The sequence below is a fragment of the Roseibacillus ishigakijimensis genome (assembly GCF_016595415.1).
In the GTDB taxonomy this organism is placed as follows: domain Bacteria; phylum Verrucomicrobiota; class Verrucomicrobiia; order Verrucomicrobiales; family Akkermansiaceae; genus Roseibacillus; species Roseibacillus ishigakijimensis.
In genome coordinates, this window is the sequence record NZ_JAENIO010000002.1 from 115,344 (window position 1) to 197,029 (window position 81,686).

Below are 81,686 nucleotides of genomic sequence, written 5' to 3' on the forward strand. Positions count from 1 at the left end.
CGACAAGCGCCGCGAAGCTGTCCCTCCACCCGACCAGGAGCGGGAGAGAAAGCCATACCAATCCGAGGCATTGTTGCCACAGGACGCATTGCCCCCAAAGAGTTGCCCGACAATCAAGCCGGACTCATTGAAAAGCGGGGAGCCCGAGGATCCTCCCTCGGTCGTGCCTTCGTCCCAATCCGCCACCCGCAAAAAGTAGCCAAAGGACGAAGGGGCAGCGCTGCCATAGTCCGTGAGGGTAAGGGGATCGAACTCGAAGGAAATCCTCTTCTCGGCCACCGCCGGATGGTGGATGGCCACTCCCTCGGTAGGAGGGGAGGACTCGCGCGACCAGCCGGCCAGGTAGGCTCCAGAGGCAGGGTTCACCGGATCATCGAGCTCAATGAGGCAAAAATCCGAGCCCGCGAACTCGGCCCGCAAGATGGAACCGGAATTGAAAACACTGAGATCGCCATCGCCCACCCCGCCACTGGCGGCGGAGCCCGGGGTCCGGCAGCTCGAGTTTTCGAAATTCCAGTAAACCACCACCGAGGCATCGTTACTGGCCGTAATGTCGCAGTGCTCGGCAGTGAGGAAGTAGGGCTTGCCATCCTGCGCCGTATTATTGATGAGCGCGCCCGAGCAGGTATCGATGCCGCTGACCGTATAGGCCCCCACCGCCCGGATCTGTCGGCGATAGGCCTCGATGAGCGAACCAAAAGGAAGGTCCTCGACCCCGCAAGCCACATCGATATTGCAAGCTCCCGAGAGATCACCCCCCATCTTGCCCGGGGCCATTTTCCGGAATCCATAGTTCACCGCCGCGAGGTGCAATTGCAACTGGGGCAAGAGAGCGGCTGGCAGACTCGCCGTGAGCCGCACCTCTTCTCCCGGAAAGAGCGGCGTCCACAGCTCGCCATGGTCATCATTGTCCCGGGAGGTGAAGGTCACCGCGCCCGCTTGGCCGGGAGATTGCAAAACGAGGGTGGCCCCGGGAGGAAGGTGGAAACGGTCAAAGGCGAGATTGAGGGACTGGGCCCCCGCCGCCACGATGGCAAGCTCCCAACGGGCGAGACCATCGGCAATCGTCCAAGGGGCCAATTCGCGCGCCGGTTTTGCCACCGGCAGGGGGGTGGCGAAGCGGAAGGGCAGCTTGCGCGCATCCCGTTCCCGGGCTTCAGCCAAAAGGGGGGCAAGGTCGGGAGCAGGCAAAACCAGGCGCCCGGCCCCCGCCAGAGACGGAGAAGCGTGCCGGGCGGGAGCCATCCGGACCCTTTCTTCCTCCCCAAGCGCGGCGGGGAGGGAAGGGGAGGACTTCGCGGGAGCCGCCACCTTCCCCGGGCGCAGGACTGAGGGAGAAAAAAGAAACCAACCCAGCCCACCAAAAAGGAGCAAAGCAAGGGGATGAACAAAAAAACGCCGGGGCATCGGGAAGAACCTGCGCAAGGGGAGAAGAAAGAGCAACTTTTTCAGTTGGCGAAAGGTGTTTTCCATCAGCCTCCCCCGGCACCCCAAAGCAGTGGAGCACCCTTCCAGCGTCCACCCCAAAGCAGTGGAGCGCGCTTCCAGCGGGCATCAGGAGGCCTCCGCGCCTCCGCCCCTCAACCAAAACAACCCCTCAAAAGCCTCCACCCTGCCACAGGAGGCCCGCCCCCCTCATCCGAGGCCGGAGAGGGGAGGAGCCGGCACAGATCTTTACCCCGCAATCGTCCCCTCCGTCAGCTCTGACCAGGGACCGGGCTCATTGCGCGAGTTCACCCAGCGCGCATAGTAGTAGGCCGTCTTCCCCGCATCCGCCGGGTCGAAGTGCGTGATGTGCGGTGTGCGGGTATCCGTGCCCACGTAGCGGCAATCCCCCGGTCCCTGGGGATGGGCCCCCACCGCCACCCAGATCTCGCAGCCCCGCACCCCCTTGGGCTTGGCCTTGCTCTTCGCACCCTTGTCGCGGAAGTGGATCGTCTGCTGAAAGGAAGTCCCCGTATCCAGCTCCAGAGTGGGCGCCGTCGTCGGGACGGGCACACTGCTACGGGAAGACTTCCGCACCGGCAGCCCCGCCCGATCGCGCGCCTCATCACTGACCTCGCCATTGGCCTAGATCAGCTGGGACAAGGTCCGGATCTGCTTCTCATAGTTTTCCCGCTTTTCGTATTTCACCGTAGTCGCGGCCCGGGCGGCATCTTGGGCCGGGCCCCACGCCGTGTAAGCCTCTTCCCATGGTGCTTGCAGATCGCTCAAGGTCGCCAACTGCTCCGCCGTCAACCCATAGCTCGCCGGATCTGCCGTGAAGGCAGCGAGAAGGGTCTTTTGCCAAGCTTGAAACTCAGGGTCGGATTGGGGGATATAATCAGCCATAATCATTTTCGTTGGGTTCGCCTACCAATTAGCAGACCAATGACCTCTAGCAGGAAAAATTGTTCAAAGGAATAAAAATATTCCTAAAAGGCTCATTTTCTGAGCTTATCGCCCCTCTCCAGACGTTTTTTTTGCTCCTCTGCAGATTCCCGGAGCCATTTATTAAGCTCCGGGAACCATTTATTAAGCTCCCGGAGTCATTTATTGAGCTCCCGGAGTCATTTATTGAGCTCCCGGAGTCATTTATTGAGCTCCCGGAACCATTTATTAAGCTCCCGGAACCATTTATTAAGCTCCCGGAACCATTTATTGAACTCCCGGAGCCATTTATTGAACTCCCGGAGCCATTTATTGAGCTCCCGGAGCCATTTCAGGAGCCTACTCGGCGCTTCCGGGAGGGTCGGCCTGCTCGCTTGTCGCTTCGCGCGCACTTTCGATCTCCGGCACCAGTGTCACGATATCGACCGCGAAGGTGCGCGCCAGGCGGTAGAGAGTCTCCAAGGTGGGCCTATTGCGACACAGACCGAGATCGGAGATTCGGGTTTGCGAGAGACCGAAGCGCTCGGCGAGCTTATCTTGGCTCAATTGCAAATGCTGGCGATGCCGCCCGACCACGGTCGCGACGGCTTGTTGCCGATTTTGCCGATCCTCCTTTTCCAAGTCCTCCCTTTACCATCCAGCCCCGGCGACGACCTCCACCTTCAACTCGTTGAGCAAAAGGTTGACAGTGAGCGATCACTATCGATGCTCACTCTTGTATTTTGTGAAAATGGTCACCTTCATTTCTGCTTTTTTCCTTTTCTTCACGACCTTCCTCGCGGGGCAGGGGCTGAGGGTGACGCACGTCATCGAGGAGGAGGGGGACCAGATGGTGCATGCTCTCGATTTCCACTCTCTCGAAGGGGGGCTGACCATCCTGCAGCAAAGCCCCACTCTGCAGCCCGACCAGTGGAGGGATGCAGGCTTCTGGTGGGGGCTGGAGCCCGATGAAGATCTGGTGCGCTGGCCCCTCTTCTCGGTGGCCAAGCCCAGCTATGTGCCCCCGGCAGCCCCCGAGCCCGCGCCCACCCACGTGACCTTCATGCTAGAGCTTTCCCCGCAGGGCCTCGTGGCCAGCTGGGTCTCGCTGCAGGAGCCCCCGGCCACCGATCCTCCCCAGGCTCCGGAGGATCGCTATGCCGCGCGGGCCGAGATTCGCCACCACTTCGCCGACTTGCCCGTGGAGGAGGCCGATTGGCTGCAGGTGCCCATTTTTGCCAAACGTTTCGGCGATTATTACTACACCTTCCTCCTGCACCGCACCGGGCCGGGGGTGGAGGTGCCCTTCAATGGCCCGCTGCCGACGGCGGATGCCGCCATGGTGCAGCACTTTCGCTCCGTCTTCCCCCAGATTGCGCAGGAGGTGGCCACCCTTTCCGACAGCTCGCGGGAGGCTCCCCCCCGGCCTGCTCCCAGCCCACACGCGCGCGGCTTCTGGCGCCTGCGCCAGCTCCAGCCAGGCGATCTGGATAGCGATAATGACGGCTGGAGCAATGCCCGCGAAATCGCGGAAGGCACCAACTGGCTGAATGCTGATAGCGATGGCGATGGCTTGTCGGATGGCGACCCGCAGGAGGACAATCCCTTGCTCAATGAAGCCCGCGCGGACCCCGATGGGGCCAACCATGGCTCTCTCAATAGTGGCCTGGTGGGGCGTTGGGACTTTGAGAGCCATACCGGTGCCCAGACCCCCGCCGCGGAGGTGACGACAGGCGCTCCCGTGGCCGTGGCCACTGGACCCCACGCCTTCGATGGTGCCCAAGTCTTTGAGGGCATGCCTTCGCGGGCCCTCCATCTGGAGGGGGGACCTTGGCAGACGGGCTCGGCCCTCTCTATCCCGTCGGATTTCCTGGGCGCTCACCAGGCTTATACTTTCTCCTTCTGGCTCCGCTTCCCAAGCAATCCCTTCCGCCATTCTTCCCAGACTGCCTCACAGGGGCAGTGGGTTACCGGGGCAGGCTCGGCTCCTCCCCGCGTCTATAGTCTCATGACGGTGACGGACCGCAGCAGTGGGACCGTGGGCACGCCACGCTTTGCCTGGGTATTCAAGCTCCAGTTGGCAGTCATCGCCAATGGCTCCTACTTGCAGAGGTCGGGCGCGGCCCAGTCCTACTACCTGGCACTGGAGAATTGGGAGCCGGGCCCTGTCGCCACAAACCTGGCGGGCTGGGAAATCGATCAGGAGACCTTGACCGATGGGAACTGGCATTTGCTGACCCTGCAGCTGGAGGACGAGGGCGCGGCAGCCTTTCTGGATGGGGTGGCATTGCCACCCCACTACGCGGTCGCACCAGCCAATATTCCGCCCTTCACCTTCTCCGACGACCCAGGGCAATCCGCCTTCCATCTCGGGAGCTTTGGCCCCTACAATTCCACCCTCCGCTCTCATATTGATAATCCCGCCTTCGCTGGCGGGGAGCACGGACCGAGGCAGAATCTGGCCGCCTCCGTGGATCGACTCCGCGTCTATCGCCGTCTGCTGAGCACTAGCGAGATCGCCGCCCTCTACCACACCGATATCGACCGCGATGGCCTCCTCGATCGCACCGAACACCATTCCCTCCGCCACCGCGACGAGGATGGCGATGCCATTTTGGAAAGCGGGGAATACCACTGGCTCCTCAACCCCTTCGTGCACGATGCCCCCCACCTGGACCACGATGGCGATGGGCTGGACTCGCTGAGCGAGCAAGACGGCAACCAGCCCGCCCACGGCCCCACCGACCCGGCCCAGGCCGATAGCGATGGCGACGGCCTCCCCGATGGCTGGGAGAGCGGCTACGGCTTCAACCCCCTCTCCCCAGGGGATGTGGGTGGGAATCCCGATGGCGACCGCCTCTGCAATAGCGAAGAATACCTGGCGGGAACGGATCCGCATGATTCCGATAGCGATGAGGACGGCATTGAGGACGGGCTTAATCTAGCCCCCCTGTGGCTGAGCATCTCGCGTCATCTCCAGTATGATTACGATGACTACGGGCCCGAGCAGCCCAATGCCCCCAAGCGGGTGGAGACCCGCAGCGGCTGGCGGGCAGAGACGGCGGAAACTCTCACGGCCCCCATTCCCTATCCCGCTTTGGCAGGGCGGCTGGGCCAGCGACAACCGTTCCCTTCCCAGGTCACCGATCAGGGCTTGGCCAAGACCTTGACCGCCGGGGGGCTGGCCCGCACCATCCCCGGACCACTCTGCTACCATGCCCAGCTGACTCACCGCCGCATCGTGGTGCGGGTGGAGGAAGCGGCAACCGAAGAGACGCCCTTCCCCGCCTTGCTGGTGCGGGAGCGGGCCAGCGGGGGACAGGCCCCGGTGGTGACCACCGAGGAGGTCACCCTGACCATCCCCCAGGGACAAACGCAATCCGCCCCCTACGACCTCGCGCCCTCCTTCGCCAATGCGGGCCCTAATGATGACTCCTATCTGGAGCGGGTGCGCGAGACCCTCGTGCCCTATGAGCTCATCTCCGCCGACCGCATGGTAGGCGGCAGTGTGACGCTGCCGCGCTCCGCCGAGGCCGGGGCCCCTTCCTGGCAGACGGTGGGCCTGCGCTTCAAGGCCCCCGGCGGGGAGGTGCTCGGCGAGTATGGCCAATTCTTCACCCCGGAGGGTCCCACCATGTTTTCCAGCGATGGGGCCCTCTTTGAGGAGTTCTTGCAGGCCCACGCGGCGGCCGCGGCCGGGGGGGGCACGGCCCAGCTGCCGGAGCTGCCGCTGGTCTTTTGCGCCCGGCCCGGCCAGCCCGATACGGTGGAGTTCTACTTCCTCGCCAATAGTTACGGCGCCGTGGAAGTGGAGCTCATCCACGAGGACCTCGGCCTGCTGGGAACGCTGACCCGCACCCTCACGGCTGAGGCCGGGCTGGGGGAGTATCTGGAGGCGGTGGACGCCTTGTTGGCGGACTATGCGGCCCTCCCCGGGGGCGGCCCCAAGGCCTTGGGCGACTTCGAGTTCCAGCCCGCCACGGTGCTCGCCGGCATCCCGGCCCTCAATTATCTGCGCGTCATTGGGGCTCCTTTCCAGGGCCTCTATTCCCAGTTGCACGGGCTCTACGCGGGCTTCGTCGATGGCCTGCAGGATGATTGGGAGCTAGTCCTCCTGGTGAAGGATGGGGCCCTGGCCCTGGGCGATGCCCTCCTGCAGGTGGATGAGCTCTACCGCAACCTCACCTCGCTGCGCTCTCAGGCCATGCTGGCCGTCTTGCTGGGGAAAATCTCGGAAAACTTTAGCGATGCGGTCATCGCGGGCATGCCGGACATCAAGAACGGGCTCCGGCGGCTGAAGCACCTCAACTGGAAAAAGCTCTTCCTGCGCCCCGCGCAAGCAATCGGCGAGCTGACGGCCCAGATGGCCAGCCAAGCCGCCGCAGCGGTGCGGACTTGGTATAATAATCTCTTGGAGCGCCTCTATGAGGAGAGTCAGGCCACGGTCTATACCGAGGTGCCCTGGGGTCCGGCTAATACCTTTATTCAAGCCAATAGTGCGCTGAACTACTCCCTGGGCTATGGCTGCGGCTACATCATCGAGCAAGCCATTCTGGGCAAGGGCCTGGCGGCAGCCGGAAAGTTCTTCTCGAAAGGGGCCGCCCGGGTGGGGGCCGCCACCCTGACGGCGGCCAAGCGCTATCTGGCGCGGGTCGGGCCACTGCTGACGAAGTATCTCTCCAATGGCCGGGCCACGGCTGACGAGGCGGTGGAGATGCTGGGGAGCCTGCGCGACAATCTGCGCCATCCCCTGGGCAGTCCCGTGCCTGCCGGAGTGCCCCTCCCGCCGGGGGCCAACCCCGTGCTCTCGCCCCCCGTGGCCCGCAAGCCGGTGCTGGAAGCACTGGAGGAAGGAGCGGAACAAGCGGGCCAAGGGGCGGGGTCAAACGCGAGTCGGATTGCGAAGAAATGGCTCGACGAGTCCCTGGATAGCCCCAATATCAGCCGCAATGCCGCCACCCGCGCCCTCTTCCACCAACGCCTCGGACAGATGATTCAGATTCTCGGAACGCGATTCGACGATGAGGTGGGGGAGAATTTCATGAAATGGTATGACCAGTTCGTTCTCGATGCCGATACGGCAACGGATTACTTTGATTTAGTCATGAAGGCCTTTCATTCGAACATTGGGACAATGCGCTATGATAACATGAGCGCAGGACGGGCCGATTTGCTGGAACACTTTCTCCGAGGAAGCGACCGCTCGAGTTGGAGGCTGGGCTTCAATGGTTCACCAGACGTAAATCTTGGGAAGAAGATTCGGGGCAGTTTGATGCAAATTTACGAGGCCAAGCATGGGCGCTACAAAGGGAAACCGATGCTCGATGAAGTCGACGAGAAATTAGTGGAAGGCGTCGACTTCAATTTAGGAAATGGTTCCTACGCTCAAATGAAGACGACGCAATTGGGATCCAATAGCACGTTGAACTTGACGGAAGAATTAAACAAAGCGGTTGCTGCTGTAGTAGAAAGGCAAGGAGAGCGTTTGGAGTTTTCCATCTATTGGTTTGAAGACAACGGGATGCCCGACTTGTCATCATTATTAACAAGAGCAGACACTCTTACCGACGAGACAGGAATCATCATTGATATCGCAACCATTAAATCAACCTACATAGACTGGAAGTGACTGCAATAAAATTAACAATCAATGGCGTAATCCCCAAAGGGGTTGAAATACAGTCTGTCTGGCTTGGGATTTATAACGGCCTAGCTAAAATCGAATCACTCAGGAGAGAGTATGTTATGACATTAGGTTACGGACATGAATTAAGACATCCTCTAATTTCCTCTTCTGAGATAGAGAGGACTTTGACAATAGACCGCAAGATTGACCAGTTAACACTTAGCGATTCAGAAAAAGAGAAAAACACATTGATTCAGTGCACTTCGGAACGTGAATTCGGACGCAGACTTATCTTAACGAGTAGAAATTTTTCCTCTGATACAGAGGTTTCACACTTAGAAAAGCTAATGACTACAGCCTTGGAGCACCTTTGTTTGTCTAACCTTCTACTCTTCAACTCCTCCTACAGGGGAGCATGTCGTAGTGAATATGCCGGTTCAGGTACTGACTTAACCCGCGTTCCCGCCTGGGGTATTTGGCGCGAAGGATACATCGAAGGCATCGCCGCCGACATGTGGCTGGGGGAGGCCTTTTGGCAACATGCCAAGTGCAGCAAGGAAGAGGTTCTGGCCGCAGACTGGCTGCAGGTGGAGGAACGACCCAATCATCTCTACGTGAAAGCCTGGCCCCATCCCTTTGACAAAAACGAAGGAGAACAGCGCGAAAGGCAACTGCGTCTGCTGGACTTTTTCTTCGGCATCAAGTGAGAAAGGCCAGCTCCCGGCTTTGACGCGGTAGGTTCGAGCCGGGCTGGGGGAGTATCTGGAGGCGGTGGACGCCTTCTTGGCGGACTATGCGGCCCTCCCCGGGGGCGGCCCCAAGGCCTTGGGCGGCTTCGAGTTCCAGCCCGCCACGGTGCTCGCCGGCATCCCGGCCCTCAATTATCTGCGCGTCATCGGGGCTCCTTTCCAGGGCCTCTATTCCCAGTTGCACGGGCTTCGTCGAGGGCCCGACGGGTGGGCAGCCACTCAAGCCCGTTGTCTTCACCCCTCGTAAGCTGTCGGATCAGCGAGCCCGGCCAAGGCAAAAGCCTCCTTGCGCTCCACACAGGTGCCGCATTTGCCGCAGTGAATCTGGCCCCCCTTGTAGCAAGACCAAGTCTGGGAGAAATCCACTCCCAGTTCGTGACCCCGGGCGGCAATCTCCTCCTTGCGCATGGCGACGAAGGGGCGCAGGACCGTGACATCCTCGTAAGTGCCTGCAGCAATGGCCCGCGCCATGGGGGCGAGAAAGTCTTCCCGGCAGTCCGGGTAGATGGCGTGGTCGCCCGAGTGGGCGGCGATGACCAAGCCTTGCGCTCCCACGCTCTCCGCGTAACCAGCGGCCACTGCCAGGAGGATGCCGTTGCGGAAGGGGACTACCGTGCTTTTCATATTTTCCTCTTCGTAATGTCCCTCGGGTATCTCTTCTCCCGATTTCAGCAAACTACTCGTGAAGAGCTTGTTCATGAAGGTCAGGTCTGCACTTTGAAAAGGCACCCCGGCTTGCCCGGCTTGCCAACGGGCCAGCGGAAGCTCGCGTCCATTGTGCTTGGAGCCGTAATCCACTCCCAAGCAGGCCGCCACCTCGTGCCCCGCTGCCAAGGTGTGCCAGAGCGCGACGGTGGAATCCATCCCGCCCGAGAGGAGAACAATTGTTTTCACGGCGGAGACTCTTGGCTGTGGCTCGTCTTTTGACAAGATTTGGAACCGCAAAAAAATGACCACCGGCGTCTTGAGGAGCTGGGTGGCAAGACGGGGAATTCCATTGGCTGCGTCTGCAAATGGAGAAAAAGCATGGAAGCAAAAATGACAAAACACGTCATTATGTGTCTTTTTTATTGATATTTAACAATAGTACTCTTTGGTAGTTGCGGCTGCGAGAATTGGCGCAAGAGAGAAAATGAAAGCGAGAAACGGATTTAAGAAAAAAGTGGTTTTGTCCCTGGCGACCGGGCTATCGATCTTTTCAGTACCAGCATGGGCGCAAACCGTGATCATTGGGGCAGGGGTGCGCAATGGAGACTTCGAGGAGGATACGTCAACCACGGATAGCCGCACCTACGCGGAAACGCCAATCTGGGAAAACTTTGGCACCAGCGGCTTGGGCCAGGAAGACACCGCCACCCGCTTGAATCTGGCTTTCAACGGCACACGAAATTTGCTCGTCAGCACGGGGGACCATCGAATCGGAGGTCAAAATACCAAGCACATCGTCTCGGCCGGGGAAACGTTGGCCTTCAGTCTGCAATGGCGTGATGCCTACATTTGGGGAGCGGATGATCAAATTGAGGTGCAGCTTTTCACCACCAGCGACAATACGGTCACCGGAGAACGGGCGGTCATCGGGACCTTTCGGGCCAGCGAGACGGTCGACCTTACCTATGAGCTGTTTGAGGGGAGCGCGCTCGCTAGCGCGGTTCATGCCGGGCGCGAGCTGTTTTTCCAAATCGGCGGCATTGGGGAATCGGGGTTCAGCCGGGTGGACAATGTCGAGTTGACTGGCACGCTGGCCCCGGACCCCAGCCTTTTTGTCATGGAGGGGGATTATGTTTTTGGCGAGCTGGTCCATCTGGAGGCCACCGATAGCACGTCCAAAACGATGCGTTTCATCAATTATGGTGCCGAGAATGGTCTCCTGTTGGATGGAATATCCCTGAGTGATGATGCCGACGGGCATTACTCCATCGTCTCCGCCCCGGCGGCAGGGACGGAAATTGCTCCCGGGGCTTCCTTCGAGGTCGAAGTCGCCCTCACCGGGGGAGGTGGCTACGAGAACTACGAGGGGGAACTGGTCATCGACACGGCTGATGACAGCTTGAACTTGACCTTGCCTCTGAGCGCCTCGGTCGTGACCACTGGCGACCCCTTCTATATTGTGGAGAACTGCTTCTTCGAGGAAGGGACCTCATCCTGGGGCGGGGGAGAGGCGACCAGCGGCTTGGCGAGCGCGAGCGGCATTCGCGTCCGCGGCGTGGGTGATGCCAGTGATGTCGAGGCCGAGAGTGTGGGGCAGGTATTCTCCATTGGAAATTCGCCTGATTTCAATCTCTCCGTAACTTTCGCGGTGGGTGATATCGAAGAAGTCAGTGGCCTGGCTCCCGACGCAGCCTACAATGACCGGAGTTTCCACCTCTTGGTTTATGGCAATGAGGTCGGCGTCAATGGCGCGGTCAACGACAGCAAGAATGCCTCGGCCATCATCGATCTTTTCTACTTTCCTGCAGGGAACGAGGACTCCAGCGAGGAGGGGTTCTATCTCTATGATGGGGTCAGCGAGAGCTTTGTCCATCTCCCCGGCTTGGGCACCATCGAGCCCTCGACCGGGCTGAATGAAGATGGCTCGCCGCCGCTCAATGTTCATTATTACCAATTGACGATCGCGGGAGAAGGATTTGGCACAGCCTCTGCCAGCTACGACCTCAGTATCTCGCAGGCCAATGACACCACGGTGGCTGCCACGGTGGAAGACTTGAATCTTTACCATGGACTGAACCCGATAGCGGCGACGGCCCGGGCGGTGGTGCTGACCACCAATGACGATGTCGCGGCCTCGGTGACCAATGCGGGCGCTTCTCCCGGGGCGAACCAGACTTCATTTTGGGTCGACGAACTTTGTGTGAGCACGGGAGCCACCATCCCCTTTGCCTTGACCCAGGTGAGCGAGCCCCTTCCTGCCTCCCATCACTTGCTGACGGGGACTCGTGAGGAGCTTGCCTTCACCCTTGGGAATGTCGGCTTCGCCAAGGACCTGACGATTGAAAGCCTCGATCCTGGAGACCCCAGTCTCTCGCTACTCAGCCCTAGCCTGCCAGTGACCATGGCTCCGGGCGAGGCGCTCGAGTTCACCCTGGCAGTGGATGCTTCTTTGGAAACGGCGACCCGGACAAATGAGGTCTCGCTCACTTGGGCGAGCAACGACGATTCCGCGCCTGTCGGTTCTCTTTCCTTCAATCTGCAAATTCTCGCTCCCGAGGGCATCATGTTGGTCGATTACGACGACGGCCTCAACAATGGCATTCACGAGGCGTCTCTGCGCAATGGCGGCTTCGAGGACGATCCCGCTGGCACGACCTTTGGCGAAGCCAGTTTCTGGACCCCTCGATTTGCGGAGGCCGTAGACGAAGTGCTCGTTTCGGATGCCGACCCGGCCACCGGCAGTGTGCACGGTGTGATTTCGGGCTTCCAGGGAGAAGGAAACCGGGCCCATCCGGCTAACATTTTCACCCTGTCGGACTGGATTATCCGCCCTGGCGATCAATTCGAGGTCACTGTGGACTGGAAGCCCGGCGTGAACTTCGTAGAAGGGGATCAGCTGCAAGTGGCGGTTGAGGTGTTCAGCCCTGACGGCACCGGATTACTTTACGATGCCACGGATCCCACCGGGGTTGCTTCCCGGGTGATGAGCAGCCGTTTCCTGCCTACAGGGGAGACTGGCTATCAGAGCGTCACTGCCCTCTCTGCCCGGGTCAGCGAGACCTCCGGTTGGATTGGGGGGCGTCCAGTCCTGCGCTTTTTAACGGGTGGCACCCGGGATAGCTCGGCCCTCATTGACAACGTATCCCTGCGGGCCTTTATCCAGCCAATCAGGGAGGAATTAGTCATCACCCAGCTTTCACTTGATAAGGAGAATGAGCAAGTGGGCTTGCGCTGGACCGATGCCGGCTACACCACTTACGTCATCCAGGCCTCGGCCGATCTGGACTTTTCGGAACCGATTGAGGTTCCTCTCGATGGTTCCGAGGACAGCACAACTTACCCTGGAGAGATCGAGTTCTTTTTCGATGCCGCCCTCACTTCCGACAAGCTTTTCTGGCGGGTCGCTGGCGAGTAAGCACCAGTAGCTTCTTGGTAAAGTCCTTCCATCTCACCCGATTTTTGGTCTTGGGCGAGGTGGAGGGCTTTTCTGTTTCCGGGAAAGAGGTGTTGATAGATTGGGCGAGTCGCCCCGTAGCTCCATCACCATTTTTCCCATGCAGCATTGGCTCAAATTTTTCTTCATTTACTGCCCGGGTGTGTTCTTGTTGAACGCGGAGGAAATCCGCTTCAATCAAGACATTCGTCCCATTTTGTCCAAAAAGTGCATCCAATGCCACGGCCCGGATGGCGACAAGGGGCGCAAGGCCGACCTGCGGCTGGATACGGCGGAGGCGCCGGACGGCGCTTATCGGGTGAGTGATGGAGTGGCGGCCATTAAGCCGGGGGACCTCGCCGCTAGTGCGGTCTGGCAGCGCATCATCGCCGAGGCTCCCGACGACATCATGCCTCCCCCGGAGGAAAAATCCCATGTCAAGCCGCTTACAGAAGAGGAGAAGAATCTTCTGAAAGAATGGATCGAGCAAGGGGCAGAGTATGAAGCCTTCTGGTCCTTCGAGCCGCCCCGCGAGAGCGAGCCGCCCGCCGTGCAGCTGAGCGACTGGGCCACCACTCCTATCGATCGCTTTGTGCTCGCTCGCCTGGAGGAAAAGGGCCTGCAACCCAGTGAAAGAGCGGATCGTCGCACCTTGATACGGCGACTGACCTTTGATTTGACCGGGCTTCCGCCCACTCTGGATGAGATCGACGCCTTTCTTGCTGACGAAAGTCCCCAGGCCTACGAGAACCTCGTCGATCGCCTCTTGGCCAGCCCTCGCTACGGCGAGCACATGGCCAAGTATTGGCTCGATTTGGTCCGTTTTGCTGATACCAATGGAGCCCATCACGATCACTACCGTGACTTCAGCCCCTACCGGGACTGGGTCATCCGGGCCTTCAATGACAATCTGCCCTACGACCAGTTTGCCAGTTACCAATTGGCTGGCGATCTCTACGAAGAGCCGACAACGGACCAGCTGGTGGCCTCGGGATTCAATCGTCTACACATCATCATCGATGTCGGCACGGCCTTACCGGAAGAGAGTTTCACAAAAAACGTCATCGACCGGGTCGCGGCGGTGGGGACCGCGTTCATGGGGCTCACTCTGGAGTGCGCCGTTTGTCATGACCACAAATACGATCCCATCACCCAGCGGGACTTCTTTTCGATGTCCGCCTTTTTCAACAACTTCGATGGGGAACCTGAGACTGGTCGACGGGGCACCCCGGACTTCAAGAAAGGATTGCAGCCGCCCTACCTCATGGTGGGAACGCCGGATCAGGAAGCCCGGGTGGCGGAAATCGAAGCCCGGCTTGCCACACTGCCCCCCGATGCTCCCCAGCGGCCTGCCTTGGAAAAAGAGCGGGAAGAAATCCGCCAGACGTATCGTGGCGCGATGGTGATGCGAGAGCGGGCGGAGGCTAGGCCTGCCCACATTTTGATCCGGGGAGCCTATGACAATCCCGGGGAAGTGGTGCCCCGCGAAACCCCGCATTTCCTCCCTCCGATAGAGAAAGATGGCCCCAAGAGCCGCCTCGACCTGGCCGAGTGGCTGACCGCGCCCGAGAACCCGCTCACCGCCCGGGTGGCCGTCAACCGCTTCTGGCAGCAGCTCTTTGGTGTGGGGCTAGTGAAAACTTCGGAGGACTTTGGCGCACAAGGGGAGTGGCCCAGTCATCCCCAGCTTCTCGACCACCTGGCTCTGCGCTTCATGGAATCGGGCTGGGACATCAAAGCCCTGATGAAGTCACTGGTCCTCACCGAGACCTATCGCCAACAATCGGCAGCACCCGAGGAGGATTTCGTCAGCGATCCGAGTAATCGTCTGCTGGCCCGGGGCTCCCGTTATCGCTTCGATTCCGAGGTCATTCGCGACCAGATTCTGGCGGTGAGCGGGCAGCTCAACCCGGAGATGGGAGGATATAGTGTCAAGTTTCCCCAGCCGGAGGGTTTGTGGAAAATCGTCACCATGCCCTCGTCCTTTCCCCGCACCTTCCAGCCCGCCGAGGGAGATGAGATTTATCGTCGCAGTGTGTATTCCTTTTGGAAACGGGGATTGCCGCCTCCGCAAATGACCATTTTCGACGCTCCCAACCGGGATGCCTGTGTGGCTCGCCGGGAGCGCACCAATACCCCTTTGCAAGCTCTCGTGATGATGAACGAGCGGGAGTATTTTGCGGCAGCCAAAAAGCTAGCCGAAGGATTGCTCACCCAGCGGGAAACCTCCCAAGAGGAGCGCCTCAGCCGACTTTATGAGACCCTCACCGCCCGGGAGCCCGATGAAGAGACCCAGAGCCGCATGGAGAAGGCTCTGGCGGCCTTCCGGGAGCTCTACCGGGAGGATGAGGGCGCGGCTGTCGAGCTCTTCCCGGCCTTGCCGGATGCTGCCCAGCGGGGGGAATACGCGGCCTGGACTCTTCTCGTGCACAGCCTTTTCAATCTTGATGCCATTCGCAATCGCGACTGATTCCCACCTATGAAAGCTCTTTTTCCCGAACAGGATTTCCTCAATCGCCGCCAATTTCTCAACACCACTGGCATGGGGCTGGGGGCGGCGGCCATGGGCTCCTTGCTCTCCCAGGTCCAGGCGGCCGGGGGAAAGGCCGGCGATGGCCCCCACCGGACCCCCAAGGCCAAGCGCGTCATCTTCCTTTTCATGGCGGGTGCACCCAGCCAAATGGATCTTTTTGACTACAAACCCGAGCTGGCCGCACGCTTCAAGGAGCCCTTGCCTCCAAGTGTGACCAATGGCCAGCGGGTGACGGCAATGACCAAGGGCAAAGCCCAGCTCATCGCGCCGTCCATGTTCAAGTTCCACCGCCACGGGAAAAACGGAACTTACTTGAGCGAACTCTTGCCCCATCATGGTTCTATCATCGATGACATCTGCCTGATCAAATCGACCCAGACCGATGCCATCAATCACGACCCCGGAAAGACTCTCTTTTGCACCGGCAACGAGATTCCGGGCAAAGCCAGTCTGGGTGCCTGGTTGAGCTACGGGCTGGGTCGCATGAACGAAAATTTGCCTGATTTTGTGGTGCTGAATTCCGCTTTCTGGACGGGAGGCACCAGCAATGTGCAAGCTCTCTACAGCCGCTTGTGGGGTTCGGGTTTCCTGCCCTCCAAGCATCAGGGAGTGGCCTTTCAGCCTTCCGGGGATCCCGTGCTCTTCTTGTCCAATCCCGCCGGGGTGACCCGCAAGGTGCGCCATCAGATGCTCGATTTTGTCACCGAGATGAATGAGAGCCACCTCGCCCAAGTCGGTGATCCGGAGATTCAAACCACCATCGCGCAGCAGGAAATGGCCTTCCGCATGCAGATGTCGGTGCCCGAATTGGCAGACTTGTCCGATGAGCCCAACCACGTTCTCGACCTCTACGGTCCCGAGGTTCACAAAAGCGGCTCCTTCGCGCGCAATTGCCTTTTGGCCCGGCGGATGGCTGAGCGGGATGTGCGCTGCATCCAGCTCTTTCACCGCGGCTGGGACCACCACGTGCGTTTGCCCAAGCAGATTCGAGGTCAAGCCTACGACGTCGACCAAGCCTGCGCGGGTCTCATTCAGGATCTCAAGCAGCGTGGGTTGTTAGAGGACACCCTCGTCGTCTTTGGGGGCGAGTTCGGTCGCACCACCTACTGCCAGGGCGAGTTGGCCCACGACAATTATGGCCGCGATCACCACCCGCGTTGTTTCTCCACCTGGATGGCGGGCGCAGGGGTCAAAGGTGGCCTCGTCCACGGCGAAACCGACGAATTCTGCTACAACGTGGTCAAGGACGGAGTCCATGTGCGCGATTTCAATGCCACCATCCTCGACCGCCTTGGGCTCGACCACAACAAGTTGACGTTCCCTTTCCAAGGACTGGACCAGAAACTCACCGGGGTCAATCCCGCCCGGGTGGTGCGCGAGATTCTGTCCTGAAGACGGCTTTTTACTCCTGCGGCCGCGCTTCCAGGCGCAGAAAGCCACGAGTCCTTTCGAGGGGGAGACGAGCTCGGAAGAGTCCGTCGCTACCCTCGGCCGGCAAGGTGACAAAATCGCTGAAGCCTGTGGCCAGGTCGGCGGTGGATTGAGGCATCAGAGTGACATGGCTGGAAGCGGGGTAGCGCAGCGGGTAGGCGATTTCGAGAAAGGAGTTCCCCTCCACTTCGACCTGAGTAGAAGTGATTTTTTCTGAGTCAGAGAGTTGAGGGTTGAGGCCCAAGGCAAATTCGAGCCCCGCCGTCAAACCGTCGCCATCGCTGTCATCGTCCTGTGAGAGTTCGGGTAGAGAGTAACTGATGGCCCATGTCGGGAAGTCCATATCGACAGCCGACGGATCGCGTCGCAGTAGGGTGGTGAGCGCTTCTTCTGCTCCCAAGGGTCGCAGGGCGGTGCCGTATTTCTCGTTGAAGGCGCCGACGATTTCGTTAGCAATGAGAATTTGCGCCGAGGTGTTGGGATGAAAATTCATCGAAAAAGGACCATCCAACCAGACAAAATTCAAATCGCCCTCCGCCGAGCCCGCATTGGCAAATGGCACCCCGTAGACGGAAAGGGCCTGCTCCCCGAGTAGGGGGAGGGTGGCAGAAAAAATATCGGCATAGCCAATCCCTCGCGACTGGGCGAGCTCCGCCAGTTGCCGGTTGAGTTCGCCGAAAAACGCCGTCGCCCGACCGGTCTTCACTTCATCAGTGGGGTGGGCTTCTTTGATGAGCGGCGTGATGCCCACATGGGGCAGATTCACCAGCACAATGGGCAAATCCGGATTGAGTTCTTGCACCCGGTCAAGAATCGCAGCGGAATCAGCCAGATAATCGCTGATAAAATCGGCAGGAGGATTTCCCTCGTAGACGAGATGGTAGATGGAGTCCGCATCATTGCCACCAATGAAAAAGACCAGGCGACCCTCTGAGTTCGCAATTTGCTGCTCCATTTCGGTGAGCTCGAATTCGAAGTCAGTCGTTGCGAGGATGTCGGCAAAAGCCGCGAAATCCTCATCCTCCGCAATGAGTTCCAGCAAGGTCGCTTCATTATCCAAGAATCGTCTCAATTGGTTGATTTTCAGACCAGGGACGGCCCAGTTGTGATCCTGGCGAAAGTAGAGATCGTAGGAGAAAAAGCTGAAGTCAGCAGTCAAAGTTTGCCGGGCTCCCAGGTCAAAATCAGGCGACCGTTCCTGATGAAGAATCTCGGCCCAATTTTTCACTTCTTCGGGGTCAAAGCCATCGCCATAGGTCTCACCGAAAGGAATGGAAATCTGGAACCCGAATTCCGCCTCATAAGCAAAAGTTAGTGAGTCTCCCAGCGTGATCAGCTCGGTCTGCGCGCTGTTTGGGAGCGATGTGGCCAGTAGAAAGGCGGCAGCGAAGGCTTTCATCACTCCACCCTAGCTTCTCCGCCTCGAAGCGCAATCTCCCTCTCTCTTGAGATTGGAGCAAGGAAAACCTATCGCGACAAAATCTTCTCCCTAGTTGAATGGCTCTGGTTGGGATGAGTTAGTCGAGCCATTGGATATCGGCGATGAGAGGGCTGTGGTCGGAACCGCATTTGGGGCCAATGCGGTAATTGCGGATGAGCCAGTGGTCGCTGGCGAGAATATGGTCGATGGGGATGCCCAGCAGGGGGTGCCAGCGTCGCCAGGTGGCAGAGTAGCCCCGGCCGGCGGCCCCTTGGCGAAGGTCCCGGGTCAGGGGGGCGAAGGCGGGAGAGAAGGGGGTGCAATTGAAGTCTCCTGCGAGAATGAGAGGATTACTGGCGTCGGTGAGGTGGAGCAGGCTGCGAAGGGTGGCGTTGCGTCTGCGGGCATTGGCTGCACTGGATGGAGGGGCAGGGTGGGCTCCGGCGAAGGTGAAGGTGCGGGCGGGATCGTCGGGCCAGGCCAAGGTGGCTATGACAAAGGGGCTGCCGACCTCGGGGCTGATGTGGACTTTTGACTTGGTGATGGGGATCTTTGAAAGAAGGAGAAAGCCGAAGTTGCCGTGGCGAGTCTGGGGCACGGAATGCGGGTAGCCTCGGGCGAGGTCGGCGAGGGCGTTGCTCCATTGGAAGTCGATTTCCTGTAGGAAGATGAGGTCGGGGTCTTCGCGGATGATGAGGGCGTGCACTTCGTCATAGCGCTCGTTGGAGGAAAGGACGTTGAAGGCGAGGAGGCGAAATCCCGGGCCGTGGGCGGGGCGGCGGTCGCGGGCCCCAGGCCAGTAATGGGGGGCGAGGGCGAAGAGATGGGGCAGCAGGGCGAGAACGAGGAGGGCGGCCCTTTTTTGGAAGCGAAGATGGAGCAGGATGATGAGGAGAAGGAGGTAGCCCAGCGCGTAGGGCAGGCGGAAGTGAGTGAGGATTTCCAGTTGCCAGTGGAAGGCGCCCAACAGGGTGGCGAGGGTGAGAAGCAGGGCACCCAGAAGGGCGAGATTGGGCAAAGCCGGGACGAGTGGGGCGGGATGTTTCACATTGGCCGGGGGCTACAAGCGGCTTGCCTTGCGTAAAAGGACAAAGCCGATGCTGAGGCAAAGGAAGTTGGGGAGCCACATCATGAGGGAGCAGAGGACGGGGTAGTCCTCGAAGTTCTCCGCAGTGATGAGGAGGACGAAGTAGATGAGAGCGACGATGAGGGCGGTGACGAGGCCTGAAACGGTTTCACGACGCCGGGAGGTGATGCCGAGGGGGATGCCGATGAAGGCGAAGGCCACGCAGGCAAAAGAGAGAGCGTGGCGTTTTTGCAGTTCGGTGGAAATGCGGTTGAAGTCTCGTTGGGAGGGGGAGTCGGCCAGTTGGCGAAAGAGCTTGAAATTGGTGCGGTAGCTGGGCTTGTCGGGGATGCGTTGGGCCGGGAAGGCAAGGGGCCAAGGCTCGGCGGTGGAGGCGGTGATGAATTTGCTGCCACCTCCTTCTTCTACCGGAACGATCTCCTCGATGAAGGCGTCTTGGAACGAGAGGATAAAACTGTCGATCTTCTTGTCGATCTCAAGGTCTACCGAGGTGGCGTAAACGTAGGTTTCGGGCTTGGCATTGCGTTCCTGACCCGAAAGCTGGTAGAGGTGGAAGCCCTTGAGAGTGTCCCCTTCCTTTTCGGTCACAAAAGCTTGAAAACCGGGCAACTTGGTCTCAGAGCGTGCCGCCAGAAGGGAAAGGGGGTCGTTTTTCAGCGTCTCGTCAATCAGTTCCCGGGAGTGGAATTTGGCCAAGGGAGAGGCCAGCCCGGAGAGAAACCAGCAAAGAAGGCTGAAGAAGAAGGCGAGAACAAAGATGGGGCGGGTGAGACGAACGAGGCTGACCCCGGAGGTGCGGAAGCCGACGAGCTCATTCTGGCTGGAGAGTCGGCCAATGACGAGGAGCACGGTGGTAAGAAAGCCGACCGGGAGAGCGAACATCAGCGGGTAGGGCAGGCTGTAGAGAAGGAATTTCGCCACCAGAGCAGGGGGGGCCTGGAACTTGACGAGGAGTTCGCGAATCTCCTGGAAAAGAATCCCCATGATCAAGATTACGCAGAGCAGGATGACGCCCATGAGAGTGCCGGTGAAGACCTGGCGGCCGAGGTAGCGGTCGGAGATGCGCACGGGGAAGGGTCCTACTTTGGTTCTTGAAAATCAAATCCGAAAAGTGCGGCCTCTGTCTGCTGCGAGAGCTCGTTGCGCTGGCAGGGGGTCAGCCAGCCTTCCTTGCGGAACCAGGTGCGCTGCCGTTTGGCGTATTGCCGGGTGGCAATGGTGATCCGCTCTCCCGTTTCGGCGAGTGAGTTTTTCCCGTGTAAATAGTCCTTGATTTCCTTAACGCCAATTGCTTTGGAGGATGTCGTTGCGTTGGAAGGGAGGGCGGCCACTTCTTCAATGGCTCCCCCAGCCAACATCAGTTCGCTTCGTTGGGCGATGCGTTGGGCGAGTTCTTCGCGAGGCCAGTCGAGATAGATTCCGCGCAAGCCGGGGGGCGGGGGCTGTTTCCAGTCGCGGCGCAATTGGGAGACGGGTTTGCCGGTGAGGAGGCAGAGTTCCAAGGAGCGGGTAACGTAGCGCCGGTTTTGTCGGTTGATAGAGGCGGCTTCGGCGGGGTCGAGCTCCGTCAATTCGCGGAGAAGGTCCTCCAGCGGACGCTGGTCAAGGGTTTGGCGAAGCGCGGGGTCGCCGGGGGGCACGGGTGAGGGGCCGTGGGTGAGAAACTTGAGGTAGAGTCCGGAGCCACCGACAACGAGGGGAATGCTGCCCCGCTCTTGAATAGCGGCAATCACAGGTCGGGCCATCTCCCGGTAGCGGTGGGCATCGAGGCTGGCGGAAAGGTCGAGTTGGGAAAAGAGGTGGTGGGGGACCTCCCTTTGCTCGGCTGCGGTGGGGCTGGCCGCAAGGGTCTCCAAGCCACGGTAGAGTTGGTAGGCATCGGCATTGACGATCTCGCCATTCCATTTCTTGGCCAGGGCGATGGCGAGGCCGGTTTTCCCGGAAGCCGTTGGTCCGCAGAGGTAAATCGGGTCAAGAGATGGCATTTGGAAGGAAAGGATGGTCGGGTGAGGGCGGTGGCAGGGGAAGGGCGCACTCCGTCAGTCAGGCCCGAGGGTGGTGAGTGCGATGAGTCTGCTGGAGATGTTTCTGGTCGAGGTGGGTGTATATCTGGGTGGTGGAGATATCGGCGTGGCCCAGGAGCTCTTGGATGACCCGCAAGTCGGCCCCGCCCTCCAGCAAGTGAGTGGCAAAGGAGTGGCGCAGCAGGTGCGGGTAGATATTTTGAGGGAGATTGGCCTCGCGGGCCCGCTGCTTGACGATTTGCCGCACCCGGTCGGGGGAAAGGGGGCCGCCGCGCACGGAGAGAAAGAGGTGGGAGGAGGTCTTCCCGCTCTTCACCAGGTTTGGGCGCTCGTCGCGCAGGTAGTGCGCAATGGCCTGGAGCGCCCGCCCCCCGATGGGCACCAGACGGGTCTTGCTGCCCTTCCCGGTCACGCGTAACAAGCCCTCCTCGTCGTCAAAATGCTCCATGCGCACCCCGCAGAGTTCGGAGAGACGCAGGCCCGAAGAGTAGAAGAGCTCGAGCATGGCCAAGTCGCGTTTGCCTAGAGGGCGGTCGGGATTGATCCCGGTCAAGAGCGTCTCCAAATGGGTGCTGGAAAGAGTCTCGGGCAAGCGCGCCGGTTCCTTGGGGGTGAAAATCGGTTCAGCCGGATCTTGATCCAGACCCTGGCGGGTGACGAGGAAGCGAAAAAAAATTTTCAAGTGCACCACCAGGATTCGTTGTGAAGAGGCCGAGAGGCCTTCTTGGCGCCTATGAGTGAGAAAATTGGTTAAATCTGTGGTGTCTAGCTCTCCGGGATATTTTTTTCCCGTTGTTTCCCCCCATCGGGCAAGGCTTTCCAAAGATTGGCGGACTGAGAGTTGGTAGGCCGGAGAGAGGCCCCGCTCAGTGGCGAGGAAAAGAAGAAACTGGTCGATGGCAGGTAACATGACGGGAATAGCGAAGGATCGAATTCGTGAGAATTAGTCAAGAAAAGTTTGATTTTAGTTTATCGATAATTTATAAAAATTTCCGTGGCCAATTGCCCCATTTTGTGACTCTGTCTCCGCGACGGCCCCTTAGGCAGTTCTTTGTGGAGACTCTGCCCAAGGGGCGTTGAACTCATCCCAAGAAAAAATAAAATGAAAAAATACGCAACACTCCTCGTCGCGGGAACAATCGCGACCACTGCGGCTGCCTATGCCGGTAGCGTGGTGAACGACGGCGTCGGTCTCCAGCAGACTGGCGGAAATTCCGGCTTCATGAACGTGGCCAACGATTCCCTTCCCATGCTTTCCGCAGGCACGCAGGAACTTGGAGTAGGTGGCAGCCTCGACCTGGAAGACGGCGTGGCTTGGGACCTTAACCTCACCTACGGTTGGTTCCTGCGCGACAACTGGGAGGTTGGTTTCTCCATCGATTGGGCCGGTGAAGATGGTGACATCCTTCGCGACAGCCGTTTCGGTCTTTTCACCGAATACAACTTTGCCACTGGCACCAAGTGGGTTCCCTACATCGGCGCGGGTGTTTCCTACGCGGCTTCCGGCGATAAGTTCGACTCCGTGAATAACCAGGAAATCGGTGGCGAGGACGGCTTCGCCTTCTCCGGTGAGCTGGGCGTGAAGTATTTCTTCCGTTCCCACATGGCCGTTTACGGCGGTGTGAACTTCTCCTGGTCTCCCGACGATGTCTTCGGCGTGGCTGACGAAATCAGCGACAACCTGACTCAGATCGAGATCGGGATGCGCTTCTACTTCTAAGCCGGAGCGAAGCTTCTGATTTTCTAGAGAAGAGCGGGGGAGAAATCCTCCGCTCTTTTTGCGCTTGGGGAAAAGGAACCGCGAAAACGCGGAGACGCGAAGGTTTTTTTGGACCAGAAGGGATGGGACTTGAGGTGGTTTTGTCCTTTTTGACGCAGAAAGGGCACAGAGGACTGTCTTTTTGAGAAAGGGCTTCTTTGACCGGACTTTGTGGCTTTGCGGTTCATTTCAAATCTCAAAGCCCCGGTCTCCGCGATTCCTCCCCGCCCTTTGCGACTCGGCGGTTCAGTGAAGACCCTGACCCCTCCTTCGCAATCGGCTTGCTTCCGGTATTGAATTTTCTCCAAAAGCCGCTAAACCCTCGCCTCCCGCCCCATGCCGAAAGTATTTATCAAGACCTACGGATGCCAGATGAACGAACGCGACTCCGAGCAAGTGGCTCGCGAGTTCGTGGACGGTGGCTACACCTTGACCAAGGACGAGGCTGATGCTGACGCCATCCTCGTCAACACCTGCTCGGTGCGTGATCAAGCTGAGCAAAAGGCTCTGGGCAAGATGGGCATGATGGGCAAGCACCGCGAGGAGCGCTCGCATGTGGTCTATGGCTTCATGGGCTGCATGGCGCAGAGCCGGGGCGCGGAGCTCTTCGACCGCATTCCCCACCTCGACGTGGTGGTGGGCACCCAGAAGTATCACCGCGTCTTCCACCATGTGGACGGGATTTTGCGCAGCCGCCTGGTCGACCGCATGGACGAGGTGGGAGGCGAGATGGTCACCACCCGCGTGGAGGACGAGGTCTCCATCCGTCCCCTCGGGGGCAATGGCAAGCCCAAGCCGCTCTCGGCAGGACTGGTGGATATCGAGGAAGAAGAGGGGAGCCAGAATACCATCCGGGACCACATTCCTTCCCAGAAAAAGGGGGCCAGCTCTTTTGTCAGCATTATGCAGGGCTGCAACATGCGCTGCTCCTTCTGCATCGTGCCCGATACCCGGGGCCGCGAACGCGGGCGGCCCATCCGGCAGATTGTCGATGAGGTCAAGCAGCTCCGTGACCAGGGAGTGAAGGAGGTGACCCTGCTCGGCCAGATCGTGAATCTCTATGGGCGCACCGAGTTTGAGAAAGTGGACGGCAAATCGCCCTTCGTGCAGCTCCTGGAAGCCGTGCACGAGGTGGATGGCATCGAGCGCATCCGCTTCACCAGTCCGCATCCCATCGGCTATCGCGATGATCTGGTGGCGGCCTTTACCTATTTGCCCAAGCTTTGCTCCCACATTCACTTCCCCATGCAGAGTGGCAGCGACCGCATTCTCAAGGCCATGCGCCGCCCTTACAAGAACGAGAAATTCATTGCCATTTGCGAAAAAATGAAGGCCGCACGGCCTGACATGGCCATCACCACCGACATCATCGTGGGCTTCCCGGGCGAAACGGAAGAGGATTTCTTGGCCACGGTCGATTGTGTGAAGCACATTGGCTTCGATAACAGCTTCATTTTCCGTTACTCCAAGCGCAAGGATACTCCTGCCGCCGAGATGGAGGGGCAACTCTCCGAGAAGGTCAAGGAAGAGCGCAACCAGGAGCTGCTGCGCATCCAAGGTGAGATCACCAAGGCCAAGAACGCGGCCCTCATCGGCACCCGGCAGCAAGTGCTTTGTGAAGGAGCGAGCAAGACCAACAAGCAACGCCTCAGCGGGCGCACCGTGCATAATAAGATCGTCATCTTTGACGGCGATGTTGACCGCATGGAAGGGGAAATCTTCGATGTTCTCGTCGAGGATTCCACTGGCTACACCCTCTACGGGCGGCCGGACTTGGGCTGAGGCGGTGATCCCGGACGAAGCCATCGGGACCTTTTCGCCAGAGGGGCAGCTAGTCACGGGAGATTTCTTTCGCCGGGGGCGGAGAATATTGTCACCCTGTTAAAATTTTGACAAAAGTGACAAGCAGGAGGCGTTTCCTGTCCTTCATGAAACTGATTTCTCTTTCCCTTGGTTTGGCCGGGGTTCTGTGTGCTGAGAAGCCCAACATCGTGCTGATTTATTGTGATGACCTCGGCTACGGGGACTTGAGCTGTCAGGGCGCGGAGGGCTGGGAGACCCCGCGTATCGATCAATTGGCAAAGGAGGGGATTCGCTTCACCGATTTTCATGTCTCGCAAGCGGTGTGTTCGGCTTCGCGGGCGTCTTTGCTCACGGGCTGCTATGCCAATCGCATTGGCTTTGCGGGGGCGCTGGGGCCCAATGCCAATCAGGGCCTTCACCCAGAGGAGGTGACCTTGGGGGAAATCTGCCAGCAGGCAGGCTATGCCACCGCTGCTTATGGCAAGTGGCATCTGGGACATCACCGCGAATTTCTCCCTGTTCACCATGGCTTTGATGATTACCTGGGCTACCCCTACTCCAACGACATGTGGCCTAGTGGTCCGGTGGAGAAAGGAAAAAACTACCCCAAGCTGCCCTTGATCGAAGATGACGAGGTGCTCTTCCGGGTGGAGGACCAGACCTACATGACGAAGTGGATCACGGAGCGTTCGGTGCGCTTTATCGAGGAGAATCGGGAGCAGCCCTTTTTCCTCTATCTGGCTCATCCCCAGCCGCACGTGCCGCTCTATGTTTCACCCGAGCGGGCGGGGAGTTCGGCTCAAGGGCTCTACGGGGATGTCATTCAGGAGATTGACTGGTCCACGGGGCAGATTTTGGACAAGTTGGCGGAGCTGGATTTGGCGGAGAATACCTGGGTCATTTTTACCAGCGACAATGGTCCTTGGATGACCTACGGGAATCATGGTGGCGGGGTGGGACCTTTGCGCGGCAGCAAAGGGACCAGTTGGGAGGGCGGGGTGCGCGTGCCCTGTGTGATGCGTTGGCCGGCCCGGTTGGCCCCCGGTCAGGTGCGGGACGAGACCTGGATGACCATTGATCTGCTTCCCACGGTGGCGGGCTTGTTGGGAGTGCCTCTCCCGGAGCGAAAAATCGATGGCGTCGATGCCTGGCCCATGCTCTCGGGCGAAAAAGAAGGTCCAGTGCAGGACGCTTACTTTTTTTACTACGGAAAGAACAATCTGGAGGCGATGCGAATGGGGCCGTGGAAGCTGATTTTTCCCCACAAGTGGCGGGAAGAGCGCAAGAATCCGGGGCAGGATGGCCGTCGTGGGAAATACCATTGGCCGCAGGTGGGATTGGAGCTTTACCATCTGGGCGAGGACGTGGGGGAATCACGCAATGTGATTGCGGAGCACCCGGAGGTCCTGGCCAAGATGCAGGCTCTCGCGGAAGAGATGCGGGCTGACTTGGGTGATGATTTGCAAAAGCGGCCGGGCCCGGGGAGACGGTCGGCGGGGACACTGGGACGTTGAAAATTGAAAATCTCCGAGTCTTGAAACCCGGGATTCAGCGGGTTTCCTCGCGCCCTTTGGGGGGCTGGGGGCGGAAGTAGTGGCATTCCCGAGAGCCGCCGGGCAGAGTGACCGCGTAGTCGGAAAAGGCGGGATTGGCGGTGGGGAAGTCGGTGCTGATGTATTGGGCTCCACTGGCAAAGGCCCGCTCGCGGCGGGTGGTGTCGTTGGCCCGGGCTTCGCGGGTGCCGGCATCGGCGCGGGTGCGAATGAGGAAGCCCTTTTGAGAACGCGCTTTGATGAGAGCGAATTCGTTGATGGGGTCGTTCATCTTGAACCAGGCGGCAGCCGGATGCCGTTCGTCCGGACAGGAGGGAAAGAGCAACCGTCCCTTTACGGTCTCATCCGGGGCGAGGTAATGGGTGAGGACCTGGTTGGTATTGTCGAGGGCGAGCATGATCTTGCCCTGCGCCTGGGCCAGGGAGGGCCAACCGTCACTGAGCACGGCGGCGCGTAGGGTTTCGTGCTGGCCCCGGACATCGTCGGGAGTCAGCAGGTGCTCCCGGGGAATGATGGCGAGGATTTCTTCTTCCAAGGCGGCCAAAGCCTCCGGTTGCCAATCCTCGCTGGAGCCCTTGAGCTCGAGAAGCACGAAGAGGGGAAAGTGGTCAGGCTGGGTGCGGGACCAGTCGCGCACTTCGCTGAGTGCCTGTTGCAAGGTCAGCACGGTGGTGCGGAAGTCAACGTGGGGAAAGTGAAGAATCTTGGTGCCGGGCTTTTCCAGAAGTCCCTCGGGGTCGGACTGGGGCTGGAAAGGGATTTTGAGAAACTCCGCGAGTTCCTGGGCGGCCGGACGGGCATAGCGGCCTCCTTCCGGATCCGCGAAGCAGTCGAGTTCAATTTGGCGAATGCCAGCCGCGAATTGGTCCCGCAGGGGGGGGTGACTGTATTCCAGGCTTTCCACCTGCGCTTCGCTCTTGAGGGCTATGAGTTTGCGCTCGGCTTCGTGAGGAGCCAGGTGGTAGGAGTTGTGGGTGCCGATGACCTGAAAGTGGTTGATGGGAGTTTGGCGGAGAGAGGTTTCTGCCAACAGGGACTGGGCGAGAACAAGAAGGGTAAGAAGGAATTTCACGAGCAACTGGGATGAATTGAAGGCTGAGGTGGAGAAAGGAGCTAACCGTTCCCGGCAAACCTTGGCAAGAGCGGGCCAGAGGCGGCCAGGTGACAAAATCGTGACGCGAAGAGTCAGGAAGGCCAATTTGCGAGACAGGCTCGCCTGAGTTTGTCGCTTTCCTCCCTGAATAACCAGTTGCCAGCCGCGTCTTATGGCCGAACACTTCTCTCCACGATATGAAAACAACCCTCCTCACCACCGTTTTGTTCCTGCTCAGTATGCTGGGATTGCAGGCTCAATTGCCTGCGGCCGATGATATTCTGCGCACGGCCCGCTACGTGGCCACCCTGCAAGACACCAGTCTGCGCGGCACCTTGCAGAAGAATGGCCGGCCCGGCGAAGTGCCCATCGCACTTTTTCTTCACGAGAACGAAGGGGTTGAGTTCCAAGTCTATGACAACAAGGTTTGGAACAAATTCCAGCTGAAGCTGGCGGACAACGAGTATGATCTCTTCGAGGGGGTCGGGAACAAGATCAGGCGCTTTGACAAAAAGAAAATCACCGCTCCTGTGATGGGGACAGATTTGACTTATGAAGACCTCGCGATGTCGTTTCTTTACTGGCCCAACGGAGAGACCTTGGGAGAGGAAAACCTGGGAGTCGGGCGTGATGCCTGGAAGGTCCGCCTCGTCAATCCCAAGGCGGTGGGGCGCTACAAGACCGTCGATGTCTGGGTTCACAAAAAGTCGGGAGCTCTCATGCAAATCAATGGCTATCGCGCTGATGGCAAGTGCATCAAGGTCTTCAAAGTGACGGAGATCATGCGGGTCGGGGGCGGCGAATACTCCATCAAGACCATGAAAGTGCAGTCCTACGGCGAGGACGGGCGCACCACTGGGATCACCTCTCTGGAGTTCGAGAAGCCCAAGGCTACCGCTCCCACTGGATTGCGCTAGTTTTTACAAGCCCAACTGCTTGGCTATCGTGGCCACAAAGGCCTCCGTTGATTTACTGAGCCCATGCATCACGGAGGCTCCGTCGATGACGAGCTTGGGCATGCGGGCAGTGCGGGCGGTCATACGCCGGTAATCTTCGGTGTGGGCCTGGATGCGTTGGTCGGCCCAATCGTCTTGCAGTCCTTCGGCCAGGGCTTCCCGGGGGAGATACTCCTTGAGCTTGGCCCGCGCCTGGGTCGGGGTGGGTGATTGGAAGAGAAATTCGTGAAAAGCCGGGAAATCGTCCGGGGCGTATTTCCAGGCGATGAGGGCCAGCTTGGCGAGCTCGCAGGCTCCCTCGTGATCCATCATTTGCGGGCTCAGATACTTGTTGCAAGCACGGTTGAGCGGGGTGGGGAGAACGACGACGGTCACTTGACCGGGGTAGGTGGCTTGCAGCTGGGCCAGATCCTTGTGCATGTCGCGACAGGAGCCGCAGGTGTAGTCAAAGTATTTCACCAGCAGGTGGGGGGCGTCCTGAGGGCCAAAGTGGGGAAGTTCTTTCAGCGGCAACCGGTCCTGCCGGTCGGGGAAGCCAATCAAGCGCTCACCAGCTTTCCGTTCGCTGGCGGGTGTCACGCCCGGGGCCTTTTGGTCGGTGGGGCTGGAGGTGAGGAGGTGGGTATCCGGAGTGGGCCCCACGAGTTGGCCAAGGACCAGGCAGAGAATCCCTCCGGTGGCGAGAGCGAGGGAAGGTGAGGCCGGTGAGCGTTCCGTGCGGCTGCGCAAGAGGGCGATTCCGGTCGCCACTCCGGTGATGTGGGTCGCCAGACACCAGGGGCAAAAGGTTTTTAGCAAGAGGAGTTGCAAGCCCATGAACCACGCGGCTGCGGCGAAGAGAAGGTAAGCGGCAGCCTGGATAAGAACGGGATGGGGGCGGAAGGTGAGGGCGAAAATGCCACCGTAGCACGCGAGGGCGAGGGCGCTGACGGGGAGGTGAAACACTTGGGACCAGCGTGAGCCGAGGACGTTGGCGCAACCACTCCCGTCTCCGCAGCCCGCGATGGAGCTGATCTGTCCGGTCGCTTTCAAGATGACGAGATAAGCGCTGATCGCCATGCCCAACCCGGCCAAGAGTCGCACCCACAAAATTCCCTTTTCCTTCATTGCGGATAGCAAAGGGCTTTCCCCGCAGAGGGGCAATCTCATTTTGCTCGCTGCGACGAACCCTTTCCGGAGGCGGACCGGCAGCGCCTTCAGCTCCAATCCGCCGTTGGCTCGATCCCGGTGGTGATGAGACTTGAGTTTTTCCGTCGCTTACGTGAATAGTTGCGCCATGAAACGAGAACTGATTCGGAACGTCCTGGCGAGTGATGCTGAGCGCAGCGGGGTCGAGGTGGCTGGTTGGGTGCGCACCCGCCGCGATGCCAAGGGATTTTCATTTCTGGAAATCAATGATGGCTCTTGCCTGGGCAGCTTGCAGGTGGTGGCCGATGAGGGTATTCCCGGCTGGGAGGATTTGAAGCGGCTGACCACGGGGGCATCCCTGACCCTGGTGGGTGATTTGGTGACTTCGCCAGCCAAGGGGCAACAGTGGGAAATGCGGGCTACCGCGCTCAAGCTGCTGGGAGAAGCTCCCGAGGACTACCCCTTGCAGAAGAAGCGGCACTCTGCCGAGTTCATGCGCGAAATCGCGCACCTGCGTCCCCGGGCGAATCTCTACGGCGCGATTTTTCGAGTGCGCAGTCGGCTCACCCAGGCGGTGCATCGCTTCTTTGCCGAGCGGGATTTTGTCAATGTGCACACTCCCATCATCACCGCCAGCGATTGTGAGGGCGCGGGGGAGATGTTTCGGGTCACGACCCACGATCCCTTGGCCGGAGGCGGTAAGCCGGAGGAGGACTTCTTTGAAAAGGCGGCCTATCTGACCGTGAGCGGGCAACTGGAAGGAGAGACCTTCGCCTGTGCGCTGTCGAATATTTACACATTTGGACCCACCTTTCGGGCGGAGAACTCGCACACCTCGCGCCATGCCGCGGAGTTCTGGATGATTGAGCCCGAGGTCGCCTTTTGCGATTTGGCGGGAGACATGGATTTGGCAGAAGAGTTTGTTCGTGAGATGGTCCGGGAGGTGGTGGAAGGGATGCCGGAAGACTTCGCCCTCTTTGCCAAATTTGTCGACAAGGGCCTGGCCGGACGTCTGCAGCAGGTTCTTAATAAACCCTTTGTGCGTGTCAGCTACACTGAGGCGGTCGAGATTCTCCAGAAAAGCGGCGAGAAATTTTCCTATCCCGTAGCCTGGGGGGAAAATCTTCAGAGTGAGCACGAGCGTTATCTCACTGAAAAGCATTTCCAGGCGCCGGTGACCGTTTACAACTACCCTTCGCGGATCAAGCCCTTCTACATGAGGCAAAATGATGATGGTGAGACCGTGGCGGCGATGGATTTGCTGGTGCCGGGGATTGGGGAATTGATCGGGGGCAGCCAGCGGGAAGAGCGCTATGAGCGCTTGAAGGCGGCCATGGACGAAGAGGGTTTGAGTGAGGGGTATAATTGGTATCTGGATTTGCGCAAATACGGTAGCGTGCCCCATGCGGGCTTCGGCCTGGGCTTCGAGCGACTGGTCATGTTCGTCACCGGGGTGGGCAATATTCGCGACGTCATTCCCTTCCCACGCACTCCGGGAAATTGTGAGTTCTAGCGGGCGCTAGGCGAGGAAACCGAGAGGGCCGCCATCGGCGAAATTGGGGAGATTGGGGAGGACGGCGGGCATATCCGCGCTGGAGACGCCGAACCAAGTGGCCATTTCGCCGAAAAATTGGTCGATGGAAGTGGAGGGGAGCATGCGCCCGCCCAGACCGATATCGTCCGCGCCCCCAAGGGTGAGGTCGGGGAAGTGGCCGTGGACTTTGCCCGCTTGCACGGGGGCCCCCCAGACCAGCTGATTTCCTCCCCAGGCGTGGTCGGTGCCGCGGCCATTGGAGCGCAAGGTGCGCCCGAAGTCCGAGGCCGTGTAGCTGATGACGTTCTCGGCCACCCCGAGGTGTTCCAGAGCCAGCTGATAGGCTGCCAGGGCGGGGGAGAGTTCGGCCAACATCCCGGCCTGAGTGTTGAGCAGTTCGCCGTGGTGATCCCAGCCCCCCCGCTGCACAAAAATCGTGTTTCGCCGCAGGCCGAGGGCTTCCCGGGCTTTGATGGTCTTGGCTGCGGCGAGAAGGTTGCGTCCTATTCCGCTGGCAGTGAGAGGGTTGATGACTTCTTCGGGAATGCCGGAGATGTCGATGGCATCGTAAACGCCCTTGAAGGCTTGCTGGGCCTCGAAGGAGGTTTCCATGTGGGAGGCGAAAGAATCTTGCAGGAGGTTGTTGTAGGTAGCGCTGAGCAGGCTCTCCAAGGCTCGGTTCTTTCGTCCGGAGGTGCTCTGCAGGCTCGGCTGGTTTCCACTGGGTAAGAGTGCGCCCTCCGGGGTGATGGCGAACTGTTGGGTCGCTTTGCCGATTTGAAAAACGTTGTTACCGGCGAGGGAGATGGACATCGAAGTCGCTCCGCTGTTGTATTGCGAGTGCAGTAGATCGGCCATGCGTCCAGCCCAGCCGGTGAGTTCGGCCGCTCCCTGGGGAAGAGAGGTTTGCCATTGGTTGATCTGGTCGATGTGGGAGAAAAGGGACTTGGGAAGAGGCACCGAACCCTCGCGGTAATCACGTAGGGTGGTGGGTTGAATCAAGGTCCCCAGATTGGCTACGAAGGCGAGGCGGCGGCCGTGGCTGGAGAAAGCTCCCGTGCCATTGAACATTTCCGCCAGTTCCGGGCAGGAGGGATGGAGCCCGTAGAGGTGGCCGTCATTTCCGGAGATTTGATTGAGGGGGAGGAGGGCGTCCGCCCCGCCCGCGTTGTGGCCGAGGGCCATGTTGCTACGGGATTGGGCGTAGGCTTGGTAGCCGTCATCCCGGCGCACGAGGAGATTGTAGGAATCGCAGCCGCCCGCGAGGAGGAGGCAGACCAGGGTTTTGCAATCGTTCCCGGCTCCCAGGCTGGCGGCGGCGGCCTGATTGGCGAGCTTGAGATTGAGAATGCTGCTCAGGGTGGAGACACAGCCGATGGTGGCACAGGAGGCTTCTCCAAGAAATTGGCGGCGGGTTTTGACGGGTTTCATGGCGAGAAAGGGCGGGGGCAAGGAGAGTTATTTGAGGCAGGAGCCCTCCGGAGAATTGAGGGTGAGGAAGAGAGCGAGGCGGGCCCGGTTTTCCAAATTGGGCTCCGAAGCCAGCACCTCGCTGATGGTGGCCCGGGATTCCGCGCTCAGTGTGCCACCACAAACCAGGAGGGACAGTCGATCGAGCAGAGCGGGGATATCCGGCGCCAAGGCGGTGAAGGGGGCGAGGTCGGGAGGAAAGGTCTTGTCGGCGTAGAAGCGGTCGCCATTGGGGTGCTCCACCCCTTCCTGACAAATTTTCCAAAGATAGTTGGGGAACGAGACCGAGGAGTAGGAATTGACGATGCCCAGCGCGGGGGAATCGAGCTGCCTTTCCGCCAGGGGACCAAAAAGGCGGAAATCCGGACGATAGAAATTGAAAACGGAGGGGGCTCGCATGGGTTCCTGCAAGCTTTGGTCGGCGTAGTAGCCCCAGTCCCACCAAAGAATGTCGCGGTGGCGGTCAAGTTGCAGTAAGCGCATAAGGTGGACCGTGCGCACGGTGGGTTCGCGGAACTGCCCGAAATGCGCGGTGGCCAGGTGTTGCAGGGGATCGCGCGCCTCGGGGTCCAGCAGGAGGGCCCGCACCACGGCTGCGAGATTGCCGGTCGTGCCCGTGCCGTCGTCGGAGAAGACCGCCGCCACCCGGGCTACATAGGCCGGGGAGGGATTGGAGGTGACGAGGAATTGAATCAACTGGCGCGAGACGAAGGGAGCGCAGTTGGGGTGATGCACCAGGTGGTGGACGAGGTCCTGGACATCTTGCCGGGCGTTCTCGTCCGTAGCGGCCCGGGCGGGGATGGTCTGGTAGTGGCGTTCTCCCGCCGGGGAAAGACCAAAAGGCACTTGTTTGGGGGTGAAGTCATGATGGGAGGCAAAGATTTTCATGGGAGTGGTCATCCACTGATCGTTGCTGTCGCCATCGTCGCGCCAGCCGCCTCCGAAGTTGTTGGCGGCGTAGTTCACTCCGGTGAAGACCTTGGCCACTTCGGTGATTTCGTAGTTGCCGTAGGTGGCAATGGGTTCGCCATTGGCGTCCAGGCGCCGGGTGCCATCGGGATGGAGTTCCCAAAGGCCGATGGAAAAGAGCTGCATGATCTCGCGGGCGTAATTCTCATCGGGATAGCGCCCGATGGCGGGATCGGCTTTCTGATTGCCGAGGTGGCTGAGGTAATGGCCCATGTAGGGGCTGAGCGAAATGGTGAGGAGAAGGTCTTCGTAGTTGCCGAAGGCTCCCTTCACCAAATGATCGTAGTAGTGGGCGGTGGCGCGCCCCTGGTTGGCGAGTCCGGTGCCATCGCGGGAGGCGACGAGAATCTGGGAAAGGGCAAAGGCGACGCGCTGGCGAAGTTGGTCGGGCCCCTGCAATGTGGCGCGCAACCAGGCCGTCATGAAGTTGGTGCCACTGATGAAGGGGGAACCGCCGCCCCCTCCGTTCACATAGTAGCCGGCCAGCTTGTCATCGCTTTGTCCGGACGCGAGGTCGGCCTTGATGGCGTCGAGATAAGGTTGGGTCAAGCTGGGAGGCTGGGCGAGTTGCTCGGACAGCCAGACGTCCGCCCCCATTGCCGCGACCCGTTGCACTTCGCTGAGGGAGGCGGGGCCAAAGGTGCCTTGGAGCAACAAGCGCGCGGCCTGCGCTTCGGTGAGAGCTTTGCCTTCTTCGGGGCGGCGGTAGATTTCGTTCAAGGCCGCCAAGTCTCCACTCAAGGTGACATCCGGGCTGCCGTCACCATCGGTGTCATAGGATTTCGGGCCGCCAGCGGATTGGTTTCCCTGGTTTTGGAAAGAAAAGCCCAGGGCCGGTTCCATCCAGTCGGGAAGGCCATCGCCATCGTCGTCCTTGGCCAGAGTGGAGACTCGGAAAAATTGCCTCGGTTCGTTATCGGTGATTGCCAGCTGCCAGAGGCCTTCCTCCCGGATGGCTTGGCCAGGATAGTCCTGCCAGTCTCCATTTGCGCCAAGATCGAGGGAACTTTCCACCGCGCTCGTCCTTTGAAAGAGATCGGGCCAGGAAAGGAGGAGGCTGGAAGGGGCGGAGGAGAGGGAGGCTGAGAAAAGGCTGGCGTCATCCAGCGGATCGGTGCCGGCCAGTGCTTCTTGTGCATTTGTGTAGCCGTCGCCGTCGCTGTCGGCCTCGGGGGAAAGAGTGAAGGAGCCCGCGAGGGCTTCCCAGAGATCGGGCAGGCCATTGCCATCCTGATCGTCGGTGGCGGGATGGAGGGTGAGGCCGTGGGGAGGAAGCGCGTTGCTGACGACTTCTCCGGGGGTGGAAAAGCGGAAGTTATCCAGCGAGAGATTGCTCACGCCCCCCGCGGCGAGCACGTGAAAGTCATTGGATTCCACCCAGGGCACTGCGATGCCAGCGTGGAGGGTTTGTTCACCATCCCAAGCGAAGGTGGTGCGGCGCGCGGTGGTGATGGCATAGATGACTTCGCCCGCGCTGTTGCGCACGCGGCCGGTGCTGTCCCATTGATTGCCCGAGTGGTGTTTGAGGATGAGCTCGAGGGTGGCCCAATCACTGCTCGCGGTTTCCCCCGGATTGGGGAGGCTGCCGGGCAGGCCCAGCACATGCTGGGGTTCCCACCCCGTCGCTTTCCAACTGGCTTCTTCCGCCCCGTCGCCGATGCCATTGCTACCAAAGCGAGTGCCCTCACCGCGCCGGAGGAGGTTGAAGGCTACAGTGTTGTTATTGCTATTGACCTCCCACCACTCCGAGCCGGTGGAGAGGAAAACACCGAAAAGGGCGTGGTTGGCTTCGCTCGGTGGCACATGGGTGATGCTCAGTTGAAAGTCCACCGAGACAGTGAACTCCCTGGCCGTCAGCGCAGTGGCATGGACCACACGGTAGCTGCTACGGAGGGTTCCGGTTTCTCCTGCGATCCCCCGGGAGCCCTGGCGGCCCGCGCCGTTTGCTACCGTGAAGAGTTGGTGCTGGTCACCATTGCCGCCCTGATTGAAAGATTCGCTCCAGGGAGGGTTGGGGAGAGCTCCTGGGGCCGTGGAATCGAAAGAGTCGCTCACTTCTCCGCTGAAGGCGGGAAGGAAAAGAGCCGGAGAGAGGAGGAAGGGGAGCAATGAGCGCATAACCATGCCAGCCGATTTGGCCAGCAAGGTCATGTGCCCGGGGATGGGGGCTGTGCAAGATTTTGCCGAAGGTCAGCTCTGTTCCTTGTGGAAGTAGACCTTGATGTAGCTCATCTTCCGCTCTTCATCATAGCCTTTCTCCAACACCTTGCCGGGCTCGGCGACCACTTTGGGCTTGAGGCGGATTTCGACCCCAGTGTCGAGCTTCATCACCGATTTCATGAGCTTTTTCGCCTTGGAAGCATCTTTCACCGAGATATCGAAACCGTCATCGAAGGTGACGCCGCTTTCCTCCTCCAGTTGTTTGCGTTTTTCTTTGAAAGCGGCTTTGGCCTCCGGAGTGCGCAGGGCCTGTTCCTCGAACTCGGCCATGCTGAAGTGGTTTTTGTTATCGAAATAGGCAAGTGCTTCTTTGGCCGCCGCATTCACCTCCCAAGGGGGGGTATCGTCCTCGCTTTGTTCATCGCGTGGGGTGGCGGCGGAGCTCTCTGCCACTGCTGAGACCGCCATTTCCGCCACTTTCTTGGACAAAAGGGCATTGTCCGGGATGGCGATGACGCCGAGGAAGTCCTTGACCCAGAAACGGCTCTCCGAGCTGCCGCGGTCGAAGGTCAGAACGTAGAAGCCCTTGCGCGAAAAGTGGTTCACGATGAGGCAGCCCTTATCGATTTTCTCGGGATTGATGCCGTGTTCAGTGCTGAGCTGGAGGTCGCCATCGCGGGCGGAGATGCTGAGGAAGGGAGTGACGCTCTCGGACTTGAGGATGCAGAGCGCGTCCACGGTTTCCTCCCCCACCTGCACGCCCGTGATGTGGGAGATGCAGAGGTCGCCAGATTTGATATTGGGGTGGGTGGATTTGCTGTGCAGGCGGGTGGCAATTTGGCAGCCCTTGTCGAGCAGGGTTTGGGGGTCTTCGAAGATGGCGGCCGCGCAGTTGTTGATCTCGTGATCCTCGAGGGAATTGTGGTGGTGGAATTTTTGCCCGATGAGGGAGAAGCTGCGGAAGGGGCGCAGGAAAATGTTGGTCAGGGTGGGCTGATCGTCTTCCTCGACTTCGAAAAGTTGCTTGGAGGTTTGGAGGGGTTCATCGCGGGAGGGATTACCCACTTTGGCGAGAACGAGTCCGGCGATGGCCGCATTGGCGAAGTCGAGTTTGATAGTCACGGCCCGTCCATAGAGTGAAGGGAGGGAGGGGGGCAATCGATTTTGTCAGCCTCTTGGCAAAAGGGGGCAAGGGACGGATTTCTTTGGCATTGACGCAAGCTTGCTTTCCCAGTGACGTAGGGGGGCACGCAAACCATGAAGAAAACGATTTTTGCCGCAATGATGGCCAGCACGATGATTGGCCAAGCTCATGAAGGTCACGAGCATCCTCCCGCTGGAAAAGTAGTCACCAGTGTGCAGGAGACCGGGAACGGTCAGTTCCGCTTCGCCACGGTGCCGGGCTTTGCCGCCATGCCCGACGGAGCCAATGTGGGCCCGACCCATGGCGGTATCGCGGTTGATGGCGAGGGTTTTGTCTACGTCAGCACCGAGGCCGATCACGGGGTGGTCAAGTTCGACCAAGACGGAAAATTTGTCACCAGCTTCGGTCCTGAGACCAAGGCCCTGCACTCCCTCGCCACCGTGGGAGAAGGGGAGCAGGAGGCCCTCATCGGAGCGGCCGTCTCTGCCGAAAAAGTGCTCAAGCTGGACCGCGAAGGCCAGATTCTCCTGACCATTCCTAATGAGAACACCGGCGAGATCCCGGGCGGATTCAAGGGGGTGACTGCGGTGACGGTTGGCCCCGAAGGACACTTCTACGTCGCCTGTGGCTATGGCTCGAACCTCATTCACAAGTTCGATGCCAGCGGCAAAATCCTCAAAACCGCAGGGGGGCGCGGAGCCGAGGACGGCAAGTTCACCACATGCCACGGCATCTCCCTCGATACCCGGGGTGAGGCTCCACTCCTGCTGGTCTGCGACCGCGAAAACCGTCGTCTCGTGCACCTTGATCTCGAATTGAACTTCAAGGGAGTGCACGCCACCCATCTGCGCCGCCCTTGTGCGGTTTCCATCTGGGGGGAACATGTTGCGGTGGCTGAATTGGAGGGTCGCGTGACCATTCTGGGCAAACATGGCCAGCCGCTTGCCTTCCTGGGTGATCAGCCCGACAAGAATCTCTGGGCCAAGAAACCCATCCCGGCAGAGCAACTCTACGATGGTCTCTTCACCTCTCCCCACGGTCTCAGCTGGGACAACGAGGGTAATATCATCGTGCAGGATTGGAACGCCATCGGTCGCGTGACCAAGCTGGAGCGACTCTAACCCCCGCGTTCTCCGTGTATCTCAAGCACCTCCTCACCCAGTCCACCTTCGAGAGCATCCTCAATGAGCAGGAGCTGGTGGAGGGCCGGGCGGCTGAGGCGAGCGGGGTGCTGACTTGCTACAATCGGCAGGAAATTTCGCGCTTACCCATCACGGGGGTGCGGGATTTGCCGGAGGAGAACAGCGCAGCGGGCATCACCTGGTTCCACTGGAATGGCCTGGGTGATGCCACTCAAATGGCTCGCCTCTTTTCCCACTTCGGCATCCATCCGCTGACCGGGGAGGATATTCTCAATGTGGAGAGCCGCACCAAAATCGATGAAGTTTCCGACAGTTTTTTCATCGTGCTCAAGGTGCCCGTGGCCATGGATGAGGATGGCGAGATCGAGGCCGTGCACTTTTGCCTCCTCTATGAGGAAAATCTTGTCCTCACTTTCTCTGAGATTCCTCTCAAGTTTCTCACCGATTTGGAACGACGCCTCGATCAGCCAAAACGGAAAATTCGCAGTCTCGGGGCGGACTATCTGGTGTGGGCCATCCTGGATTTGATTTCGGATCACAATCTGCGCTTCGTCGATCACTTGGGCGACAAGGTCGAGAATCTCGAGGACCGCATCATTGCCGATGAGGGGGATTCGGTGGCCATGGCGGATATCCATGGGGTCAAAAGTGAAGTTTCCCAGGCCTATCGGCTCATTCGTCCCTCCCGGGAAGTGGCCCTCCAAATCTGCAATTCCGACTCCGCCTTGTTGCGGGAGAGTTCCCATCGCTACTTCCGCGACCTGCACGATCATGCCGTGCAGGCCGTGGAGCAGGCCGATCATTTGCGGGACACCGCAGCCAGTTTGCGGGATCTCTATTACACTCTGATGAGCCATCGCATGAATGGGGTGATGAAGGTTCTCACCTCTCTCTCGGCGGTTTTCCTGCCGCTGACTTTTCTGGCGGGGATTTACGGGATGAACTTTGCCCATATGCCGGAGCTGAGCTGGCCCTGGGCTTATCCGGTTTTCCTCCTCTTCCTCCTCACTCTCGCGATGGTCCTCTGTCTCTACTTCAAGCGCAAAGGCTGGCTATAGACTCTACTCCGGCCGGGGGCAGGAATCGGTGCAGGTGGAGGGGGCTCTTTGCAGTTTATGGCGCAACTCCTCATTTTCCAATTGAAGCAGGTGGGCCAGGCGGAAGCGCTTTTCTGACAAAAGTTGGCAGGCCCGGCTGGCCATGGGAAGCAGAAGAGGAGAAGCGAGGCGCCGGGCCAACGAGCGATAGCGGGGGAGCACCCAGAGACAAGTGAGCCAAGCCGGGGGACCCTGCCACCAACGGCCATCCTCGCTGAGCACCACCAGATCCTTGCCGGCGTCGAGGTCTTTGAGAAAAGGAAATCGCTTCTCCGTCGCGGGACTCTGATAGGGCAGGAAGTGGAGGGAGACGATGCTATCCTGCCTCTCGAGCCAGCGGCGAAAGCTTCGGCAGAGCCCGCACTCGGAATCGGTGAAGATGAAGAGTGTGTTCATTGTTAGTTTCCTGGAGTTAGGCCTTAGAGGTGTCCCTGAGGAGGCAGAGGGGGTGCGAACTCATCGCTGATCCGCTTCTTCCGGGTGCGCGTGAAGAGAAAGATGTTGAAGAAATGCATCGCCCCAAGAACGAGGAGCACGATGCCCAATTTGCCCGCGAGGGCTTCAAAGACGTCGCGGGCATTGAGGACCGCCTGGTTGAGCTTGAGGTAGAGGGCCACGAAGCCGATGTTGACAAGATAAAACCCGACCACGAGGAGATGATTGACACTGTCTGCCATCTCTTCGTCCTCGTGAAAACATTTCACAAGAAAGACGCGTCCGTTTTTATGCAAAGTGCGCGCCACCCAGATGGTGAGGGGAATCGCGATACAAAGATAGAGGCTGTAGGTCAAAATGAGTGGATTCATCAGATGATTTTGGTTTCCGGTTTGTGGTCGATTCCTCCTGTTCATTTTTGTCAGTCAGTTTCGATGTTTCAGTATTTACTGAAAAACCAAGACCTGGGCAAGATCATTTTTTTCCTTCTCTCCTTTTGTCAACGGGGGAGGGAAATAATCCAGCGGCCCCTACCGCCAGGCGCGGTCGGGCTGGTGGATGAGGGCGTTGGCTTTCTCGTTGTTGGTGATAGCCAGAGCTTCCGGATCAAAGACGAGATTGCTATTGGTGCGGTGGGCGATTTTGCCAAGGTTCACCAAGGTGCAGGAGTGGAAGCCGTTGATTTCGTTGAGAGCGAATTTTTTCTTTTCGCGGATGGCTTGATGGAAATCCGTGAGTTGCGCTGGTGGCTCGGGGAGTTGTTCGACCTTCTCTTGGAAGCCAGTGATATCAGATTGGAACCCTTTGAATATTTTACCTTCCGGTCCTTCGATGAAGGCCGCTTTCTGATCCTTGTTTTCGCCATCTAGGACGATCTCGCAGCCATCGGCATATTTGTAGGTGATGCGGCGCCAGGTTCCCACTGCGTCGTCGTCCTGGGGGTCGGCATCAATCTCGACCGAGACGGGCAGTTCTTCGTCTTTGCCCAAAATGTATTGCACGGGGTCGAGATAGTGTTGGCCCATGTCGCCCAGGCCGCCGCCATCGTAATCCCAATATCCACGGAAAGTGCCGTGGGTGCGGTGGGGGTGGTAGGGCTTGTAGGGAGCGGGTCCGAGCCAGAAATCGTAGTCAAAATGGGCGGGCACTTTTTCTTCCGTGAGGTCGGTGCGGCCCACCCAGTTGAATTTCCAGTTGAATCCGGTGACGCCACTGAGGGTGACCTTGTAGGGGCCGGCACCGAGGAGTCCGCCCGCTACCGCGCGCCGGATTTGGCGGGCCGGGATTCCCATTCCATAAAAATCGTCGCGAAAGCGGAACCAGGTATTGAGGCGGAAGGCGGTGCCTGCCTTCGCGATGGCTTCTTTCATGGCGAGCCCTTCGCCGATGGTGCGCGACATGGGTTTTTCCCCCCAGACGGCTTTCCCTGCTTTCGCTGCGGCGATGGCCATCTCGGCATGCCAATGGGGAGGGGTGGCCACGTGGATGATGTCGATGTCTTTCCGGGCGATGATTTCACGAAAGTCCTGGTAGGCCTTCACCTCTTTGTTGCCGCTTTCCTTCACCTGATTGAGCCGGGAAGCGAGGCGGTGACGGTCGACATCGCAGAGGGCGAGCAATTTGCCGGGCATCTGGAGATGAGAAGCGCTGATGCCGCCGCAGCCGATGATGGCGCGGGTGAGCTGGTTGCTGGGCGCGGTGGCCGAGGCGAGCAGGCGGCTGGGAGTGAAGGTCACTGTCGCCATCGCGGCGAGACCTTTGAGAGCTTGGCGGCGAGAGAGGGTGGTGGATGAGTTGGTCATGGAGTGAGTCTTACTTGGTGGTGGATTGAGTCTTGGTGAGAAAGGTGTTGATGGCGGCACGGGCAGGGTCGCCGGCGTTGGCGATCTCGAAGGCGATGGAGCCGTGGTCGCGATTCGCGATCTGCAGGCCGGTAATCTCGGTTTGTCCCGCTCCCTTCAGCAGGGCGACCAGATAGGCATTTTCTTCCGCGCGAGCTGGCATGTCGTTGTCAGCCCAGAGGACGAGGAGGGGAGGGATTCCGCTCCGGGAGGCGTAGTGGACCGGGGCGGCCGCGTCGGCAGTGATGGAGAAAGGATCATCGGAGCCAAAGCGCTCTTCACGCACGGTGTAGTGGGTCATGGTCTGCCCGCTGACCGGGATGAGCCCGGCCAGATCGCTTCTGACGAGCTGGTGGGCTTGCAGCCAGCGTGCATCCATCCCGACCATGAGGGCGAGGTAGCCCCCTGCCGAGTGCCCGCCGAGGTAGATACGGTTCGGGTCTCCGCCGTGTCGGGCGATTTCTTTTTTCGTCCAGGCCACGGCTGCGGCGGTGTCCTCGAGGTAGGCGGGGTATTTGGCCCGGGGGCTCAGCCGGTAGTTCACCATGGCGACTGCGATGCCATCCTCGGCCAGCGCCCGGGCAATGGCTTGGTCGGCCTCGCCATCTTTGCGGCCTCCTTTTAAGCCCCCGCCATGCAGCCAGATGAGGGTGGGAAAGCTTTTGCTCCCGGGGAGATAGAGGTCCAGTTGGCAGCGCTCCTGACGATAGGGGTCGTCGTCGTCCTCGAGATAGGAGATGTTTTTCAGCGGTTGAGGGAGGACGGGCTCTGCAAGAAGCGGGAGGAGACTGGCGAAAAGGAGAAGAAAGGTTTTCATGGTCGAGAAGCCTGGCGGGCGCTAGGACCACGCCAAGATCGTCATAAAAACGCATCGCCTTCGTGAAATCTACCGTCAAAAACGCAAAAAAGCGTTTTTGATGAATTTGGCGGTCGGCTCCGGAGGGTTCCGCGGGGCTCACCCTTCCCGCGTGGAAGAATCCAGCCACGGTTGATATTGCGCGGGGAAGGGTGCTTCGCAGCGCAGTTCTTGTCCCGTGGCCGGGTGGGTGAAGGCAAGGACGCGGGCGTGGAGCATGAGGCGACCGGGGTCGGGAAGGCCTTTACTGCTGCGGCCGTAGATGGGATCGCTGAGGATGGGGGCCCCGACGTGCTTAAGATGGACGCGGATCTGGTGGGTGCGTCCGGTGTGGAGGGTGCACTTCACCAGACAGGTCCCGTCCTCATGGCGGGCCTGCACTTCGTAATCGGTGATGGCCGCTTTTCCCGAGCCGGGATCGACCACGGCCATTTGCTGGCGATTGACGGGATGGCGGCCGATGTTGGTGAAAATAGTGTCGGCCTCCTTGAGCGGGGGGCGGGAGGTGACCGCGTAGTAGATCTTGGTGGTGGTCTCGCGCTCGGCGAACTGGGTGAGGAGGGACTTCATGGCCCGGTCAGTCTTGGCGGCAACAATGCAGCCCGAAGTGTCCTTGTCGAGGCGATGCACGATCCCGGGGCGCTCGACGCCGTTGATGCCGGCCAACTGCCCGTTGCAGTGGTGGAGGAGGGCATTGACGAGGGTGCCGTCCTGATTGCCATTGGCGGGGTGGACGACCATGCCATGGGCTTTGTTGAGAACAATGAGGTCTTCGTCTTCGTGGAGGATGGCGAGGGGGATATCCTGGGGGACGAGCTCCAAGGCCACGGGTTCGGGAATAGTGACGCTGATCAGATCGCCAGGATTAAGGGCCTGCTTAGGCTTGGCCCGGCGGTCGTTGACGAGGATGTGGCCTTCCTTGACGAGGGTCTGCAAGCGGGAGCGGGAATGCTCCTTGAGCCGGCTGGCGAGGAAGGCATCGAGGCGGGGCTGGGGGCTGTCGACTTCGAGGGTCATGCGCGGACCGTCAAGGAAGGGCTAGCGGCGACGGCGCTTGGGGGCGGCGGGGCGCTTCTTGCGCACGGGCTTGGGAGGGGAGTCGTCGAGGAGAGCGGTGTAGATGTAGTTGAAGTCCTCCAGCTTCTTGCGCTCGATCTTGCGGCTGATGAAATTTTCGATGGAGGTCGCGCTATCCAGCTCATCGGCGGTAAGGATGGTGAAGGCGTCGCCTTCCTTCTCGGCCCGGCCCGTGCGGCCGATGCGGTGCACGTAGTCCTCGGCATTCTCGGGCACGCGGTAGTTGATGACGTGGGTCACGCCGGAGACGTCGATGCCGCGGGCGGCCACGTCGGTGGCGACGAGGATGTCGTAAGTGCCGTCCTTGAAGCCGGCGAGGGCTTTCATTCGGTCGCGCTGATTGATATCGGAGTGCATGGCAGCGACTTTGTCATGGCCGGAGCCCTTGAGCATGGCGGTGACCGAGTCCGCTTCCTTGCGGGTGCGGGTGAAGACCATCACGGAGGCAAAGTCAGTTTGCTTGAGGAGAGCCAGCAGGAGTTCATCGCGCTGGTCCATGGAGACGGGGTAGAAGGCGTGGGAGACGGTGGAGGCGACCTCGCGGCGGGCGATCTGAACTTCGGCGGGGTCGGTGAGGCACCATTTGGCGAATTGCTCGATGGCGGGGGGCATGGTGGCCGAGAAGAAAAGGGTCTGGCGATCGGTGGCGGGGGCGGCCGCCCGTTTCGCTTCTTCGTCGGCTTCCTCGGCAGGCATCTTCCATGGGCAGAGGTTGACGATTTTGCGCACGATGGGGAGAAAGCCCATGTCGAGCATGCGGTCGACCTCATCCAGAATGAGGATTTTCACTTCTCCAAAGCGCATGGTGGCCCGGTAGAAGTGGTCGACGAGGCGACCGGGGGTAGCGACCACGATATCGGCCTCTTTCATGTCCTGGTCCTGTTTGCCATAGCCGACGCCGCCGTAGAGAAGGGCGACTTTCAGGCCGGTGTGCTTGCCGTATTCTTCGAATTGCTCCGCGACCTGGTGGGCGAGTTCGCGGGTGGGCTCGAGAACGAGAATCTGGGGCTTGCCCATTTTTTCGATGCGGGAAAGAGAGGGCAGGGCGAAGGCGGCGGTCTTGCCGGTGCCGGTCTGGGAGGCTCCGGTCAAATCCCGTCCTTCCAAGATGATGGGAATTGCTTGCGCCTGAATAGGAGTGGGTTCGGTGTAACCTTTTTCGGTGACAGCGCGCAGGATGGGTTCGGAGAGACCGAGATCAGCAAAAGACATTGCGACGGGGTTTAGTGCCCCGGTGGACAACTAGCAAGACTTGAAAGAGGCTTCGTGACAGCAAAGAGCCTTTGCGGGGCGAGCTATTTTTTCCTATCAGGAGTCACGAAAGAGGGTTTCGTTGCGGGCGGGACCCGCTATCGTGCCCCTGACCTGCCCCTTTGCGGGTCGACTTGATGCTATGAAGATTGCCTTGGTCCAAATCAACGCGGTGGTGGGAGATTTTCCTGGAAATGCCAAACGCATTCTGGCGGGTTACCGCGAAGCTCTGGAGAAAGGAGCCGAGCTGGTGGTGACTCCCGAGATGTCTCTGGTGGGTTATCCTCCCCGGGATCTGGTTTTTAAAAGTCAATTCGTGCCCAAGTGTCTGCAAGCGCTCGATTACTTGAAGAGTGAAGTGGGGGCGGTGCCGCTGCTGGTGGGTTACGTTGATCGCTCGGGCAAAAGCCCTGGACGCGCCTTTCGCAATGCGGTGGCCTGGCTGGAGAAGGGACAAGTCCGCGAGCGCATCTGGAAGACCTTGCTGCCAACCTATGATGTGTTCGACGAATGGCGCTATTTCGAGCCGGGTGAGGAATGCCGGACCGTGATGTTTCAGGGAAAAAGAATCGGAGTCACCATTTGCGAAGATATCTGGACGGAGGATTTCCTCTACCGTCCGCTCTATGAGCGCGATCCGGTGCATGAGCTGGAGGAAGCGGGGGCGGATGTCATCGTCAATCTCAGTGCCTCGCCCTTCGCCCTCAACAAGCCTGTGGCGCGGCGCGACCTCTTTGCTTCGGTGGCCAAGCGCAAGGGGCTGCCGCTGGTGTATTGCAATGCGGTCGGTGGGCAGGACCAGCTCATCTTCGACGGGCACTCGGCGGTGGTGGACGGCCGGGGCGGAGTGATAGCGAGCTTGGCAGGATTTCGAGAAGAGGTGGCCGTGGTCGATGTCGGAGTGACGGGAGAAGGGGTGATCTGGCCCGAATTGGATGAAAACGAACAGCTCTATGAAGCCCTCGTTCTCGGGCTGCGCGATTACGTGACCAAATGCGGTTTTGAAAAAGTGTGTCTGGGCCTCAGCGGGGGAATTGACTCCGCCTTGACCGCAGCATTAGCGGTGGCGGCCCTGGGGGCGGAGAATGTGCGGGGGCTGACCATGCCCAGCGCCTTCAGCTCGGCGGGTAGTGTGAGTGATTCCGAAGCGCTGGCCCGCAATCTGGGCATGCGTTGCGAGGAAGTGCCTATTGGCGAGGTTTTTGCGCAGGTGAAGGAAGCCTTGCAGCCCGTCTTTGGTGGGGCTCCCGAGGATGTCACCGAGGAAAACATGCAAGCCCGCATCCGGGGGCTCTTTTTGATGTCGCTTTCCAACAAGACGGGGGCCTTGCTGCTGACCACTGGCAACAAGAGCGAGCTCGCGGTGGGCTACTGCACCATGTATGGCGACATGTGCGGCGGCTTGGCGGCCATCTCCGACTTGCCCAAGACCCGGGTTTACGAGCTGGCCCGGTGGATCAATCGCGACCGCGAAATCATTCCCTGGAACACGATCGACAAGCCGCCCAGTGCGGAGTTGGCCCCGGATCAGAAGGATCAGGACTCCCTGCCGCCGTATGAGGAGCTTGACGCTATCCTTGAACTTTACGTTGAACAGCAAATGAGTGCTTCCGACATCATCGAGTGTCATGGTCACGACGAGACCATTGTGCGCTGGGTGCAGAGGAGAGTTGACCTCAATGAATGGAAACGCCATCAAGCGGCTCCGGGATTGCGGGTCACTTCGAAAGCTTTCGGAGTGGGTCGTCGCATGCCCATTGTGCAGAATTTCCAAGGCTGAAGCTCTGGAGCCCTTTTTCCCCCATGACAGCAACCAGCGAACTCTCGCGTGAGGAAGCCCTCACCATTCTCGGACTCACCGCCAAGGACGATTTGACTCGTTCGCGGGCTGCCTTGGAGGAAGTCCGGGCTCATTTGCGCCGCCTGCGGGATGAAGCGACCACTCCCGACAAGCGCATTCAATATGAGGTCGAGCTGGTTCGCTTTGAGGAAGCCTTGCACGTCCTCTATGCCCCCCGGAAAAAGCGGATTTGGCCTGTGGTGGTGGGTCTGCTTCTGCTTCTCCTGCTCGGGGGAGGAGGTTACTCGGCCTATCGCATGGTGGTGGAACAAGAGCGGTTGCAAGCGCAGGTCGAGGCCTTGCTGGGGCAGGCGGCCAGCGCGGTCGCGGACCGCAATTGGGAGGAAGCGGAAGGTCTTTTCGCCCGGGTTGAGGGCTTGGATTCCGAGAACCCGGCCGTGCCTCAGGGTCGGCGACAAATTGAAGAGGGCCGCGAGGAAGAGCGGCGTATGGAAATCAACTTCGCCTTTGGCAAGGTGAAGGAGAAGATCGAGATTCAGGCTTGGGGAGAGGCGGAAGAAGCCCTCGCCGCTGCTCGTGACCTCGCTCCGGAAGACGAGCGGGGCCCGCAGTTGGAAAGCGACTTGCGAGCCGAGCGCCGACGGGAAGAGATTCGGCAGCTGGTGGAGGGCATTGAGCAAGCTCACCGGGAAGAAAATTGGCAGAAGGTCATTCATGACAGCGAGGAACTCGCCGTGCTTGCTCCGGAGCACGAGAGACTCGCCGACTTGCAGGAGAAAGCCCGGGAGGCGGAATTGATTCTTCGTAATCTGAAGAACGTGGCGCAGGCCCTCTATGGGCGGGCTCGTTCGCTGGACGATGGCGAGTATTCGGCCGAAGCCCTGGAGCTCTTGCGCGAAGCCCAGCGGCTGGCTCCCTCTGAGGCAGCGGGCGAACTCTACGAGAAAATGTCGGGCTATGTGCAGACCATCGAAGTCCCGGAGGAGGCGGAAACTCTTGCGGATGCGCTGGCTCAGGTCCGGCCGGGGGACAAGGTCCTACTCGGAGAAGGGGTCTTTCAGGAGTCGGTATTGGTGCCGGCTGGAATCATCTTGGAGGGACAGGGCGAGGGCAAGACCGTGCTTGAGGTCCCGGCCGACGCTGGCAGTGTGCTCGTTATTGCGGGCGAGGGACCGGCGGTGCGACTGAGCCACCTCACCCTGCGCCATTCTGGCTTTACGGATGCCAGCGAACGTTATCCAGTCGTTTTGCTGCAGGAGGCCCAGGCCGAGCTGGAGAATTGTGTGATTGAGTATGGGGCCGGACACGGCCTCGCGGTCACCGGGGGCGGTCGGGCCACTCTTCTTGCTTGCGAGGTCAAGGCCTGTGGCTGGGATGGGATCGCGGTCACTGGGAAAGGCAGCCAGGTCACCTTGGAGGAGGTGCGCGCGCTGGCCAATCTCCAGCACGGGCTCGATGTCTGGGACGGTGCTCACGCCCGGGTGGCTCGATCCCGCTTTCAGGACAATGGTCTCACCGGCATCTTTCTCACCGCCACAGGTGAAAGCTCGCAGGTGGAGAGCTCGACAGTGGAGCGCAATCGCGAAGTCGGAGTGATGCTCAGCAAAGGGGCGGTAGCCGTCATTAGCGGGAACCTCATTGCCGATAACACGCTGGGCGGGGTGGTGGCCCGCGACGGGGGCAGCCGCTTGCAGGTGACCGGCAACACCATCGAGAAGAATGGGGAGGCCGGTCTTGTGGTGGGCAAAGAGGTCCTTTTGGAAAAGGAGGAAGGAAACGTCGCGACCAATAATCAGGGGCGGCAAAAGTGGCTCAATGCCGACTTCTCCCAGATGAAAACCGGAAGACCGGTTCTCAAGGCCTTGCCCGTGGAATGAGGGTCGGCTCGGCACCGACTACCGCTGCCTAGCGCAATTGGCAGACCTCGAGGAGGTCAGCGGGGCGCTTCAGCATGTAGTTGGGGTTCTGCCGATGAAGGGCATCGGGGGAGTTGAAACCCCAGGTGGCGGCGGCGACATCCACTCCCGCACGGTGGGAGGCCCGCACATCACGGGTTTCGTCTCCGATGTAGAGCATTTGTGAGCGCTCCAGGGAAAAGGTTTTTTCGATGGCCCGCAGATGCTTGTGTTTGCCCGAGAGCTTGGAGGTGCTGGAAATGAAGGTGAAAAGTTCGCGCAAGCCTTTTGCTTCCAGAAACGCTTCCACATTTTCGGTGGAGTTTGAAGTGAGGATGCCGAAACAGGTGCAATGCTCGCGGAGTTGGGGGAGCAGTTCGGCCATTCCTTCGTTGAGGGAAAGAGTGGTGATGTCTGCCCGCAAGGCTTTGCGCCCCCGGGCCAAGAGCGAAGGGACGCGCATCTTGGAGACACCGAGATGTTTGAGCAGTTCCTTGAGCTCAAAATCCTGCAGGCTGGGAATCTCTTCCATGGAGACCGGCCGCAAGGAATAGGTTTGGGCCAGGTCGTTGTAGACCCGCACGGCAGCGGCGAGAGTGTCGGCCAGGGTGCCGTCGAAATCGAAGATGAGAGCGGGATAACGCACGAGTCGGGATGGTTGGTGGTTGTGAGGGCTGCTAGGCCAGTTTGAGATTGGGGTCGATGTCAGTGGTGAGCGATGAGGTCTGCCCGGCCCGCAGGCGGTGATGGGCGGCAAAGGCAATCATGCCCGCATTGTCGGTGGAGAGGCTGGGCGAACAGGCGCGAAATGTCAGCCCGGCAGCGTGACAGGTGGCCGCCAGTTGCTCGCGCAAGGTGGCATTGCAGGAAACGCCGCCGGAGAGGGTGACCAGCGTCTGCCCCCTCAGGCGGGCGGCCCGTAGGGTCTTGGCGATGAGAACCTCGAAAACGGCGGCCTGGAAGGAGGCGCAGAGGTCGGCGAGGTGGTCGCGCGGGGAGGGCAGCTTTTGCAGGGTGTAGAGCACAGCGGTCTTCAGTCCCGAGAAGGAGAAATCGAGGTGGTCCTCCTGCAAGAGGGAGCGGGGAAAGTCGAAGGCATCGGCATTGCCTTCCCGGGCCCGCTTCTCAATTTCCGGTCCGCCGGGATAGGGGAGATCGAGCATTTTGGCGACCTTGTCAAAAGCCTCGCCAGCGGCGTCGTCGAGGGTCTGGCCGAGAAGGTGGTAGCTTCCCACGGTCGTGACTTCGATGAGCAGGGTGTGCCCGCCGGAAACCACGAGCGCGAGGTGGGGCGGGATGTCTTCTTCGCCCACGAAGGGGCTGAGGAGATGGCCCTCCATGTGGTTGACCGAAAGAAACGGCTTCCGCGTGGCCAGCGCCAGTCCTTTGGCAAAAGAATGCCCCACCGCTAGCGAAGAAGCGAGACCGGGACCGCCAGTCGCCGCGAAGGCGGAGAGCTGGTCGAGGGTGAGCCCGGCCTGGGCCAGGCAATCCCGCACCAAAGGCTGGATGCGCAGGGTGTGATTGCGAGAGGCCAGCTCGGGCACGACCCCACCGAGGTCTTTGTGGAGTTCGATTTGCGAGGAAATGACCGAAGCGAGTAATCCGGGAGGAGAGCCAGCGGCGCGGCCATAGATGGCGACCGCCGTTTCGTCGCAAGAGGATTCGATGGCAAGAAGTGGCATGGGCTCGGTCAAGGGCGATACTCGCGACGGGCAATGGGAAGGAACTCGCGCAGCGCGGAGATGCGGGTCTCGTTCAAGGGATGAGTGCGCAGAAATTCCGCGCCCTGACTCCCCCGGGCGTTGTTGTAGTAGGCAAAACGCTGCCACATCGCGATGGCTTCCGCCGGGTCGTATCCCGCCCGGGCCATGAAGATGGTGCCGATGCGATCGGCCTCCAGTTCCTGCGAACGCGAAAAGGTGAGGCCGAAGGCGATGTTGCCCGCGCTGCTCAGGAGCTCGGTGGCGGAATTGGCATTCTCTCCCCCCAGCACGCTGCCCAGCACGGCGGCTCCCAGGCCGATGGTGCTTTGGTTGCGGATGCGGGCATCGGCATGATTGGAGGTCACGTGAGCAATCTCATGCGCGAGGACGGTAGCCAGACCCGCGTCGTTGCGGGTGATTTGAAAGAGTCCGCTATTGATGCCCACTTTTCCGCCCGGCAAGGCGAAGGCGTTGGGAGTCGCGTCTTCAAAAACGACAAATTCCCACTGCGCGCCGGGCAGGTCGATGACCCGGGTGAGCCGGGCCGCTACTCGATTGACTTGGTCCCGATAAGCATCATTGGTGGAGAGTCGGTTCTGGTTCTTTAGGGTGCGGAAGGCGGTGGCGCCTTCTGTGACCAGACTGGGGGAAGATTGGCGAATCTGCACCGAGCCATCGGGGCCGAGGGCACTGGGCGCGGCACAAGAGAGAATGGCCAGTGGCAAGGCCAGCGGGAGAATGCGGCGGAAATTCATGAGGACACCTTGGAAAGTGGGTTCCGGTCTGTCAATTTTCGACCCTGCCGATCTCAGCGTTCGGCGAGGTCCTGGCGGAGCGCGGGCAGGATTTCCTCCGGCGAGGCAAATTCCGCCACCACTTCTCCCCCGGCGAGGAGGATGGCCGCCTTTCCCTCCGGCTGGGGCAGGCCAGGCCAAGACTTGGGGGCGGGCAGGGCCCGCACGGCATCGAACTCGGCCGTAGCCAGCTGACCGCGCAATTCGGCCATCGCCGACGGCTCCAGAGTGGGAGAAAGGATGAGCACGCGGTTTTCCAAATGGCTGACCGCAGCATGGAGGAAGTCGGTGTGAATGACCGGAAAGCGTTGCAGGGAGGCCTGCAAGATCGGGGTGATGGCCGCCAGCATCTCGGAGGTTCCCTCGGGGGCGAGGGCGAGATTTTGCAGGTGGGTCAAGGCTCCATAGCTCGTTCCCCAGGTGGAGGGGCCGAAGATCATCTGATTGCCATAGACCGGGAATACGTGCAGGGGAGATTCTTTTGTCTGCTCGGTGAGGAAATGGTTCCGGTCGCTGAACTGACTCACGAGAGTGTGGGCCAACTTTTGGCAAGTGAGGAGGAGCTCCTCTTCCCAAGTCAGGCGGTGCCAGGCCAGGAGGGCCTCCAAGGTGACCGCGTAGTCAAAGGCGGAGCCCGGGATGGCCCGCAGGTTGTCTTTGTGAGGAAAGCGCCAGAGCTGGTCCCCACTATGGAGATACTGGCTGGTGATCGTCTGGCCGACCTTCTCAATGAGAGCGAGAGGGGCGGCCTCCGGAGCGACCTGATGGGCCCGGGTGAGGGCGGTCAATTGACGGGCCAAGCTGGCCAATCCCACCCGATCCTCGACAAACAAGGCTTCGTGCTCCGCCAGCCGTTCCTGCCGTTTCGCGAGGAGTTTCTCTTGCAAGCGGGCGAGAATTTCTTCCGCTTCGGTGATAGAATAGCCGGTGGCTTCCGCGAGTTCGGAGTCGGTTCTTTTCAGTCCCAGAGAATTGAGACGGAAGAAACGGCCCTCGGGATCGTCTCCTTTGGGCACATTGCCTAGAGAGCGCAGCTCAAAGGCGCTCTCAGCCACTTTCATTTCACTTTCAGACAAGAATTCCTGCAGATCGCTGACATTCCAAAAGTAACCCAACTGGCCGTCCTTCTTCAGCTTGACATGGCGGGTGGTGAGGGGACTTGCTTCTTCGCTGGCCAAGAGCTGCCGCAGGGCGCGTTCGCCTTCCAGGTGGGGCGGCACGCTGGCGAGGGCGGAGAGCATTTCAGCCTGCGTCTCGGGTTCTTTGCTCAGCACCGGAACCGCGAAGGAGTGGCTGCCCCGGCGGGCAAAAAAAGTGCCATCGAGGGGATCGCGCACCGCCGAGGTGACAAGGTGGATGCTGGCATCGACCAAGGCTTCTTTCGTCTTTTCCCGCAGCCGCTGCGGGCAGGCGGGGTGGTCGGTGAGGCGACCGAGGGTGGTGAGCAGGTTGCCGGGGGGAATCCCTCCGGTATTGTCGAAGGTGTGGCTGAGCGGGTCATGCAGATCGGTGAGCGCCTGCATGGTGAGAAAGAGCATTCCCCGGCTCATTTCGTTTTCTTCTTCCGCGAAACTGTCCTGATAGACCTTCTGGATGCGCTCGAGGCGCTGGGCGTTGTCCCGGCGGCTATTCTCGATGACGTAGCGCTTTGATTTTTCCTGCACGGCTTGCACGACCTCGGCGGCCCGGCGAAATCCGGTCAACTGGCTCTCCAGGCTCTGGTTGTCCAGCGGAGCCCAACCCACGGGATTGCCCTCGTGGCTCAGCCACAGCAGGAAGGGAAAGGAGATGGGTTTGCCGATTTCGCTGCTCAGCTGGTGACTCATGAGAGCCAGGGCTGGATCGACGGCCGTGTCGGCCAAGACGGGGACAAATTCCTCGTTGAGGGTCCCGGCATGATCGGTGGCCAAGTGCTCTACGAATTGCGCGGATTCGCGATGATTGCCACTGCCCAGGCAGAGGAAAATGAGGCGCTGGGACTTCTCCGCGATGGAGAGGACTTCGGGGGTCCAGGCTTGCCAGTGGATGGCTGATTCGGCCTGGCTCCGCAGAAAAACGGTGGGCTCTTCGGCGAGGCGGTTTTGCTTGAGCTGGTCCACCGTCTCGACGGGGGTGGAGAAGAAGCTTTCCTCCTTCTTGCTCTCTGACGAGGGAGCGGGGGTTTTGTCGCGACAGGAGGTCAGCAGCAGGGGGAGCAAACAAATGAGGGAAAGAAGTCGAGACATGGCAGGGGGAGGTGATGCCAATTTCGCCTGCAGGTGTCAACGGCTAGTGCCCCGAATGAGAAAAGGCTTTCTCCCGTGGGCGACTTGGTTGAGAGTTCGCCGACCAAGTGATCACGATAGCGGTTTCGAGTCAAAAAGGAGGAGTGGGCAAGACCACCCTCAGTGTCAATCTGGCCCATGCCTTTGCCCGGGCCGGGCGGCGCACCTTGCTGGTGGATGCCGATCCCCAGGGCTCGGTGGGCTTGTCGTTGGCCAAGAAGGCGGGGGATTTGCCCGGATTCTACGATTTCATGGCGGATCCTTCCTTGCCTCTGGGGCAGCTGGTGGTGCCGACCCGGCTCCCGACCTTTTCCCTTATGGCCGCCGGGCAGTCCAGTGATTATGAGCAGGGCGCGGGGGCGGAGGGCGAGGTGCCCTTGCGGATGAAGGAGTTTCTCCGCACCGTGAAGGCGGGGGGCTACGAACTCTGCCTCATCGATACCGCAGCCGGGCTTTTCGGAGTCACGGCGGAGATTTTGACTGCCTCCACCGCAGTCATCGTCCCCCAGCAAGCCGAGCCCCTGGGCATTCGCTCCGTGCCCAAGTTGCTCTCCTTGTTGGCCCGCATGCGGGAAAAAAATCCCCGGCTCACGGTTTTGGGCATCCTTTTGACCATGATGCAACCCCGGCTGGCCGAGAGTCGTGAGGCCGCTCGGGGCGTGAAGGAGATTCTTCCGCCCGAGCTTCTCTTCCGCACCACCATTCCGCGCGACGATTTATTCCTGCGGGCCAGCGCCCGGGGCGTGCCGGTGGGTGCGCTGGAGAATGGCAAAGGCGCGATGGCAGTCTTCGATCGGGTGCGGCGGGAAGTGGAGGACAAGCTCGCGGCCCGCGCCCGCAAACGCTGATCACTTGGCCTTCTCGCTTTCCCGGGCGAAAAACTCCTCCAGATCCAACTTGAGAAGTTTTTCCCGCAGGTCGGGACGATCGAGAAGGTTTTGCACCCGCTCATCGGCAAAGAATTTTTGGAAATCTCCCTCTTCGCAGAGGCGACGCAAGTCATCGGCGGCCACCGTCAGGGCCGTCACTTCCGGGATTTCCAGAATGTCCCGGTTGTCTTCCTCCCGCAAGGTCTTGGCCAAATCCTGACGATCACCGGAGACCATGAAGAGTTTGGCTAGATTCGAGCGGGCACGCTGCTCGGCGGTGTTGAAGAAATCGAAGCGCTCCTGCCAGCTGGCGATGGGGGAATCGTCCACCCATTGCTTGAGCTTGATCACGAAGGGAAGGTTTTCCGCTTTTTCCGCTCCTTTGGAGACATAGGTCTGCAGATGTTGGAGTTCGGCTTCCCCGCCATAGTAGCGCAGGGCGGAAAGGCCTCCGTAGAGAGCGAGAGCCCCAATGACCAGCCCGAAGAGCGCGGAGAGAAGGCCGCCACTCTTGCGCTCCTCGCCATCGCCACCTTTGCCGGAAAAAATGCCCAGAACAAACTGGAAAACCATCATTGCGAGCACTGCGCAGACCCCACCGGCGACCAACGGCATCCAGCCCACGGCCTCCGGGACGAGTTTCTCGATGTGGGGAGGCGATTGCTGGTAGCCGAAAAAGAAGGCGACCACTGCCACGGCGAGCCCGAGGAGGGAGAAAAGGGTGCGAAGGATGCCTTTAATGATGGAAATCACCATAAAAAGCACCACCACGGCCACCATCCCAATCGTCAGGGCCGTTTGGTCGAAAGGAAGCTGATCAAGAAAATCCATGGCGTGAAGCTAGCTCGTTTTCTGGCAAGCGAAATGGAAAAAACGTAAGGTCGGTTGGCCTTAGCCGCATTGGGCCCGTTGGCGCAGGAGATGGTCGAGGACCACGAGATTGGCCATGGCTTCCACCATTGGCACCGCGCGGGGGAGGACGCAGGGGTCGTGGCGCCCCTTGCCTTTCAGTTCGGTCTCTTCTTTGGCCGAGGAAACGGTCTCCTGAGAGGTCATGATGGTGGCAACGGGCTTGAAGGCCGTGCGGAAGACGATGTTTTCGCCGTTGGTGATGCCGCCTTGCACTCCACCGGAATTGTTGCTGCGGGTGCGCACGCGCTCGCCCTCCATGTAAAAGGGGTCGTTGTGCTCGCGCCCGGTGAGGTAAGTGCCGGCAAATCCAGAGCCGACTTCGAAGCCCTTGGTCGCGGGCAGAGAGAGCATGGCCTTGGCCAAATCGGCCTCCATGCGGTCAAAGACGGGAGCGCCCAAGCCCACCGGACAGTTGCGAATAACGGCTTCCACCACTCCGCCAATGGAATTGCCTTCCGCGCGGGTGGCCTTGATGAGGGCGATCATCTCGTCCACTTTGGAAAGATCGCCGGTGCGCACGATGTTGGACTCGATGGCTTCCGCCGTCACTGTGTTGGCGTCCACTTTCGCCTCCAAATCCTTGATGCGGGCCACCCAAGCGAGGGTTTCAAGCCCCGGGGCCAGTTCCTTGAGCACCTCCTTCGCCACCGCTGCTGCCGCCACCCGGCCAATGGTCTCGCGAGCGGAGGAGCGCCCGCCGCCATTGGGATTGCGACGGCCAAACTTGGCGTCGTAGGTGAAGTCGGCGTGGGAAGGGCGATACTTGACCGCCATTTCATCATAGGACGAGGGGCGGGCGTCCTTGTTGCGGACGTGGATGGAGATGGGGGTGCCCAGCGAGTAGCCCTCGTGGATGCCGGAGAGGATCTCGCAGGCGTCCGCCTCGTTGCGGGGAGTGACGATCTCGGATTGACCCGGGCGGCGTCGATCGAGTTCATGCTGAATCATTTCCTGCGAGAGTGCGATGCCGGGAGGGCATCCGTCGATGATGACGCCCACTCCGCCACCATGGGATTCGCCAAATGTCGTAATTCTAAAAAGGGTGCCGAAAGTATTGCCCACGGGCAGAGCCTAACGAAATCCGGAGAAGGGGCAAAAGCCCATTTCTGTCCTATCACCCCCTTTTTTCCGCCCGGGAGTTCTCCGAGCGGGGCCTTTTCCACAGAAAAAGTGAAATTGACCGTTAAATGCGGCCCGGGAGGGCTATTGATAAGTGTAGAAAGACCCCTAGCGACCTATGACCGATCCATTTCTCGAATCCAAGTTGATGCTGAATCGCCGCCACTTTTTTGGAAAGTCGGCCAAGGGCATCGGGGTGGCCGCTCTGGCCAATTTGCTCGGACCAGATTTGCTGGGGGCCGGGAACCCGGCGGTCGCGCACCGCTTTCCCACCGTCGCCCCTAAGGCCAAGCGCATGATTTATCTCTTCCAGAGTGGCGCTCCCTCCCAGCAAGAGCTTTTCGACTACAAGCCCAAGCTGGACCAGTATTTTGGTCAGGAACTCGCGGATCACGTCGAGATGAATCAGCGGGTCACCGGGATGACTGCCGGGCAGAAGAGCTTTCCACTCGCCGCTTCCAAATACAAATTTTCCCGGCATGGGCAATCGGGGGCGGAGATCTCCGAATTGCTGCCGCACATCTCCGGGGTGGCCGACGATATTTGCATCATCCGTTCCATGTATACGGAGGCCATTAACCACGATCCCGCGATCACCTTTTTCCAGACCGGGTCGCAGATTCCTGGTCGCCCCAGCATGGGTTCGTGGATGTCTTATGGTCTCGGTTCGGCCAACAAGGATCTGCCCGATTTCGTGGCCATGGTCTCGCGGGGCACGGGTCGGCCCAATTGCCAGCCGCTCTACGATCGCCTGTGGGGCTCGGGCTTCCTGCCCACCCAGCATGCCGGGGTGAAGTTCATGAGCACGGGCGACCCGGTCTTGTATCTCTCCAATCCGAAAGGATTCTCGCCCCAATCCCGCCGCCGCATGTTGGATGACTTGGCTGCGCTCAATGAGAAGAAGCTGCAGGAATTCGCCGATCCCGAGATCGCCACCCGCATTAAGCAATATGAATTGGCCTATCGCATGCAAACCTCCGTGCCGGAGCTGACTGATTTCAGCAACGAGCCGGAGAGCGTGCTGCAAATGTATGGGCCCAACGTGCGCAAGAGAGGCACCTATGCTTACAATTGCCTCATGGCCCGGCGTCTGGCCGAGCGCGACGTGCGTTTTGTGCAACTTTTCCACATGGGCTGGGACCAGCATTTCACTTTGCCCAAGCAACTGCCGGGTCAATGTGAAGACACTGATCAACCCACCGCGGCTCTCATCAAAGACCTCAAGATGAGGGGGCTTCTTGATGATACCCTCGTGGTGTGGGGAGGCGAATTCGGGCGCACCGCCTACTGCCAGGGCACCCTGAAGCGCGACAATTATGGTCGCGATCACCACCCCCGTTGCTTCTCCATCTTTGCCGCTGGGGGAGGGATCAAGCCGGGCATGACCTACGGGGCCACCGATGATTATTCCTACAACATCACTGAGAATCCGGTTCATGTGCACGACTTGCACGCCACCCTTTTGCACCTCATGGGGGTCGATCATGAGCAACTGACATACCGCTTTCAAGGGCGGCAATTCCGCTTGACCGATGTCCATGGGCATTTGGTGAAGGATATCCTCTCCTAAAACCCTTCTTTCCCGCTGCTCCCAACCTGAATACCAATGTCTGTGGCTGAAAATGACACCTCTCTCCACTGGTTTGATGACGAAATCAAAACCGTGCAAACGCGTTTGAAAAGTTATCTCCAGAGCTCTCTGGGCAATCGCTCCGATGCCGAGGACGTTCTGCAGGAAACCAACCTTGTTCTCTGGCGCAAGCGGGAGGATTTCGAACGGGGCACTTCCTTCTGGGCCTGGGCCCAGCGGGTGGCCTTTTTCCAGCTCATGGCTTTTCGCAAAAAGCGCAGTCGCAGCCGCTTGGTGCTCGATGACGAGGTCGTGCACCTGTTGGCGGTTGAGGCTCCCGAAGTTTTTGCCGGGCAAAGAGATCCGCGCGAAAAAAGTCTACAAGCCTGTCTAGCTAGTTTGCCCGAGCGGCAGCGTGAACTCATCACCCGTCATTATTTTCAACGGGAAAGCCTCAAGACGCTGGCTTCCGCCCATTCCTCCAGCGTGGCCGCTATTGGGCAAACCCTCTATCGCGCCCGCCACAATCTCCAACTTTGTCTCCAGAAAAAGAACCCCAACTCCTCTGAATCATGACCGACCAAGATCGCCTGCTTATTTCCAGCTATCTCGCGGGGGCACTCGATTCGTCCCAAGAGAAAGCCCTCAATGATCTTTTGCGCCGCAGTCCCGAAGCGCGGGCTGAGCTCTTGCAGCAAGCTCGGGTGGACTCCCTCTTGCACGAATTGGGAGGGGAGAGGCCCGCACAGGTCGTTCCTTTCAAAGCGATTTCGCCGGAAGAGCCTTCCCGCCGGGCCCGTTGGCCAGTCTGGACGGCCACGGCGGCTGCCGCGTTAACCATCGCCGGGGTCGTTCTCTTCGCCGAGCGCCCTCAGTTGCTGGCCCCTGAAGTGGCTGTCGGACAAGAGAATCCACGTCCTCTGGAGCGGAAATCCTTGTCCCGGGAAGAAACCTATTCTCAGGCCATTGCCAAGCTGCAGGAAGCCGGCAGTCAGAAGCGGGCGGTGGCACAGAGTCCGGCCCTGGCTGCTGCTCCGGGAGAAAGAATCAGCTACAACCAGCACATCCGGCCCATTCTTTCCGAGAATTGCTTTCACTGTCACGGGCCGGACCCCGCTACCCGGGAGGCTGATATCGCGCTCCACGAGCCCGAGTTTGCTTTCGCCGAGATGGACGGAATCGCGCCCATCGTGCCGGGGGATGCCAAGGCCAGTGAAGTGGTGGCCCGCATCCTGGATCAGCACGATCCCATGCCACCCAAGGATTCCAATCGCTCGCTCACCTTTGAAGAGAAAGAGCTTTTGCAGCGTTGGATCGACGAGGGGGCGGAGTATGAGAAGCACTGGGCCTTCGTGCCTCCCGTCAAGCCCGAGCCCCCGCAGGTCGGCGATTCCGGAGCTTCTGTGCACAATCCCGTGGACCAATTTGTGCAAGCCAAGCTCGCAGAAAAAGGGCTGGAGCCCGCTCCTCCTGCCGAGCCCGAGGTATTGGCCCGGCGGGCCAGCCTCGCCCTCACCGGTCTGCAGCCGGACCTCGCTCTGCTGGACGCCTACCTCGCCGATCCCTCTGAGGCGGCCTACGAGAGGTTCGTGGACCACTTGTTGGCCTCCGATGCCTACGCCGAGCGCATGGCTCTCTTCTGGATGGATGCCGCGCGTTACGCCGATACCGACGGCTATCAGAATGACCATGGCCGCACGAACTGGCCTTGGCGGGACTGGGTCATCCAGGCTTATCGCGAGAACATGCCCTTCGACCAGTTCACCATCGAGCAGCTGGCAGGGGACATGTTGCCTCAGGCAACCGCTTCTCAGCGCCTCGCCAGTGCCTTTAACCGCAATCACCGCCAGAATAACGAAGGCGGGGCCTTGGCGGAAGAATTCCTGGTGGAGAATGTCATCGATCGGGTGGAGACCACTTCCACCGTGTGGCTAGGCCTGACCACCGGGTGCGCCCGTTGCCATGACCACAAATACGACCCCATTTCGCAGCGGGAGTTTTTCCAACTCTACGCCTACTTCAACAACATCAACGAGCGCGGGATCGGGCGTGGCACGGAGGCCAAGCCCGTGGAAGAGTTCACTTCGCCCTTGTTTGAAATCCCCGCCGGACTCGCCGAGCGCTTGGAGCACGCACAGGCTCAGCTGGCGAAAGCCCGCCAGGAAACCGGAACCCGTTTCCGGAACTGGGTGGCGTCCCATCGCCCGACGAGCGAAGCGCCCGATTCTTGGGAACCGGTTTCCCTGCTTTCGGCCCGGGTGCCGGACAATCAGGGCGAATTGACGGCCTTGCCCGATGGCAGCTATCTCTTTGAAGGAAACAACATCACGCGCACTAGCTATCAGCTGGCCTTCGAGTGGCCGGCAGGCAAAACCCTCTCCGCCCTTCGCGTGGAAGCCCTGCCGCACGAGTCTCTCGTCCGCCTCTCCCTGGCCAACAACGGCAACTTCGTCCTCACCGAGGCGAAGGTGAGCTTCCGTCCGTCGGAAGAGGGGCAGGCCAAGTCCTTGCCCCTCGCCCGTGCGGCTGCCAGCTACGAGCAATCAAACTACCCCGCCAGCCAAGCCATTGATGGCAAGGCAAAAACGGGGTGGGCGGTGAATGGCAACCCCGGGGAGAGCGCCTCTCTCTTTCTGGCTTTGGCTGAGCCGCTGAAGGATGCGGCCGGAGGCACGGTGGAAGTGACCCTGGAATTCTTCTCCTCCTTCACCGACCATAATATCGGGCGCTTGCGGCTGGCCACTTCCCAGCAAGCTGGAGCCCTGGGCCGAGAATTGATTTTGGCCAACCAGGAGGTGCGGGCAGCATTGGAAAAAGAAGAAGCCGCTTGGACCGGGGCCGAGCGCAAGCTGCTTCGCGAGCACTTCGCGACCATCGATTCCGTGCTGGGCAACGCTCAGGCCCGGGTGGCGGCCGTGGAAAAAGAGCTGGCTCGAGCAGGCTTTGCCAAGGTGCCGGTGATGGTGATGAGTGAGAAGAGCGGAGAGCCCGCTCCCGCCTACCTGCTGAACCGCGGCCAATACAACGAACCCGATACCTCCGAGGCCCTGCCCCGGCGCATGCTGGAGGCCCTGCTGCCGGGAGAAGAACATCCCCAGGACCGCCTCGAACTCGCCCGCTGGCTGGTCAGCCGCGAGAATCCCATCACGGCCCGGGTGGTGGTCAATCGCATGTGGCAGCGCATGATGGGCATCGGCTTGGTGAAAACCTCCGAGGATTTCGGTTCCCAAGGAGAGCTGCCGGTCAATCAGGACCTTCTCGACTGGTTGGCCATGGAGTTCATCGACTCCGGTTGGGATGTGAAGGGGCTTTACCGCACCATCGTCACCAGCCATGCCTTCCGGCAATCCTCCCGCACCAATCCAGGGCTGCAGGAGGTCGATCCGGAGAACCGGTATCTGGCCCGCGGACCCCGCTACCGCATGGACGGGTTTGCCATTCGCGACCTTGCGCTCAATGCCTCCGGCTTGCTCTATCCCAAGGTAGGGGGAGCACCAGTGAAGCCCTACCAGCCGGCCGGTTTGTGGGAGAGCGTGGCTGCCAATGCCGGCACCCGCTACGTCGAATCCAAGGGGAAGGATCTTTTCCGCAAAAGCATGTATTCCTACTGGAAGCGCGCAGTCAATCCGCCCCGGCAGAACATTTTCGACGCCTCGGGGCGCGAGGTGTGCAATGTGCGGCACAAAATCACCAATACGCCGCTGCAGGCCCTGGCGCTGATGAATGACGAGACCTTCGTGGAAGCGGCCCGTCATCTTGCCGCCCGGGGTTTGCGGGAGGGAGGAGCGACAGCCAAGGAGCGGCTGGCCCACATCTACCGACTCGCGACCGGGTATTCCGCCGATGAGGAGGAGTTGGCCATCTTCTTGCAAAACCGCCGTCACTTCGCGGAGCACTTTGCCAGTCATCCTGCGGAAGCCCGCGACTTTCTCTCCATTGGGGCCACTCCCCGGGACGAGGACCTAGATTTGATCGACCATGCCGCCGATACCGCGACCGCCCACCTCATCCTCAACTTGGATGAGACCATCACGCTGGAGTGATTAGCGGGAGCGCTCGAACTCCCGCGCAGCCTCTTCCGCAGCCTCCTCGGCCGCGCGCTCTTCGCGCTGGATGCGGGCGACCCGCGCCAGGGTGGTGAGGAGGGCGGTGGCGTTCTCAGCCAGTTTGGCGGCCTCCGGCACATCGGCGGGCTCGTCGTAGCCCAGCCAGAGCGCGACCGCGAGGTCGGGGCTGCTGTGCAGCGCCCACAGGTCGTTGCCCGGATGGTTGAGTGCGCTCCAGGTGGGTTTGCCCAGGATTTCGAAAGGGCTCTGCGCGGCAAAGGAATCGAGGGCCGGTTTGCCTTGCGGCTGCTGTTGGAACAAGAGCTCGCCCTCGGAGTCGGTGAGGGATTCCACCAGATAGGTGCGTGGCTCGCGACCCTCATTGGCCAGAGTCGCCAACGCGGTGGCCACCTCTAGAGTGGTGGTTTGGAGATTGCCCCGGGCGAGCTCGTCACCCGTGGTGAAGGGCCCCCCGAAGCCGATGCGGCGGGCGAGCCGCTCCAAATCCCCGGGAGCCAGCTGCCGCGCGGTCTGGATGGGCTGATTGGGGATGGGCAAGTGCCCCCTTTCGGCCGAAAAGGCATAGATGAAGGGCTGGAAGGCAGGCCCGAGCTGGCGGCGGGTATCGAAGGCGCGGTTGAATTGGGAGCGCTCGGCGTCCCGAGCGGTGATGACCGCCCGCATGGCCCCGGTGGCAGGGTCCAGAGCGACGAGGGCGGCTTCCAGCTGGGCAAAGGGGGCCAGGATTTCGTCGATGCCCTGGCGGGCCAGGCGCTGCATTTCGCGGTCGATGGAAGAGGTCGCGGTGAGCCCTCCACTGGCAAAATCATTTTGATCCAGAAGCTCATTGAGATGGCGGCGCACGCAGCGAATGGCATCCACCTGCTCCTCACGAGCGGGGAGGAGGTGAAGCGGAGCCTGCAAGAATTCGTCGCGTTGCTCCGGGGTGAGGTGGCCGTCAATGGCCATATTGCGGAGCACGTCATTGCGCTCGCGGAGGGCGGCCTCTTCGTCGTTGCGGGGAGAAAAAGCGTGCGGGGCCCGGATGATGCCGACCAAGAGAGCGGCTTCCGGCACCGAGAGATCCGCCGTCGGGCGTCCGAAATAGCTCTGGGCCGCTTGCTCGATACCGAAGGCACCCGCGCCGAAATAAATGCGATTGAGATAGGCGGTGAGAATTTCCTTTTTGTCGAAATTGGCCTCCAAGCGATAAGCGAGGGCCATTTCCAGCAGCTTGCGATGGAAAGACATCTCCCTCATTTCGAAAGTATTGCGAGCCAGCTGCATGGTGAGGGTGGAGGCTCCCTGAGTCATGCTGCGATCGCGCAAATTGCGGAGGGTGGCCCGGGCCACGCCCCGAAAGTGGACGCCCCCGTGTTCGAAAAAGTCCTTGTCTTCCCGGGTGGTGAGGGCGTTGATCAGGTGACTTGGCAGGTCCTCGTAGGTGATGAGGCGGCGGCGCGAGCCGTGGATGGCCGCCAGCTCCTGGCCTTCCCGGTCGAGCAGAAGAGTGCGCTCAGGCATTTTTTCCACCTTGGTGAGGTCGAATTGCGCCGCTTGCAACCAGTAGAGCAGGGCCACCACTACCGCGAGGAGACAGCCGATCCCCACCACCCGCAAGAAGATGCGTCCCATTGCAAAAACCCAGGAAGGGAGCTGCTCCCAGAGCCCGGGTTCGTCGTTTTCCAGCCAAGTCATGATCGTGTTTCTGTCGCAGAATCTCTTCCGTCGGGGTTTTTAGCGGTTCATTTCCGAAAAAAAGTTTCTCTTTTCCATCAAGAAGAGGGGTTGGCGATAGCCTTGATCTGCATTAAGGATGTTTGAAGTGAAACGATTTCTTTTTTCCGTTTTTTCCGGGATCACGGCAAGTTGGTCTCTCGGTCAGGGGGCCATGGAGTCTCCCCCGGCCCAAGGGTTGGGGGCCGAGGACTTTGCCCGGCGGGAAGAAGCGGTGGAAAATCTGTGGGCCCGGGGGGAGGAGGCGCTGCCGGAATTGGAGGCCATGCGCGATTCTCCCGATCCCGAAGTTGCTTGGCGAGCCCGCCGCATACTGCGTTGGATTGACTTGGAACTGACTCCGGAAACGCCTCCGGCAGTGGTGGCGGCGGTGGAGGCCTATCGCCGGGCTGACAATGGGGTGGAGCGCAATCGCCTCTACGAATTCCTCCTGGCCCAGGAGGCTTATCTCACCCTTTTCCGTCTCCCGCGCCATATTCCGGATCCGGAAGTGGCCAGCCATTTGAGCGAGCAAGTGGACGAATTGGCTGAAACAGTTGCCAAAGAGAAGATTCGGCAAGGAGAGGATGAAGAAGCCTTTGCCATCCTCACCGACACCCGCAAGTCCGAGCTGGGCACTCTGCGCTGGCTGACCCTGGCGGAGGCGTTGGGGAAAAGCGAAGCTCTCTGGGATGAGCTGAGTGAGGGCGACCGCTTGAAGCTGGCGCGCTGGAGGGGTGATAAGGAGCTGATTGAGAAGCTGGCCCCCGACGACCATGAAGTCCGCCTCTCTTTGAACTTGGTCAATGGGGAGCTCGGAGACTTTTTGGACAAGCAGATGCGGCGCGGCGATCGGCGGGGAGCATTGGCCAAACTCATCTCTGCCCGCTGGGGAGGCAAGGTCTCGGCGGAAGAAGCTCAGCGGCTGCGGGAAGAGCTGGCTGCTGATGTCGAAGAACAAGAATTGAATTGGAAAGAAGCGGTCGGGATTCTGAGTCTCACCGGAGCTTACGAGGAACTCCGTCCCCATTTGGAAACACTCTTTCCCAGGGAGCTGGCATTGGAACTGGAGTCCTATGAGCGAGTGGAGGAAGCCTTTGCCCTGCTGGGATTGGAGGTTGGCGAGCCCCTCCCCGAGGACTGGATCACCGGGCAGCTCGGACGGGTCGAGGGAGAATTCGATATTCTCAATGACGGATGCGCCAATCTCCTCGATCTCGCCTTTATCCTGAGCGAGAGGGGACGAGAGGAGGATGCGGAGCGCATTTTCGATGCCTTGGGGAGCCAGATGAAAGAGTTCTCCGAAGAGGATTTTGGCGAGTATCTCTTTTACCTCACCGGGCGCAGTCGGTTGCGGGCCAGTCAGGGGGCGATTGAGTATGCCCTGCGGCAAGCCCGGGCCGAGGAAGAGGAGCTCTTCACTCCCACCGAGTTTCTCAATGAAGCTTTTTACGAAGATGAGAGCGTGCTGCGGCTGAATCGTTTTCTGCAAGGGGTGGAGCCTGACAAGTCGGATTGGGAGATTGTTGAACTCGTCTTTGCCCTCCGGGGGCGGCCCGTTTCCCTTCCTTGGGAAGAGGTGGCGGAGGCGCTGCGCCAGTTGGAAGAGAGTGCAGCCGAGCGCGAATCGGTTGAACAATGGAATCTCTTATCCGAATGCGCTTTTGCTTGCGGGGAACTCGCCGTTGCCGAGCGAGCCGCCCGGGCACTGGCTTCGCTTGACAAAAAGGACGAGGGCTATGCCTTGGAGCTGGCTTATTTCCAGTTTTTGAATGGCGACTACGACGAGTCCGCCGACCTCTTTCTCCCCACTCTCCGGGAGGACATGCTCGCCACCCGCCTGCATGCGGTGGTGGCTCTGGAGTTGTGCGGGCGCTCGGCGGAAGCGGCCGAGCAGTGGAGTTTCCTTGAGAAAATTGCCTTGGGAGATGGTTCTTGGTTGGTGGAAGTGGCCACCATTTTCGGTCGCTGCGGCGAGTATGAGCGCCAGCGGGAGCTTCTCGAGCGAGCCCTTCTGATGTTGCCTGCTGGTGAGGGGCGCTGGTTTTCGACCTTGATTCAGCTCGGCGAAGCGGCCCGTCTGGCGGGGCACTGGCAGCAGGCCGCAGTCTGCGGGGAAGCCTTTGTGCTGCTCATGAGTTATGATGACGAAAGCCGCTACAGTGCCAATCTCCATTTGCGCGCGGAGATCGACTTTGCCCATGCCATGGCCGCCCTGACGACGGGTGATCGCGAGCGGGGACGGGCCTTGCTAAGCGAGCTGCGCGGTTACGGGGGCTTCTACGGGCTGGTGGCCAACGAGATTTTTCTGAAGCTTCGGCAAGGTGGATTTCACGAGGAAGCGGAAGAATTCTGGCGGGGGCTGGCTCCGACCTATGAAGAATCGCTGCGCTTTTTTCCCGAAGCGGCCAATGCCCACAACACCGCTGCCTGGGTGGCCTCGCGCGCGGCCTGCGACTTGGTAAAAGCCAATGAGTGGATCGAAATTGCTCTCTCCATCAGTCCCCGATCGTCGGCTTATCTGGACACGCGGGCGGAGGTCTATTTCGCCATGGGGGAGCGGGAGAAAGCGATCCAGTGGTCGGAGAAGGCCTGCCTCCGCAGTGATGATTTGATGGAACTGGAGCAACTGCGGGTGCAGCATCGCCACTTTCTTGCCGACCCCTTTCCTCTCCCTGAACCAGCCTCCGAGTAGCCTACTTGGCCCGGGGGTGAGCGGCGCGGTAGGCTTCTTGCAGGCGGGTTTTGCTCACGGCGGTGTAGATTTGCGTGGTTGAGAGGGAAGCGTGCCCGAGGAGGGATTGCACCGCCCGCAAGTCGGCTCCGCTATCCAGCAGATGGGTGGCAAAGGAGTGTCGGAGCTTGTGGGGAGTGACGTCGAAGGGAATCTCGCTTTGGCGCAGATACTTCTTCAAAAGCTGATCAACGGCCCGGGGAGACAGGCGTTTGCGAAGTTTGGAGAGGAAGAGCGGACCCTCGTGCACACCAGCCTGGTGGCGATACTGTTGCACCGCCCGGCAGGCATAAGAGCCCACAGGGACCAGGCGTTCCTTGGCGCCTTTTCCCAGGACCCGCAGGCTGGTGGTGGTGCTCTCCATCTGCTCTGCCTGCAAGCTCACCAGCTCGGCGAGGCGGAGACCGGTGGAGTAGAAAAGCTCCAGGATGGCGGTATCGCGATAGGGGAGCCAAGCGGGGGCTTGGCGGGGCAGGGGCAGCTGGAGGGGCAGGGTGAGGAGGTGCTCCACTTGTTGGAGGCTGAGGGTGACGGGGAGCTTTTTCTCGGCTTTGGGGAGCTGGACCTCGGCCAGGGGATTTTTTGGCAATCCCTGCCGGTAGGTGAGGTATTTGTAGAATGAGCGCAGGGCGGCGAAGCGGAGACGGATGGTGGCCCGGGCTGTTTCCGCCTTCATCAGTTCGAACAAGTAGGCGCGGAAGTGATCGGCAGTGAGCTCGCGCCAGCCGGGAAAGTCCTCGCCCAGGCTTTCTCGAAAAAGCCGCAACGAGCGCTCGTAGTTCTCTTGCGTATGGGGTGAGGCGTTTTTCTCGATGGCGAGAAATTCCAGGAAAGTCTCCTCAAGTTGTTCTGCGGCGGGCATTACTTGACATAAGTTAAACAAATGAAGTGGTCCTGACAACTCTTCTCTCTTGCCATTCCCGCTCCCTCAGCGAGTCTCTCGAGTCATGAAATTCGCCTCTTGTCTTCCCTGTGCTCTGAGCATTCTCGCTTTTTCTTCCTCCGCTTGGTCCGCCGAAGAGGTCTTCTTTCAGCTCAAGTTTGAACCGGGAAAAACGTATCTCATCGAATCAAAGATCGAGCAGAAAGCCACGATGCCCATGGCTGGGCAACAGATCGAGACGGAATCAACGATGACCCTGGTGACTAGCCAGCAGGTCAGCAAACACGAAGAAGGACTGGCGGTAGTGCAAAAGTCGGAGTCGCTGCTAGTGGACATGACGGTGGGCGGAATGGCCCTGAGCTACAACTCCGCGAAGCCGCAAGGCCCGGCCGCTGCCATGTTTGCTCCCATGCTGGAGGCCAGCTCCACCCTGGTGCTGGGCGAGAAGGGAGAGGTGATTTCGGTGACCGCCCAGGTGCCGGTGGGTTTGGAAGCCATGGGGATGGGGGAAGCCGAGGTGAAGCAAAGCGCTCGGGAAATGGTCGATCTGATGGCCAATAAGAAAGTGAAGGAAGGGGGGAACTGGCTGGTGATCTCCTCTTTTCCGCTGGGCGGAATCGTCGAGAAGCCCGTGCCAGTGGTTTACACGCTGGTTTTCGAGAAGATGGTGGATCAGGACGAGCGGCGGCTGGCCAAGGTGCGGGTCTCTGGGGAAGTGAAGCCCGAGCCCGGCCCACTGACTGTGACCGCCAAGGAGATGGGCGGCTACTTTTTGTTCGACCCCGAAATCGCGCAGGTGCGGGAGGCGGTCCTGACTTATGATTTCGAGATCGGCCTCCCGGAGGGAACGCCTCTAGCTCCTGGCGCGGCTGGCAAGATGCCCCTGAAAATGAAGTCACACTCCGTCTTGAGCGAAATCAAGCCGTGACCTTGGCGACCGTCACCTGCAGGTCGGGGGAGAGGGCTTCCAAACCCTGCCCGAGATTTTCTGGGGAGCCCTCGTCTTCCAAGGCCACAGTGGCGATGGTGTGGAAAATGGGTTGCCCGGACTGCGGAGCGGGCTCGAGCCGGGTCTCCATGGCCACGATATTGGCGTGGTGCGCGCGCAGGGCGCGGGAGACTTCGGAAAGAATGCCGGGGCGATCGTTGCCGAGGACGTCCAGAAGGTAGAGCGTCCGCTCTGTGTTGGGGGCCACTTCCTCTTCACGGGCGACAGAGATCTGCAGGTTCTCACTCGCCTGCGCCTGTAATGCTTGCGCCAAGTTGTCGGCTTGCTCGCGGGGACAGGTCACCTTCACGATACCGGCGAATTGTCCGGCCAGGCGGGCCATCTGGGACTCCTGCCAGCTCCCTCCCCGTTCGTTGACGGTGGTAGCGAGGCTGTCGACGATTCCCCGGCGGTCAGGACCCAGAATAGTGAGGACGAGTGTTTCTTGCATGGGTGAAACTTGGCCACAATTTTGCGAATCCGTCTACCTTCAATGCGTGGAGAAGGGGGATGCTGAATTCCCGGCTTGTTCTCCGGGGTAGGCAGGGCAAAGTGGGCAAATGGCTCAACAGGTGCAACCTTTGCAAACTCCCGTCGAGCGGGATTTTACGGCGGGCATGACCCGCTCTTTTTCTTGTTCGCATGTGGGCTCCACTGGCGAGGCTGACCTCGATGAACGCATCATGACTTTGGCCAAGGAGATTTCGCCAAGGGAAAATTCTTGTCTCTTGGCGGAGATGTTCACGACCGCCGTGCGCATCGCCCGCGGACGGGTGGGGGATTCCGCTTTCAAGCTCATGAATCGGGCTCTCAAGGAGATGCGTGTCTCGGAGGAGGTCTTCCATCCTTATCGCAATTGCCGCAAAGTGGCGATCTTTGGCTCCGCCCGCACCCGACCGGAGGAGCCCGAATACCAGACTGCGGTGAGCTTTGCCCGCCGCATGCGCGAGGAAGGTTTCATGGCGGTGACGGGCGCGGGGCCGGGAATCATGGCCGCCGGTAACGAGGGAGCGGGTCGGGACGATTCCTTCGGACTCAATATCTCCCTACCCTTTGAGGCCACCGCCAACGAGTTCATTGCCGGTGATCCCAAGCTCATCGATTACAACTACTTTTTTACCCGCAAGCTGGCCTTCGTGAAGGAAGTCGATGCCGCAGTGGCTTGTCCGGGAGGGTTCGGCACCATGGACGAGATATTCGAGGCTCTCACTTTAATTCAGACCGGGAAAGCCACCGTTTACCCCATCGTTCTGCTCGATGCCCCGGGGGGCACCTACTGGAAGTTTTGGAAGCAGTTTGTGCAGGAGCATCTGCAGCGCTTGCGGTTAATCTCGGACCACGATTTCGCTTTGTTCAAGGTCACTGACGATGTGGAGGAGGCGGTGTCCGAAATCACCAGTTTCTATCGCCGTTACCATTCCTATCGTTATGTGGGGGACAAGATCGTGATTCGATTGCGGGACAATCTGGCCGAAAATCGTCTCCCGCTCTTGCAAATGGAGTTCGCAGACCTCATTGCCGCTGGCGAAATGGAATTGCGGGGAGCCTTGTCCGAGGAGGATGACGAACCGGCCTTGGCGGAATTGCCCCGTCTTGTCTTTCGTCACCGTCGGGGCAGCTTTGGCCGTCTGCGACTTCTCATCGATGCGATCAATCAAGAGTGAAGGAACGAGTTGACAGTCTATTAGTGGCGCGGGGTCTTTGTGAGTCCCGCGAGGTGGCCAAGCGCCTGGTGATGGCCGGGGAGGTCTTTCTCGGCACCGAGCGGGTTTCCAAGGCGGCCACCAAGGTGCCCGTCGACGCGGACCTACGGGTGCGCGAGAAACCCAAGTTCGTGGGCCGGGGCGGATTCAAGCTTGAGGGGGCTCTCGAGCATTTCGGCATCACGGTCACCGATTTCACTTGTCTCGATACCGGTTCTTCCACTGGAGGTTTCACCGATTGCCTTCTGCAGCGGGGAGCGGCGAGGGTCCATGCGGTGGACGTGGGGACCAACCAACTGGTCTACAAATTGCGCACCGATCCGCGGGTGATCGTGAAGGAAAAGTTCAATTCACGAAACCTCACGGTCGCGGATTTGGGGGAACGGGTCGATCTGGCCGTGCTCGATCTCTCCTTCATCTCGCTGACCAAGGTCTTGCCCGCCATTTTTTCCGTCCTGAAGGAGGATGGTCAGGTGGTGGCTCTCATCAAACCTCAGTTTGAGCTCTCTCGCGATGAGGTGGGCAAGGGGGGAATCGTGCGGGGAAGTGACTTGCATGAAAAAGCGGTGGAGAAGATCCGCGCCTTCGTGACGGAGGAGGCGGGTCGGCCGTGGCGGGGGGTGATGGAGAGTCCCATCCAGGGCACGGACGGAAATGTCGAATTCTTAGGGTGGTTTTAGGGGCGAAAGTGTTCACACTCGTCGCGAAATGAGACTGGGGGTATTTGTCAATCCACGGAAGGCGGACGTCGTCGCGGCTTTTGGACGCGTGAGGGAGGCCTTTGAGAAACGCGGTTGGGAGGTCGTGCTGGACCAAGAAGGGGGAGAAGCGGTCGGATACCCCGGGGTGGAAAAGTTTTGGCAAGGCGCTGATCTCGTCATTTCCATCGGGGGCGATGGCACTTTTTTAGAGACTCTTCACCGTATGGGAGGCTGCCCGTGCCCGGTGGCGGGCGTCAATATCGGTCATCTCGGCTTCCTCACTGCCTGCCAGGATGAAGAAGTGGACCAACTGGCCCAGGTGGTCACTGCAGGCGAGCACCTGGAGATTGAGCGGGCCATGCTGCGGGTGCGCATGAGGGAAGAAGGGGGGAGCGAACATGAATTCCTCGCCCTCAATGAAGTGGTGCTGATGCGGGGTGAGACCGGTCGCCTGGTCTCCCTCGAGGCTTGGGTGGATGGGGAATTGCTCAACGAGTATCGGGCGGATGGTCTCATCGTGGCCACCCCCACGGGGTCGACCGCCTACTCCCTTGCTGCGGGTGGTCCCCTCGTCGGCCCCCGGGCCGAGGTCATGGTCATCACCCCCATCTGTCCGCATACTCTCAGTGGACGGCCCCTTGTGCTGGGGGACGATTCCCGCATCGAGCTCGCCCCCAGCGGGGATAATCCCGAGCCCATTCTCTTCACCGTCGATGGGCGGCAGATTCTCCGCGTCGCACCCGAGAGCACGGTTGAGGTGGACAAAGCGCCCGCTCCGCTGCGGGTGGTTCGGTTGCCCGGTCATTCCTTCTACGAAACCTTACGCAAAAAGCTCTCCTGGAGTGGGGGAGGGCTGTGAGGAAAGACCCCGGCAGAAGCGCCTGCGTATTCTGGCACATCTGGGGTTGTGAGTCATTTTTTGCTGGAAGTGCTTTTTGCGCTTTGGTTTCGGCATAATTGCTGCTTCTCTTCGGTTGTTATGAAAACCGACTTTTTCTCAATCCTGCTGGCGGGGAGCTTGTTCACTGGAGCTGCTTCCGGGGCTTCAATCTTCTCTTCGAGCTTCGATGCCCACGGCTCTGCCGATGGAGCCACGAGCTTTTCGGGTCTCACTTGGGTGACCAATGGGGTGACCATTGCCTCCGATACGCTGGCGCTCAGTGCGGGGGAAGTGCAGACCAGTGGCGCTCCGGAGAATGCGGATCGTCTGGCGGTGGCCCGCAATATCGACACTGCGGGTCCTTGGAGTATCGAGATCGCGTTCTCGACGGTGACCAGCACGGTGGTGGCCGATTTCACTTTTGATTATCAGTTTATCAGTGGCGGCGGGGCCAACCAGGGTGCGCCCCATCCCGGCAGTGGCGTGGTCAATGTCGCCTTATTGGATGGCGCGGGCGCGGTGACCTTGAGCGAGGTCACTTTACCAGCTTTGGGTGATGAAACGGCGGCTTCCAACAGCGGCACGGGCATTGTGGCGGACCTGCCCGATTTCGCACTCGTGGCCGGGACGGATTATGTGCTCCGTTTCACCGTTTCCAGCGAGGCGACTTCGGGTAATAATTTTGCCCTCGATACTGTGAGCTTGAATAGTCTGGTCATTCCCGAGCCTTCGACGGCCGCTTTGGCTCTCGTGGCCGGCCTGGGACTGCTGCGTCGTCGCCGTCTGCTCGTTGCTCAGTAAAACTGATTCCTATCCCGTCGAATTTTCAAATCGCCATGCCTTCCTCTCTGAAGAGTTTTTTGCTGTTCGTGTTCATGTTGTCTTCAGAGGGGAGGGCGGCACCCAATATCATCTTCGTCCTCTGTGATGATTTGGGATTTGGAGATTTGTATGGTTTGCATCAGCACACCCGCGACAATGGCGCGGGCGGCGGGGTGGCCGGGGATGGCAGAATCAATGGGACGGAGGAGCCATTCATCTACACTCCTTTTCTCGACCGGATGGCGGCGGAAGGAGCGCAATTGACCCGCCACTACACCAGTGCTCCGGTGTGTGCGCCCGCGCGGGGTTCGCTCTTGCAAGGGCGGGACCAGGGGCATGCCAATATTCGCGACAATTCCTTTGATAAAGTGCTGGAGGACAATCACACCTTGGGCACGGTGTTGCAGGAGGCCGGCTACTTCACGGCCTGTGTGGGCAAGTGGGGGGTGGGGGGCAGTGGCGAGCCCTTTGCCGGTCATCCCAATCGGCGGGGATTCGATTATTTTTATGGCTATCTCAAGCATATTGATGGTCACCAGCATTACCCTGGCAATGGGGGCACGATTTACGAACAGGAAGCGCCGGTCACCAGTGGCCTGGAGCATGCCTACACCACTGATTTGTTCACCGCAAAGGCTAAGCAATTGGTGACCGAACGGACCCAAGTGGCCGAGGATCAACCCTTTTTCCTCTATCTTGCTTACGATGCTCCGCATGCCCAGCTGCAAGTGCCCACCCAGGCCTATCCCGCGGGCTCGGGTCTCAGTGGCGGCCTGAGCTGGCCTCTCAATACCAATACGGGGAGCAATGATTCCTGGATTCACCCCGACTATGCTTCGTTGGGAAATGCCGCCGCCCGCCACGCCACCATGGTGCGGCGGCTCGATACGGCGATGGGGGACCTTCTGCAGACCCTGCGCGACCTCGGCATTGCGGACAATACCCTGGTCGTCTTTTCGTCCGACAATGGCACTCACAATGAAGCCGGGGCGGGGGGTTCGGTTGCGCACAATCCCCGCAATTTCGATAGCTACGGAATGCTGGAGGGAATCAAGCGGGATACCTGGGAAGGAGGAATCCGAGTGCCGACCTTCGCTTGGTGGCCGGGGACGATTGGGGACAACGAGGAAACCACCCCAGCCGCGGATTCGCAACGGCCATCCGCCTTTTGGGACTGGATGCCGACTTTTGCGGAAGCTGCCGGTCTTCGCCCTCCCGCCTGGAGCAATGGCGTTTCCCTTTTGCCGGAGTTGACCCGGCAGGGGGAGCAAGAGGACAAGGGTTACCTTTACTTTGAATACAATGTCGGCAGCAACACCCCGAGTTATGAGGACTTTCCCGTTCACGGAGGCAGCCGCCGGGGGCAGATGCAGGTTCTCTTTCTAGATGATACCGATGGCATCCGCTACAAGGGGGTGCGCTATGATGTCACCGATCATGAGGAAGATGACTTTCTGATCTATGAGGTCGACGGAGATCCGGGCGAGGCACTCAACCTGGCCCCAGACAAAGCTTCCCTGCAACGCCGGATGAAGGACAAAGTGCTGGGGGTGAGGGTGGACGGGGATTACAATCGGCCCTACCTCAATGGGGAATTCGCTCCCGGGGTGGAGGTGACGACCGCGCAGGGCCTTTCCTGGCGTGCTTTCGAGGGAAACTGGCCCTGGGTGCCCAATGTTCATGGCCTGACCCCGTCCGCGCAGGGCGAGGCAGAGGGGCTTGATTTGGAAGTGACCGCCCGACCCACCGATTTGGTCCTCGAGTTCACGGGCTATTTACAGGTCTCCCGGGAAGGCACTTACCAGTTCGAGCTCATTGCCGACGGAGGAGCTGGGAGGGGCGATGCCGGGGTTCTGCTCTGGCTTCACGATGCCAACGTGGTGGCGGCTGATTTCGAGAATGAGGGCGCCCCCCAGCGGGGAAGCGTGCGTTTGCAAGCGGGTCTCCATCCCCTGAAAGTGATGTATCGTCAGGGAGCGGGCGAAAAGAAGCTCACCCTCCGCTACGCCGGACCGGACCTGGATTGGCAGGAAATTCCGGCGGCAGCTCTTCTCCGGGAAGTGACGCCCGGTCCCCAGCCCGTGGCCGGGCCGGATGTGGGCACGGTCCCGGCCGGGGGAGAAATTTTTCTCAATGTCCTGGCCAATGATTCGGATGACGGTTTGCCCGGGGCCCTGCACTTGCAATCGGTGGGCCCCAGCCTGCTGGGCGAAGTCGCGATTGTTGACTCCAGGATTCGCTATCAAGCTGCCGCCGGGGTGATTGGCGTCGATGAGTTTCCCTACACCATCAGTGATGGGGAAAGGACGGCAGTCGGATGGGTGACGGTGAACTTGACCACGGAGGGAGATGGCACTCTTCTTTTCTCAGACTTCGATGACCATGGCTCGGTGGATGGAGCGGGCGCTTTCACGGGGCTTTCCTGGAGTTCTTTTGGAGTTTCCACTCCGGCTCCGACCATCGCGCTCAGCGCGGGCGCCACGGTGCAGACCGGAGGAGCGGGCAGCAATGCCCACCGGTTGTCGGTGGACCGGAATATCGATAGCGAGGGTCCCTGGAGCTTCGAGGTGGCCTTTCGCGCGGAACGCGATCTCATCGCCACCGCACTGCAATTTGATTACCAGTTCACCAGCAATTCCGGCGGCGATCAAGCGGGGCCTCATCCCGGCAGTGGGGTAGTGACGGTGGCTCTGCTCTCGGGCGGAGAGACGCTGAGTGCGGTCACCCTGCCTCCCCTCGGCACCACCCAAGCCGACAGCAACTCCGGGGCGGGCATTGCGGCGGACTTTGAAGATGTGCGGTTGCAGGCGGGCACCGACTACACCTTGCATTTCGGGGTAGGTAGTGAGGCCACCTCGGGGAATAATTTCGCTTTGGACAATTTGCGGCTGCAGGGCTCGCTCAGCCAGCCGGCGGTCCTTTCCTTGACCGCAGACGCTGCCGTGGTCACTCCCGGGGAAGACGTGATTGTGAGTTGGGAAACAAGCGGAGCTGGTCGCCTCACTCTCTCCGATCTCAGCGCCCAGCGCCTGCTCCTCACCACCGGGGGGCAAGGACAGGCGGCTCTCGATGCCGGATCAACCACGCTGACCGCCACGGAGGAAAGTGCCTTGCTCCTGCTTAAGCTGACCGAAGAGGAAGACGGCTCTGGCCTCGCGGTGGCGCGGGTGCTGCGGCTCAGCCTTGCCGGGGAAGCATCGCCAGGCGGGACTTTGCTGCTGGAGCTTCCCAATGGCTCATTGCCGACCGACTCTCCCCAGCTGGCAGTCTCGGGATTGCTCGCTGGCGCGGAGTATCGTTTGTTTGTTTCTCCCGATTTGATCGTCTTCGAACCCGTGGGGGAGCCCCTCATTGCCGATGAGGAAGGGAGCATCACTTTTGCCGATGTCCTGGACTTCGACCCAGTCGCCCGCCCCCGTCGATTTTATCAGGTCCGGCAGGTGCTTTGAGCTTGGGGGGAAGAAATCGCTCAAGGGCGCACCAGGACCTCGAGGGTGTCCCCGGCGACCGTGATGGCGACCTTTCCCTCCGGATCCCGCAGGGAGAAATAACCGCGTAAAATCTCCGCCACCCGGGGAGTGCTGGCCGCCTGGTCAAATTGCAGGGACCAGGTCAGCTGCTCCTCTGCCACCAGGATGGAGTCGTGCCGCAAGCCCGTGGCCAGGGTGCGGGCGGTAGCGGGATCGGAGGATTCGAGGAGAAACAAGTAGAGCGTTAGAGCTCCCAGCTCGGCCTCGGCCGGAAGATCCGAAGCCGGTAGGAGAGGATAGGCGAGGAGCCGGCGGGTGCTGGAGGTGGCCTCCCGGAGGAGGTCCTGGGCCGCGGCGGGAGGAGCCTCCTTGAGGCGGGCAAGGAGGTGGAACTCGGCAAAGGTGGACAGCTCGTGGAAAAAGGCGGGTAAGCCGAGCAAGATACTTTCACGGATGTTCTCGTTGAGGGAGGGAGGGTAGGAAGGCAGGGTTTCGCGAAATTTTTTCTCGACCTTCAGGGCGAGGACCTGCACCGCGAAGTGTCGGGCCAGAAGCTCGTCGAGGGAGCCGGCCACACGGCGCGGGGGCAGATGGGCCCGCGCCAGTCGCTGCGCCAGAAGATTGACGAGGGCGGCTTGCTCGGGGGGAGAGCTGGCCTGGAAGTCATGCATGATGAGGTTCTCGTCGGCAGTCACCAACCCCCGCACCTCTCCCGCCAAGATTGTGATGAGGGTGTGATCGAGCGGTTGGAAGGGAGGCAGGGCTCCGAGTCGCTGGGCGACGAGATTGAGTTGGCGGCGATCCTTGTCAGGCACTACCGCAGGGAGGCCGGAGGTGACTTTGCTGATGATGGTTTCCGCCGGCACGGGGGTGAAAACGGGCTCCTCGGCAAAGTTCAGGGCCAGCTCTTTTTCCACAAAGGCAAGGAGCTCGCGGTCCGGGGTGAAGGGCTCGGCGATGAGGGGAGGCTGGGGAGAGGGAGGTGGTTCGGGCATTTCGTTGCCGGAGATCGGCAGGGGGGCGGGATCAGGGAGGGCGTCCTCCGGCTTGCCGGAATCCGGGCGCAAGGCAACGAGGACGATGGCGGCCAGGACGGCGGCCCCGGCGAGGGTCAGGAGCAAGGGAAGAGGTTTCATAGCCAGGCGGGGAGGGAAATCAGGCGGACGGCTGCTCGCCCCCGGCCCGGGCCTCCTTTTTCCGGAACGGCTCGCGATACCAGCGGAAGAAGCGGGCGAGAGCCGTCTTGAGATCTTCCGTGATCAAATAGGCGGTGGGGATGAGAAGCAAGGTGATGAAGGTGGCGAAAAGAATCCCGAAGGCCAGGGAGATGGCCATTGGTTTGAGAAATTGCGCTTGCAGGGAGCGCTCGGAGATGAGGGGAAGCAGCCCGGCGAAGGTGGTCAAAGAGGTGAGCAGGATGGGGCGGAAGCGCCGGGCTCCCGCTTGCAAGACGGCCTCGTGGAGGGAGAGATTGCTCTCCCGGTGCCGGTTAATAAAGTCCACCAGAACGAGGGAGTCATTCACCACCACTCCGGTGAGGGCGAGGATTCCGAAGACGGAAAGCCAGGAGGGCGTTTGCCCCAGGATGATATGGCCCAGCATCGCACCAATGACGCCAAAAGGAATGGCGAGGAGCACGAAGATGGGTTGCAGGAGGGACTTGAAGGGAATGGCCAACAGGGCGTAGAGAGTGAAGAGAAGCAGCACCGCTCCGATGAGGGTGCGGCGTTGGGTCTCGCCATCATCCGCCACGAAACCGGTGTAGGCCCAGGTGTATCCAGTGCCCGCCAGAATCTCGTCAATGCGCGGGGCGGCGTCCTTGGCAATGCCGATGACGTCGACTTTGTCGTCCTTCGTGTCGGCCCGCACTTCGTTCACTTGTAGTCCGTTGATGCGGTTGAGACGACCCGGTGAGCGGGTGAACTCGTAGTCCACGGCAGCAGAGAAGGGGATTTCCGCCCCCCCGGGGGCCTTCAGGACCAGATTGTCGAGGGTGTCGAGGGTGGAGCGATTCTCTTCCGGCAGCCGCACCATCACCCGGATGTCGTCGCGCCCCCGCTGGATGCGCTGCGCTTGCTCGCCAAAGAAGGCCGCCCGCACCTGCGAGGCCAGCTCGCGCTGGGTCAGGCCCAGCTCAGTGGCCCGTGGCTTGAGCGTCATCTGGATTTCCTCCCGACCCCGCTCGGCATCGTGCCAGGTGGAGACCACTCCTTGGCTCTCGTAAGTATCGAAGAGCTCTTCGATGGCGTCCATCACTTCGATTTTTTGCGGGGAATGCGGGCCCCGCACCTGCACCTCAATGGTCCGCCCGGAATCTTCCCCAAAGCGGCCTCCCCCCATTTCTCCGAAAATGTTGAAGCGGCGCACCTCCTCATCAATCGGCCCCATGATTTCCCGATAACGGTCGGAAATGTCGGAATTACGCAGCTTCGCAAACTGCTTCGGCCGCTTCTCGGGAGGCAGCATCTCGAAGGCAATGGAGCCCTGCTCCGGATCGTTGTTCGGCCGCGAGTGCCACCCGCCCGTGGAAGTGATGATGTTGGTGATGATGGATTCCCCGGTTTTCGGATCGGTCATTTCCTCCTGCAATTGCAAGGCGGCCTGATACATGCGCTGCACCATCTTGTCGGTCTCTTCAATCGGGGTGTCGTTGGGCATGTCCACCCAGGCATTGATCATATCGCGGTCAATGGAGGGAAGATTGACAAAGCCGAGATGGCCACCCCGCATGTAGCCGACGAAGGCGATGGCGATGGCCGCAAAGAGCGCTACCGAGACGTAGCGGTAGTGCAGGCAGAGGTTGAGAATGGGCTGGAAGACCTTTTCCACAAAATACTCCAAACCGTGGGAGATTTTCTGCTGAAAACGTGCGAAGAAGTTGAGCTTGGCCTTCTCCCGATTGGTCTTGAGGTGCTTGAGGTGACTGGGAAGAATGAGCTTGGACTCAATGAGCGAAAAAAGAAGCACCGGGGCAACCACTGGTAGAATGGGCTTGGTGAATGAGGACCAAGAGTCCGGCATGAACATGAGAGGAATGAAAGCCACCACGGTGGTGATGATGCCGAAAGTCACGGGCGTGGAGACCTCCTTGGTGCCCACGATGGCCGCCTCGGTGGGTTCCAGGCCTTCTCGCAGTTTAGTGTAGATATTCTCCCCGGTCACGATGGCGTCATCGACCACGATGCCCAGCACGATGATGAATCCGAACAAGGACATCATGTTGATGGTGGTGTTTAAAACGGGCATAAAGATGAGTCCGCCCGCAAAGGCGACCGGAATCCCAATCAGAATCCACAACGCAAGGGTGGGGCGGAGAAAGAGTCCCAGCACGATGAGGACGAGCAGGGCCCCCTGCACAAGGGAATTGATAAGGGTGGAGAGACGGCCCCGGAGAGCTTCCGAATCGTCATCCCACAGCGCCAGACTAACCCCCGAAGGCAAGCGGGCCGCCGAGGACTCCACATAGGCCCGCACCTCATCGGCGATTTCCAAGGCGTTCTGATCGCCAATGCGATAGACCTCAACGAGTAAGGCCGGCACTCCGTTGAAGCGGACAATCTTCTGATCGTCTTCAAAGCCATCGGATACAGTGGCCACATCACCCAGACGAATCTCGGCTCCATCGCGCGAGCGAAGGACGATATTTTCGAATTGTTCCCGGCTGTAGGCCTGCCCCGTGGTGCGCAGCAAGACACTGCCCCCCGGGGTCTGCACCTGCCCGGCAGGGAGATCGATGGACGAACGACGGATGGCCTCGGTGATGTCGCTCAACGAAAGACCGAAGTGCAGCAAACGATCCGGTCGGGCTTCAATCGCGATTTCCGGCGGCGAGTTTCCCGCGATCTGAGCATTGGAAACACCCCGCAAGGAGGCCACCTCGTCGCGCACAAACCTCGTGGTCTCCAACAAGTCCCGCTCGTTCAAGTCGCCAATCACCGCCACACTCACCACCTCCCGCCACGTTTCGGTAGCCGGCACCCGGTAGCGCGGCCGCTCCGTCTCGCCGGGGAAAGTGCTGACTTGATCGATGCGGGCCTTGACCTCTTCCAAGAGTTCCTTCGGATCCACCCCGTCCTTGGCCTCCACCGTAATCTCACAACCTCCACGATTGCTCTGCGTCCGCAGCCGCTTCACTCCCGTGAGGCCCTCCAGCGCCTGTTCCACCGGAATGGCCACATCCCGCTCCACATCGGCCGGGCTGCCTCCCCGGTAGCTGATGTCCACCCGCACCTCCTTGAACTCCTCGTTGGGATGAATCTCGTAGGGAATCTTTTCCAACGCAAAGAAGGTGGCCACGATCAAAATGGCAACCATCAGAATATTGGTCGCGATGTCGTTGCGGGCAAAGAATGAAATCATGAGCAGAAGAAAGAGGAACAACGTCAGGAAAGGAGCGGCGCTATCAGGCAATGGCCGGATAATCACTCGGCACCAGCCTTAATCCAGCTCCAGACGGTAACGGGGGAGGGAGGGGTCGGCCTCCCGGGCATAAGCATCGATGCCGCCCGCCAGCGCGAAGGTCTCCTTGAGCCCGTGGCCCCGGAACCACGAAACCTGGTCGAGCACGGTCTTGCCAGTGTGATCGTAAAGGATAATGCGTGCAGTGGGGTCACTCGCCGTCAGGGCACCTAGGGTGCTCTCCGTCAGTAACTGCGAGCCCGGAAGAGCCACCGCCTCGTGCTCCTCCCGCGTGCGCACATCCACCAGCAGGGGAGGATTTTCTTTCCTCATTTCCTCCTTCAGCGACAAAGGCGGGACCAGCAAAGCCTGCTCTTGCTCATGGCTGCGCAAAATCGTCTCCTGCACCGCCGTCACCGCCAACTCATGCTGACGACAAACCTCCGCCAGGGTATCCTCTTCCGAAAACGCACAAGACTGGCATCCTCCGATGTGGAAGTCGGCAAAGAGAGCCCGCCGGGCGGAGGGAAACTCCCGCAGCAGCTCTTTCATGGACCGGTCGGGGTCGGGCAGAGACGAAATCATGCGCCCACTATCCGATGGGGAGCACACGAAAGCCAACGCCGATTTTGTCCTTTTCCCGGAAAATGAACTCTGCAAAAGCCCTCCCTGCTGCCAACAAGAGAGACAACGATGACCTACCGACGATTCGACTGGATCCTGTTTTGCCTGAGCCTCCTCCTGGCCGGACTCCTGCACATCCAACGCCAACGGGCCAAATGGTTGCGCGAACTCGACGCCGGAGAGCCGCTCTCCCTCCTTTGGTTTCTCGTTCCTGCCAGCCTTTTCCTGCTGGTCGTGACCCGTGTAATCAAGCGGTGGCGCTGAACCTTGTCCTCCGCCTGAACACCTGCCAGCACCCGGCCCAGTCACCAGCTGCCATAACCTGCCACTGACGAGGTCTTGATTCGGCCGAGTAGGAAGGCACTCTTCCGCCACAAGGTTGGGCGCCGCGTCTGCAAGCGTAGGTTGAGTATATTTCGAGGTCCCTGTGACCGGGAAGGTGCCCACGAAAATCCTACGATTGTCATATTCTCCTAAAAAGAAGCTGTTCTGCGAGGCCATCAACCATATAGACTCGCTTAATGATGGAAAAAGTGAAGTCTCTGCCGAGGTGGAGGCACATCATCTCGATTAGTCTTACTTTGGTTCTTCTAATAACCCTGCCTCATAGTAGCCCGGGACGGGCCTTCGAAGGCGCAGATGGCCATCTTGCGATTTTATCGTTTACGCTATTGATATTTGGAGCATTCTGTCTAGGGCGACTGCAAAGCTTGGGGCTCGCATTTCTGCTGCTAGGTGTGTTGACTAGAATTACGGTCGAGTTGAAGGGGTCTTGGCTTCGAATGTGGTGGGAGAGCGGACATGAATTCAACTGGTGGTCCTTAATTGGTCTTTTGATATACTATGCTGTGTCCTTCATTTTGCCGGTTTTGCTTCTATTGGATGTGATTAGGTTGGGGCTTCCTGATAGTTCACATCCCGAACCCAAATAATTCACGAGCAATACGCAGCGCCATAATTTCGACCGCATCGGTGGGTAGCTTGTTGACCCGGAAGTAGAAAGTTGTAGGAGTAGTAAAAATGCGCCAAATCAGTCGGATTAGGTGTGCTGGAACGTTGTGCAAAGAACGAAGACACGATGCCTATTGATTTCATCAATGCAGATTTGGAGCTTACATCTCAAGAAAAGGAAGTGTCCCCGTCATCGTTAAAATAGAGGTGGTAGTTGGTCGGCCCACGCGTGAGCGTGAGGTCGCAAAAACCAAACCAAACCAACTACCGTG

At 60.0% G+C, this 81,686-nt stretch carries 60 protein-coding genes (1 of these 60 only partly in view); 27 read left to right on the plus strand and 33 right to left on the minus strand.

What is annotated here, in order from left to right; translation table 11 throughout:
- From JIN78_RS01230 to JIN78_RS01245, 4 genes are all read right to left on the minus strand, one after another.
- A protein-coding gene (locus JIN78_RS01230) for a Calx-beta domain-containing protein (protein ID WP_200390100.1) crosses the window boundary here: on the minus strand, positions 1-1,245 show its 5' portion. The gene continues 2,040 nt to the left of window position 1, outside the view; the window shows 1,245 of its 3,285 coding nt (coding positions 1-1,245); the start codon lies at positions 1,243-1,245; its stop codon lies off the left edge, out of view.
- A 429-nt stretch (positions 1,246-1,674) separates the two neighbouring features.
- The gene (locus JIN78_RS01235) at positions 1,675-2,022 is read right to left on the minus strand and encodes a hypothetical protein (RefSeq protein ID WP_200390101.1); all 348 of its coding nucleotides are present in this window, start codon (positions 2,020-2,022) and stop codon (positions 1,675-1,677) included.
- 48 nt (positions 2,023-2,070) lie between these two features.
- Entirely contained in the window at positions 2,071-2,331 is a 261-nt protein-coding gene (locus JIN78_RS01240) for a hypothetical protein (RefSeq protein WP_200390102.1), read from the minus strand.
- 378 nt (positions 2,332-2,709) lie between these two features.
- The gene (locus JIN78_RS01245; protein ID WP_200390103.1) at positions 2,710-2,991 is read right to left on the minus strand and encodes a helix-turn-helix domain-containing protein; all 282 of its coding nucleotides are present in this window, start codon (positions 2,989-2,991) and stop codon (positions 2,710-2,712) included.
- 109 nt (positions 2,992-3,100) lie between these two features.
- On the opposite strand from JIN78_RS01245, the gene JIN78_RS01250 reads away from it, so the two are divergent.
- From JIN78_RS01250 to JIN78_RS01260, 3 genes are all read left to right on the plus strand, one after another.
- Positions 3,101-7,978 carry a thrombospondin type 3 repeat-containing protein gene (locus JIN78_RS01250; RefSeq protein ID WP_200390104.1) on the plus strand — a complete coding sequence of 1,626 codons (4,878 nt, stop codon included), beginning with the start codon at positions 3,101-3,103 and terminating at the stop codon, positions 7,976-7,978.
- On the plus strand, positions 7,975-8,682 hold the full coding sequence (locus JIN78_RS01255; RefSeq protein ID WP_200390105.1) for a hypothetical protein: 708 nt from the start codon (positions 7,975-7,977) through the stop codon (positions 8,680-8,682). Before JIN78_RS01250 ends, JIN78_RS01255 begins: the two co-directional genes overlap by 4 nt.
- Positions 8,683-8,746: 64 nt before the next feature.
- Positions 8,747-8,971 carry a hypothetical protein gene (locus JIN78_RS01260; RefSeq protein ID WP_200390106.1) on the plus strand — a complete coding sequence of 75 codons (225 nt, stop codon included), beginning with the start codon at positions 8,747-8,749 and terminating at the stop codon, positions 8,969-8,971.
- Here JIN78_RS01260 and queC read toward each other — a convergent pair.
- Entirely contained in the window at positions 8,959-9,618 is a 660-nt protein-coding gene (queC, locus tag JIN78_RS01265; protein ID WP_200390107.1) for a 7-cyano-7-deazaguanine synthase QueC, read from the minus strand. The genes JIN78_RS01260 and queC overlap by 13 nt on opposite strands.
- 328 nt (positions 9,619-9,946) lie before the next feature.
- Between queC and JIN78_RS01270 the strand changes: the two genes are divergently transcribed.
- From JIN78_RS01270 to JIN78_RS01280, 3 genes are all read left to right on the plus strand, one after another.
- Complete coding sequence (locus JIN78_RS01270) at positions 9,947-12,787, plus strand: hypothetical protein (protein WP_200390108.1); 2,841 nt, start codon at positions 9,947-9,949, stop codon at positions 12,785-12,787.
- Positions 12,788-12,968: 181 nt separating this feature from the next.
- Positions 12,969-15,275 (plus strand): PSD1 and planctomycete cytochrome C domain-containing protein, encoded by a 2,307-nt coding sequence (locus JIN78_RS01275; RefSeq protein ID WP_200390109.1) that lies wholly within the window; start codon positions 12,969-12,971, stop codon positions 15,273-15,275.
- A gap of 9 nt (positions 15,276-15,284) precedes the next feature.
- The gene (locus tag JIN78_RS01280) at positions 15,285-16,730 is read left to right on the plus strand and encodes a DUF1501 domain-containing protein (protein ID WP_234037704.1); all 1,446 of its coding nucleotides are present in this window, start codon (positions 15,285-15,287) and stop codon (positions 16,728-16,730) included.
- 10 nt (positions 16,731-16,740) lie between these two features.
- On the opposite strand, the gene JIN78_RS01285 is transcribed toward JIN78_RS01280, so the two are convergent.
- The 5 genes from JIN78_RS01285 to JIN78_RS01305 all read right to left on the minus strand — a co-directional run bounded on the left by JIN78_RS01285 (position 16,741) and on the right by JIN78_RS01305 (position 22,210).
- Positions 16,741-18,168, minus strand: a complete 1,428-nt coding sequence (locus tag JIN78_RS01285; protein WP_200390110.1) for an SGNH/GDSL hydrolase family protein — start codon at positions 18,166-18,168, stop codon at positions 16,741-16,743.
- Positions 18,169-18,286: 118 nt separating this feature from the next.
- Positions 18,287-19,237, minus strand: coding sequence for an endonuclease/exonuclease/phosphatase family protein (locus tag JIN78_RS01290; RefSeq protein ID WP_200390111.1), 951 nt, complete (start codon positions 19,235-19,237; stop codon positions 18,287-18,289).
- A gap of 12 nt (positions 19,238-19,249) precedes the next feature.
- Positions 19,250-20,344: an LptF/LptG family permease gene (locus tag JIN78_RS01295; RefSeq protein WP_200390112.1), complete on the minus strand. Its 1,095-nt coding sequence runs from the start codon at positions 20,342-20,344 to the stop codon at positions 19,250-19,252.
- 11 nt (positions 20,345-20,355) lie between these two features.
- Positions 20,356-21,261, minus strand: coding sequence for a tRNA (adenosine(37)-N6)-dimethylallyltransferase MiaA (gene miaA, locus JIN78_RS01300; RefSeq protein ID WP_200390113.1), 906 nt, complete (start codon positions 21,259-21,261; stop codon positions 20,356-20,358).
- 58 nt (positions 21,262-21,319) lie between these two features.
- The gene (locus JIN78_RS01305) at positions 21,320-22,210 is read right to left on the minus strand and encodes a tyrosine recombinase XerC (RefSeq protein WP_200390114.1); all 891 of its coding nucleotides are present in this window, start codon (positions 22,208-22,210) and stop codon (positions 21,320-21,322) included.
- Between the two features lie 192 nt (positions 22,211-22,402).
- Here JIN78_RS01305 and JIN78_RS01310 point away from each other — a divergent pair, with 192 nt between their 5' ends.
- The 3 genes from JIN78_RS01310 (at position 22,403) to JIN78_RS01320 (ending at position 26,376) form a co-directional block, all read left to right on the plus strand.
- Positions 22,403-23,020 (plus strand): outer membrane beta-barrel protein, encoded by a 618-nt coding sequence (locus JIN78_RS01310; protein ID WP_200390115.1) that lies wholly within the window; start codon positions 22,403-22,405, stop codon positions 23,018-23,020.
- Positions 23,021-23,395: 375 nt separating this feature from the next.
- Entirely contained in the window at positions 23,396-24,841 is a 1,446-nt protein-coding gene (locus JIN78_RS01315; protein WP_200390116.1) for a MiaB/RimO family radical SAM methylthiotransferase, read from the plus strand.
- Between the two features lie 146 nt (positions 24,842-24,987).
- A complete protein-coding gene (locus JIN78_RS01320) occupies positions 24,988-26,376 on the plus strand; it encodes a sulfatase family protein (protein ID WP_200390117.1) in 1,389 nt (462 codons plus the stop codon).
- A 34-nt stretch (positions 26,377-26,410) separates the two neighbouring features.
- Here JIN78_RS01320 and JIN78_RS01325 read toward each other — a convergent pair whose 3' ends face one another.
- Entirely contained in the window at positions 26,411-27,487 is a 1,077-nt protein-coding gene (locus tag JIN78_RS01325; protein WP_200390118.1) for a Ca2+-dependent phosphoinositide-specific phospholipase C, read from the minus strand.
- A gap of 218 nt (positions 27,488-27,705) precedes the next feature.
- Between JIN78_RS01325 and JIN78_RS01330 the strand changes: the two genes are divergently transcribed.
- Entirely contained in the window at positions 27,706-28,425 is a 720-nt protein-coding gene (locus JIN78_RS01330; RefSeq protein ID WP_200390119.1) for an outer membrane lipoprotein-sorting protein, read from the plus strand.
- 3 nt (positions 28,426-28,428) lie between these two features.
- On the opposite strand, the gene JIN78_RS01335 is transcribed toward JIN78_RS01330, so the two are convergent.
- Positions 28,429-29,571, minus strand: coding sequence for a vitamin K epoxide reductase family protein (locus JIN78_RS01335; protein ID WP_200390120.1), 1,143 nt, complete (start codon positions 29,569-29,571; stop codon positions 28,429-28,431).
- Positions 29,572-29,740: 169 nt separating this feature from the next.
- Between JIN78_RS01335 and asnS the strand changes: the two genes are divergently transcribed.
- Positions 29,741-31,105: an asparagine--tRNA ligase gene (gene asnS, locus JIN78_RS01340; protein ID WP_200390121.1), complete on the plus strand. Its 1,365-nt coding sequence runs from the start codon at positions 29,741-29,743 to the stop codon at positions 31,103-31,105.
- Between the two features lie 6 nt (positions 31,106-31,111).
- On the opposite strand, the gene JIN78_RS01345 is transcribed toward asnS, so the two are convergent.
- From JIN78_RS01345 to JIN78_RS01355, 3 genes are all read right to left on the minus strand, one after another.
- Entirely contained in the window at positions 31,112-32,557 is a 1,446-nt protein-coding gene (locus JIN78_RS01345) for a DUF1501 domain-containing protein (protein WP_200390122.1), read from the minus strand.
- A gap of 27 nt (positions 32,558-32,584) precedes the next feature.
- Positions 32,585-35,683 (minus strand): DUF1800 family protein, encoded by a 3,099-nt coding sequence (locus tag JIN78_RS01350; protein ID WP_200390123.1) that lies wholly within the window; start codon positions 35,681-35,683, stop codon positions 32,585-32,587.
- A gap of 72 nt (positions 35,684-35,755) precedes the next feature.
- Complete coding sequence (locus JIN78_RS01355) at positions 35,756-36,847, minus strand: nucleoid-associated protein (RefSeq protein ID WP_200390124.1); 1,092 nt, start codon at positions 36,845-36,847, stop codon at positions 35,756-35,758.
- A gap of 135 nt (positions 36,848-36,982) precedes the next feature.
- Here JIN78_RS01355 and JIN78_RS01360 point away from each other — a divergent pair, with 135 nt between their 5' ends.
- Entirely contained in the window at positions 36,983-37,990 is a 1,008-nt protein-coding gene (locus JIN78_RS01360) for an NHL repeat-containing protein (RefSeq protein WP_200390125.1), read from the plus strand.
- 14 nt (positions 37,991-38,004) lie between these two features.
- A complete protein-coding gene (corA, locus tag JIN78_RS01365) occupies positions 38,005-39,069 on the plus strand; it encodes a magnesium/cobalt transporter CorA (protein ID WP_200390126.1) in 1,065 nt (354 codons plus the stop codon).
- Positions 39,070-39,072: 3 nt separating this feature from the next.
- On the opposite strand, the gene JIN78_RS01370 is transcribed toward corA, so the two are convergent.
- The 6 genes from JIN78_RS01370 to JIN78_RS01395 form a co-directional block, all read right to left on the minus strand.
- Positions 39,073-39,504: a thiol-disulfide oxidoreductase DCC family protein gene (locus tag JIN78_RS01370; protein WP_200390127.1), complete on the minus strand. Its 432-nt coding sequence runs from the start codon at positions 39,502-39,504 to the stop codon at positions 39,073-39,075.
- Positions 39,505-39,527: 23 nt separating this feature from the next.
- Positions 39,528-39,914, minus strand: a complete 387-nt coding sequence (locus JIN78_RS01375) for a hypothetical protein (RefSeq protein ID WP_200390128.1) — start codon at positions 39,912-39,914, stop codon at positions 39,528-39,530.
- Positions 39,915-40,073: 159 nt separating this feature from the next.
- Positions 40,074-41,345 (minus strand): Gfo/Idh/MocA family oxidoreductase, encoded by a 1,272-nt coding sequence (locus JIN78_RS01380; protein WP_200390129.1) that lies wholly within the window; start codon positions 41,343-41,345, stop codon positions 40,074-40,076.
- 10 nt (positions 41,346-41,355) lie between these two features.
- Positions 41,356-42,201, minus strand: coding sequence for an alpha/beta hydrolase (locus JIN78_RS01385; protein ID WP_200390130.1), 846 nt, complete (start codon positions 42,199-42,201; stop codon positions 41,356-41,358).
- A 138-nt stretch (positions 42,202-42,339) separates the two neighbouring features.
- A complete protein-coding gene (locus JIN78_RS01390) occupies positions 42,340-43,257 on the minus strand; it encodes an RluA family pseudouridine synthase (RefSeq protein WP_200390131.1) in 918 nt (305 codons plus the stop codon).
- A gap of 21 nt (positions 43,258-43,278) precedes the next feature.
- Positions 43,279-44,529, minus strand: coding sequence for a DEAD/DEAH box helicase (locus JIN78_RS01395; RefSeq protein WP_200390132.1), 1,251 nt, complete (start codon positions 44,527-44,529; stop codon positions 43,279-43,281).
- 181 nt (positions 44,530-44,710) lie between these two features.
- Here JIN78_RS01395 and JIN78_RS01400 point away from each other — a divergent pair, with 181 nt between their 5' ends.
- Together JIN78_RS01400 and JIN78_RS01405 are read left to right on the plus strand one after the other, a co-directional pair.
- Complete coding sequence (locus JIN78_RS01400) at positions 44,711-46,348, plus strand: NAD+ synthase (protein ID WP_200390133.1); 1,638 nt, start codon at positions 44,711-44,713, stop codon at positions 46,346-46,348.
- 23 nt (positions 46,349-46,371) lie between these two features.
- Entirely contained in the window at positions 46,372-48,246 is a 1,875-nt protein-coding gene (locus tag JIN78_RS01405; RefSeq protein WP_200390134.1) for a right-handed parallel beta-helix repeat-containing protein, read from the plus strand.
- Between the two features lie 28 nt (positions 48,247-48,274).
- On the opposite strand, the gene JIN78_RS01410 is transcribed toward JIN78_RS01405, so the two are convergent.
- Genes JIN78_RS01410 through JIN78_RS01425 form a run of 4 tightly spaced genes read right to left on the minus strand, consistent with a single transcriptional unit; the run spans position 48,275 to position 52,989 of the window.
- Positions 48,275-48,910 carry an HAD hydrolase-like protein gene (locus JIN78_RS01410; protein WP_200390135.1) on the minus strand — a complete coding sequence of 212 codons (636 nt, stop codon included), beginning with the start codon at positions 48,908-48,910 and terminating at the stop codon, positions 48,275-48,277.
- Positions 48,911-48,941: 31 nt separating this feature from the next.
- The gene (gene tsaD / locus JIN78_RS01415; RefSeq protein WP_200390136.1) at positions 48,942-49,949 is read right to left on the minus strand and encodes a tRNA (adenosine(37)-N6)-threonylcarbamoyltransferase complex transferase subunit TsaD; all 1,008 of its coding nucleotides are present in this window, start codon (positions 49,947-49,949) and stop codon (positions 48,942-48,944) included.
- Positions 49,950-49,957: 8 nt separating this feature from the next.
- Positions 49,958-50,725, minus strand: a complete 768-nt coding sequence (locus tag JIN78_RS01420; protein ID WP_200390137.1) for a M48 family metallopeptidase — start codon at positions 50,723-50,725, stop codon at positions 49,958-49,960.
- A 53-nt stretch (positions 50,726-50,778) separates the two neighbouring features.
- Positions 50,779-52,989 (minus strand): DUF255 domain-containing protein, encoded by a 2,211-nt coding sequence (locus tag JIN78_RS01425; protein ID WP_200390138.1) that lies wholly within the window; start codon positions 52,987-52,989, stop codon positions 50,779-50,781.
- A 107-nt stretch (positions 52,990-53,096) separates the two neighbouring features.
- Between JIN78_RS01425 and JIN78_RS01430 the strand changes: the two genes are divergently transcribed.
- Positions 53,097-53,876: a ParA family protein gene (locus tag JIN78_RS01430; RefSeq protein WP_200390139.1), complete on the plus strand. Its 780-nt coding sequence runs from the start codon at positions 53,097-53,099 to the stop codon at positions 53,874-53,876.
- Here the strand turns inward: JIN78_RS01430 and JIN78_RS01435 are convergent, their stop codons facing one another.
- Both JIN78_RS01435 and aroC read right to left on the minus strand, forming a co-directional pair.
- The gene (locus JIN78_RS01435) at positions 53,877-54,728 is read right to left on the minus strand and encodes a CvpA family protein (RefSeq protein ID WP_200390140.1); all 852 of its coding nucleotides are present in this window, start codon (positions 54,726-54,728) and stop codon (positions 53,877-53,879) included.
- Between the two features lie 60 nt (positions 54,729-54,788).
- Positions 54,789-55,871 carry a chorismate synthase gene (gene aroC / locus JIN78_RS01440; RefSeq protein ID WP_200390141.1) on the minus strand — a complete coding sequence of 361 codons (1,083 nt, stop codon included), beginning with the start codon at positions 55,869-55,871 and terminating at the stop codon, positions 54,789-54,791.
- 175 nt (positions 55,872-56,046) lie between these two features.
- Between aroC and JIN78_RS01445 the strand changes: the two genes are divergently transcribed.
- The 3 genes from JIN78_RS01445 to JIN78_RS01455 are packed head-to-tail and all read left to right on the plus strand — an operon-like array spanning position 56,047 to position 61,541.
- On the plus strand, positions 56,047-57,498 hold the full coding sequence (locus JIN78_RS01445; protein WP_200390142.1) for a DUF1501 domain-containing protein: 1,452 nt from the start codon (positions 56,047-56,049) through the stop codon (positions 57,496-57,498).
- Positions 57,499-57,534: 36 nt separating this feature from the next.
- Positions 57,535-58,074 (plus strand): sigma-70 family RNA polymerase sigma factor, encoded by a 540-nt coding sequence (locus tag JIN78_RS01450; protein WP_200390143.1) that lies wholly within the window; start codon positions 57,535-57,537, stop codon positions 58,072-58,074.
- Positions 58,071-61,541 (plus strand): PSD1 and planctomycete cytochrome C domain-containing protein, encoded by a 3,471-nt coding sequence (locus JIN78_RS01455; protein WP_200390144.1) that lies wholly within the window; start codon positions 58,071-58,073, stop codon positions 61,539-61,541. The genes JIN78_RS01450 and JIN78_RS01455 overlap by 4 nt, the downstream gene beginning before the upstream one ends.
- On the opposite strand, the gene JIN78_RS01460 is transcribed toward JIN78_RS01455, so the two are convergent.
- Positions 61,542-63,242: a transglycosylase domain-containing protein gene (locus tag JIN78_RS01460; RefSeq protein ID WP_200390145.1), complete on the minus strand. Its 1,701-nt coding sequence runs from the start codon at positions 63,240-63,242 to the stop codon at positions 61,542-61,544.
- A gap of 127 nt (positions 63,243-63,369) precedes the next feature.
- On the opposite strand from JIN78_RS01460, the gene JIN78_RS01465 reads away from it, so the two are divergent.
- The gene (locus tag JIN78_RS01465; protein WP_200390146.1) at positions 63,370-65,955 is read left to right on the plus strand and encodes a tetratricopeptide repeat protein; all 2,586 of its coding nucleotides are present in this window, start codon (positions 63,370-63,372) and stop codon (positions 65,953-65,955) included.
- A gap of 1 nt (position 65,956) precedes the next feature.
- On the opposite strand, the gene JIN78_RS01470 is transcribed toward JIN78_RS01465, so the two are convergent.
- A complete protein-coding gene (locus JIN78_RS01470) occupies positions 65,957-66,856 on the minus strand; it encodes a tyrosine recombinase XerC (protein WP_200390147.1) in 900 nt (299 codons plus the stop codon).
- A gap of 85 nt (positions 66,857-66,941) precedes the next feature.
- Here JIN78_RS01470 and JIN78_RS01475 point away from each other — a divergent pair, with 85 nt between their 5' ends.
- On the plus strand, positions 66,942-67,805 hold the full coding sequence (locus JIN78_RS01475; protein ID WP_200390148.1) for a hypothetical protein: 864 nt from the start codon (positions 66,942-66,944) through the stop codon (positions 67,803-67,805).
- On the opposite strand, the gene JIN78_RS01480 is transcribed toward JIN78_RS01475, so the two are convergent.
- Positions 67,795-68,316, minus strand: coding sequence for a glycine cleavage system transcriptional repressor (locus tag JIN78_RS01480; RefSeq protein ID WP_200390149.1), 522 nt, complete (start codon positions 68,314-68,316; stop codon positions 67,795-67,797). The genes JIN78_RS01475 and JIN78_RS01480 overlap by 11 nt on opposite strands.
- 109 nt (positions 68,317-68,425) lie before the next feature.
- On the opposite strand from JIN78_RS01480, the gene JIN78_RS01485 reads away from it, so the two are divergent.
- The 5 genes from JIN78_RS01485 (at position 68,426) to JIN78_RS01505 (ending at position 75,420) form a co-directional block, all read left to right on the plus strand.
- Positions 68,426-69,529, plus strand: a complete 1,104-nt coding sequence (locus JIN78_RS01485; protein ID WP_200390150.1) for an LOG family protein — start codon at positions 68,426-68,428, stop codon at positions 69,527-69,529.
- Positions 69,526-70,248, plus strand: coding sequence for a TlyA family RNA methyltransferase (locus JIN78_RS01490; RefSeq protein WP_200390151.1), 723 nt, complete (start codon positions 69,526-69,528; stop codon positions 70,246-70,248). The genes JIN78_RS01485 and JIN78_RS01490 overlap by 4 nt, the downstream gene beginning before the upstream one ends.
- Before the next feature lie 28 nt (positions 70,249-70,276).
- A complete protein-coding gene (locus JIN78_RS01495; RefSeq protein WP_200390152.1) occupies positions 70,277-71,128 on the plus strand; it encodes an NAD(+)/NADH kinase in 852 nt (283 codons plus the stop codon).
- A gap of 120 nt (positions 71,129-71,248) precedes the next feature.
- Positions 71,249-71,950, plus strand: coding sequence for a hypothetical protein (locus tag JIN78_RS01500; RefSeq protein ID WP_200390153.1), 702 nt, complete (start codon positions 71,249-71,251; stop codon positions 71,948-71,950).
- A gap of 35 nt (positions 71,951-71,985) precedes the next feature.
- Positions 71,986-75,420 carry a sulfatase-like hydrolase/transferase gene (locus JIN78_RS01505; RefSeq protein WP_200390154.1) on the plus strand — a complete coding sequence of 1,145 codons (3,435 nt, stop codon included), beginning with the start codon at positions 71,986-71,988 and terminating at the stop codon, positions 75,418-75,420.
- Positions 75,421-75,440: 20 nt separating this feature from the next.
- Here the strand turns inward: JIN78_RS01505 and JIN78_RS01510 are convergent, their stop codons facing one another.
- The 3 genes from JIN78_RS01510 to JIN78_RS01520 form a co-directional block, all read right to left on the minus strand.
- Positions 75,441-76,577 carry a hypothetical protein gene (locus tag JIN78_RS01510; RefSeq protein ID WP_200390155.1) on the minus strand — a complete coding sequence of 379 codons (1,137 nt, stop codon included), beginning with the start codon at positions 76,575-76,577 and terminating at the stop codon, positions 75,441-75,443.
- A gap of 19 nt (positions 76,578-76,596) precedes the next feature.
- Complete coding sequence (locus JIN78_RS01515) at positions 76,597-79,800, minus strand: efflux RND transporter permease subunit (RefSeq protein ID WP_200390156.1); 3,204 nt, start codon at positions 79,798-79,800, stop codon at positions 76,597-76,599.
- Between the two features lie 78 nt (positions 79,801-79,878).
- Positions 79,879-80,424 carry a rhodanese-like domain-containing protein gene (locus tag JIN78_RS01520; protein ID WP_200390157.1) on the minus strand — a complete coding sequence of 182 codons (546 nt, stop codon included), beginning with the start codon at positions 80,422-80,424 and terminating at the stop codon, positions 79,879-79,881.
- Positions 80,425-80,532: 108 nt separating this feature from the next.
- Here JIN78_RS01520 and JIN78_RS01525 point away from each other — a divergent pair, with 108 nt between their 5' ends.
- Positions 80,533-80,727 (plus strand): hypothetical protein, encoded by a 195-nt coding sequence (locus JIN78_RS01525; RefSeq protein ID WP_200390158.1) that lies wholly within the window; start codon positions 80,533-80,535, stop codon positions 80,725-80,727.
- The last annotated feature ends 959 nt before the right edge of the window (positions 80,728-81,686 follow it).

What these genes read in the sequence shown, in the direction of transcription:
- JIN78_RS01510 (WP_200390155.1), bottom strand. Translation starts at nt 76,577, where the DNA reads ATGAAACCTCTTCCCTTGCTCCTGACCCTCGCCGGGGCCGCCGTCCTG.
- JIN78_RS01240 (WP_200390102.1), bottom strand. Translation starts at nt 2,331, where the DNA reads ATGGCTGATTATATCCCCCAATCCGACCCTGAGTTTCAAGCTTGGCAA.
- JIN78_RS01250 (WP_200390104.1), top strand. Translation starts at nt 3,101, where the DNA reads ATGGTCACCTTCATTTCTGCTTTTTTCCTTTTCTTCACGACCTTCCTC.
- JIN78_RS01480 (WP_200390149.1), bottom strand. Translation starts at nt 68,316, where the DNA reads ATGCAAGAAACACTCGTCCTCACTATTCTGGGTCCTGACCGCCGGGGA.
- JIN78_RS01310 (WP_200390115.1), top strand. Translation starts at nt 22,403, where the DNA reads ATGAAAAAATACGCAACACTCCTCGTCGCGGGAACAATCGCGACCACT.
- JIN78_RS01400 (WP_200390133.1), top strand. Translation starts at nt 44,711, where the DNA reads ATGAAGATTGCCTTGGTCCAAATCAACGCGGTGGTGGGAGATTTTCCT.
- JIN78_RS01475 (WP_200390148.1), top strand. Translation starts at nt 66,942, where the DNA reads ATGAAATTCGCCTCTTGTCTTCCCTGTGCTCTGAGCATTCTCGCTTTT.
- JIN78_RS01280 (WP_234037704.1), top strand. Translation starts at nt 15,285, where the DNA reads ATGAAAGCTCTTTTTCCCGAACAGGATTTCCTCAATCGCCGCCAATTT.
- JIN78_RS01350 (WP_200390123.1), bottom strand. Translation starts at nt 35,683, where the DNA reads ATGCGCTCATTGCTCCCCTTCCTCCTCTCTCCGGCTCTTTTCCTTCCC.
- JIN78_RS01360 (WP_200390125.1), top strand. Translation starts at nt 36,983, where the DNA reads ATGAAGAAAACGATTTTTGCCGCAATGATGGCCAGCACGATGATTGGC.
- JIN78_RS01435 (WP_200390140.1), bottom strand. Translation starts at nt 54,728, where the DNA reads ATGGATTTTCTTGATCAGCTTCCTTTCGACCAAACGGCCCTGACGATT.
- JIN78_RS01515 (WP_200390156.1), bottom strand. Translation starts at nt 79,800, where the DNA reads ATGATTTCATTCTTTGCCCGCAACGACATCGCGACCAATATTCTGATG.
- JIN78_RS01420 (WP_200390137.1), bottom strand. Translation starts at nt 50,725, where the DNA reads ATGAATTTCCGCCGCATTCTCCCGCTGGCCTTGCCACTGGCCATTCTC.
- JIN78_RS01445 (WP_200390142.1), top strand. Translation starts at nt 56,047, where the DNA reads ATGACCGATCCATTTCTCGAATCCAAGTTGATGCTGAATCGCCGCCAC.
- JIN78_RS01395 (WP_200390132.1), bottom strand. Translation starts at nt 44,529, where the DNA reads ATGTCTTTTGCTGATCTCGGTCTCTCCGAACCCATCCTGCGCGCTGTC.
- JIN78_RS01485 (WP_200390150.1), top strand. Translation starts at nt 68,426, where the DNA reads ATGGCTCAACAGGTGCAACCTTTGCAAACTCCCGTCGAGCGGGATTTT.
- JIN78_RS01370 (WP_200390127.1), bottom strand. Translation starts at nt 39,504, where the DNA reads ATGAACACACTCTTCATCTTCACCGATTCCGAGTGCGGGCTCTGCCGA.
- JIN78_RS01500 (WP_200390153.1), top strand. Translation starts at nt 71,249, where the DNA reads ATGAAAACCGACTTTTTCTCAATCCTGCTGGCGGGGAGCTTGTTCACT.
- JIN78_RS01495 (WP_200390152.1), top strand. Translation starts at nt 70,277, where the DNA reads ATGAGACTGGGGGTATTTGTCAATCCACGGAAGGCGGACGTCGTCGCG.
- asnS (WP_200390121.1), top strand. Translation starts at nt 29,741, where the DNA reads ATGAAACGAGAACTGATTCGGAACGTCCTGGCGAGTGATGCTGAGCGC.
- JIN78_RS01315 (WP_200390116.1), top strand. Translation starts at nt 23,396, where the DNA reads ATGCCGAAAGTATTTATCAAGACCTACGGATGCCAGATGAACGAACGC.
- JIN78_RS01335 (WP_200390120.1), bottom strand. Translation starts at nt 29,571, where the DNA reads ATGAAGGAAAAGGGAATTTTGTGGGTGCGACTCTTGGCCGGGTTGGGC.
- JIN78_RS01385 (WP_200390130.1), bottom strand. Translation starts at nt 42,201, where the DNA reads ATGAAAACCTTTCTTCTCCTTTTCGCCAGTCTCCTCCCGCTTCTTGCA.
- JIN78_RS01470 (WP_200390147.1), bottom strand. Translation starts at nt 66,856, where the DNA reads ATGCCCGCCGCAGAACAACTTGAGGAGACTTTCCTGGAATTTCTCGCC.
- JIN78_RS01330 (WP_200390119.1), top strand. Translation starts at nt 27,706, where the DNA reads ATGAAAACAACCCTCCTCACCACCGTTTTGTTCCTGCTCAGTATGCTG.
- JIN78_RS01305 (WP_200390114.1), bottom strand. Translation starts at nt 22,210, where the DNA reads ATGTTACCTGCCATCGACCAGTTTCTTCTTTTCCTCGCCACTGAGCGG.
- JIN78_RS01425 (WP_200390138.1), bottom strand. Translation starts at nt 52,989, where the DNA reads ATGTCTCGACTTCTTTCCCTCATTTGTTTGCTCCCCCTGCTGCTGACC.
- JIN78_RS01375 (WP_200390128.1), bottom strand. Translation starts at nt 39,914, where the DNA reads ATGAATCCACTCATTTTGACCTACAGCCTCTATCTTTGTATCGCGATT.
- JIN78_RS01520 (WP_200390157.1), bottom strand. Translation starts at nt 80,424, where the DNA reads ATGATTTCGTCTCTGCCCGACCCCGACCGGTCCATGAAAGAGCTGCTG.
- JIN78_RS01505 (WP_200390154.1), top strand. Translation starts at nt 71,986, where the DNA reads ATGCCTTCCTCTCTGAAGAGTTTTTTGCTGTTCGTGTTCATGTTGTCT.
- JIN78_RS01380 (WP_200390129.1), bottom strand. Translation starts at nt 41,345, where the DNA reads ATGACCAACTCATCCACCACCCTCTCTCGCCGCCAAGCTCTCAAAGGT.
- tsaD (WP_200390136.1), bottom strand. Translation starts at nt 49,949, where the DNA reads ATGCCACTTCTTGCCATCGAATCCTCTTGCGACGAAACGGCGGTCGCC.
- JIN78_RS01525 (WP_200390158.1), top strand. Translation starts at nt 80,533, where the DNA reads ATGACCTACCGACGATTCGACTGGATCCTGTTTTGCCTGAGCCTCCTC.
- JIN78_RS01405 (WP_200390134.1), top strand. Translation starts at nt 46,372, where the DNA reads ATGACAGCAACCAGCGAACTCTCGCGTGAGGAAGCCCTCACCATTCTC.
- JIN78_RS01460 (WP_200390145.1), bottom strand. Translation starts at nt 63,242, where the DNA reads ATGACTTGGCTGGAAAACGACGAACCCGGGCTCTGGGAGCAGCTCCCT.
- JIN78_RS01345 (WP_200390122.1), bottom strand. Translation starts at nt 32,557, where the DNA reads ATGAAACCCGTCAAAACCCGCCGCCAATTTCTTGGAGAAGCCTCCTGT.
- miaA (WP_200390113.1), bottom strand. Translation starts at nt 21,261, where the DNA reads ATGCCATCTCTTGACCCGATTTACCTCTGCGGACCAACGGCTTCCGGG.
- JIN78_RS01450 (WP_200390143.1), top strand. Translation starts at nt 57,535, where the DNA reads ATGTCTGTGGCTGAAAATGACACCTCTCTCCACTGGTTTGATGACGAA.
- JIN78_RS01320 (WP_200390117.1), top strand. Translation starts at nt 24,988, where the DNA reads ATGAAACTGATTTCTCTTTCCCTTGGTTTGGCCGGGGTTCTGTGTGCT.
- JIN78_RS01285 (WP_200390110.1), bottom strand. Translation starts at nt 18,168, where the DNA reads ATGAAAGCCTTCGCTGCCGCCTTTCTACTGGCCACATCGCTCCCAAAC.
- JIN78_RS01390 (WP_200390131.1), bottom strand. Translation starts at nt 43,257, where the DNA reads ATGACCCTCGAAGTCGACAGCCCCCAGCCCCGCCTCGATGCCTTCCTC.
- JIN78_RS01455 (WP_200390144.1), top strand. Translation starts at nt 58,071, where the DNA reads ATGACCGACCAAGATCGCCTGCTTATTTCCAGCTATCTCGCGGGGGCA.